The organism is Limnomicrobium aquaticum (genome assembly GCF_040545545.1).
Classification (GTDB): Bacteria; Pseudomonadota; Alphaproteobacteria; order Rhizobiales; family Rhizobiaceae; genus Ensifer_A; species Ensifer_A aquaticum.
The window spans coordinates 281,675-393,786 of the sequence record NZ_JBEPMB010000001.1 but is presented as its reverse complement, the minus strand read 5'-3'; the positions used below and the strand labels follow the sequence as shown (position 1 = coordinate 393,786).

The 112,112-nt window shown below is 60.6% G+C and carries 116 protein-coding genes, 1 tRNA gene and 2 pseudogenes (1 of these 119 cut by a window edge); 69 read left to right on the top strand and 50 right to left on the bottom strand.

All coding sequences use genetic code 11. The features are described from left to right. Positions 1–499 carry the 5' end (the start) of an ArsR/SmtB family transcription factor gene (locus tag ABID16_RS01970; protein ID WP_354554675.1) on the bottom strand. 503 nt of this gene lie to the left of the window's left edge, so the window shows 499 of its 1,002 coding nt (coding positions 1–499); it begins with the start codon at positions 497–499; its stop codon lies off the left edge, out of view. Between the two features lie 254 nt (positions 500–753). On the opposite strand from ABID16_RS01970, the gene ABID16_RS01965 reads away from it, so the two are divergent. Next, complete coding sequence (locus tag ABID16_RS01965) at positions 754–1,050, top strand: hypothetical protein (protein ID WP_354554674.1); 297 nt, start codon at positions 754–756, stop codon at positions 1,048–1,050. Continuing rightward, complete coding sequence (locus ABID16_RS01960) at positions 1,047–1,814, top strand: DpnI domain-containing protein (RefSeq protein WP_354554673.1); 768 nt, start codon at positions 1,047–1,049, stop codon at positions 1,812–1,814. The genes ABID16_RS01965 and ABID16_RS01960 overlap by 4 nt, the downstream gene beginning before the upstream one ends. A gap of 7 nt (positions 1,815–1,821) precedes the next feature. Here the strand turns inward: ABID16_RS01960 and ettA are convergent, their stop codons facing one another. Next, entirely contained in the window at positions 1,822–3,471 is a 1,650-nt protein-coding gene (gene ettA / locus ABID16_RS01955; RefSeq protein ID WP_354554672.1) for an energy-dependent translational throttle protein EttA, read from the bottom strand. A 170-nt stretch (positions 3,472–3,641) separates the two neighbouring features. On the opposite strand from ettA, the gene ABID16_RS01950 reads away from it, so the two are divergent. Together ABID16_RS01950 and ABID16_RS01945 are read left to right on the top strand one after the other, a co-directional pair. After that, complete coding sequence (locus ABID16_RS01950; protein ID WP_354554671.1) at positions 3,642–4,574, top strand: alpha/beta fold hydrolase; 933 nt, start codon at positions 3,642–3,644, stop codon at positions 4,572–4,574. Positions 4,575–4,668: 94 nt separating this feature from the next. Continuing rightward, complete coding sequence (locus ABID16_RS01945) at positions 4,669–6,315, top strand: thiamine pyrophosphate-binding protein (RefSeq protein ID WP_354554670.1); 1,647 nt, start codon at positions 4,669–4,671, stop codon at positions 6,313–6,315. Here the strand turns inward: ABID16_RS01945 and ABID16_RS01940 are convergent. The 5 genes from ABID16_RS01940 to ABID16_RS01920 form a co-directional block, all read right to left on the bottom strand. Beyond that, the gene (locus ABID16_RS01940; protein WP_354554669.1) at positions 6,302–6,652 is read right to left on the bottom strand and encodes a nucleoside triphosphate pyrophosphohydrolase family protein; all 351 of its coding nucleotides are present in this window, start codon (positions 6,650–6,652) and stop codon (positions 6,302–6,304) included. The two genes, ABID16_RS01945 and ABID16_RS01940, sit on opposite strands and share 14 nt — an antisense overlap. Positions 6,653–6,774: 122 nt before the next feature. Next, a complete protein-coding gene (locus ABID16_RS01935) occupies positions 6,775–7,329 on the bottom strand; it encodes a hypothetical protein (protein WP_354554668.1) in 555 nt (184 codons plus the stop codon). 138 nt (positions 7,330–7,467) lie between these two features. Then, positions 7,468–7,806 carry a protein tyrosine phosphatase family protein gene (locus ABID16_RS01930; protein WP_354554667.1) on the bottom strand — a complete coding sequence of 113 codons (339 nt, stop codon included), beginning with the start codon at positions 7,804–7,806 and terminating at the stop codon, positions 7,468–7,470. Between the two features lie 205 nt (positions 7,807–8,011). Continuing rightward, entirely contained in the window at positions 8,012–8,353 is a 342-nt protein-coding gene (locus ABID16_RS01925) for a RidA family protein (protein WP_354554666.1), read from the bottom strand. A 75-nt stretch (positions 8,354–8,428) separates the two neighbouring features. Continuing rightward, on the bottom strand, positions 8,429–9,262 hold the full coding sequence (locus ABID16_RS01920) for a DUF4432 family protein (protein ID WP_354554665.1): 834 nt from the start codon (positions 9,260–9,262) through the stop codon (positions 8,429–8,431). A 162-nt stretch (positions 9,263–9,424) separates the two neighbouring features. On the opposite strand from ABID16_RS01920, the gene ABID16_RS01915 reads away from it, so the two are divergent. Next, complete coding sequence (locus ABID16_RS01915; RefSeq protein ID WP_435532345.1) at positions 9,425–10,870, top strand: L,D-transpeptidase; 1,446 nt, start codon at positions 9,425–9,427, stop codon at positions 10,868–10,870. Positions 10,871–10,945: 75 nt separating this feature from the next. Here ABID16_RS01915 and ABID16_RS01910 read toward each other — a convergent pair whose 3' ends face one another. The 8 genes from ABID16_RS01910 to ABID16_RS01875 all read right to left on the bottom strand — a co-directional run bounded on the left by ABID16_RS01910 (position 10,946) and on the right by ABID16_RS01875 (position 19,394). Next, positions 10,946–11,662, bottom strand: a complete 717-nt coding sequence (locus ABID16_RS01910; protein WP_354554664.1) for an AAA family ATPase — start codon at positions 11,660–11,662, stop codon at positions 10,946–10,948. Positions 11,663–11,973: 311 nt separating this feature from the next. Then, a complete protein-coding gene (locus tag ABID16_RS01905) occupies positions 11,974–13,119 on the bottom strand; it encodes an iron-containing alcohol dehydrogenase (protein WP_354554663.1) in 1,146 nt (381 codons plus the stop codon). Between the two features lies 1 nt (position 13,120). Beyond that, positions 13,121–14,503 (bottom strand): aldehyde dehydrogenase family protein, encoded by a 1,383-nt coding sequence (locus ABID16_RS01900; RefSeq protein ID WP_354554662.1) that lies wholly within the window; start codon positions 14,501–14,503, stop codon positions 13,121–13,123. 16 nt (positions 14,504–14,519) lie between these two features. Then, positions 14,520–14,930 (bottom strand): type II toxin-antitoxin system VapC family toxin, encoded by a 411-nt coding sequence (locus tag ABID16_RS01895; RefSeq protein WP_354554661.1) that lies wholly within the window; start codon positions 14,928–14,930, stop codon positions 14,520–14,522. Then, a complete protein-coding gene (locus tag ABID16_RS01890; RefSeq protein WP_354554660.1) occupies positions 14,908–15,351 on the bottom strand; it encodes a helix-turn-helix domain-containing protein in 444 nt (147 codons plus the stop codon). The genes ABID16_RS01895 and ABID16_RS01890 overlap by 23 nt, the downstream gene beginning before the upstream one ends. Positions 15,352–15,479: 128 nt before the next feature. Next, on the bottom strand, positions 15,480–16,847 hold the full coding sequence (locus ABID16_RS01885) for a glutamine synthetase family protein (protein WP_354554659.1): 1,368 nt from the start codon (positions 16,845–16,847) through the stop codon (positions 15,480–15,482). Between the two features lie 111 nt (positions 16,848–16,958). After that, a complete protein-coding gene (locus ABID16_RS01880) occupies positions 16,959–18,527 on the bottom strand; it encodes an amino acid permease (RefSeq protein WP_354554658.1) in 1,569 nt (522 codons plus the stop codon). A 48-nt stretch (positions 18,528–18,575) separates the two neighbouring features. Beyond that, positions 18,576–19,394 carry an N-formylglutamate amidohydrolase gene (locus tag ABID16_RS01875; protein ID WP_354554657.1) on the bottom strand — a complete coding sequence of 273 codons (819 nt, stop codon included), beginning with the start codon at positions 19,392–19,394 and terminating at the stop codon, positions 18,576–18,578. Positions 19,395–19,656: 262 nt separating this feature from the next. Between ABID16_RS01875 and ABID16_RS01870 the strand changes: the two genes are divergently transcribed. From ABID16_RS01870 to ABID16_RS23615, 6 genes and pseudogenes are all read left to right on the top strand, one after another. Next, the gene (locus ABID16_RS01870; RefSeq protein ID WP_354554656.1) at positions 19,657–20,559 is read left to right on the top strand and encodes a MurR/RpiR family transcriptional regulator; all 903 of its coding nucleotides are present in this window, start codon (positions 19,657–19,659) and stop codon (positions 20,557–20,559) included. Between the two features lie 101 nt (positions 20,560–20,660). Continuing rightward, positions 20,661–21,764, top strand: coding sequence for an ABC transporter substrate-binding protein (locus tag ABID16_RS01865; protein WP_354554655.1), 1,104 nt, complete (start codon positions 20,661–20,663; stop codon positions 21,762–21,764). Between the two features lie 92 nt (positions 21,765–21,856). After that, complete coding sequence (locus ABID16_RS01860; RefSeq protein WP_354554654.1) at positions 21,857–22,729, top strand: ABC transporter permease; 873 nt, start codon at positions 21,857–21,859, stop codon at positions 22,727–22,729. Continuing rightward, positions 22,726–23,514 (top strand): ABC transporter permease, encoded by a 789-nt coding sequence (locus ABID16_RS01855; protein WP_354554653.1) that lies wholly within the window; start codon positions 22,726–22,728, stop codon positions 23,512–23,514. The genes ABID16_RS01860 and ABID16_RS01855 overlap by 4 nt, the downstream gene beginning before the upstream one ends. A 7-nt stretch (positions 23,515–23,521) precedes the next feature. After that, positions 23,522–24,260: pseudogene (locus tag ABID16_RS01850) on the top strand (ABC transporter ATP-binding protein); the annotation flags it as partial. Positions 24,261–24,343: 83 nt separating this feature from the next. Continuing rightward, a pseudogene (locus ABID16_RS23615) lies at positions 24,344–24,586 on the top strand (TOBE domain-containing protein); the annotation flags it as partial. 65 nt (positions 24,587–24,651) lie between these two features. On the opposite strand, the gene ABID16_RS01845 reads toward ABID16_RS23615, so the two are convergent. The 3 genes from ABID16_RS01845 to ABID16_RS01835 form a co-directional block, all read right to left on the bottom strand. Next, positions 24,652–25,512, bottom strand: a complete 861-nt coding sequence (locus ABID16_RS01845; RefSeq protein WP_354554651.1) for a mechanosensitive ion channel family protein — start codon at positions 25,510–25,512, stop codon at positions 24,652–24,654. Positions 25,513–25,595: 83 nt separating this feature from the next. Then, positions 25,596–26,318, bottom strand: a complete 723-nt coding sequence (locus tag ABID16_RS01840; RefSeq protein ID WP_354554650.1) for an outer membrane protein — start codon at positions 26,316–26,318, stop codon at positions 25,596–25,598. Between the two features lie 111 nt (positions 26,319–26,429). Then, positions 26,430–28,202 carry a chloride channel protein gene (locus ABID16_RS01835; RefSeq protein WP_354554649.1) on the bottom strand — a complete coding sequence of 591 codons (1,773 nt, stop codon included), beginning with the start codon at positions 28,200–28,202 and terminating at the stop codon, positions 26,430–26,432. Between the two features lie 250 nt (positions 28,203–28,452). Here ABID16_RS01835 and ABID16_RS01830 point away from each other — a divergent pair, with 250 nt between their 5' ends. The 4 genes from ABID16_RS01830 to ABID16_RS01815 are packed head-to-tail and all read left to right on the top strand — an operon-like array spanning position 28,453 to position 32,243. Continuing rightward, positions 28,453–29,472 carry a sulfate ABC transporter substrate-binding protein gene (locus ABID16_RS01830; RefSeq protein ID WP_354554648.1) on the top strand — a complete coding sequence of 340 codons (1,020 nt, stop codon included), beginning with the start codon at positions 28,453–28,455 and terminating at the stop codon, positions 29,470–29,472. 9 nt (positions 29,473–29,481) lie between these two features. Then, positions 29,482–30,339, top strand: coding sequence for a sulfate ABC transporter permease subunit CysT (gene cysT / locus ABID16_RS01825; protein ID WP_354554647.1), 858 nt, complete (start codon positions 29,482–29,484; stop codon positions 30,337–30,339). Next, positions 30,332–31,201: a sulfate ABC transporter permease subunit CysW gene (cysW, locus tag ABID16_RS01820; protein WP_354554646.1), complete on the top strand. Its 870-nt coding sequence runs from the start codon at positions 30,332–30,334 to the stop codon at positions 31,199–31,201. The genes cysT and cysW overlap by 8 nt, the downstream gene beginning before the upstream one ends. A 10-nt stretch (positions 31,202–31,211) precedes the next feature. Then, positions 31,212–32,243: a sulfate/molybdate ABC transporter ATP-binding protein gene (locus tag ABID16_RS01815; protein ID WP_354554645.1), complete on the top strand. Its 1,032-nt coding sequence runs from the start codon at positions 31,212–31,214 to the stop codon at positions 32,241–32,243. Positions 32,244–32,310: 67 nt separating this feature from the next. On the opposite strand, the gene ABID16_RS01810 is transcribed toward ABID16_RS01815, so the two are convergent. Further along, positions 32,311–32,769, bottom strand: a complete 459-nt coding sequence (locus ABID16_RS01810) for an RrF2 family transcriptional regulator (protein ID WP_354554644.1) — start codon at positions 32,767–32,769, stop codon at positions 32,311–32,313. A 492-nt stretch (positions 32,770–33,261) separates the two neighbouring features. Here ABID16_RS01810 and ABID16_RS01805 point away from each other — a divergent pair, with 492 nt between their 5' ends. After that, complete coding sequence (locus tag ABID16_RS01805; RefSeq protein WP_354554643.1) at positions 33,262–34,404, top strand: AI-2E family transporter; 1,143 nt, start codon at positions 33,262–33,264, stop codon at positions 34,402–34,404. 6 nt (positions 34,405–34,410) lie between these two features. Here ABID16_RS01805 and ABID16_RS01800 read toward each other — a convergent pair. Next, positions 34,411–34,486: transfer RNA gene (locus ABID16_RS01800), tRNA-Ile, on the bottom strand. Between the two features lie 216 nt (positions 34,487–34,702). Here ABID16_RS01800 and ABID16_RS01795 point away from each other — a divergent pair. Next, on the top strand, positions 34,703–35,428 hold the full coding sequence (locus tag ABID16_RS01795) for an SIMPL domain-containing protein (protein ID WP_354554642.1): 726 nt from the start codon (positions 34,703–34,705) through the stop codon (positions 35,426–35,428). 119 nt (positions 35,429–35,547) lie between these two features. Here ABID16_RS01795 and ABID16_RS01790 read toward each other — a convergent pair whose 3' ends face one another. Then, positions 35,548–35,913 (bottom strand): hypothetical protein, encoded by a 366-nt coding sequence (locus ABID16_RS01790; RefSeq protein WP_354554641.1) that lies wholly within the window; start codon positions 35,911–35,913, stop codon positions 35,548–35,550. Between the two features lie 241 nt (positions 35,914–36,154). On the opposite strand from ABID16_RS01790, the gene ABID16_RS01785 reads away from it, so the two are divergent. Further along, complete coding sequence (locus tag ABID16_RS01785) at positions 36,155–36,622, top strand: heme-degrading domain-containing protein (protein WP_354554640.1); 468 nt, start codon at positions 36,155–36,157, stop codon at positions 36,620–36,622. Between the two features lie 5 nt (positions 36,623–36,627). Further along, the gene (locus tag ABID16_RS01780; protein WP_354554639.1) at positions 36,628–37,272 is read left to right on the top strand and encodes an MliC family protein; all 645 of its coding nucleotides are present in this window, start codon (positions 36,628–36,630) and stop codon (positions 37,270–37,272) included. 16 nt (positions 37,273–37,288) lie between these two features. On the opposite strand, the gene ABID16_RS01775 is transcribed toward ABID16_RS01780, so the two are convergent. Both ABID16_RS01775 and ABID16_RS01770 read right to left on the bottom strand, forming a co-directional pair. Beyond that, positions 37,289–37,621 (bottom strand): DUF6665 family protein, encoded by a 333-nt coding sequence (locus ABID16_RS01775; RefSeq protein WP_354554638.1) that lies wholly within the window; start codon positions 37,619–37,621, stop codon positions 37,289–37,291. Positions 37,622–37,646: 25 nt separating this feature from the next. After that, positions 37,647–38,573 carry a DUF930 domain-containing protein gene (locus tag ABID16_RS01770; protein WP_354554637.1) on the bottom strand — a complete coding sequence of 309 codons (927 nt, stop codon included), beginning with the start codon at positions 38,571–38,573 and terminating at the stop codon, positions 37,647–37,649. 153 nt (positions 38,574–38,726) lie between these two features. On the opposite strand from ABID16_RS01770, the gene ABID16_RS01765 reads away from it, so the two are divergent. Together ABID16_RS01765 and ABID16_RS01760 are read left to right on the top strand one after the other, a co-directional pair. Next, complete coding sequence (locus ABID16_RS01765) at positions 38,727–38,957, top strand: type II toxin-antitoxin system Phd/YefM family antitoxin (RefSeq protein WP_354554636.1); 231 nt, start codon at positions 38,727–38,729, stop codon at positions 38,955–38,957. A 3-nt stretch (positions 38,958–38,960) separates the two neighbouring features. Continuing rightward, positions 38,961–39,383, top strand: a complete 423-nt coding sequence (locus ABID16_RS01760) for a type II toxin-antitoxin system VapC family toxin (protein ID WP_354554635.1) — start codon at positions 38,961–38,963, stop codon at positions 39,381–39,383. 56 nt (positions 39,384–39,439) lie between these two features. Here the strand turns inward: ABID16_RS01760 and rpoD are convergent, their stop codons facing one another. Together rpoD and dnaG are read right to left on the bottom strand one after the other, a co-directional pair. Next, a complete protein-coding gene (rpoD, locus tag ABID16_RS01755; RefSeq protein ID WP_354554634.1) occupies positions 39,440–41,488 on the bottom strand; it encodes an RNA polymerase sigma factor RpoD in 2,049 nt (682 codons plus the stop codon). A 379-nt stretch (positions 41,489–41,867) separates the two neighbouring features. Next, positions 41,868–43,859, bottom strand: coding sequence for a DNA primase (gene dnaG, locus ABID16_RS01750; protein WP_354554633.1), 1,992 nt, complete (start codon positions 43,857–43,859; stop codon positions 41,868–41,870). Positions 43,860–44,059: 200 nt separating this feature from the next. On the opposite strand from dnaG, the gene ABID16_RS01745 reads away from it, so the two are divergent. From ABID16_RS01745 to ABID16_RS01730, 4 genes are all read left to right on the top strand, one after another. Further along, complete coding sequence (locus ABID16_RS01745; protein WP_354554632.1) at positions 44,060–44,350, top strand: BrnT family toxin; 291 nt, start codon at positions 44,060–44,062, stop codon at positions 44,348–44,350. Then, positions 44,313–44,642 (top strand): BrnA antitoxin family protein, encoded by a 330-nt coding sequence (locus ABID16_RS01740; protein ID WP_354554631.1) that lies wholly within the window; start codon positions 44,313–44,315, stop codon positions 44,640–44,642. The genes ABID16_RS01745 and ABID16_RS01740 overlap by 38 nt, the downstream gene beginning before the upstream one ends. 126 nt (positions 44,643–44,768) lie before the next feature. Further along, the gene (locus ABID16_RS01735; RefSeq protein WP_354554630.1) at positions 44,769–45,737 is read left to right on the top strand and encodes a VOC family protein; all 969 of its coding nucleotides are present in this window, start codon (positions 44,769–44,771) and stop codon (positions 45,735–45,737) included. Between the two features lie 106 nt (positions 45,738–45,843). Continuing rightward, positions 45,844–46,272, top strand: coding sequence for an Ivy family c-type lysozyme inhibitor (locus ABID16_RS01730; RefSeq protein ID WP_354554629.1), 429 nt, complete (start codon positions 45,844–45,846; stop codon positions 46,270–46,272). A gap of 70 nt (positions 46,273–46,342) precedes the next feature. Here ABID16_RS01730 and ABID16_RS01725 read toward each other — a convergent pair whose 3' ends face one another. Further along, complete coding sequence (locus ABID16_RS01725) at positions 46,343–46,792, bottom strand: GatB/YqeY domain-containing protein (protein WP_354554628.1); 450 nt, start codon at positions 46,790–46,792, stop codon at positions 46,343–46,345. A gap of 326 nt (positions 46,793–47,118) precedes the next feature. Here ABID16_RS01725 and carA point away from each other — a divergent pair, with 326 nt between their 5' ends. After that, positions 47,119–48,330: a glutamine-hydrolyzing carbamoyl-phosphate synthase small subunit gene (carA, locus tag ABID16_RS01720; RefSeq protein WP_354554627.1), complete on the top strand. Its 1,212-nt coding sequence runs from the start codon at positions 47,119–47,121 to the stop codon at positions 48,328–48,330. Positions 48,331–48,431: 101 nt separating this feature from the next. On the opposite strand, the gene ABID16_RS01715 is transcribed toward carA, so the two are convergent. The 4 genes from ABID16_RS01715 to ABID16_RS01700 all read right to left on the bottom strand — a co-directional run bounded on the left by ABID16_RS01715 (position 48,432) and on the right by ABID16_RS01700 (position 52,287). Next, complete coding sequence (locus tag ABID16_RS01715; protein ID WP_354554626.1) at positions 48,432–49,805, bottom strand: MATE family efflux transporter; 1,374 nt, start codon at positions 49,803–49,805, stop codon at positions 48,432–48,434. Positions 49,806–50,001: 196 nt separating this feature from the next. After that, positions 50,002–50,916, bottom strand: coding sequence for a KPN_02809 family neutral zinc metallopeptidase (gene ypfJ, locus ABID16_RS01710; RefSeq protein WP_354554625.1), 915 nt, complete (start codon positions 50,914–50,916; stop codon positions 50,002–50,004). Positions 50,917–51,088: 172 nt separating this feature from the next. After that, complete coding sequence (locus tag ABID16_RS01705; protein ID WP_354554624.1) at positions 51,089–51,736, bottom strand: glutathione S-transferase; 648 nt, start codon at positions 51,734–51,736, stop codon at positions 51,089–51,091. 11 nt (positions 51,737–51,747) lie between these two features. After that, positions 51,748–52,287, bottom strand: coding sequence for a DUF2306 domain-containing protein (locus tag ABID16_RS01700; protein ID WP_354554623.1), 540 nt, complete (start codon positions 52,285–52,287; stop codon positions 51,748–51,750). A 92-nt stretch (positions 52,288–52,379) separates the two neighbouring features. On the opposite strand from ABID16_RS01700, the gene ABID16_RS01695 reads away from it, so the two are divergent. After that, the gene (locus ABID16_RS01695; RefSeq protein WP_354554622.1) at positions 52,380–53,249 is read left to right on the top strand and encodes a LytTR family DNA-binding domain-containing protein; all 870 of its coding nucleotides are present in this window, start codon (positions 52,380–52,382) and stop codon (positions 53,247–53,249) included. 9 nt (positions 53,250–53,258) lie between these two features. Here ABID16_RS01695 and ABID16_RS01690 read toward each other — a convergent pair whose 3' ends face one another. Together ABID16_RS01690 and ABID16_RS01685 are read right to left on the bottom strand one after the other, a co-directional pair. Continuing rightward, on the bottom strand, positions 53,259–54,185 hold the full coding sequence (locus ABID16_RS01690) for a DMT family transporter (RefSeq protein WP_354554621.1): 927 nt from the start codon (positions 54,183–54,185) through the stop codon (positions 53,259–53,261). Between the two features lie 97 nt (positions 54,186–54,282). After that, entirely contained in the window at positions 54,283–54,750 is a 468-nt protein-coding gene (locus ABID16_RS01685) for a MarR family winged helix-turn-helix transcriptional regulator (protein ID WP_354554620.1), read from the bottom strand. Positions 54,751–54,935: 185 nt separating this feature from the next. Between ABID16_RS01685 and ABID16_RS01680 the strand changes: the two genes are divergently transcribed. From ABID16_RS01680 to ABID16_RS01635, 10 genes are all read left to right on the top strand, one after another. Beyond that, positions 54,936–56,471, top strand: a complete 1,536-nt coding sequence (locus ABID16_RS01680) for an MDR family MFS transporter (protein ID WP_354554619.1) — start codon at positions 54,936–54,938, stop codon at positions 56,469–56,471. 172 nt (positions 56,472–56,643) lie between these two features. Next, on the top strand, positions 56,644–57,573 hold the full coding sequence (locus ABID16_RS01675) for a phosphatase PAP2 family protein (protein WP_354554618.1): 930 nt from the start codon (positions 56,644–56,646) through the stop codon (positions 57,571–57,573). Positions 57,574–57,948: 375 nt separating this feature from the next. After that, the gene (locus ABID16_RS01670) at positions 57,949–58,425 is read left to right on the top strand and encodes a DUF995 domain-containing protein (RefSeq protein ID WP_354554617.1); all 477 of its coding nucleotides are present in this window, start codon (positions 57,949–57,951) and stop codon (positions 58,423–58,425) included. Positions 58,426–58,578: 153 nt separating this feature from the next. Then, positions 58,579–59,718, top strand: coding sequence for a helix-turn-helix transcriptional regulator (locus tag ABID16_RS01665; protein WP_354554616.1), 1,140 nt, complete (start codon positions 58,579–58,581; stop codon positions 59,716–59,718). Positions 59,719–60,006: 288 nt separating this feature from the next. Next, entirely contained in the window at positions 60,007–63,489 is a 3,483-nt protein-coding gene (gene carB, locus ABID16_RS01660) for a carbamoyl-phosphate synthase large subunit (protein ID WP_354554615.1), read from the top strand. Between the two features lie 175 nt (positions 63,490–63,664). Beyond that, a complete protein-coding gene (locus tag ABID16_RS01655; protein WP_354554614.1) occupies positions 63,665–64,003 on the top strand; it encodes a hypothetical protein in 339 nt (112 codons plus the stop codon). Positions 64,004–64,243: 240 nt separating this feature from the next. Beyond that, complete coding sequence (gene ppk2 / locus ABID16_RS01650) at positions 64,244–65,146, top strand: polyphosphate kinase 2 (RefSeq protein WP_354554613.1); 903 nt, start codon at positions 64,244–64,246, stop codon at positions 65,144–65,146. 145 nt (positions 65,147–65,291) lie between these two features. Next, the gene (locus ABID16_RS01645; RefSeq protein ID WP_354555872.1) at positions 65,292–66,005 is read left to right on the top strand and encodes a DUF930 domain-containing protein; all 714 of its coding nucleotides are present in this window, start codon (positions 65,292–65,294) and stop codon (positions 66,003–66,005) included. Positions 66,006–66,244: 239 nt separating this feature from the next. Next, entirely contained in the window at positions 66,245–66,721 is a 477-nt protein-coding gene (gene greA / locus ABID16_RS01640) for a transcription elongation factor GreA (RefSeq protein ID WP_354554612.1), read from the top strand. 21 nt (positions 66,722–66,742) lie between these two features. Then, complete coding sequence (locus tag ABID16_RS01635; protein ID WP_354554611.1) at positions 66,743–67,801, top strand: glycosyltransferase family 4 protein; 1,059 nt, start codon at positions 66,743–66,745, stop codon at positions 67,799–67,801. Between the two features lie 150 nt (positions 67,802–67,951). Here ABID16_RS01635 and ABID16_RS01630 read toward each other — a convergent pair whose 3' ends face one another. After that, positions 67,952–68,419 (bottom strand): Lrp/AsnC family transcriptional regulator, encoded by a 468-nt coding sequence (locus ABID16_RS01630; RefSeq protein ID WP_354554610.1) that lies wholly within the window; start codon positions 68,417–68,419, stop codon positions 67,952–67,954. 211 nt (positions 68,420–68,630) lie between these two features. Between ABID16_RS01630 and trxB the strand changes: the two genes are divergently transcribed. Both trxB and ABID16_RS01620 read left to right on the top strand, forming a co-directional pair. Next, positions 68,631–69,596, top strand: a complete 966-nt coding sequence (trxB, locus tag ABID16_RS01625) for a thioredoxin-disulfide reductase (RefSeq protein ID WP_354554609.1) — start codon at positions 68,631–68,633, stop codon at positions 69,594–69,596. A gap of 82 nt (positions 69,597–69,678) precedes the next feature. Beyond that, on the top strand, positions 69,679–70,581 hold the full coding sequence (locus tag ABID16_RS01620) for a LysR family transcriptional regulator VtlR (protein WP_354554608.1): 903 nt from the start codon (positions 69,679–69,681) through the stop codon (positions 70,579–70,581). 472 nt (positions 70,582–71,053) lie between these two features. Here the strand turns inward: ABID16_RS01620 and ABID16_RS01615 are convergent, their stop codons facing one another. Continuing rightward, positions 71,054–71,794 (bottom strand): EF-hand domain-containing protein, encoded by a 741-nt coding sequence (locus ABID16_RS01615; protein WP_354554607.1) that lies wholly within the window; start codon positions 71,792–71,794, stop codon positions 71,054–71,056. A 182-nt stretch (positions 71,795–71,976) separates the two neighbouring features. Then, on the bottom strand, positions 71,977–73,179 hold the full coding sequence (locus ABID16_RS01610; RefSeq protein WP_354554606.1) for a pyridoxal phosphate-dependent aminotransferase: 1,203 nt from the start codon (positions 73,177–73,179) through the stop codon (positions 71,977–71,979). 246 nt (positions 73,180–73,425) lie between these two features. Between ABID16_RS01610 and ABID16_RS01605 the strand changes: the two genes are divergently transcribed. Then, positions 73,426–74,322, top strand: coding sequence for an EAL domain-containing protein (locus ABID16_RS01605; RefSeq protein ID WP_354554605.1), 897 nt, complete (start codon positions 73,426–73,428; stop codon positions 74,320–74,322). A gap of 22 nt (positions 74,323–74,344) precedes the next feature. Here ABID16_RS01605 and ABID16_RS01600 read toward each other — a convergent pair whose 3' ends face one another. After that, a complete protein-coding gene (locus tag ABID16_RS01600) occupies positions 74,345–74,851 on the bottom strand; it encodes a DUF4405 domain-containing protein (protein WP_354554604.1) in 507 nt (168 codons plus the stop codon). 373 nt (positions 74,852–75,224) lie between these two features. Here ABID16_RS01600 and ABID16_RS01595 point away from each other — a divergent pair, with 373 nt between their 5' ends. The 5 genes from ABID16_RS01595 to ABID16_RS01575 all read left to right on the top strand — a co-directional run bounded on the left by ABID16_RS01595 (position 75,225) and on the right by ABID16_RS01575 (position 78,231). Next, positions 75,225–75,731: a hypothetical protein gene (locus ABID16_RS01595; protein WP_354554603.1), complete on the top strand. Its 507-nt coding sequence runs from the start codon at positions 75,225–75,227 to the stop codon at positions 75,729–75,731. Continuing rightward, on the top strand, positions 75,721–75,948 hold the full coding sequence (locus ABID16_RS01590) for a hypothetical protein (RefSeq protein WP_354554602.1): 228 nt from the start codon (positions 75,721–75,723) through the stop codon (positions 75,946–75,948). The genes ABID16_RS01595 and ABID16_RS01590 overlap by 11 nt, the downstream gene beginning before the upstream one ends. A 138-nt stretch (positions 75,949–76,086) precedes the next feature. Next, complete coding sequence (locus tag ABID16_RS01585) at positions 76,087–76,980, top strand: DMT family transporter (protein ID WP_354554601.1); 894 nt, start codon at positions 76,087–76,089, stop codon at positions 76,978–76,980. A 408-nt stretch (positions 76,981–77,388) separates the two neighbouring features. After that, the gene (locus ABID16_RS01580; protein WP_109857120.1) at positions 77,389–77,604 is read left to right on the top strand and encodes a cold-shock protein; all 216 of its coding nucleotides are present in this window, start codon (positions 77,389–77,391) and stop codon (positions 77,602–77,604) included. Positions 77,605–77,811: 207 nt separating this feature from the next. Continuing rightward, positions 77,812–78,231 (top strand): BA14K family protein, encoded by a 420-nt coding sequence (locus tag ABID16_RS01575; protein WP_354554600.1) that lies wholly within the window; start codon positions 77,812–77,814, stop codon positions 78,229–78,231. Positions 78,232–78,347: 116 nt separating this feature from the next. Here ABID16_RS01575 and ABID16_RS01570 read toward each other — a convergent pair whose 3' ends face one another. Beyond that, positions 78,348–78,995 (bottom strand): MBL fold metallo-hydrolase, encoded by a 648-nt coding sequence (locus ABID16_RS01570; RefSeq protein WP_354554599.1) that lies wholly within the window; start codon positions 78,993–78,995, stop codon positions 78,348–78,350. A 168-nt stretch (positions 78,996–79,163) separates the two neighbouring features. Here ABID16_RS01570 and ABID16_RS01565 point away from each other — a divergent pair, with 168 nt between their 5' ends. From ABID16_RS01565 to ABID16_RS01545, 5 genes are all read left to right on the top strand, one after another. After that, the gene (locus ABID16_RS01565) at positions 79,164–79,373 is read left to right on the top strand and encodes a hypothetical protein (RefSeq protein WP_354554598.1); all 210 of its coding nucleotides are present in this window, start codon (positions 79,164–79,166) and stop codon (positions 79,371–79,373) included. A 91-nt stretch (positions 79,374–79,464) separates the two neighbouring features. Then, on the top strand, positions 79,465–79,740 hold the full coding sequence (locus ABID16_RS01560) for a hypothetical protein (RefSeq protein ID WP_354554597.1): 276 nt from the start codon (positions 79,465–79,467) through the stop codon (positions 79,738–79,740). 211 nt (positions 79,741–79,951) lie between these two features. After that, the gene (locus tag ABID16_RS01555; RefSeq protein ID WP_435532344.1) at positions 79,952–80,404 is read left to right on the top strand and encodes a MarR family winged helix-turn-helix transcriptional regulator; all 453 of its coding nucleotides are present in this window, start codon (positions 79,952–79,954) and stop codon (positions 80,402–80,404) included. Then, positions 80,401–81,111 carry a response regulator gene (locus ABID16_RS01550; protein WP_354554596.1) on the top strand — a complete coding sequence of 237 codons (711 nt, stop codon included), beginning with the start codon at positions 80,401–80,403 and terminating at the stop codon, positions 81,109–81,111. The genes ABID16_RS01555 and ABID16_RS01550 overlap by 4 nt, the downstream gene beginning before the upstream one ends. 6 nt (positions 81,112–81,117) lie before the next feature. Next, entirely contained in the window at positions 81,118–82,521 is a 1,404-nt protein-coding gene (locus ABID16_RS01545; RefSeq protein ID WP_354554595.1) for an ATP-binding protein, read from the top strand. A gap of 74 nt (positions 82,522–82,595) precedes the next feature. On the opposite strand, the gene ABID16_RS01540 is transcribed toward ABID16_RS01545, so the two are convergent. The 5 genes from ABID16_RS01540 to ABID16_RS01520 form a co-directional block, all read right to left on the bottom strand. After that, positions 82,596–83,153, bottom strand: coding sequence for a protein tyrosine phosphatase (locus ABID16_RS01540; protein WP_354554594.1), 558 nt, complete (start codon positions 83,151–83,153; stop codon positions 82,596–82,598). 86 nt (positions 83,154–83,239) lie between these two features. After that, positions 83,240–83,581, bottom strand: coding sequence for a tRNA-binding protein (locus ABID16_RS01535; protein ID WP_354554593.1), 342 nt, complete (start codon positions 83,579–83,581; stop codon positions 83,240–83,242). A gap of 9 nt (positions 83,582–83,590) precedes the next feature. Further along, entirely contained in the window at positions 83,591–84,403 is an 813-nt protein-coding gene (gene proC / locus ABID16_RS01530) for a pyrroline-5-carboxylate reductase (RefSeq protein ID WP_354554592.1), read from the bottom strand. A 3-nt stretch (positions 84,404–84,406) separates the two neighbouring features. Then, positions 84,407–84,907, bottom strand: a complete 501-nt coding sequence (locus tag ABID16_RS01525) for a type III secretion system chaperone family protein (RefSeq protein ID WP_354554589.1) — start codon at positions 84,905–84,907, stop codon at positions 84,407–84,409. Between the two features lie 474 nt (positions 84,908–85,381). Next, a complete protein-coding gene (locus ABID16_RS01520; protein ID WP_230835400.1) occupies positions 85,382–85,642 on the bottom strand; it encodes an accessory factor UbiK family protein in 261 nt (86 codons plus the stop codon). A 222-nt stretch (positions 85,643–85,864) separates the two neighbouring features. Here ABID16_RS01520 and lgt point away from each other — a divergent pair, with 222 nt between their 5' ends. The 6 genes from lgt (at position 85,865) to ABID16_RS01490 (ending at position 91,944) form a co-directional block, all read left to right on the top strand. Continuing rightward, on the top strand, positions 85,865–86,710 hold the full coding sequence (lgt, locus tag ABID16_RS01515) for a prolipoprotein diacylglyceryl transferase (protein ID WP_354555870.1): 846 nt from the start codon (positions 85,865–85,867) through the stop codon (positions 86,708–86,710). Further along, positions 86,707–87,834 (top strand): class I SAM-dependent methyltransferase, encoded by a 1,128-nt coding sequence (locus ABID16_RS01510; RefSeq protein WP_354554583.1) that lies wholly within the window; start codon positions 86,707–86,709, stop codon positions 87,832–87,834. Before lgt ends, ABID16_RS01510 begins: the two co-directional genes overlap by 4 nt. Positions 87,835–87,928: 94 nt before the next feature. After that, positions 87,929–88,726: a peptidoglycan editing factor PgeF gene (pgeF, locus tag ABID16_RS01505; protein WP_354554578.1), complete on the top strand. Its 798-nt coding sequence runs from the start codon at positions 87,929–87,931 to the stop codon at positions 88,724–88,726. A gap of 31 nt (positions 88,727–88,757) precedes the next feature. Next, entirely contained in the window at positions 88,758–89,909 is a 1,152-nt protein-coding gene (locus tag ABID16_RS01500) for a M24 family metallopeptidase (RefSeq protein ID WP_354554576.1), read from the top strand. 203 nt (positions 89,910–90,112) lie between these two features. After that, entirely contained in the window at positions 90,113–90,886 is a 774-nt protein-coding gene (locus ABID16_RS01495) for a hypothetical protein (RefSeq protein ID WP_354554573.1), read from the top strand. 125 nt (positions 90,887–91,011) lie between these two features. Beyond that, positions 91,012–91,944 carry a ribose-phosphate pyrophosphokinase gene (locus ABID16_RS01490; protein ID WP_354554570.1) on the top strand — a complete coding sequence of 311 codons (933 nt, stop codon included), beginning with the start codon at positions 91,012–91,014 and terminating at the stop codon, positions 91,942–91,944. Between the two features lie 82 nt (positions 91,945–92,026). Here ABID16_RS01490 and ABID16_RS01485 read toward each other — a convergent pair whose 3' ends face one another. Further along, complete coding sequence (locus ABID16_RS01485; RefSeq protein WP_354554567.1) at positions 92,027–92,968, bottom strand: helix-turn-helix domain-containing protein; 942 nt, start codon at positions 92,966–92,968, stop codon at positions 92,027–92,029. A 407-nt stretch (positions 92,969–93,375) separates the two neighbouring features. Here ABID16_RS01485 and ABID16_RS01480 point away from each other — a divergent pair, with 407 nt between their 5' ends. The 5 genes from ABID16_RS01480 (at position 93,376) to pth (ending at position 98,996) form a co-directional block, all read left to right on the top strand. Next, a complete protein-coding gene (locus tag ABID16_RS01480) occupies positions 93,376–93,975 on the top strand; it encodes a 50S ribosomal protein L25/general stress protein Ctc (protein ID WP_354554565.1) in 600 nt (199 codons plus the stop codon). Between the two features lie 181 nt (positions 93,976–94,156). Next, positions 94,157–96,529, top strand: coding sequence for a putative bifunctional diguanylate cyclase/phosphodiesterase (locus ABID16_RS01475; protein ID WP_354554563.1), 2,373 nt, complete (start codon positions 94,157–94,159; stop codon positions 96,527–96,529). 5 nt (positions 96,530–96,534) lie between these two features. After that, complete coding sequence (locus ABID16_RS01470; protein WP_354554561.1) at positions 96,535–97,293, top strand: substrate-binding periplasmic protein; 759 nt, start codon at positions 96,535–96,537, stop codon at positions 97,291–97,293. 34 nt (positions 97,294–97,327) lie between these two features. Then, on the top strand, positions 97,328–98,116 hold the full coding sequence (locus ABID16_RS01465; protein WP_354554558.1) for a substrate-binding periplasmic protein: 789 nt from the start codon (positions 97,328–97,330) through the stop codon (positions 98,114–98,116). Positions 98,117–98,276: 160 nt separating this feature from the next. Then, positions 98,277–98,996, top strand: a complete 720-nt coding sequence (pth, locus tag ABID16_RS01460; RefSeq protein WP_354554556.1) for an aminoacyl-tRNA hydrolase — start codon at positions 98,277–98,279, stop codon at positions 98,994–98,996. 7 nt (positions 98,997–99,003) lie between these two features. Here pth and ABID16_RS01455 read toward each other — a convergent pair whose 3' ends face one another. Beyond that, positions 99,004–99,315, bottom strand: coding sequence for an ATP-dependent Clp protease adaptor ClpS (locus ABID16_RS01455; RefSeq protein ID WP_354554553.1), 312 nt, complete (start codon positions 99,313–99,315; stop codon positions 99,004–99,006). A gap of 198 nt (positions 99,316–99,513) precedes the next feature. Between ABID16_RS01455 and ychF the strand changes: the two genes are divergently transcribed. The 7 genes from ychF to ABID16_RS01420 all read left to right on the top strand — a co-directional run bounded on the left by ychF (position 99,514) and on the right by ABID16_RS01420 (position 104,924). Next, complete coding sequence (gene ychF / locus ABID16_RS01450; protein WP_354554551.1) at positions 99,514–100,617, top strand: redox-regulated ATPase YchF; 1,104 nt, start codon at positions 99,514–99,516, stop codon at positions 100,615–100,617. 62 nt (positions 100,618–100,679) lie between these two features. Then, complete coding sequence (locus tag ABID16_RS01445) at positions 100,680–101,894, top strand: glycosyltransferase family 2 protein (protein WP_354554548.1); 1,215 nt, start codon at positions 100,680–100,682, stop codon at positions 101,892–101,894. 86 nt (positions 101,895–101,980) lie between these two features. Next, positions 101,981–102,457 carry a MaoC family dehydratase gene (locus tag ABID16_RS01440; RefSeq protein WP_354554546.1) on the top strand — a complete coding sequence of 159 codons (477 nt, stop codon included), beginning with the start codon at positions 101,981–101,983 and terminating at the stop codon, positions 102,455–102,457. Next, a complete protein-coding gene (locus tag ABID16_RS01435) occupies positions 102,454–102,921 on the top strand; it encodes a MaoC/PaaZ C-terminal domain-containing protein (RefSeq protein ID WP_354554544.1) in 468 nt (155 codons plus the stop codon). The genes ABID16_RS01440 and ABID16_RS01435 overlap by 4 nt, the downstream gene beginning before the upstream one ends. Positions 102,922–102,948: 27 nt before the next feature. Further along, a complete protein-coding gene (locus ABID16_RS01430) occupies positions 102,949–103,428 on the top strand; it encodes a glutathione peroxidase (RefSeq protein ID WP_354554542.1) in 480 nt (159 codons plus the stop codon). A 4-nt stretch (positions 103,429–103,432) separates the two neighbouring features. Next, positions 103,433–104,263 carry an AraC family transcriptional regulator gene (locus ABID16_RS01425; protein WP_354554540.1) on the top strand — a complete coding sequence of 277 codons (831 nt, stop codon included), beginning with the start codon at positions 103,433–103,435 and terminating at the stop codon, positions 104,261–104,263. Between the two features lie 46 nt (positions 104,264–104,309). Further along, complete coding sequence (locus ABID16_RS01420) at positions 104,310–104,924, top strand: LysE family translocator (RefSeq protein ID WP_354554538.1); 615 nt, start codon at positions 104,310–104,312, stop codon at positions 104,922–104,924. Here the strand turns inward: ABID16_RS01420 and ABID16_RS01415 are convergent, their stop codons facing one another. Together ABID16_RS01415 and ABID16_RS01410 are read right to left on the bottom strand one after the other, a co-directional pair. Then, positions 104,925–105,977, bottom strand: coding sequence for a hypothetical protein (locus tag ABID16_RS01415; protein WP_354554535.1), 1,053 nt, complete (start codon positions 105,975–105,977; stop codon positions 104,925–104,927). A 36-nt stretch (positions 105,978–106,013) separates the two neighbouring features. Next, on the bottom strand, positions 106,014–106,553 hold the full coding sequence (locus tag ABID16_RS01410; RefSeq protein WP_112626438.1) for an adenine phosphoribosyltransferase: 540 nt from the start codon (positions 106,551–106,553) through the stop codon (positions 106,014–106,016). Between the two features lie 105 nt (positions 106,554–106,658). Between ABID16_RS01410 and ABID16_RS01405 the strand changes: the two genes are divergently transcribed. Then, positions 106,659–106,862, top strand: coding sequence for a hypothetical protein (locus ABID16_RS01405; protein WP_354554532.1), 204 nt, complete (start codon positions 106,659–106,661; stop codon positions 106,860–106,862). Positions 106,863–106,960: 98 nt separating this feature from the next. On the opposite strand, the gene ABID16_RS01400 is transcribed toward ABID16_RS01405, so the two are convergent. The 4 genes from ABID16_RS01400 to ABID16_RS01385 form a co-directional block, all read right to left on the bottom strand. Next, on the bottom strand, positions 106,961–107,836 hold the full coding sequence (locus ABID16_RS01400) for a cytochrome c1 (protein ID WP_354554529.1): 876 nt from the start codon (positions 107,834–107,836) through the stop codon (positions 106,961–106,963). A 26-nt stretch (positions 107,837–107,862) separates the two neighbouring features. Then, entirely contained in the window at positions 107,863–109,119 is a 1,257-nt protein-coding gene (locus ABID16_RS01395) for a cytochrome b (RefSeq protein WP_354554527.1), read from the bottom strand. A gap of 17 nt (positions 109,120–109,136) precedes the next feature. Then, positions 109,137–109,700 (bottom strand): ubiquinol-cytochrome c reductase iron-sulfur subunit, encoded by a 564-nt coding sequence (gene petA / locus ABID16_RS01390; RefSeq protein WP_435532376.1) that lies wholly within the window; start codon positions 109,698–109,700, stop codon positions 109,137–109,139. A gap of 216 nt (positions 109,701–109,916) precedes the next feature. Then, on the bottom strand, positions 109,917–111,809 hold the full coding sequence (locus ABID16_RS01385; RefSeq protein ID WP_354554523.1) for an ABC transporter ATP-binding protein: 1,893 nt from the start codon (positions 111,807–111,809) through the stop codon (positions 109,917–109,919). Between the last annotated feature and the right edge of the window lie 303 nt (positions 111,810–112,112).

Below are 112,112 nucleotides of genomic sequence, written 5' to 3'. Positions count from 1 at the left end.
GAATGCGGCCTGTCCCGGTGCCGAGATCGAGAAGCGAGTCGATCGGCTTTTCGCCCACGAGACCGACGAGTGCCGCCTCAACCTTCTCTTCGCTCACATGCAAGCGACGAATTTCGTCCCACTCGGCGGCGTTGCGGCTGAAATATTCGCTCGCCTGCGCCGCGCGCTCGCGCTTGACGGCTGTGAGCCGCTCCCCATCGCGCGCAACGATCGCATCACCGAAGGACAGCGCAGCAAGAAGTTCACCGGCAACGCCGGCCTCCTCGCCCTCGCGCCTCAGCCGAAAATAGGCCCAGGCCCCTTCCTGATAACGTTCGATCAGACCCGCCTCGAGCAGCAGTTTCAGATGGCGGGAAATGCGGGGCTGTGACTGGCCGAGAATATCGGTAAGATCCGTCACCGTCAGGTCGCCGGCCGAAAGCAACGCGATGAGCCGCATCCGGGTCGTCTCCCCTGCAGCCTTCAACGTTTCAACCAGTTGGTCCAGACCCAGCGACATCAGCTCTCCATCAAGATATAAAGATATCTTTATATCGCCCAAGAAGACCGCGCAAGGGGGAATCTCACTCCGTAAAGGGAGAACGGCAGCACGATACCCGCTGGCGACAGATTATATGCCTGTCGCCACAGCCTCAGCGGATAAAGCCCCATGCGCCGCGGCTGGCGTTAATGAACATAAGGACACAGAAGATTTTTCAATTGCTAATCCCTTGTTTCAGATCCATAATTCTAAAACAGCACATCGAGGAAACAATGGCTTGGTACCGAAATAGCTACGAATGTACTGAGTGCGGCGAGGAGTGGGAAGACGAATGGTCTTGCTGCTGTGACGATGAGTGCCCGAATTGCGGGTCATCAGACTGGTCTCCTGTCGATTCCGAAAACCTATCTGTCATCGTCGAAACTGACGACGAAATGACGTTTTCGATCTATTATTCACCCGCCGATGCAGGGCATTGCCCAGACTACGTGTTGCTTGCAGAAACCAAAATTAAAAATCTCGCTCTATTTTTGCAGAAACTGGCGTTCCAACTTTCGGCACCAGAATGAAACTTGAGCTTTCTGAGCCTGACTTTCGATATGTAAGCGGGTCACAAACAGCTCGGGACATCACCGAGGCGTGGATCGCGCAATCAATCTATTGCCCAAATTGCGGAAACCCAAGACTTAGGCAGTTTCCAAAGAACCTACCTGTCGCCGACTTCTATTGCTCGCAATGCAACGATCAATATGAACTCAAAAGCCAGAAAAAGGAGTTCGGCAGGAAAATCGCCAACGGCGCCTATCAGACCAAGATTGAGCGATTGCAATCTGACACCTCACCCAATCTGATACTGATGAGGTACGATCCCGATGCTTCATTGGTTCGTCAGCTATATGTGGTTCCCAAACGTTTTTTTGTTCCATCAATCGTCGAGCGACGAAAACCTTTGAGTTCGGTGGCCCGCCGTGCCGGCTGGATCGGCTCGAACATAGTCATCGAAAAAATCCCCGTCATCGGACGAATATGCATCGTAAACGACGGCGTCATCGCACCGATGCAGGACGTACTGGCAAAATGGCAGCGCACGGCATTTCTTGACCGCCAAGATGCCGCGAACAGAGGCTGGTTGGTCGATGTCATGAGTTGCATTGACGATCTGAGGAAGCCAGAGTTCACGCTTGACGAGGTGTACAGATATGAATCCTACCTGAGCCGCCTATATCCCGGCAACAACAACGTAAGACCAAAGATAAGGCAGCAACTCCAATTCCTCCGAGATAATGGGTATCTCGAATTCAGGGGAAGAGGAAACTACCGCCTTATCCAATAGTCGCTGACTATCGCGTCAGGCGCTTATACGTCGCCCGCTTGGGGTTGGCCGCTTCGGCGCCCATGCGGCGGATCTTGTCTTCCTCGTAGTCTTCGAAGTTGCCTTCGAACCATTCCACGTGGCTGTCGCCTTCAAAGGCGAGGATGTGGGTGGCCAGACGGTCGAGGAACATGCGGTCGTGCGAGATGATGACGGCGCAGCCGGCGAAATCTTCCAGAGCATCCTCAAGCGCGCCGAGCGTTTCGGTGTCGAGGTCGTTGGTCGGTTCGTCGAGCAGCAGAACGTTGCCGCCTGACTTCAGCATCTTGGCAAGGTGAACGCGGTTGCGCTGGCCGCCGGACAAGTTGCCGACCTTGTTCTGCTGGTCGGTGCCCTTGAAGTTGAACGCGCCGCAATAGGCGCGCGAGTTCATCTCGAACTTGCCGAGCTTGACGATGTCGGTGCCGCCGGAAATTTCTTCCCAGACATTCTTCGAACCGTCGAGCGAGTCGCGGCTCTGGTCGACATAGCTGAGCTGCACGGTGTCGCCGATGCGGATCGAGCCCGTGTCGGGCTTTTCCTGCCCGGTGATGAGGCGGAAGAGCGTCGACTTACCGGCGCCGTTCGGACCGATGACGCCGACAATGCCGCCCGGGGGCAGCTTGAAGGAGAGGTTTTCGAAGAGAACACGGCCGTCATAGGACTTCGAGATATTCTCGGCCTCGATGACCACCTGACCCAGACGCTCGGCGATCGGGATGATGATCTGCGCTTCGCCGGGGCGGCGGTTTTCGGCCGCTGCCACCAGTTCGTCATAGGCGCGGATACGGGCCTTGGACTTGGCCTGACGGGCCTTGGGGCTGGAGGCAATCCAGGCCTGTTCACGCGACAGGGCCTTGCGGCGGCTGCCTTCTTCACGCTCTTCCTGCGCCATGCGCTTGGCCTTGGCTTCCAGATAGGCCGAGTAGTTGCCTTCGTACGGGATACCGCGACCACGGTCGAGCTCGAGAATCCAGCCCGTGACGTTGTCGAGGAAGTAGCGGTCGTGGGTGACCATCAGGATGGCGCCCGGATATTCGCGCAGATGCTGTTCCAGCCACGCAATCGTCTCGGCGTCCAGATGGTTGGTCGGTTCGTCGAGAAGCAGCAGGTCGGGCTTGCGCAGCAGCAGCTGGCAGAGCGCCACGCGGCGGCGCTCACCGCCCGACAGGCCGTCAACGGCGGCATCGCCAGGAGGGCATGCCAGCGCGCTCATGGCCATTTCGACCTGCTGTTCCAGATCCCAGAGGTTCTGGCTGTCGATGATGTCCTGGAGCTTCGCGCCTTCATCCGCCGTCTCGTCGGAATAATTCATCATCAGTTCGTTGTAGCGATCGAGGATCGCCGTCTTGTCGGCGACGCCTTCCATCACGTTTTCGAACACAGTCTTCGTCGGATCGAGCTTCGGCTCCTGTTCCAGGTAACCGAGCGTCGCGCCTTCGGCGAGCCAGGCTTCGCCCGTCCATTCCTTGTCGAGCCCGGCCATGATCTTCAGGATCGTCGACTTACCGGCCCCGTTCGGGCCGAGGATGCCGATCTTGGCGTCGGGATAGAAGGAGAGATGAACGTTTTCGAGAATCTTCTTGTTGCCATAGGCCTTGTTGAGGCCGGACATGTGATAGATGAACTGTCGCGCCATGGTCGTGCTCGCTTGCAAAATGCGGGAAATTTCGAATTGGCGCCTATGTAGGCGAATTCGCGCTCAGGGGCAATGCGCGCGGGCGGGGTTTCCAAGCAAGCGTTTCCAACACCGGCGCGCCTTTCCAAGGCCAATGGTATTTGCTAGCGCTAGTTTCCGGGAGCCCTGCCATGTTCGAAACGACACAATTCCTCAAGAGCCCTAGCGGCGCGACGCTCGCCTACCATGTCGCCGAGGCCACGACCGCGCCCCGCGGCATCGTGCTGATTGCGCATGGCATGTCGGAGCATTCGAAGCGCTATGCCCGCTTCGCCGCCGATCTCGCCGCACGGGGCTACCACGCCTACGCTTGGGATCATCGCGGTCATGGCGAAACGACGACTCCCGATGCCGTGCAGGGCCAGTTCGCCCGCCGTGACGGGCTCGATACAGTAATCGCCGACACGATGGCCGTGCGCGACATGGCCGCATCCAACCATCCTGGCCTGCCCGTCCTCCTCTTCGGCCATTCCATGGGCGCGATGATCTGCCTGAACACGGCGCTGAAGCACGCCGACAGTTTCGCGGGCTTTGCTGTATGGAACTTCGACTTCGGCACAGCCTCCTCCATGCCGCTCATGCGCATCATCCTCGGCGTCGAACGCTGGCTGAAAGGCTCCGACGTCCCAAGCTCCATCCTGCCGCGCATGACCTTCGATGCCTGGGGCAAAGCGATCCCCGGCCACCGCACCCTTCTCGACTGGCTCTCCAACATCCCGGCGGAAGTGGATGCCTATATCGCCGATCCGTGCTGCGGCTTCCCATGCACCGTGTCGCTCTGGTTCGACGTCGCCGAGGGCGTCGTGCGGGGTGCCGACAAGGCAAACCTCTCCCGAATCTCAAGGGACAAGCCGATCATGCTGGTCGGCGGCGGCAAGGACCCCGCGACGCGCGGAGCAAAGGGAATACACTGGCTGGAAGAACGCTTGAAGGGCCTCGGCTTTTCAAATATCTCAAAGCAGGTCTATCCCGAAGCCCGCCACGAAAGCCTCAATGATATTGTTGCAGACGTTGCAACAGAAGACTTTATGCGCTGGGCAGCCAGCATCTGCCCCACGCGATGAGCCATCAAATTTCCTGATAGCCGCCGCTCCACGCTTCACGCACAGCGTGAGGATTGCTATTGGTCTCACGAACGAAATGATGCGGAGACCGGGAATGAAGACGGGCGGCCAACTGATTGTCGAAGCGCTGGAAGCCAATGGCGTCGAGCGCGTGAGCCTCGTGCCGGGCGAAAGCTTCCTCGCGGTGCTCGACGCACTCGCCGACAGCAAGATCGAACAGATCATCTGCCGCCAGGAAGGCGGCGCCGCGATGATGGCCGACACCTGGGGCCGCCTGACCGGCAAGCCCGGCATCTGCTTCGTCACCCGTGGACCGGGTGCCACCAATGCATCCGCCGGCCTGCATGTGGCACGGCAGGATTCAATTCCCATGATCCTCTTCATTGGACAGGTGAGCCGCGACGCCCGCGAACGCGAGGCCTTCCAGGAAATCGAATATCGCCGCGCCTTCACCGAGGTCGCCAAATGGGTCGCCGAAATCGACGACGCCCGCCGCATCCCGGAATTCGTTACTCGCGCCTTTGCGGTCGCCGCCTCCGGCCGCCCCGGCCCGGTCGTGCTGGCACTGCCAGAGGATATGCTGACGGACACGGTCGACGCCGTCGCCGCCCGCCCCGCAACGCCGGTGCCCGCCTTCCCCGGTGCAAGCCAGGTCGAAGACTTCCGCAACCGCCTCGCCAAGGCCGAACGCCCCTTCTTCATCCTTGGCGGCACGCGCTGGGACGAAGCCTCGGTCGAGGCATTTGCTCACTTCGCCGAGCGCTGGGCCGTGCCGGTCGGCTGCTCCTTCCGTCGCCAGATGCTGTTTGATCACACGCATCCCTGCTATGCCGGCGATATCGGCCTCGGCATCAACCCCGCACTCTCGAAGGCCGTGAAGGACGCCGACCTGATCGTCCTTCTCGGGGGCCGTTTCTCGGAGTCCCCCTCCTCCGGCTACACGCTGATGGATATCCCCTATCCGGCACAGTCGCTGATCCATGTCTTCCCGGACCCGTCGGAACTTGGCCGCGTCTATCGCCCCGATCTGGCGATCGCAGCCGCACCCGCCGATTTCGTCGCGGCGATCCGCGATATCGAGCCCGTTGCAGCCCCGGCATGGTCGTCGCGCACCGAAGCGATGCATGGCGCGTACCTCGCCTGGTCGACGCCCCCGGCCACCGGCCCGGACGGTGTCCATATGGGCGCGATCATGTCCTATCTGGAAGAAAACACCGCCGCCGACACGATCTTTACCAACGGTGCCGGCAATTACGCGACATGGGTTCACCGCTTCCACCGCTTCCGCAAATACGGCACGCAATCCGCCCCCGCCTCGGGCACGATGGGCTATGGCCTGCCGGCCGCCGTCGCCGCCAAGGCACTGCATCCGAACCGTGAAGTCATCTGCTTTGCCGGCGACGGCTGCTTCATGATGCATGGACAGGAATTCGCGACTGCCGTGCGCTACAATCTGCCGATCATCACCGTGCTGGTGAACAACTCCATGTACGGCACGATCCGCATGCATCAGGAGCGCGAATATCCCGGCCGCGTCAGCGGCACCGGCCTGACGAACCCCGATTTCGCGGAGCTTGCCCGCGCCTATGGCGGCCATGGCGAGACGGTGACGAAGACGGAAGACTTCGCCGCCGCCTTCGAGCGTGCCCGCAAGAGCGGCAAGCCGGCGATCATCGAGATCATCCAGAACCCGGAAGCGATCACGCCGACGCGGACGCTGAGCGAAATCAGGGGGCAGTAACAGGCGGTCTGCTGCCATCAGCGCTTTTGTCCAGATGGCGCAACCATTTGCGCTCAATGGCCGTCTCGATATCGATTTCGTTGGCGCGCAGATAGAGCACGAACTGGCCGAACAGATCGGCCGCTTCGTTTTCCAGCGCCTCGCGCGTGCCGCCGGAGCCATCCTTGTTCGGCCGCGCCTGCCCGTTCAGCAGCAGATGTTCGGCGGTCAGCTCACCGAGCTCTTCGGTCAGCTTGAGCAGATACCAGTCCGGCGTCCGTGTGATATTGTGCACGCGGGCGTAAATATCGCCCACCGCGCCAATTCGCTCGCTCAGTTCTGCAAAAGTTGTGCTCATGTCCAATGCTCCAGCTCACCCGCATGCGTGGAATCACATGCCGAGGCGTGAGCCTCGCATCGGTTCATGACGGAATGTGTCTTGATGTGGTCGCGCGTCGCCACAACGTGTGATTTTAGACGTCAATAAGACGAGGCAGCAAACTGATAGGCGCCGATCTCATCGAACTGGACACCGAAAACGCCGTCGCCACTCTGCTGCTGGGCATATTGCGTGTTCGCGCCCTGGCTCTGCCTGGATGATGTCGTGAAGCCGGCATCATCCTCGTCGCCGTCGTTCTCAGCCTCGGACGAACTGTCTTCGCCGGAAAGCAGCGAGAGGATGGAAGCGGCACTTCCGGAAGCGCCCCCGCCATTCTGCCCTTCACCCTGCATGCTGCCCGCAGGCGGACTGGGAGGCGGGCCACCGACCGGCATCCCGGCGGGCGGCATGCCATCCGCACCGGTTGGCCCCGACACGCTCGAGCCGCTGTCGGTGGATTGAGACGCCTTGTTGACGAGGAAATCACCGACACGCGCCGAGAAGCCCTGCGACTGGGCAGCAGAGACCTCGACGGAGGGCGTGACGACCTTCTTCTGCTTATCTTCCTGATCCCGCTGTTGCCCCACGGACGTGTTCACGCCCTGCGCACGCTGCACAGAGACGGAACCCAAAATGGAAGAAATGGCCGAAATCACCCGATGTCCCCTCGCCGGACAAGGCCGACGCCATTATCGACCGGCCAAAAGGGTGCGGTCGTAACGGCCAACATCATGCGCCGGCTTGATTAAAACTTTATCAATCAGGCCGATCGCAGGGATTTCGGAGAAGAAGGATCAGCCGCGCAGATGCAGCGTCTGCTGGTAGACCGCTGTCGAACGCGCACCGGAGCGGCAATAGCCGAGCATGGGGCGAGGAAACTCGTCCAGCGCATCAACCATCATGCGCACGGCATCCGCCGTCACGCCGGCAGGGCCAACCGGGATATGCGCAATCGAAAGGCCAAGCTCGTCAGCGCGTGCGGCGATATCGGCGAATTCCGGCTGGTCGGGTTGCTCGTGGTCGGGGCGATGGCACACGATCGACTTGAAGCCCTGCGCCTTGATGGCATCAAGGTCCTCGACCGAAATCTGGCCGGTGACCGAATATTCGTCGTTGATCTGCCTGATATCCATAGCGCGTTCTCCCTGCCTTCGACTGTACCGCCGGGCTTGACGAAGTTCAATTCAGTTAGAGCAAATCCAGCGAAAGTGGAAACCGGTTTCGCGTCCGGATTTGCGTCAAAAAAATGTGCAGAGTGTTTCAGCGTTTCCAACAAATGCTGAAACACTCTAACCGGGGCCGCAGCGGTTTGGCTGCGGCCGGCAGAAGCATCAATGCTCAGAGAGCGGCCGTGACGATGAACTCCACCTTGTAGTCCGGCGTTGCAAGCGCTGCTTCGCTGGTGGCGCGGGCCGGCGGGTTGGCCGGGTCGATCCAGGCTTCCCAGACGGCGTTCATTTCGCCGAAGGTCGACATGTCGGAGAGGTAGATGATCGTCTGCAGGATCTTCGACTTGTCCGAACCGGCAGCGGCCAGCAGACGGTCGACTTCAGCCAGCGCCGACTTCGACTGTTCCGTCACGCTCTTGCCTTCGCCAACCTGGCCGGCAAGGTAAACCGTGTTGCCGTGAACGACGGCGCCGCTCATACGCTTGCCGGGCTCGATACGCTTGATGGACATTTCGTCTCTCCTGAATGCGAAAAAGAATGCGAAAAGCGGCCTAGCCTTCCTTCCGCCCGTCGTCAACCTCGGACCTCACGCGAAGGCGAAGCGCAGCCCGTAATCACGAGATTCCCCGGGCTGCAGCAATGTCAGCGCTTCAGCCGTCGCAAGTTCTGCGCGCGGCTTCCAGTCATGCGAGGCCGGCTCGATACCAACCACGTAAGCCGGGCGGCTCTCGTTGCGCCACATCTGCAGATAAGGCAGCGTCGCCGTGTCGAAATCGACGCGCAGCGTCAGCCCGCCTGCGCCTGCAATCGGCCCGAGCCGCACGGTCGCATGTCCCTCCGCACCGCCGGCCGGCACACAGAACACATAATTCTCGCCCTCGCCGAACTGCCAGGAGACCGGAACCTTGCCGACCATGTCGCCGGAAACTTGGGTCTTGGCGTCGAAATTCTTCGCCCCGATATTCATGTGATACATCAGCATCGGCGCGAACGGTGTCGCACCGGCATTCGTCACCTTGTCGTTGAGCGATACCGCTCCCGTCACGCCGTCGATATGCCAGCGGCGCTCCAGCCGGGCGAGACCACCGCCGGCCAGTCGCACCATGACCGTTGCACGTGCCGTGGAGGAAAGGCGGCCGTTGCGAAATTCCGTGACTTCCGCCGGGCATGCCGAGAAGGAACCATGCAGCGGATATTTCTTGCCCTCGACACCTTCGACCGGCTCCGGATGCCGGATATGGTCCGGCCCGCAGGTGAAGAGGAAGCCTTCCAGCGAATGATCGATGCGGGGATCGCCATCATCGGGAATCGCACGGCCGGGCGACAGATCAGCACCGCCGATAATCAGGCTGCCAATGTCGAAAACGGAGTTTTCGTCGAGAAAAAGGCGCGGTCCCCGCGCGGCGTAGAGTTCCAGCATGAAAACGCTCCCTCGAATTGCGACCCCTTGATAAGCCAAAGTGGCTGCGGTGCAAACGGTCTTAACGAAAAATTGATGGTCAATAATTCGTTAAGATGTTGAAAATACCATATAAAGGCCGAAATGTTCGTCTAGTAGGCCTCAATATAGTCACGATTCACGGTGTTCTCTGTGCGCTTCTTCCGTCTCGCTCTCGCAGTTTCAGCCATTTCCTTCGTTGGCCTCGCCGCCATTCCGGCTGAGGCACAGCAGGCCTATGGGCGTGGAAATACGGTTCTCGTGACGCCGGATGGCGACATTCTTGACTACATTCCCGAGCAGGGCGCAGTCACCTTCCGCCGCGATGCCTATGGCCGCCGCGTGCTGGTCGATCGCGATGGCTACATCATCGCGACCGAAATGCCGGCAGCGCGCGCGGACCGGCGCGCCTCGACCTATCGCGACCGCGGCTTCGGCATGGATGCCGCCCCGTGGGATCCCGGCTATGACGACAACCGCCGCGCCGATCAGGGCGGCCTCAACGACGACAATTTCGCCACCGGCACGATCCCGCGCGGCCGCTTCGGCAATGATGGCGACATCACGCGCCAGCCCCTGCCGGACCAGCCCGAAGATCAGGCGACTGGCCGTCCGCGGCAGAACAATGATGGCCTGACCAATCCCGACGACACCCAGACCGCCTCGATCGGCCCGAACGACATGCCGGCCAACGACCTGCCGGAATCGCTGGAAAGCCCCGCGCCCAAGATCAATTTCACCGGAAAATCGCGCGCCGAAATCGCAGCCCTTCAGGTCTATCTCGATCGCATGGGCATGTCGCCGGGCGTCATCGACGGCAAGAAGGGCTCGAATGTCGAAAAGGCGCTGCATGCCTATGAAGTGACGACGGGCGACAAGATCGATCCGCGCAATTCGGAAGACATCATGAACCGCCTCGCCACCGGCGGCGGCCTGCCCTTCATGGACTACACGATCACCCCTTCGGATGCCGCCGGCCCCTATGTCGCCTCGATCCCGGAAGACTATTCGCAGAAGGCGACCATGCCTTCGATGGGTTACACGCGCGTGACGGAAATGCTCGCCGAGCGCTTCCATATGGACGAAAGCTATCTGATCGAACTGAACCCCGGCGTCGATTTCAACACGCCTGGCACTGTGGTGAAGGTCGCCAATCCCGGTCCACCGAAGACGGGACAGGTCACGCGCATCGTCGCCAACAAGGCGATCAAGGAAGTGCAGGCCTTCGACGCACAGGGCAATCTCGTCGCGGTCTATCCGGCCTCCATCGGCTCCGCCGACACGCCCTCACCGTCGGGTACGCATACCGTCGCCCGCGTGGCCTTCAATCCCAACTACACCTACAATCCGAAGATCAACTTCAAGCAGGGCAACAACACCAAGGTGCTGACCATTCCGCCGGGTCCGAACGGCCCGGTCGGCAATGTCTGGATCGCGCTGGACAAGCCGACCTACGGCATCCACGGCACGCCCGATCCATCCAAGATCGGCAAGACCCAGAGCCACGGCTGCGTGCGCCTGACCAACTGGGATGCGCAGGAACTGGCCAAGATGGTCAAGCCCGGTACGATCGTTCAGTTCATCGATTGATCCAACAAAAGGAGCGCCGGAACCGTAATCTCGGTTCCGGCGCTCGAATTTGGTGAGGTGCTTGATCGGGAACGATCAGGCGGCGCGCTGCCGCAGCCGTGCGGCCAGACCCAGCGGCTGTTCACGGCGCTTGGCCGGCAGCAGACGCTTCAGTTCCAGCGCCAGCACGCGGGCATTCTCGCGGGCCTTGTCGAGATTGGTGATACGGGCCGGATCGGCCTTGTGCAGCATCGTGCCGAGATCGAAAATGTCGCGGAAGGCCGAGCGCTCAAAGATCGGTGTTTCGAGAACATTGACGCCGCGCGACACCAGCAGGTCCTTGATCGCCGAAAGCGCCCGCGTCGTCGCAATCGAACTCACGCGCGTCAGAACCACCGAATGCGGGATCGTGATTTTCGCCTGGTTCTTCATATGCGCCAGAAGCTCGATGACCTGCGCCGCCCCCTTGGCATCCATCGCACAGCCCTGAACAGGGATCAGAACGTGGTCGGAAAGACCAAGTGCCGTTGCCAAAAGCGGGTCGCGCTGGCCGGGAAGATCGATGATGAAGAAGTCGATCTGGTCGCGCATCTCGCGGATATGCGTCTGCATCGAGGCGACAGTGACTTCGGAAATCACGGTCAGGCTCGGATCTTTCCCACCGGTCTCGTACCAGTTGGTGATCCACTTCTGCGGATCGGCGTCAAGCACGGCGACGCGATAGCCCTGGCGGACATATTCGGACGCCAGCAGCAGAGCCGCCGTCGTCTTGCCTGCGCCGCCCTTTGTATTTGCAAGTGAAATGACCGGCATTCCAAACCCCCTGATTGGCCCGCCGGAACCCCATCCGGCTTGAAGGACCATGCGATGTTCGCTGCTTCGCGATGGGTATAGATTGCGTAAATCATGGTTAACGGAGCCTTAAAGCCGACTGCAGCAATTAACGATCCGCCAACCAGCGCCGACGCAACACACGAATCTCGAACAACTTGGGAAAAGCCTCTGCAGATTGGCTTACGCAAGGCTGGAGCGACATGGGAGAAGCGCGGTCCAAGGCCCTCCATCCACAACGAAAAACGCCCGCGCGTGAGCACGGGCGTTCGAGAGAGATCGGGATACCGCAATCAGATCGATTCGAGGAAGAGCTTCTTGGCGGCCTCGACCGTCAGTTCGACCGGATTGCCACCCGTCGACGGATCGGCAACGGCCATGACGGACATTTCGTCGATACGATCCGTCTTGACGCCGAGCGCTGCCAGCTTGTCGGGAATGCCGAGTTCCTCGCGCAGACCGAGAACGAAGTCGTAGAAGCCATTGAAGCCACCGGCAATGCCGAGATAGGCGGCAGCCGCCGCAATACGATCCTCAATCGCCGGACGGTTGAAGCGGAGCACCGGCGGCATGACGACGGCATTCGTGGTGCCGTGATGCGTGTGATAGATCGCGCCAACCGGGTGGCTAAGCGAGTGGATCGCGCCGAGGCCCTTCTGGAAGGCGACAGCCCCCATGGCGGCAGCCGACATCATATGCGTGCGGGCTTCGATATCCGTCCCGTCCTTGTAGGCGCGCGGCAGATATTCCTTCACCAGCCGCATGCCTTCGAGCGCAATGCCCTGGCTCATTGGATGGTAGAAGGGCGAGGAATAGGCTTCCAGGCAATGCGCGAAAGCGTCCATGCCCGTGCCGGCCGTGATGTGCTTCGGCATGCCGACCGTCAGTTCCGGATCGCAGATCGTCACACCCGGCAAGAACTTCGGATGGAAGATGATCTTCTTCGTTTCGGTCACCGAATTGGTGATGACCGAGGCGCGGCCGACTTCCGAGCCGGTTCCGGCCGTCGTCGGCACGGCAACGATGGGCGCAATGCCTTCGACCGAGGCGCGAGTCCACCAGTCGCCGACATCCTCGAAATCCCAGACGGGGCGCGTCTGCCCGGCCATGAAGGCCACGCATTTGCCCAGATCAAGGCCCGAGCCGCCGCCGAAGGCGACAACGCCGTCATGACCGCCATCCTTGAAGGCCTTCACGCCGGCCTCAAGGTTCTTCTCGTTCGGGTTGGGATCGACATCAGCGAAGATCGCCCGGCCAAGGCCACCGGCCTCCAGAATGTCGAGCGCTTGGCTTGTGATCGGCATGGTCGACAGACCACGATCGGTGACGAGAAGCGGCTTCTTCATGCCGAGCGACTTGCAGTGATCGGCCAGTTCCTTGATGCGCCCTGCCCCCATCTTGACGAGGGTCGGGTAGCTCCAGTTTGCAGTAATCGACATCTTAGAGTGCCTTCTTGAGGTGATAGGATTTCGGACGGGTCAGATTGTGGAAGCCGATGATGGAGAGCGAACCGCCACGGCCCGTATCCTTGCAGCCTGTCCAGCACAAAGCCGGATCGACATAATCGGCGCGGTTCATGAAGACCGTGCCGGTTTCCAGATCGCGGCCAAGACGCGCAGCGCGGTCGGCATCCTTCGTCCAGAGCGAAACTGTCAGACCGTATTTGCAATCGTTCATCAGTTCGAGCGCTTCCGCATCGTTCTTGACCTTCATGATGCCGACAGCCGGACCAAAGGTCTCCTCGCGCATGATCTCCATCGAATGATCGACATCGACGAGGATCTGCGGAGCAATGTAAGCGCCGCCATCGTCCGCCGGGAAGAGCTTGGGATCGACCAGCGCCTTGGCGCCCTTCGACACGGCCTGCGCGATCTGCTCGCGCACGGTCGCGGCAAAGCGCTTGTGCGCCATCGGGCCGAGCGTCGTTTCCCTGTCGAGCGGATTGCCGAGCTTGTAGTTCGACACCCAGGCCACCGACTTCTCGACGAATGCGTCATAGAGGTTTTCGTTCACATAGATGCGCTCGATGCCGCAGCAGCACTGGCCCGAATTGTAGGTCGCGCCATCCATGAGCGTGTCGACGGCCGCATCCAGATCGGCGTCTTCCATGACATAGCCCGGATCCTTGCCGCCAAGCTCGAGACCCGTGCCGGTGAAGGTGCCGGCAGCCGCACGCTCGATATTGCGCCCGCCCTCGACCGAACCGGTGAAGTTGATGAAGTTGAAGGAGCTTGCAGCGATCAGCTTCGACGTCGTGTCATGATCGAGGAAGACGTTCATGAACACGTCTTCGGGAACGCCCCCCTCGTTGAAAGCCTGCACGAAGCGCTCGCCGACGAGCAGTGTCTGCGAGGCATGCTTCAGCACGACGGTATTGCCCGCCATCAGCGCCGGCGCAATCGTGTTCAGCGCGGTCATGTAAGGGTAGTTCCACGGCGCGATGACGAAGACGACGCCATGCGCCTCGCGCTCGATATAGCGCTCGAACTTGTCCGAGCTTTCGACCTTCAGCGGCGCGAGCGCTTCCGCCGCAATGGTCGCGACATAGTTGGAGCGCTCGTTGAAGCCCTTGAACTCGCCGCCATAGCGAACCGGACGGCCCATCTGCCAGGCGAGTTCCTCAACCACGACATCGGCCATTTCATTCAGCCGCGCCACGCCCTTCAGCACGAGCTGCACGCGCTCTTCCAGCGGCCGCTTCGCCCAGGCCTTCTGCGCCTTGCGCGCGCGCGCCACGGCAGCCGCCGCATCGTCAAAACTCATCGCCGGACGTTCGGCATAGACCGAACCGTCAACCGGCGAAATGCATCGGATCATCGTCATCTTTCACTGCTCCAGTTTAACAGGCCAGTACTTTCACATGGCCTGCCGCGCCATAGGCTAGAACTGCCCGGTCGCGGGTAATAATGGTCAAATCATGTTCGCGCGCGGTGGCGACGAGAATGCGGTCGGCGGGGTCGTTATGCATCGGCGGCGGCAAAAAGGAAGCTGCCACGAGGATTGAGGGAGTGACTTCCAGAACGCTCGCCTCCCGATCTTTCAAAAAGGTGTGGAACCAGTCGATTGGAGAGCGGGTAAGATTGAGCCTTCCCTTCGCCACGAGCATCCCAACTTCCCAAGCGCTGATCGCAGAGACGTGAAAGACCGCATCTTTAAGCTCCAGAGCGCCCTGAGCCGCCGGCGAGATCATTGCGTCAGGCTGCGACATAAAGAGCATGAAACATGTGTCAAAGATGAATCGGGTATTCATAGTCATCATCGTAGACACGGCCCCATTCCGGATCTGCTGGCTCGGTCACATCAACCCCTGGAGGAATGGTGACCGTACCCTTCATCCGAGCACGCACACGCTCGTAATAGGACATCTGCTCTTCGCGGCCAGGCTGGTTCGAATCAATACCCATCTGAGAGCTTGCGCGATCGTCCATCACAAACGCCTCCTGCCCCTTCTCCGCAAAGCCTACAGCCTCACCGCGCCGACGCGCCGCCACCTCGTTGATCGAAACCCCGAGATAGCCGGCGATGCCGTCCTGCTCATCCGCACTCATCTTTCGTTCGCCCTTGAGCATCCGCGACACCGCGCTCGGATCGAGGCCGAGCGCGCGGGCCATGGCCCGCAGCGACCGCCCATCCTTCTCCAACTGACGATAAAACCATTCGCTATCGATCATGCGACACTCCATTTTCAGGCATTTCCGGACGCAAAACCGTTTCACACTTTTGCTGGAAATGCTTTCAGGTCATCAGATCATATTGCGAAAATAACATCGCGTAGAGATTTCAGCAACGCCTGTTGCGATTATGCCCGCTCGAAGCCGCGCGCCACCTCCCAGTCCGTGATCTTGCGATCATACTCTTCCTGTTCCCATTCCGCCGCGCGGACATAGTGATCGACTACGCCATCGCCGAAGGCTGAGCGCAGCAGCTGAGACTTGTTGAGCGCATCCGTTGCTGCGCGCAGCGTCTTCGGCACCTCGCGGATTTCGCCTGCCTTGTAGGCATCGCCCGTGAAGGGATCTTCAAGCGGCATCTGCTTTTCGATACCGTCAATACCGGCGGCGAGAAGCGCTGCGAGCGCCAGATAGGGGTTGAGGTCGGAGCCACCGACGCGGCATTCGATGCGGATAGACTTGCTCCCCTCGCCGCACAGACGATAGCCCGCGGTGCGATTGTCCTTCGACCAGATGGCCTTGGTCGGGGCGAAGGTGCCGGCGACGAAGCGCTTGTAGGAGTTGATATAGGGCGCGAGGAAATAGGTCACTTCCTCGGCATGGGCGAGCAGGCCCGCCACATAATGCTCCATCATCTTCGACATGCCATAGCGGCCATTCGGATCGTAGAACATCGGCTTGCCGTCGAGCGACCAGAGCGACTGGTGGATATGCGAGGAGCTGCCGGCCGCCGCATTGCTCCACTTGGCGAGGAACGTGATGGCCTTGCCGCGCGCCCAGGCGATTTCCTTGGCGCCGTTCTTGATGATCGCATGCTGGTCGGCGGTCACCAGCGCCTCGTCATACTTGACGTTGATTTCTTCCTGGCCGGCAGACGCCTCGCCCTTGGAATTCTCGACCGTGATGCCGGCGCCATAAAGCCCGTTGCGGATCGCCCGCATCACGTCTTCTTCCTTGGAGGTCTGGAAGATGTGGTAATCCTCGTTATACCCCGAGCAGAGACGCAGATCGCGATAGCCGCTCTCGCGCGCGTCATCATAGGTCTGATCAAAGAGGAAGAATTCAAGTTCGGTCGCCATATAGGCCTTGAGGCCCATCGCCTCCAGCCGCTTGACCTGCTTCTTAAGGATCGCGCGCGGCGAATGCGGAACCTCTTCATGCGTATGATGGTCGAGCACGTCGCAGATGACCATGGCGGTGCCTTCGAGCCATGGAATGCGCCGCAAGGTCGAGAGGTCCGGCTTCATGGTGTAGTCACCATAGCCCGCCTCCCAGCTCGTCGCCTTGTAGCCTGGAACCGTTTCCATCTCGATATCGGTCGCGAGCAGGTAGTTGCAGCTATGCGTTTCATGCCAGCCGCTATCGAGGAAATACTGCGCGTGGAAGCGCTTGCCCATGAGCCGGCCCTGCATGTCGACCTGCACGGCCAGAACCGTATCGATCCGGCCCTCGGCCACGTCCGTCTTCAAGGTCTCGAAATCGTATTTGGCGCTCATCAGAAGCTGTCCCTGTTCCCTTTCGGCCGCTCGGGGGCCGTTTTGTCTTTATTGATTTGTCGAAGGCGCTCCGGCCAGCGATAGCCGGAGCGCAGGTGTCTGCAGGCCCGGTCAGGATTCGCCGACAGCGTGTTCAGCGGCGGCAATTTCCGCCTGGCGCTTGGCCACTTCCTCGCCGATCGGCGGGCCCTTGAAGCGTTTGTTTTCAAACGCCAGCCAGACGATGCCCGTCAGGATCAGGAAGCCGACCGTGATATAGGCGGCATACTGGTTCGGCGGCTGCACGCCGATGACGAAGATCACGACCATCGCGATCACCGCGAGCACCGCGACCAGCTTGTACAAACCGGCCCCCATGTTCCACGGTCCCATCGCCGGCCACTTCTTCGTGCCGATGGCAAAGATGCCGAGCGCGATCGGGATGGCGAAGGAGAGGAACAGGAAGATGACCGTGCACGACACGACGATCGTGTAGGCCGTCGAACCGGCAATCTCGACCAGCGAAGCGCCCCATACGAAGAGAACGGACAGTGCGCTGCCGACCCAGATTGCGGTCGATGGCGTACGGAACTTTCGGCTGACACTTGCAAGTGCCTTCGACATCGGCAGGCCGCCATCACGCGAGAACGCATAGATCATGCGCGACACGGATGTCACGGTCGCAAGACCGCACAGGAACTGCGAAATGAAGATCGCGACATAGAGAATGTTCTTCACGACCGGGTTTGCAACGCTGTCCATGGTCCAGAAGAAGACGTTCCAGCCCTGCTTGGCCGCATCATCCATGTTCGGGATGGCGAGCAGGAAGGCGATGAGCATGATGTAGCCGAAGAAGGCGGACCACCAGACCGATGAAACCATGCCGCGCGGCACGGATTCGGCCGCCTTGACGGTTTCCTCCGAGGTATGAGCAGAGGCGTCATAGCCGGTGATCGTGTAGATCGGCAGCAGCAGGCCGAGCGCGAAGATGTACCAGATGCTGTCGCTCTTCGGCCAGACGGCAGAAGCGTCCGGCTGGCCTGAATAGTTGGTGAAGGTCCACAACCGGCTGAAATCCCAATGCGCCGCGCCGAAGAAGCAGACCAGCGTCAGTGCGATTGCGGTGATGAAAATCAAATAGCCCGACATGTCTGTGAGCTTCGCCGTCAGCTTGATGCCGAAATGGTTGATCAGCGCCTGAACCGCTGTGATCAGCGCCACGAAGATGATCTGGTTGGCAAAGCCGGCCGAGGTCGTCGCATCGACATTGATGCCGAGCCACGGTCCGATGGAGCCTGAGAAGAAGCCCCAGGTGCCGGCGTTGATGGCGCCCAGAACCGTGACGAGACCGAGCAGGTTGAACCAAGCCGTCACCCAGCCGGTGAAGCGGTTACCGAGGATGGAACCCCAGTGATAGAGGCCGCCGGCCGTCGGATAGGCCGAAGAAATCTGCGCCATGGCGAGCGCGAAGACTGCAGAAATCGCGCAGCCAAGCGGCCAGCCGAGACCGATCGCCGCCCCGCCCGCTCCGGCTGTTGCCTGCGCGAGCGAGTTGATGCCGCCCGACAGGATGCAGATGATCGAGAAGGAAATGGCGAAGTTCGAAAACGAACTCATCCGCCGTTCCAGTTCCTGGGCATAGCCCATCGAATGCAGGATCGCGAGATCCTGTTTCTTGTCTGAGTCTGAATAGTTACTCATCGCTTCAGTTCCCCTGTTTGCGCCGTACCGACGCCAATGTCGTCCAGTTCAGTTTTTGTGGCTTCTGACATTCACGAAGGTCTTGTTATTGTTGTCCTGTTGGCCGATCGCCTGCGCGATCAGCTCCGCCAGGTATCCGGCCATGACCCCTTGGCCGGCTTCATCCGCGATGAGGTCATTCCTGACCTCGATCATGACATTGGGAATTCCGCGGGAAATTCCGTGAAGGATGAGACTGTGCGTCACGCCATCGGCCGGACCGTAAGGCTCGTTTCGACGCACGTCATGGCGACGATCTCCAGCCGTCGCAGCGAGTATTCCGTCGGCAAACCGGGTATCGGCATCGTGCAGGATGCCGACTTCCACGGTACGCGGCTTGCCGAAATAGACAGGCGTGAAACTGTGAACAGTGATCACCGAAGTTGCAAGCCCGCCGCAGGTCCGCTGATCGATCAGCGCCGAGACGGCCGAATGAAACGGCCGGTAGAGTGCCTGCGTCCGGGCAAGCCGCTCGGCCCCATCGACAGCCTCATTTGCGGGAACCGAGTAAATCTCGCTCTTCATCGGCATAGAAGCCGGAGACTCGGGCGGGCGATTGCAGTCGTAGACAAGGCGGGAAAACTTCTGGAAGACGAGCGGGCTGTCGAAACGGGCGGAAAGCAGCCGCGCAACCGCAAGCGCACCCGGATCCCAGGCGATATGCGAATTCCGCGCTTCATCGCTGAGACCCATGTCGCCCATGGCGCGCGGAAGGGTGGAAGACGCGTGTTCGCACACGATCACGAAGGGCCCCAGACCCCTCTCTCGCTCGATACCGACCGGATCGCCCTCATCCGGAGAAAGAACGCATTCCCACTTGCGCATCATCAAATCCCAGAACCCCAATTCTGAAAAATGTTCTTCAAAAAAAGATCGATGTCAATTCGCTTCTGAAATTATCTTTTCAAAAAAATGCGCGTTGACTCGGGCTGGGTTACTGCGGATAGAATTGTGACAATGTCGGCGACAGACCGACCGAAGGCGTTCATCAAGGTCCAGACCGAGGTTGCGCCAACGAAGATGAAAAGAAAACGGTGGGGACCGGCACGCATTCGATTGCGGCACGCTTCGCCAGAGGGTGAACTGATCTGTGACCGGAAACTTGAAAACAGTTTCGGACATCATCGGCGCGAGCTATGACACGCTCACGCGGGCCGAGAGGCAATTGGCGGAAACGCTTCTCGACAACTATCCCGTCTCCGGCCTCGTTTCGATCACGGCGCTGGCGGAGAACGCGCGGGTGTCGACACCCACCGTCGTGCGCATGGTCCAGAAGCTCGGCTTCTCCGGCTTTCCAGATTTCCAGTCGCGCCTGCACCAGGAACTGGAAGAAACCATTTCCAACCCGATTTCCAAACATGATCGCTGGGCGGCCGACGCACCGGGCACGCATATTCTGAACCGCTTCGCCGATGCGGTCGTCGCCAACATGCGCGACAGCCTCGCCCACATGTCAATCCCGGATTTCGACCGGGCGGCGTCCGAACTGTCGAACCGGAAGAAGCCCGTTTATCTCGCCGGCGGCCGCATCACGCATGCGCTCGCGGACTATTTCTTCACGCATCTGCAGGTCATTCGCTCCGGCGTAACGCTCATTTCGACCAATCGCAGCACATGGCCGCAATACGTGCTCAACATGCGGCCGGGCAACATCCTCGTGCTCTTCGACATCCGCCGCTACGAGCAGGAAATGGAAACGATGGCGAAGATCGCTGCCGAGCGCGGCATCTTCATCATCCTCTTCACCGACACCTGGGGCTCGCCCATCGTCAAGCATGCCAAGGTCGTTTTCCGCCTCAACATCGAAGTGCCCTCCGCCTGGGACTCCTCCGTCATGACCCTGGTGCTCGTGGAGGCCCTGATCGAGGCGGTGCAGAGCGCCAACTGGGATTCGACGCGCGAACGCATGAGCGATCTGGAAGAGCTTTTCGACACCACCAGCCTGTTCAGGAGACCTATCAGACGAGAAAAGCGGGGGAAGCAGCAGACCTGATCGAAGCGCAGGCTTTCAGCCTGTCACACAAACGTTATGCATAACCAATATTCGACCGACAACCGTGCGGGCAGACCGCCGGCATCCAAGAGGAGAAGAACATGATCGAGACGTCTCTCAAAGTCCTGTCGCTGACGACGGCGATTGCCATTGCAGCGTCTGGCGTCGCCCAGGCCGGCGCCATGGAAGATCTCGTTGCCGCAGCCAAGAAGGAAGGCACGCTGACCACGATCGCGCTTCCGCATGACTGGTGCAATTACGGCGGCGCCATCGAAGGCTTCAAGAAGAAGTACGGCATTGCCGTCAACGAACTGAACCCGGATGCCGGTTCAGGCGACGAAATCGAAGCCATCAAGGCCAACAAGGGCAATACCGGCCCGCAGGCTCCGGACGTCATCGACGTCGGTCTCTCCTTCGGCCCGCAGGCCAAGAAGGACGGCCTGATCCAGCCGTACAAGGTCTCCACCTGGGGTGAAATCCCGGACAACGCCAAGGATGCCGAAGGCTACTGGTACGGCGATTATTACGGCGTCATGTCGCTGCTGGTGAACAAGGACCTCGTGAAGAACATTCCGAAGGACTGGGCCGACCTGCAGAAGCCGGAATATGCCAACATGGTTGCCCTTGCCGGTGACCCGCGTCAGGCAAACCAGGCCATTTCCGGCGTCTTCGCCGCTGGCCTTTCCGCTTCGAACGGCGACGTTGCCAAGGCTGGCGACGCCGGTCTCGAGTTCTTCAAGGGCCTGAACGCCGCCGGCAACTTCGTTCCGGTTATCGGCAAGGCCGCTCCGTTCGCTCAAGGGACCACGCCGATCATCGCCGCATGGGACTATAACGCCATGAGCTGGGGCGAAAGCCTCAAGGGCAACCCGCCCTACCAGGTCGTCGTTCCGGCTTCGGGCGTCGTCGCCGGTGTTTACGTCCAGGCGATCTCCGCTTTCGCCCCGCACCCGAACGCTGCCAAGCTCTGGATGGAATATCTCTATTCGGACGAAGGCCAGATCGAATGGCTGAAGGGCTTCTGCCACCCGATCCGCTTCAACGCCATGGCAAAGGCCGGCAAGATCCCGGCCGAACTTCTGGCCAAGCTGCCGCCGGCTGAAGCCTATGCCAAGGCCGTCTTCCCGACGCTCGAAGAACAGGCTGCCTACAAGAAGACGATCACCGAAGGCTGGGACAAGGTCGTCGGCGCCAACGTCAAGTAAGGCCCGAACCTGAAAAATACGGCTTCCCCGGGCAACCGGGGGAGCCGATCAAAAAGGCCCGATAAGGGGCCAAGATAAAAGCCGGGGACCGCATGGCAGCAACGCAACCTCTCCTCAACAGGCGATTGATCACCGATTGGCTGGGCATCGCGCCCTTTGCCATCTTTGCGATCATGTTCCTGATCGCGCCCACCGTTTATCTGGTGAGCGGCGCGTTCCTCGATCCGAACGGCAATCTGACGCTGCGGAACCTCATCGACCTGTTCCAGCCGAACATCCTTGCTGCCTACGTCATTTCCATCAAGATTTCTGCGGCCTCCGCCTTGGGCGGCGCGATCATCGGCTTTGCGATCGCCGCCGCGATCTCGCTGGGTAGTCTGCCCTCCTGGGTTCGCTCCGCCATGCTCACCTTCTGCGGCGTGGCCTCCAACTTCGCCGGCGTTCCCCTCGCCTTTGCGTTTCTCGCCACGCTCGGCCGTCTCGGCCTCGTCACCATCATCCTGCGCGACGTCTTCGGCTTCAATCTCTACGCCACCGGCTTCAACCTCCTCAGCTTCCTCGGGCTGACGCTGACCTATATGTATTTCCAGATCCCGCTCATGGTGCTGATCATCACGCCGGCGCTCGACGGTCTGAAGCGCGAATGGTCGGAAGCGGCCAGCATTCTGGGCGCGAGCCCCTGGCAATACTGGCGAATGGTGGTCATCCCGATCCTGTGGCCGAGCGTTTTCGGCACGCTGCTGCTGCTCTTTGCGAACGCCTTCGGCGCGGTTGCAACGGCCGTGGCGCTCACCGGCTCCTCGCTGAACATCGTCCCCATCGTGCTCTTCGCACAGATCCGCGGTGACGTGCTGCACAATCCCAACCTCGGCTATGCGGTCGCCTTCGGCATGGTGGTCATCACCGGCATTTCCAACTTCATCTATATCTGGCTGCGCATGCGCGCCGAAAGGTGGCAGAAATGACGGCCAAAAAATTCTGGTCCTGGCTCGCCGTCTTCGTCGCCGTGGTCTATTTCATCCTGCCGTTGGCCGCGACGTTCGAGTTTTCGTTGCGCATGCGGCGCGGCACCTATTCCTTCGACGCCTACCGCTCGGTCTTTTCCGACGAGCGCTTCGCCTCGACCTTCAGCTACTCGGTGGTCATGGCGCTGATCACCATCGCCATCGGCGCGTTGTTGATCGTGCCGACGGCCTATTGGGTGCGGCTGCGCATGCCCTATCTCAGGCCCGTTGTGGAATTCGTCACGCTGCTGCCGCTTGTCGTGCCGGCCATCGTCATCATCTTCGGCTACCTGCGCCTCTACAATTCGTCGTCCTGGCTGCCGCTGACCAATACGGATACGGGCGCCAACGCGCTTCTGATCTTCGGCTTCATGACAATGTCGCTGCCCTACATGTACCGCGCGGTCGATACCGCGATGCGGACGATCGACGTCGCGGTCCTGACCGAAGCGGCGGAAAGTCTTGGGGCGAGCTGGCCGACCATCCTTTTCAAGTGCATCTTTCCCAATGTGCTGACAGGCGTGCTGTCCGGCGCGTTCATCACCTTCGCGATTGCCGTCGGCGAGTATACGATGCCGTCGCTTCTCAACCGGCCCGCCTTCGGCCCCTACCTCGCGCTGATCGGTGCGAACCGGGCCTATGAGCCGCCGGCGCTCGCCATGATCGCCTTTGCCATGACCTGGATTTCGATCATTCTCATCAATATCACCACCCGCCTGCAAAAAGGCGCCGCTGGCGCGCGTTGAGGTCCAAATGTCCTATCTCGAACTCTCCCACGTCCAGAAGTCCTTCGGCATCGTCAAGGTGGTCCACGATTTCAACATGTCGATCGAGGAAGGCGAATTCGTCTCCTTCCTCGGACCGTCGGGCTGCGGCAAGACGACCGTTCTGCGCATGATCGCCGGCTTTGAAAGCGTGACCGGCGGCACGATCACCATTGGCGGCATCAACCAGAACGGCCTCAAGCCCAACAAGCGCAATATCGGCATGGTGTTCCAGGCCTACGCCCTCTTCCCCAACATGACGGTGGCTGAAAACGTCGCTTTCGGCCTCAAGGTCGCCGGTGCCTCCAAGGCGGAGATCGAAGATCGTGTGAAGGAAATGCTCGCCCTGATCAGTCTGGGTCATCTCGCCGACCGCTACCCCTATCAGATGTCGGGCGGCCAGCAGCAGCGCGTGGCGCTGGCCCGCGCTCTGGCCAACAAGCCCAAGGTTCTCCTCCTTGACGAGCCGCTCTCCGCGCTTGACGCCAAGATCCGCGTGTCGCTGCGCGAGGAAATCCGCGCGATCCAGCGCAAGCTCGGCATCACCACCATCTTCGTGACGCACGACCAGGAAGAGGCGCTCTCCATTTCAGACCGCATTGTCGTCATGAATGCCGGGATCGCCGACCAGATCGGCACGCCCTCGGACATCTACAACCGGCCCTCGACCCGCTTCGTCGCGGGCTTCGTCGGCACGCTGAACATTCTGGAAGCCAAGGTCGAAAACCGCGCCGCCGGCACCGTCCGCCTCGGCAGCCGCAGTGTGAACATCCCGCCGTCGCATCTGAACGGCTCGGGCGACGGCGCAGCCATCACCGTGGCGCTGCGCCCGGAGGCACTGTCGCTCTCCAGGTCGCCCTCTAGCGACGTGGCGCTCGATGGTCGCGTGACCAGCGTCAACTTTCTCGGCTCGGTCATCCGCACCCGCATGGATGTGGAAGGCCAGCAGATCTCGTTCGACATGTTCAACAATCCGGGCCTGCAGCCGCCACAGATCGGCGAGATGGCAACGGCGCATTTCAAGGCGTCCGACGTCCTCGTCATTCCGAACTGACAGATTTTGAAATCAGTCTGAGATGACGCCCGCCGCGAGGCGGGCGTTCGCCGTTCAGGCTTTTGCTATGCGCCGGTCGCACCGGCATGTTGCACCGCTTCTGCCGCGAGCGGTGCCACGGGGATGGTAATGCCCGCCGCCTGAAAAGCCGTTTTCACCTGTTTCACAACATCGCGGCTGGTCGCCCAATAGTCGCCCGCCGTCGTCCAGTAGCGCAGCGTCACGACGACGGCACCATCCGTCAAATCCGCGACAAAGGTTTCCGGCGCCGGCGCCTTCAGGACGCGGGCGTCTTCGGCGACAAGCGACAGAAGCGCGGCACTGACGCTGTCGATATCCTCCTCATAGCCGACCTTCATGTTAAGTTCGAAGCGCCGCGTCGGCAATCGGCTGAAATTGGTGATCGGCACATTCCAGAGCAGCGAATTCGGCGTCATGCGATAGAGACCATCCGCCGTTTCCAGTTCCGTCGTGAAAATCCCGATGAAGCGCACCGTCCCGGAAATCGAACTGGTCTCGATGGCATCGCCAACCCGAAACGGCCGGAGCACCAGCAGCATGATGCCGGCAGCAATATTCTGCAGCGTGCCCTGCAGCGCAAGACCGATCGCCAGCCCGACAGCACCCAGCGCCGCCACGATGGACGTCGTCTGTACCCCGAACTGCCCGAGCACCATGACAATGACGATGGCGAGCAGCGCATAGCGCAGGAAGTTGGAGACGAAGCCTGCAACCGTCGCATCCAGCCCCCGCACCTGCCCCAGCGCCACCTGACTCCAGCGAGCAAGGAAACGCGTCAGCAACCAGCCGACAATGAGAATGAGGAGTGCGCCAACTACCGAGAAGGCATATTGCACCGCAAGGGCTTCGAGCTGGGCATAGCCCAGCTTGCTGTAGTCGAACGCGTCCTGGAGCCTGCTATCCATATTTGCGGGGTCTCATCTGATAATCTCAATCGATGATAATACGCAAATTTTGGCGAAAGGTTCCAGCGGCCGCGGACGCAATATTAGAACTTGTAGCTCAGACGCGCAGTGACCGAGTGAAACTGCACGTTATTGGAGCCGTTGAAGGCAGACACGGGCACGCCAGCCCGCATCTGCTGCTGGGAGCCCACATCGAATTTTGCGAAATTGTATTCCCCGCCGACAACCCAGTTGTCCGTCAGTGCAAAATCCAGCCCCGCCCCGACGAGGAACCCGCCGACACGGCTGGAAGATTGACCGACGACAACCCCGTCAGCAATCCGCGTGTTGGTGTAGTTGAGTTCTGAATTGGCGTAGCCCAGCTTGACGTAGGGGAGCGCCCGGTCGACGGCATAACCCAAACGACCGGCTATATACCACATGCCATTGAGCCTGGTTTCGCGGATTCGGGGTATGCCGTTCAGGTTGGTCTGGCGGGAATCGCGCGCGTTGAAGAAATCGTATCCTCCCTCTGCGCCAATAACGAATGCATCGATCTGCTGCTGCGCACCGATATGCAGCCCGCCGAGGAAACTCGAGCCGTTTGTTGAAAACCGCTCATTGTTGGTAGCGGGTCCACCGACACCTGCGGTCTCTGTGTGGACATAGGAGGTCGGATTCCACGCGCCGCCCAACGAACCTCCGACAAAAATGCCTGACCAGTTCGCAGAGGACGACGGTGTGGCATCGCCAGCGATCGCAGGTTGGCATGCCAATAGAGCTACAAAACCCGCAACGGACATTTTCGGCAAAGCATTAAACTTCATGGTCGTGACCCCATCCTCAGCAACAATGACTCTGAGTTGTACACAACCGAAACATCGCGTCAAGCAATTCGAACTGACGGCGCGTCGATATTCCGCGCTATCGAATTCGCCTCACCCCTCACCCGTCAGATCGCGGCGCGCCTTATCCAGCTCTTCTGCGTAACGGCGCAGCAGATGCTGCTCGGTCAGCAGACCCATGACCTTCTTGCTCGACAGGCTGTCGACCACCGCGAGCTCTTCGGCATAGGCGATCTGGAACGTCTGAGCAGCCTCTCGCGCGTTCATGAACGGCATGAGCATCGTGTCGCGGTTGCGTGCAAGATCGGCGACGGTCGTCTTGCCTGACTGGTCGATCTCCGGCGCATAGGCATCCGCCACGATCACCATGCCGGCATAGCCACCATTCGCATCGACAGCGATCACGCGCTGGCTGGCACCGAGCGGAAACTGCTTGCGGAAATCGGATAGCGACAGGGTTTGCGGCGCGGTCTTCACATCCGGACGCATCATTCGCCCGACCGTCAGGTTGCGCATCCAGCCGACGTCGTGGGCGCTGCGGATGGTCTCGCCGCGCAGATGCAGACGCCAGGTCGAGAACGAATAGCCGAACGTCTCGCGCACCACGACCGCCGAGACGATGGAGGCAACCAGCACCGCCCCCGTAATCCCGAGATCGCGCGTCGTCTCCAGAACCAGAAAGGACATGGTGAGCGGCCCGCCGACGACTCCCACAGCCAGCGATGCCATGCCGACCAGCGAGGCATAGAGCGGGGAGAAACCATGGATCAAGCCGAGCTCGCCCAGCGCCAGCGCCACCGATTTGCCGAGGATCGCGCCGAGATAGAGGGAGGCGAAGAACAGGCCGCCGCGGAAACCGGAGCCGAGCGAAACGGCTGAAGCGAGAAGTTTGAGCGCAAACAGGACGGCCAGGAACTGCCACGTCGCAGCCCCGACAAGATCGAGATGCAGCGCTCCATGCCCGGACGAGAGCACATGCGGCGAAATCAGGCCCAAAAGCCCGACAATGCCGCCGCCCACGACTGGACGAAGCCAGACCGGGCAGCGCGAAATGCGAAACAGGTTCTCGGTCGCCGTCACCAGCTGCATGACGGTGACGGCCGCCAGCGCCCCGAGAATACCGAGAAACAGATAAGGCGCGAGTGCCGCCGCACTCATCGCCTGCGTCAATCCGATTTCGATGGGGTTCTGTTCCGCCCCCAGCCAGCTCGCCGTCAGGCTGGCAGCCAGCGATGCCGTCATGACCGGCGCGACGGCGGCCACCGTATAGGTTCCGATGATCAGTTCGAACCCGTAGAACGCCCCTGTCAGCGGCGCGCCGAAGGCCGCCGAGATGGCACCGGCGGAAGCACAACCCACCAGCGTGCGGATTTCCGCCCGGCGCAAGCCCAGCCGTCCGGCGACATGCGAGACCAGACCTGAACTCGCCTGCGTATAGCCGGCCTCCAGCCCGACAGAAGCGCCATAGCTGCTCGACACCATGGTCTGCAGCGAAACCATAAGACTTTCACGCACCGACATGCGCCCGCCATGCAGCGCATTGGCCTCGATCGGGTCAACCGGCGGACGGGTGAAAAGCCGCTTCGACAACGCCGCCAGAACCGCCATGATGACCCCGCCCGCGACCGGAACGAGAGCAAACCACGGTGAGGCCAGCGCATCCTGTCCGCTCAGCCGCTCATTCAGGGGAATCTGGAAAAGAATGCTGTGCGCATGGTTCGTGATCCAGCTCATGGCGGTCACCACCGCGCCCGCAAAGACACCGGCGAGCGCCGCGAGGCCCAGAAGCCAGATTTCGCGAAACCGGACGAGCTTCTCCCGGAGGTTCAAAACATGGCCGGATGCTGTCTGAGAGGGCACTGACACCGGAGGCTCCTCGGCATGCGTCTTCCTGCGCGCCCCCTATAAACGCCCCTTCCCGGTGAGGCAACGCCTGAAACAATATTTCCCTCCACAGGGACAGTCACACAGGCTTCGTTCCAACAATCATGCGCTTGCCGGAACAACCGCTTCGCCGGCAGATGCGTAAGAGAATGAGTTTTGCGTTCGGACAATTCCAAATTGACTATGTCTATTTCTTTTATAGACTTTAACCATCAACCCGATGGAGGTAGGAATGGTTCTCAAATCTTTCAAAGCTGGACTTGTTGTCCTTTCGCTTGCTCTTGCCGCAGGCCCCGTGCTGCCGGCTTTTGCAGGACAGGAAATCCTGAACGTTTCCTACGACCCGACGCGCGAGTTCTACAAGCAGTATAACGCGCTCTTCGCCAAGCACTGGAAGGCGACCGGCGGCGAGGACATCAAGATCAACCAGTCGCATGGCGGCTCGGGCAAGCAGGCCCGTTCGGTCATCGATGGTCTCGAGGCCGATGTCGTGACGCTGGCGATCGAAGCCGATATCGACGCGATCGCCGAAAAGACGAAGAAAATCCCCGCCGACTGGAAGACGCTTCTGCCGGCCAACAGCTCGCCCTACACATCCACCATCGTCTTCCTCGTCCGCAAGGGCAATCCGAAGGGCATCAAGGACTGGAACGACCTGATCAAGGACGGCGTTCAGGTCATCACGCCGAACCCGAAGACGTCCGGCGGTGCACGCTGGAACTTCCTGGCTGCCTGGGCCTGGGCCAAGAAGACCTATGGCGGCGATGACGCCAAGATCCGCGACTACATCACCAAGCTCTTCCAGCATGTTCCGGTTCTCGACACCGGCGCGCGCGGCGCGACCCAGACCTTCGCAGAACGCGGCCTCGGCGACGTCCTGATCGCCTGGGAAAATGAAGCCTATCTCGCCGGCGACGAGCTCGGCGCCGACAAGTTCGAGATCATCTCGCCTTCCATCTCGGTCAAGGCTGAACCGCCGGTCGCACTCGTCAAGGGCAATGCAGACGCCCACGGCACGACCAAGGTTGCCCAGGCCTACCTCGAGTATCTATACTCGCCCGAAGCCCAGAAGCTGATCGCCAAGAACTACTATCGTCCGAACGACCCGTCCAAGGCAGACCCGGCTGATGTCGCCCGCTTTGCCAAGATCGACCTCGCGACGATTGAAGATTTCGGCGGCTGGAAGAAGGCACAACCCGAGTTCTTCGGCGACGGCGGCGTCTTCGATCAGCTCTACAAGCCGGCGAAGTGATCCTGATACATGGCATCGACGCAATCCTCCCAAGGATGGCAGTGGAAGCACCCGAGCGTCATTCCAGGATTTGGAATGGCGCTCGGCCTTTCGTTGACCATGCTGACCCTGATTGTCCTCATCCCGCTCGCAGCGCTCGCGCTTCGGGCGGCAGCGCTTGGTCCGTCCGGGCTTTACGAACTGGTTCTGGATCCGCGTGTCTTCGCGGCCCTCAAGATCAGTTTCCTCACAGCTCTCGCAGCAGCCATCGCCAACGCGGTGTTCGGAACGCTGACGGCCTGGGTGCTGGTGCGCTATGACTTCTACGGCCGCCGGATCTTCGATGCACTGATCGACCTGCCGTTCGCCATGCCGACGGCTGTTGCCGGCATTGCGCTGACGGCAGTCTATTCGCCCAAGGGCCTCATCGGCCAATGGCTTGCCCCGCTCGGCATCCAGGTGGCCTACACACCGCTCGGCATCATCGTCGCGCTGATCGCCGTGGGCTTTCCATTTGTCGTGCGCACGGTGCAGCCGGTGCTCGAAGAGATCAGCCGCGAAACGGAGGAAGTTTCCGCGACGCTGGGGGCAAACCGTTTTCAGACGATCTTTTTCGTCGTGCTGCCGCCGCTCATCCCGGCGATCCTCACCGGCTTTGCGCTGGCGCTGGCCCGCGGTGTGGGCGAATACGGCTCGGTCATCTTCATTGCCGGCAACCTGCCGTTCAAGTCGGAGATCGCGCCGCTCCTCATCGTCATCAAGCTGGAAGAGTTCAATTATGCCGGCGCAACGGCCATTGCCGCCGTGATGCTGGCCATCTCCTTCCTGATGCTTTTCCTGATCAACGGCATCCAGAGCTGGAGCCAGAAGAGGTTCGGTCATGGCTGAGAAAAAAACCGTACCGCATCGCGGCCGCAACGCCATCAGCGAGCCGGCCATCGTCCGGTGGCTGCTGATCGGCATCTGCGCGCTCTTTCTCGCCCTGTTTATCCTGCTGCCGCTCGGCACAGTCATCGGACGCGTCTTCGCGGCCGGCTGGGGCAGTTTTGCGGAGACGCTCTCCGACAGCGACACCCAATCGGCGATCCGGCTCACCCTTTCGGTCGCGGCGCTCGCCGTCCCCTTCAATCTTGTCTTCGGCATTGCGACCGCCTGGGCCATTGCCAAGTTCGAGTTCAAGGGCAAGACCTTCCTGACCACCCTGATCGACCTGCCTTTCTCGGTGTCACCGGTCATCTCGGGTCTCGTCTACGTGCTACTCTTCGGTGCGGACACGATCCTCGGCCCGCAGCTTAAGGCGATGGGCTTCCCCGTGATCTTCGCCTTCCCCGGCATTTTCCTCGCCACCGTCTTCGTGACCTTCCCCTTCATCGCGCGCGAGCTCATCCCGCTGATGCAGGCGCAAGGTACGGCAGACGAAGAAGCGGCGATCTCGCTCGGCGCGTCCGGCTGGCAGACTTTCATCCGGGTGACACTGCCCAACATCAAGTGGGCGCTGCTTTATGGCGTCTTGCTCTGCAACGCCCGCGCCATGGGTGAATTCGGCGCCGTCTCGGTCGTGTCAGGCCATGTGCGGGGCAAGACCTTGACCATGCCGCTCCAGATCGAGGCCTTGTATAACGACTATGCAACCGATGGCGCCTTTGCCGTCGCCTCGCTGCTGGCGGCCCTTGCCCTCGTCACCCTTATCCTGCGCACGCTGCTCGAATTGAAGTTCGGCGCAGAGGTCGGCAACGGCCAGCATAAATAGGAATACATTGATGGATATCCGCATCGACAAAATCCGCAAGGAATTCGGCGACTTCCCGGCCCTGCACGATGTTTCGCTGAACATCCGCTCCGGCGAGCTGATCGCGCTGCTCGGCCCCTCGGGCTCCGGCAAGACGACGCTGCTGCGCCTCGTCGCGGGCCTCGAATTCCCAAGCCAGGGCCGCATCCTTTTCGGCGAGGAGGATGCCTCGTGGAAGAGCGTGCAGGAGCGCAATGTCGGCTTTGTCTTCCAGCATTATGCGCTCTTCAAGCACATGACCGTGTTCGACAACGTCGCATTCGGCCTGCGCGTGCGCGGCTCGGAGAACCGTCCGCCCAAGGCCGAAATCCGCCGCCGTGTCGAAGAGCTGATCGACATGGTTCAGCTTTCCGGCATGGAGAGCCGTTATCCCGGCCAGCTCTCCGGCGGTCAGCGCCAGCGCGTGGCGCTCGCCCGCGCCATGGCCATTGAACCCCGCGTGCTGTTGCTCGACGAACCCTTCGGCGCACTGGATGCCAAGGTCCGCAAGGACCTGCGCAAATGGCTGCGCGAATTCCACGACCGCACCGGCCACACGACCCTCTTCGTCACCCACGACCAGGAAGAAGCGCTGGAACTGGCTGACCGCGTTGTCGTGATGAGCCAGGGCAAGATCGAACAGGTCGGCTCGGCGGACGATATCTACGACCGTCCGCAATCCGCCTTCGTCTTCTCCTTCGTCGGCGACAGCGCGAAGCTGCCGGTGACGGTTGCCAATGGCGATGTCAGTTTCAAGGGTGCGCCGACGGGGCTTCGGACATCGACCCCCAATGGCGAGAAGCACATCTTCTTCCGCCCGCGCGATATCGTCCTGCAGGACGACGGCCCGGCCTTCGAAGGCCGCATCCTGTCCATGCGCCGCCTTGCCGGCGCGCGTATTGCCGAAATCGATGCGGGTCTAGGTGAAGGAGCAGAACGGGTCGAGATCGAGCTGCCGCTTGGCGTGCCGGCGGAACAGGGAAGCCTGATCCGCTTCCTGCCGCATCGCTACGCGATCTTTTGAGACTATGGTTTGGGATATATAGCCGGGGCAACCCCGGCTTCAGCGCCCGCGAGGAGGCCAGCCCTCGTCAGGACGCGTCCAGCAGATGCTCGAAACCCGATCCTTCGCGCTCGACCATCTCGCGCATGTCCGAGAGTGACTTGCTGTCGAGCACCGAGGCGATCGCCTCGCGCACTTCCAGCATCGTCAAGCGGACGGGACAAACCGTCTCGTCCACGCAATCCTGGCAGCGGTGATAGGCCGTGCGGCTGGCACAGGCAATCGGCGCAAGCGGCCCGTCGAGAACGCGGAGCGCCTGGCCCACCATGATCTCGTCGGCCGGGCGGGACAGGCAGTAGCCGCCCGAACGCCCCTTCTTGGCATAGACGAAACCGCCGTTGCGCAGGTCCGCCAGAATGGCGTCGAGAAACTTCTTCGACATGCCATGCGCGGTCGCAATCTCGCTCGACTGAATGACCTCGCCCGCCGGCAGACCCGCCAAATGGAACAGGGCTTTCAGCCCATACTTACCCTTCATCGACAACATTGCCGGATTTTTCCTGTCATGCGCATGTCAACGGCGGCCCGGATGCAGGTCTCGGCACCAGTCTGTCTCGCCATCGATTTGAGGGATTTCAGCGACTTAATGCGGAATTGTCTACGGGCCTGAGTATTTTCATCTCTACGCCACCGATCCTAAATGTCAACACCACCGGAAATATGACCGTCGCGACGCTTAATGAATAAAGTTAGCAGGCGCCGGGTCCGCCGACCGCCCCTGCTCCGCACCAGCCGGTGCGCCGGCAAGCGTTCCGATGGGCCGGAAGCTGGCTGTTGCTGTCGCGGTGGGTCTATCCTGCCCACGGCCAGAGAACCGGGCGAAAGACTTACATTTGCGCCCATCGGTTGCACATTAACTTCACTGCAAACTCGCCGCCCTCCTCCATGGACTTTACATCACTGTATCCCTATGTTCTGCCGGGCCGATCGTCGTTATAAGGCTGGCCATAGAAAACAAGAAAACAGGAAACATTCTCGGATGGAACTGGAAAAGGCGCCGCGATCCGAACCGGTGGAAGTGCAGCACTGGCTGGGTTCGCCGAAGCCTCCGGGCACGGCGATCGTGGCCCCGGTGTCGATTGCGCGCTGGCTTCTCGTCCTGGTCATCGGGCTTGGGGTCTATTTCTTTTACGGTTTCATCGTTCCGGTCCTCGGCGCACTGGTCATAAGCTTCGCAAGCTGGCCCCTGTTCCAGATGCTGAAGGCCCGCGTGAAAGGTAACCGCACGGTAGCCGCGAGCCTCTCTGTCCTGCTGATCCTCATATTCGTGATCGTCCCGGTCTTCTTGGCCTCAAGTTATGCGCTCAGGGAGATAGGACGGTGGCTGCGCTGGACCGTGGAAGCAAACAGGACCGGCGCCAGGACGCCAGGCTGGGTCGCCAACCTGCCGTTCGTCGGAGATTGGGCCAATGAAGAATGGACCCGCCTTTTTGCTCATCCCGGCGGCATTGGCGAACTGATCCAGATCGTCACCGGCAGCAATATCGGCGCCATTTATCATCTGGTCTTTTCGGCAGGCGCCGGTGTTTTCAACTTCCTGCTGACACTGCTTTTCATGATGATCGTTCTGTTCTGCGTCTATCGCGACGGATCAAGTCTTGCTGCGCAGATTGACAAGCTCGGTGAGAGGATATTGCCGCGACGCTGGGAGCGGTTCTCCCGCATCGTTCCCGAAACCGTCAGCGCGACAGTCACCGGCATGACCCTCATTGCCGTCGGCGAAGGGATCGTGCTCGGGCTGGCCTATTGGGTGGCGGGCGCCCCCTCGCCCATCACGCTGGGCGTTCTGACCGGCATCATGGCCTTGGTTCCCGGCGGCGCGCCGCTGTCCTTCACCCTGGTCTCTCTCTACCTCCTGGGGACAGGATCTCCCATCGCCGCCTTGTCGCTGTTCGTCTGGGGAACGACCGAGCTTTTCATCGTCGACAAGACACTGCGCCCGAGAGTTGTAGGCGGCCCGATCAAGCTGCCCTTCCTCCCCACATTTTTCGGACTGATCGGAGGCGTGAAGACCATGGGCCTGCTCGGCCTCTTCATCGGCCCGGTTCTGATGGCTCTTCTGGTCGCCATTTGGCGCGAATGGCTACGCGAAGTGGACACGCAGGAAGCAAACAATCGATAGGAAAACTGGTGGGCCCGGAGGGACTCGAACCCCCAACCAAGCGGTTATGAGCCGCCGGCTCTAACCATTGAGCTACAGGCCCTCGCCGGCACGTTGACGGCGATGCGGCAGACAATGGCGATCTGCAGCGCCGTCCCGATTAAACGAATTCGCATCGCGCGGCAAGCGCCCGCCGTATTTGTCACACATTCACTGGACACATCTTCTGCCCGGAGCATTTTGCGCCCATAGGGTGCCATCTACGATGCCCCGCGCGCACTAGCGCCCTCTTCAGGGGCGCATTAACTGGAGAACCGGAATGTCTTACACACGCACGCTCACGACCTCGTTCGCCCTGCTCGCTCTTCTCTCCACGGCAGCCATCAGCCAGGCTGCAGACGAGACCGGACGCATCACGGTGACCGGTGAAGGCTCCGTCTCCGCAGCCCCGGATATGGCTATCGTCAATTTCGGCGTCCTGAAAACGGCACCCACAGCGCGTCAGGCCCTTGATGACGCCAACAAGGCCCTTGCTGACACGATCGCGAACCTCAAGTCGAAGGGCATCGAGGCGCGCGATCTGCAGACGTCAGGCTTCTCGGTCTCCCCGCAGTTCGATTATTCAGGCAAGAACGGCACGCCGCCAAAGCTCACGGGTTACCAGGTTTCCAACATGCTCACGATCCGCGTGCGCGATATCAGCGCGCTCGGAAAGGTTCTGGATGATGCCGTCACGAACGGCATCAATTCAGGCGGGTCGCTAAGCTTTGCCAACAGCAAGCAGAAGGAGCTGGTCGCGGAAGCCCGCAAGGCGGCTGTCGCCGATGCCATCACCAAGGCCAGTGCGCTGACCGAGGCGGCCGGCGTCTCGACGGGCAATATCCTTTCAATCTCGGAGGATTCGCCGGTCGCGCGTCCGCCGGTGCCGATGGTGCGTATGGCCATGGCGAAAGAGGCAACAGACAGCGTGCCGGTCGAGGCGGGAGAGAGCGAATATCACGCCAACGTGACGGTCACGTTCGCGATCAACCAGAACAAGCCCTGAGCATGACGGCCGGTGGTCTCCAGGAGGCTACCGCCCCAGAAAAAAGACCGCCGCGTCCTTGAGCGGAAGCGGCGGCCAGAACCCGCGGAGCGGGAAGGGATTACTTTACAACGCGTCCCTTACAAGGGCGGGCAGCCCGGCACGTTTGCGAATTGGACTTGCCGTGTGCGGCGCCCCACCTCACCCTCGACAATCACACGACGGGGTGTAACGCGAACGACTTCCGGATCCTCCAGACCCATGCGCCAGGCGCGACGCGTGGCTTCGCGCTCGCTGCAGCCATAGCCCGGTGGCGGCGGTGGCGGGCGACGGTAGACATCGGGCTGGTCATAGAACCGTCCCGGAGGCGGCGGCGGACGGCGATATTCGGGCCCCGTGTCGAAACCGAAATAAATGCCGTCAGCCAGCGCTACGACAGGCGCAATCGAGACGCCACCCAAACCGACCATGCCCGCAAGCAATGCCCGTGTCAGAACCTGTTTCATCTTTCTTCTCCGTAAGAAGTCTCTGCCGGCCGTCGCCTGCGCATGTCTTCGAATATCTGGATAAATACCCCCACCCGGATGAATGTTCCCCGAATCGACAATTCAGGCTTCATTCATCTTCGTGAAACTTTAGCAGATACGAGGGGCTTTAGGATATTTTTGAGGCGGCAATCGGGGTGAGAAAGACATTGCACTGCAAAAAAGCGACGCTATGATTCATGGGCAAACCTTGGGATGGGACATGTCGACTGCAGAACTGATTGATCAGATCATGGCTGAAGAAGCCAAGTTTGTTTTCCGGGCCTTCAGCGAGGCCGAAGCGCTGGAAATCGGCATGGCGCTTGTCGCAACGGCCAGAGTGGAAGGCGCTCCGGTTGTCATCGACATCCGAACGTCCGACAGAACGCTGTTCCACGCAGCCCTGCCCGGCTCGGCGCCCGACAACGACGAATGGGCCCGGCGCAAGTCAAACACCACACTGCGTTATCACAAGTCGTCGCTCGCCATCGGCGAGGCGATGCGTCAGAAAGGCCGCGTCCCCGGCCCTGAAATCGGCATCGACCAGATGAACTTTTCCCATCATGGAGGGAGCTTTCCCGTCCGTGTCGCCGGCACGGGCGTGGTGGCCGCCATTACCGTATCGGGCCTTGCCCAGACGGAAGATCACGGAATGATCGTGAAGGTTCTGAAGGATTATCTGAAAGGCTGAACGTCGTGCGTGTCCTGATCCGAATAGGTCTTCTCTCACTCTTCGCCCTCTCCCACATCCAGACAGCCTCCGCCGCATCGGAGCCAACGCCACCGCCGGAAAACCAGGTCAAGCCTTCGTTCGACTGTGAGACGGCAACGCGCGCCGTGGAAACCATGGTCTGCGAAGATCGTGAACTGGCAGAGCTCGACGTGAAGCTGGCCGGCGTATTCGAAAACGCCCTTAAGAAGATTGCGGCGATGCCCAACACAGCGCCGCAGATACGACACATGAAGGCCTATCAGTTGCGCTGGTCGCGCGAACGCAATGAGTGCGCCAAGAGCAAGGATGCACGCGATTGTACGCTGGAAAGCTACCGCTATCGCATCGCCGATCTGCAGGCGCGCTTCTTTCTGGCCAGCAGCAAGTCTCCCGCCGTCTACCTGTGCCGCAACAATCCGAAGAGCGAGCTGATCGTCACCTTCGTGGAAAGCGACCCGGCAACCGTCCGGCTGGACCGCGGGGGCAAGACGGCCATTACCTTTCGGGACGATGGCGGCGATGGCAAGCGTTTCAACAATCCTCAAGGCGTGAGCTTCGAGACCGAAGGTGACATGGCGCTCGTCACCTGGCCGCAGGGGAGCGAATATGAGTGCGTGCTGCGCAAATAGCCAGTGGCACTGGCGCTCAGCGAGCCGCCTTCGGCGCTGCACCTAGCCGGGTCAACACCTCCGGCGGGATGCCCATCTCGCGGATGATCAAACGATGGTCTCTCAGACCGCAAAGCTCGCGCTGCACGAAATACGCCCAGACCGCCTCGCCGGCCTCGGCAAGCGCAGCCTCGCGAGCCTCCGGCAATGCGATTGCCAGCGCCGCCAACGCCTTTTCCACCTTTCGCCCCTGATATCCGAGAGACGAGGCACTCTCCGACAAGGCCTCGGCTTCGAAATTGGACAGCGCGCCATCGAATTGCCCGGCTCGGGAAAGACGCGCCAGATCGCGCGGCATGCGAAGCGACATCAGTCTTCTCCTATTCAGGTTCCCCTCAGTTTTCCGGGAATTTCCGCGCCTTCCATTCCGATTGAGGCACGCGATCGCCGACCTTGAATGCGAAGGAAACAACCTTCAGCCCGCCGTCGTCAACCTCACAACGGAAACTGACATTGTACCAGTCCCCCGGCGTTCGAAACGCGGCCTCTGGAACATCCAGCACATTGCCGAAGCGAAGCCGGTAGGCCGGCAGCATCATCGGATTGTAGCGCGGCGTCGCATGGCGCAACTGTTCGCGCAGTTCCGTCGCGCAGAGCTGGCCGACGCGTGCCTCGCGCGGTATGTCGCCCATTGCAGCAACGGCGGCCTGCCCGCCAACGGCAGCCTCCGAGTAGAGCTTGCGCGCTTTTTTCAGCTCCGGCGCGTCGGCGGGCTTGGGCGTCGCCGCCTTTTCCTCAACCGGCTTGCCAGTAGCGGCTGCCGAGGCAGCTTCCTGCTGTTCGAGCGTCTTCAGGATATCCGGAACGCCGGGTAGATCGTCCTTCGGCGGTTCCTTGGAGGCCTCCTCCGTCACCGCCTTCGGCTCCTCGGCCTGCGGCGCATCAGGCTTTTTGTCAGCCAGATCGTCGGGAGCGTCTTTTTCACCATCGGCCGCACTGCCGTCCTGCTGGGCCGGCCCCTGATCCTTTTGGCCGAACTCGAAAACCGGCCGGAGTGTCGGGATCGGCACATTGGCCGGTTGCTCCGTCTTCGCCTGTTCCTGCGGGGGCGGCGGAGGCTGTGGCGGAGCAGGCTGCTGCTCGGCCTGCTTCTCCTCCGGCGGCTTCGGTGCATCCTTCTCCTGGACTATATCCACCTTCACCGCCTCATCCTTTGGCGGTTCGGGCTTCGGTTCCGGCCATTTCAGGAGAAGCGCGGCGGCAATCGCGGCATGCAGAACGACAGACGTGATATACGCCCACCCATTTCCCCGCTTCGGCACGTTCTGCACATCTTCCATTGTGCCTATGTAGGGTGGATTCGCGGCGGGATCGAGAGGGGAAAGATGGGATGCCCCAAATAGCGAAACTGGACTGGTGGAAACCAGGAATGGGTAGTATCATATATAACCAGAATTCTGGTCACGGAGGCTAGCATGACGAAAGTAAGCCTTGCTGAGGCGAAGGCCCACCTCAGCGAGCTCGTTAATAAGGCAGAAGCCGGCGAAATCGTTGAAATTATGCGGCATGGAAAGCCGGCCGCTCGATTGGTCCCGGTAGATGCGCTTGAGCCTGTCGACATCGAATGGCTGCGCACAGTCATCGAGAAGCTTCCCGAAACGAAGTCGGACACAATGGATATTCTCCGCGCGGACGAGCGTTATTAGCAGATGACCTATGTTGACACATCAGTCTTCATCAGAGCCCTCACACAGGAGGCAGGCTGGGAAGCGATTTTGCAGTGGCTACATGTTCAGCCGGGCGGATCTTTGGTCATAAGTCCTTGGACACTCACGGAGTTCTCCTCGGGGCTCGCCCTGAAAATAAGAACGGCCCAACTTCAAGCCTCACAAGCAGCTGAAGTGCAAGCAACGTTCAACCGGTTGACAACAAGATCGCTTCGTTTGTTGCCCATTGGTGCAACCCACTTTTCGACGGCCGCGCGGTTTGTTGAGCATTACACGCTGGGCCTGCGATCCGGCGACGCACTGCATCTCGCCATCGCATTTCACGCGGGAGAGCCGTTGGCGACATTGGATACAAGATTGGCGAAAGCCTGTCAGGCACTCGGCGTTGTCGTCGAGATCCCATAAAAAAACCGGCGAAGTCGCCCTCGCCGGTTCGGTATTTCCATCAAACCCAAGTCTGATCAGCTATCCAGGAACGAGCGCAGCTTGCGCGAGCGGCTCGGGTGCTTCAGCTTGCGCAGCGCCTTGGCCTCGATCTGGCGGATACGTTCGCGGGTGACCGAGAACTGCTGGCCGACTTCTTCCAGCGTATGGTCGGTGTTCATGCCGATGCCGAAGCGCATGCGCAGCACGCGCTCTTCACGCGGCGTCAGCGAGGCGAGAACACGGGTCGTCGTCTCGCGCAGGTTCGCCTGGATGGCGGCGTCGATCGGCAGAAGCGCGTTCTTGTCTTCGATGAAGTCGCCGAGATGGCTGTCTTCTTCATCGCCGACCGGCGTTTCGAGCGAGATCGGTTCCTTGGCGATCTTCAGGACCTTGCGCACCTTTTCGAGCGGCATGGCCAGCTTTTCGGCCAGTTCTTCCGGCGTCGGCTCGCGGCCGATTTCGTGCAGCATCTGGCGCGAGGTGCGAACGATCTTGTTGATCGTTTCGATCATGTGCACCGGAATGCGGATCGTGCGAGCCTGGTCGGCGATCGAACGGGTGATCGCCTGACGGATCCACCATGTCGCATAGGTGGAGAACTTGTAGCCGCGGCGATACTCGAACTTGTCAACCGCCTTCATCAGGCCGATATTGCCTTCCTGAATAAGATCAAGGAACTGCAGGCCGCGGTTCGTGTACTTCTTGGCAATCGAGATCACGAGACGAAGGTTGGCTTCCACCATTTCCTTCTTCGCGATGCGCGCTTCGCGCTCACCCTTCTGCACCATATGAACGATGCGGCGGAATTCCGTCACCGAAATGCCGGTTTCCGTCGCGAGGTTCTGGATCTCTGAACGCAAGTCCCGGATCGCGTTGTTTTCCTCGCGGGCGAATTCCTTCCAGCCCTTGGAGGCAAGGTTGGCGATCGACTTCATCCAGTTCGGATCAAGTTCTGCGCCGTGATAATGCTCCAGGAAGCTGTCGCGCTTCACGCCGTAGGATTCCGCCAGACGCAGCAGCTTGCCTTCGTTCTGAACGAGACGCTTGTTGATGTCATAGAGCTGCTCGACGAGAGCATCGATACGGTTCTGGTTAAGCGACAGCGACTTAACGGCCGCGATCAGCTCGTCCTTCAGTTCCTTGTAGCGGCGCTCCTGAGCGGTGGACAGAGAAGCGGTCGCAGAAAGGCGAGCCTCCACCTGCTGGTCCTGCAGCTTGCGCAGCTTCTTGTAGGTCTCGGCAATGACGTCCAGCGTCTGCATGACCTGCGGACGAAGCTCTGCTTCCATGGCAGCGAGAGACAGGTTGGACTCGTCTTCGTCCTCTTCCTCTTCTTCAGGTGCCAGACCTTCGCCGCCGACATTGGTGATGTCGTCGTCGTTTGCAGCAGAACGCGCGCGCTTGGCCTTGTCCTTCTCTTCGGCAGCCTTGCGGTCGGCCTCGATCTTCTCGGGGCTCTGGAACTGGGGTGCCGCCTTGGCTTCCGGACCGGAATAGGTCGTTTCAAGGTCGATGATTTCGCGCAGCAGCGTTGCGCCATCGTTCAGTTCGTCGCGCCAGATGATGATGGCCTGGAAGGTCAGCGGGCTCTCGCAAAGCCCCTGGATCATCGTTTCGCGGCCGGCCTCGATGCGCTTGGCAATCGCGATTTCGCCTTCGCGCGACAGAAGTTCGACCGAGCCCATCTCGCGCAGATACATGCGCACCGGGTCATCCGTGCGGTCTGTCGGCTCTTTCTTCTTGGCGGTGGCGAGCGCTGTGCTGGCGGACGAAGCCACCAAGCCGCCTTCGCTTTCGTCGTCATCATCAGCCGCAGCGGCGCCGGCATTCTCGTCAACTTCTTCGTCTTCGACGACGTTGATGCCCATGTCGGAGAGCATAGCGAGAATGTCTTCGATCTGCTCCGAAGAGACTTCCTCGGACGGCAGAACGGAATTCAGCTCGTCCATCGTGACATAGCCGCGCTTCTTGGCGACCTTGATCATCTTCTTGACGGCGTCATCCGAAAGATCGAGAAGCGGACCATCTGTTGCGCCTTCGCGTTCAGATTCGGCTTCTTCGTTCTCTTTGGCTTTCGTTACCATGTATCCGTCGCTTTCCTGTCACGTCTCAATTCGCCAAGCCGGACGAGAGGCGGACGCAACAGCTCTTGAAAGCGTCGCGTCTCCCCCGTATGTGTCTTGAGCTAGCGGAAGACCATTAAATCCTGATTAACCAAGAAAGCCCTCTTCTCGCAGCAGCCGGTTCGGCGCGTGCGCAAGATGCGGGCATTCAAGCTGATTGACCAATACCACCATTTCCGATCCCGAAGGTGATTCCCACAATTCTCCGGGCAGTCAAGCATTTTGCCGCAAAAATCTGAAAAAACACCAAAAGCGGTAAAATCCAGACCTTTCGGGGCAGTCTCCCCTATTTGGGAAGTGTGTGGAAAATTTCAAGTCGCGGGAAATTCCGCGAATCATTTCAACCGGCGACTGCCGGTCCCTTGATGCGGCCCGAGAGCACGCCGAAGCCATCGATGATGGCCTCCTGGTTCTCCAGCCTGGCCGCTTCCGTCTGAACTTCGCGCAACGCCTGCATGAGCGCTTCGATGTTGCGATCGTCGTCCCTTTCGATGGCATCGGCGATCTCGCGCTCCAGTTCTCCGATCTGCTGGCGCAGGACCCGAGTGCGCTGATGCAGCGCCAGAACCTGCAGGAAGGCCTCGCGCGCATCTTCGGACGCAGCCTGTTCTGTCGCAGTCCATAGCCGCGCATTGCGCACCTGCTGGTCGAGAAGCTTGAGCAGTGTCGAAAAGCCTTGCGCCTCCAGGCTTACAATCAGGGTCTCGCGGCTGAACTTCTGCGACCCCGCCATGGCGGCCTCGGACAAAACGGCCGAACGCAGCTTCTGGATATCGCGATTCTCGAATTCCAGATCGGCGATATGGTCATATTCATCGATCAGGATCTGCGGGTGGTTGATGATGGTCAGCGCCAGCACGGCCTCGCGCAGCGTCGGCACGTCCTGATGCCCACGCACCATGCCTGAACGCGCCAGGCTATCTGAAATCCCGCCGGTGCGGCTATTGGCCTGTGAGCCGCGCTGCCCGCCGCCCCGCTGGAAGTTGCCGCCGCCGTTTCGTCCGCCGCCTGAGCGCCAGTTGCCGCCATCGCGCTGCTGCGGCTGGAAGAAGGCGTTCAGCTTCTCGCGCATCGCCTGCTGGTAATGCCGGCGCACGGTCTCGTCCGCGATCACGTTAGTGATCTGCTTCAAGCGGGCTTCGAGTTCCGCCCGCTTTTCCGGCGTCGCGAAACTGCCGGACTGGGATTCCCGCGTCCAGATCATTTCGGCGAGTGGTTTCGCCTGTGCCATGACGCGATCGAAGGGTGCGCGCCCGTCATGCTTGACGAGATCGTCCGGGTCCTTGCCGTCGGGCAAAAGCGCGAAGGAGACCGACTTGCCCGGCCCAATCATCGGCAACGCCAGATCGGCGGCCCGATAGGCCGCGCGCAGACCCGCGCCATCGCCGTCGAAGCACAGGACAGGCTCGGAGGTCATCTTCCAAAGCAGCCCAAGCTGGTTTTCGGTCAGCGCGGTGCCCAGCGGCGCAACCGCATTCTCGATACCGGCCTGATGGAGCGCGATCACGTCCATGTAGCCCTCGACCGCAATCACGGTCGAAGCACCATTGGCGCCTTGCATCGCCTTGCGAGCACGCGAGAAGTTGTAAAGCACATCGCCCTTGTGAAAGAGTTCCGTGTCATTCGAGTTCAGATATTTCGCCATCGCATCCGGCGACATGGCGCGGCCGCCAAAGGCGATCACCCGCTCCCTGGAACTCAGGATCGGGAACATGATGCGGTCGCGGAAGCGATCATACGAGACCGGAATATCCGGTCCATGCACAACCAGCCCGCAGGCCTCGATCTGCTCCTTCGGAATACCCTTCCCCGCCAGATGCTCTTTCAGCGCATTGCGGCTCTCCGGCGCGTAACCCAGCCGAAACGTCTCGATGGTCCGCCCCGTCAGCCCGCGATCACGAAGATAAGCCCGCGCCTTGGCACCATTGGCGCTCTGCAGCTGATCCTGGAAGAAGGCGGTCGCCAGTTCCATGACATCCATGAGCGTCGTCCGCTGCTCGTCGCGCCGCGCCGCTTCCGCATCCGGCTGCGGCATCGGCACGCCGGCAAGCCCCGCGATCTGCTCGACCGCCTCCGGGAAACTGATGCCTTCCAAGTCCGTCAGAAAGCGGAAATGATCGCCCGTCACCCCGCAGCCGAAACAATGATAGCGGCCCTTGCGATCCTCGCAGTGGAAGCTCGGCGTCTTCTCGCCATGGAACGGGCAGCAGCCCCAATAGTCGCCCCGCGCCGCATTCGTCTTCTTGCGATCCCACGCAACGCGACGCCCGATCACCGCCGAAATCGGCACGCGATCGCGTATCTCGTCGAGAAAGCCCTGGGAAAAGCGCATGGAAACCTCTGGGTACAGTCTGTTGGGTATAGAGAGGATCGCAGGTGAACACCAGCACCGGACGGGAGGTTGCTAGGGTCATGCCCATGATCCACAGGCTTGACTGTAAAGGCATTTGTATATACAAATTTGCCACGGCCCAGGTTTTCTATCTTTCATCGCTCTTATGACTTCCTGAATTGGGCCACCACTGAACCTCGATGGCCTTGTCGGGTCTGACGAAGACGAGAGCGGTAAAAGATGAAGTTCGTTTCAATTCAGTTCGCTCGCTTCGAGTAGGACGAAAACAAGCGACAGCAGCTTTGGAACAACCGCATCTTGAGAAGTCGTCCGACAAGAATGGAGAAGCCCGAACATTGGCTATTTGTCCGGAGACACACCGCTTGATTGCAGTCGTTTACACGATGCGGGGCGAGGTTTGCCGGATCATCTCAGCCAGAGCGGCACGTAAAAATGAGCAAGAGCAGTATCGTCAGCTACACCGCGGATGAAATCCGCGCCAAGATCGCCAGCGGTGGAGATCGAACCGATTGGGCCCGCGTCGACGCCATGACCGATGAGGATATCGAGCGCGCGATGCGCGACGATCCCGATTGGGCGGAATTCATCGATATCGACTGGTCGGACGCAGAGTGGGTCATCCCCGTCACGAAGAAATCGATCTCGATCCGGCTCGATGAAGACGTCATCGATTTTTTCAAGGCGAGCGGCAAGGGCTATCAGACGCGCATCAACGCCGTGCTCCGCCATTATATGAAGGAACAGGGGAGCAAGCGGGGGTGAGACCGATCGTGAACAATGCCTACGTCATTGTTCATCATTCAAGAACGATTCATCCATTCGACACGATCTATGCGAAGACCTGGGTGTGGCGCATATAGTCTCCATCGAAACCGCAGGATCACCCCCATGACCTCCTCCCTTGATATCACCCGCCGTGCCGCCCTCCACGTACTTGGCGCCACGCCGATCCTTCTTGGCGCAGCCGCTCCCTCCCTTGCCGCACCGTTGAAGCCCTCCTTTGCGGTCACCACGCCGATCCATATCAACTCGGTGACGTTGCGCGTTCGCGACATGATGGTGATGACGGCCTTCTATGGCCAGGTTCTCGGCCTTGCGGTTCTCTCTGCGGATACAGAGCGCACGGTGCTGGGCGCCGATGGCGTGCCGCTTGTGACGCTGCTCAACAAGCCAAATGACTCGCCGGACGATCCATCCACGGCCGGCCTCTACCACACCGCCTTTCTGATGCCGGACCGCAAGGAACTTGGCCGCTGGCTGATCACGGCCTATGTCAATGGCGTCCCCTTCACCGGCTTTGCCGACCACTCGGTTTCCGAGGCGCTCTATCTGGACGACCCGGAAGGAAACGGCGTCGAAGTCTATGCAGACCGTCCGCACGAAGGCTGGACATGGAAGGCCGATGGCCAGGTCAAGATGGGAACGGACGAACTCAACGTCGACGATCTCGTTTCCGGCCTGCCGCGCGACGGTAAGCTGCCCTACACCGCGCCGGCCGGGTTCCGCATCGGTCATGTCCACATGCGGGTCGGCGACACAGCGCAGGCACGCGACTTCTACGTCAAGGCAACCGGTCTCGACATGACGGCACTGATTGCGAACGAAAGCGCTGCCTTCTTCTCGAACGGTCGCTATCATCACCATGTCGGCTCCAATGTCTGGCAGTCGCGCGGTGCCGGCAAGCGGCCCGAGAACATGTCAGGCCTCGAAACCGCGGCCTTTACCGTCGCGCCCGACCTGATGGAAGGCTTGCGGACACGGCTGAAGACCCACGGAACCGACATGAAAGAGGACGGCAGCGCATTGGTTGCGCTCGATCCTTGGAATACACCGATACGGTTCATACCGGGCACGTGAGAACACTTGACTCGAAACTGGTTTCGCTCAGCGAAAACCGCTTGCGGCGGAACGGGAGCGGTGGGATAAAGTCCCGTTGAATCAAAGTCCAAACGGAGAACTCCGCTTGATACGCCTTGCCCTGATTGCCGCCGCTGCACTGTTGACAGGTTTTCACGCTCAGGCCGAGGACGTGAAGTTCGCGCCGACTGACGCAAAGAAGCCCTATCTCATGGACGCCCTCAAGGATAAAACGATCCGCGCGCCCATCGTCGCGCTGATCACACGCGAAGAGCTGCCCCATTGGGCCAAGGGCATCATCAAGAACCGTAACTATACCGCGCAGCCGGTGATGACCACCATCTCACCGCTGCCGGGCGCCGACGTATACAATGCGTGCGAAGCCCACAATTGCGGCGACAATCGCATCTCGATCCTTGTGACGCCACATCGCAACCATGCCTACGCTCTGCTCAAGGAGGGCAAGGCGCTGCGCTTCATCGGCAACCCGAAGCCGCAGCAGCAGGCGATCCTCAGCGCCGCGATGGCAAAGTAAGCCCGCGGCGCAGCCGCTTTCCGTCGGGGAATGGCCAAGGCCGCCTCCCCGACGAGATAACGCACAAAACTTACTTCAAAAGCTCCTTCAGGATAGCAGAGGCCTTGCCGAAATCCATCTGGCCGGGATAGCGCTCCTTCAGAAGTGCCACGCACTTGCCCATGTCGCGCAGGCCCGCAGCACCCGTCTCTGCAATCACACCGGCGCAGATTTCGCGCACCTTCTCGTCCGACAACTGTTCGGGCATGAAACTGCGGATAATCTCCATTTCCTCGCGCTCCTGATCGGCAAGATCGGCGCGGCCGTTTTCCGCATAGATCTTCGTCGATTCCTCGCGCTGCTTGATCATCTTTGCGAGCACCTGCAGGATATCCTCGTCGCTGATCTGCTCGTGACCCGGCGCGCGCATGGCAATGTCGCGATCCTTGATCGCGGCCATGATGAGGCGAACAGTGGCAAGCCGCCGCGTGTCCTTGGCCTTCATGGCATCCTTCATGGCTTGTGAGAGCGTATCACGCATCGAATTCTTCCTCGTAATTCGCCGTTAAATGAGAGATTTTCGCCCAGGCACAGGGCCAGGCGGTGGCTCTTTCAATCCCGGCATTTTGCGGATTTCAGTGCGCCGTACTTAAGCGCTCACATGCCGCCAATCAAACAAAATGAATAATCGATTGAAAAGATTGCTCTTTTAAAACGGGGAATCATCCCGCCAAAGGTTGACCCCAAGGGATGCCCACACTATTTTCCCGGCCTTAGCACGAAACAGGACGGAAGATGCATCCGCGGCGCAGGCAACTGCGAGCCGCGCCTTTGCCGCGAACCCCGTCAAGCCGCTGGAGACAAGCCATGGCCACCGCCCCTTGGACGATTGAAAAGCCCACCGCCCTTCTGGTTCTTGCCGATGGAACGGTCATCGAAGGCAAGGGCATCGGCGCCACCGGCCATGTTCAGGCCGAGGTCGTCTTCAACACGGCGCTCACGGGTTATGAGGAAATCCTCACAGACCCCTCCTATCTCGGCCAGATCGTCACCTTCACCTTTCCCCATATCGGTAATGTCGGAACGAACGAGGAAGACATCGAAGACCTGACGCCCGCAGCCCGCAAGGGCGCCGTCGGCGTCATCTTCAAGGCTGACATCACCGACCCGTCGAGCTACCGCGCCGTCAAGCATCTCGACCAGTGGCTGAAGGCCCGCGGCGTCATCGGCCTCTGCGGCGTCGACACGCGCGCGCTGACCGCCTGGATCCGCGAGAACGGCGCGCCGAATGCCGTCATCGCGCATGACCCGTCGGGTACGTTCGACGTCGAAGCGCTGAAGAAGGATGCCAAGGCCTGGAGCGGTCTGCTCGACCTCGATCTCGCCATCGAAGCCACCTCCGGCCAGTCCTCGCGCTGGAACGAACGTCCGTGGGTCTGGAACGAAGGTACGAGCGCGCTAGGCGAGAATGACGCGCGCTACCACATCGTCGCCGTCGACTATGGCGTGAAGCGCAACATCCTGCGCCTCTTCGCCGGCCTCGACTGCCGCGTCACCATCGTTCCTGCCAAGACGTCTGCAGAAGACATCCTCGCCCTGAACCCGGATGGCATCTTCCTGTCAAACGGCCCGGGCGACCCGGCCGCAACGGGCGAATACTCTGTACCCGTCATCCGCAAGCTGATCGACAGCGGCCTGCCGCTCTTCGGCATCTGCCTCGGCCACCAGATGCTCGCCCTGGCGCTCGGCGCTCAGACCGAGAAGATGCATCAGGGCCATCACGGCGCGAACCACCCGGTCAAGGACTACACGACCGGCAAGGTGGAAATCGTCTCGATGAACCACGGCTTCGCAGTTGCCTCGAAGTCGCTGCCGGAAGGCGTTGAGGAGACTCACGTTTCCCTGTTCGACGGGACCAATTGCGGCATCCGCGTTGTCGGCAAACCGGTCTTCTCGGTGCAGCACCACCCGGAAGCATCGCCCGGCCCGCAGGACAGCCACTATCTCTTCCGCCGTTTCATCAACCTTGTGCGCGAACGCAAGGGCGAGCCCGCGCTGGACGAACGCAGCGCCGCCTGACTTTTTGCCAAAGACATAAATTGTAGGGCCGTGCATCCATCGCGATGCACGGCCCTTTTCATTGAGACAGATAAAACGACGTTCCGTTCTCAGGGCCGTTCTCAGGCCAGCCGGTTGCGGCTCGCCAGATAATAGAAGCGGCCGATAAGAGCGACGGTTGCCGCACCCAATCCCAGCATGAAGCCGTACCAGATGCCGATCCCGCCATAGCCGAAGGGGAAAGCAAGCGCGTAGGCACTCGTAAACCCGATGCCCCAGTAGCTGATGATGGCGAGCACCATCGGCACGGTGGAATCCTTCAAGCCGCGCGCCAGCCCGGCACCGACTGCCTGCAATCCGTCGAAGAGCTGGAAGGCCCCTGCAACGATCAGGAACGGTCCGGCGGTTGCAATCAGATCCGCCGCATTCGCTGAAGCCGGATCGACGAAAAGCCGCGCAAGTGATTCTCTTTCCACGATAAAGAAGATGCAGCTCGCCAGCGCAAAGACGCCGGAGAGGAACAGCGCGGCTCCCCCTGCCCGCACGACATCGACCCGCTTGCCGGCACCCGCGGCGAGGCCGACGCGGACGGTTGCCGCCTGCGCGAGACCCAGCGGCACCATGAAAGCCATGGAGGTGAACTGCATGGCGATGCCGTGTGCGGCAAGCTCCACCGTTCCGATCCAGCCCATCATCAGCGAGGCGACGGTAAACAGGCTCACTTCGGCGAGCACCATGAGCCCGATGGGAATTCCCATCCGCACGACCTCGATGAGAGCCTGCCAGTCGGGCCGCCAGAACCGCGTGAACAACCCGTATGCTGCCAGCATCGGCACACGCTGGATGTAGAGGACCGCGGCGAGGAAACCGAACAGGTTGACGCCAGCCGCGACATAGGCCGCCGCCTGCATGCCAAGCGCCGGCGCACCGAAATGCCCCAGCACGAAGGCATAGGCGAAGACCGCGTTGAGTACCAGAACCGCCATGGTCACATAAAGGATGATCGACGCGCGCTTGAGCGCGCTCAGGAAGGAACGCAGCACCATGAACTGCAGTGCCGGAATGATGCCGAAACCCGCAATGTGCAGGTAAGACGAGGCGAACTCGGCCACATCCGGTTTCTGGCCGAGCGCCAGCAGGATCGATTTCGAGTAGACGAAGAGCGGCAGGCACAGCAGCGAGAAGGCAAGCGACGCCCACATTCCCATGCGGATCGCACGCCGGACACCACGCTCGTCGCGAACCGCCAGCGCATGCGTCGCGAGCGGGATGGCGGCAGTCGAAAAGCCGCTTCCCAGGATGAAGATCGTGAAGAAATACTGTGAGGCGATGACGATCGCCGCCAGCTCAGCCGTTCCAAGATGACTGATGATGAGCACATCCGTGGTGTTGATTGCCAGCTGCGCGATCTGAGCGCCGATCAGCGGAGCCCCGAGCAACGCCGTATCCGCCAGATGCCGGCTCCAGGAGCCGCCTGTTTTCAATGCCTGTTCCATATCGATTCTCTGGCGCTTTATCTCAGCCGCCGGTCAGGAAAGCGCCAAAAGCATCCCGGCAGTCTCAATTTGCGCGGGAACCTAGCCTAAAAAAGCGGCAAATGGCACCCCGGAAAAGCACCGTGTCGATGAAATTTCTTGATGGAGCGCGAAGGCGGTCGAATGGGACAGGCCCACTCGACCCGTTCTGCCATGCTCAGATCGCCCCGCTGAAAGTGTCGCAGGCAGAAATCTTGCCGGTGTCAAAGCCACGCTGGAACCATTTCATGCGCTGCGCCGATGTTCCATGCGTAAAGCTGTCGGGAACGACATAACCCCGGCCCTGCTTCTGCAATGCATCGTCGCCGATCTGATGCGCGGCATTGAGCGCCTCTTCCAGATCGCCCGATTGCAGGATGCCCTTCTGCTGGGTGAATTTGCCCCAGATGCCGGCAAAGCAGTCCGCCTGCAGCTCGACACGCACCGACATTGCATTGGCCTGCGTTTCGCTCATCTTGGCACGCGCCTGGTTGAACTTCGGCAGGATGCCGAGAAGGTTCTGGACGTGGTGGCCAACCTCGTGCGCGACGACATAGGCATCGGCGAAATCGCCGCCGGCCTTGAATTTCTGCTGCATCTCGCGGAAGAAATCCGTGTCGAGATAGACCTTGTGATCGGATGGGCAATAGAACGGGCCGACCGCAGAATTGGCCTCGCCGCAGGCCGAACTCCACTGCCCGCGATACATGACCAGTTTCGGCCGCTCATAGGTCTTGCCCATGGATTCGAAAATGCCGGTCCAGGTGTCTTCCGTATCGGCCAGCACCTGCGAGACGAATTTCTTCATCGCCTGGTCCTCGGCGCTATTGGCGCCGTTCGACTGTGACTGGCTGTAGCTAGAACCGACCTGTCCGCTCGGCGTGCCAGAGAGAATCTGCAGGAGATCGACCCCGAAGAAGAGCTTGGCAACGAAGTAGATCACCGCGAAGATGATGATCGTGCGGAAGGAAAAGCCGCCGAGCGGTATACCGCCGGGGATATTGAACCCTCCGCCGCGCCCGACAGGCCCAGCATCGGACTGGCCACGCACGTCCTCGATATTGTCGGATTCCCGGCGTCCGTTCAGATCCATTCTATGCCCCTCTCAACCGCTGTATCGTTCTCTAAAGCGTGCCGCGATCTTTGAGTTCCGCGCGAAATGCATCAGATCTTTATTTATCGCATGCCGCCTTTGCAAACCCTCCCACATCAGGAGACTGAGTTTTATTCGAATCCAGCAGCACAGCAAAGCGAATGCTGAGCAATCAACTGACCTTTTCCGATGCTCGCTGATAGGCAGGCCGCGTCTTGATCGCGTGCAGCCATGAATTGATCGAGCGATACTGCGACCCGAGCCCGGCCCGAGTGATGGCCGCCTCGACCGGAAAGCTCATGATGATATCGGCGGCGGAGAACTGCGAGCCCGCGAACCAGCCGTTTTCGGAAAGTTCGGCCTCCCAAAGATCGGCATTGTCCTTCAGTTGCGGATCGAGCATGCGTTGCATGACCCTACCGCTGATCGCTTTTGCAAATGGCTTCATGAAGAAGGGAACCTGCTTGGGGATCATCCCGAAGATCAGCTTCATGACCAGAAGCGGCATCGCGGAACCTTCGGCATAGTGCAGCCAGTAGGTATAGGCCAGGCGCTCCGGCGTCCCTCTGGCCGGCACGAGGCCCTTCGGATCATATTTTTCCAGGAGATATTCGAAGATCGCCCCGCTCTCGGCAATCACAAGGCCGTCGTCCTCCAGCACCGGCGACTTGCCGAGCGGATGCACCTTCTTCAATTCCGCCGGTGCGCGATAGTCGGGGCCGCGCTTGTAGAACCTGATCTCGTAATCGAGCCCAAGTTCCTCAAGCAGCCAGATGAGACGGTGGGCACGGGAATTGTTGAGGTAATGGACGATCAGCACATGTTTCTCCGTCAGGCATTTTCAATCGAGCGGGCATTTCGGCGCGGCACGGATCGGAACCGCGTCGCATACATCGTAAAGGCATATCCGAGCCCGACAACCACCGCCGCAGCGACGATCGCGTGCCGGACCTGTTCCGGCGTGGCACCGCCAGAACCGCCGAGGAAGATCGCGTTCATCATCCGGCCGGGCCAGAAGGTGAAGACGCCAGCCCCGAATATGCCGCCGATATAGGCACTGATCAGGGCGGATTTATGCGCCCGGACATTGCCGCGCCGAATCTGCCAGATCGCAACACCACAGGAGACGATTACGACAACTGAAAGGATATGGATCGGACTGAAATCGCCCCACACCCGGATCTGATGAATGAAGAAGGTCGAAATCGCCGTCAGCACCATCAGGATCATCCAGATCCGGCCGAGCAGCTTGTGCCGCGCTGTACCCTTTCGGGTCAAAAGCACCGTGGCACCGAGGAAAGCCGCCGGCACGACGGTCAGAACGTGAAACTGTACGGCAAAAGAAGCGTCAAGAAAGGGCTGCAGGTTCATTTGGCGGGCTCCGGGGGATTGCAACTGCCCCCTGCTTCGTCCAATTGTTTCCGCCGATCAAATCCGTCTACGCACGTTGAAGGGGCCCATACGTGAACGGTGGCAAATTGCAATCCGCGCTTCGCGAACTGCAGGAGTTTGCAGCCTCCAGAAATTTCTGGATCGTGCTTGCCGCCATCGTCGTGCTTTTCACGGTGATCGGGCCGTTCGGCACGGGCGAGCATATGGGCGTCCTCCCCCGCTTCGGTTTCTGGCTGGTCAATCTCTTCGTGAGCACATGGATCGCCATTTTGATCGTCGTGTTCGCGGAGCTTTATCTCGACCGTCTCATTGCGGCCCCCTTCCCGCGCATGTTCGCGGGCTCGCTTCTGGCCTGCCCGGTCATCGGCCTTACCACGATGTTCATCGTATACTCATGGCGCGGCCCCGAGCCGTCCTGGCCTACCTATCTTGAGAATACCGCCCAGGCATTCCCGATCTCGATCGTCTTCACCCTCATTTTCTGGGCGTCGATGCGGCACGAGAGGCAGATCAGGCTTGCAACGGAATCGAGCGCCCTGGACGCATCGCCAACAGTCACCGCGAAGGTGAAGGCCGCCGGGTCCGCCCCCGCGCAGGACCAGGCACCGGCAACCGAGCCGCCGCCGATGCTCGCGCGCCTGAAGCCGGAGAACCGCGCGCCGATCCTGCGTCTGTCGGCAGAGGACCACTATACGCTGACTGTGACCAGCCGTGGCAGGGAACTCATCCTGATCCGTTTCTCCGATGCCCTGTCGGAGATCGGCGACACCGTCGGCACCCAGATCCACCGCTCGCACTGGATCGCGCGCGCCGCCTTCGAGGCCCTTGTGACACGGGACGGCAAGCTGATGGCGCGGCTGAAGGACGGCACGGAGCTACCCGTCAGCCGCAGCTTTGCCGGCGAGGTCAAGGCCAAGGTCGCCAACTGGTCTGTCGATTGACCAGCGGCATCAGCCCGACTTTGGTCGGGCGATCCAGATACCCGCCAGGATGATCATACCGCCGGCAGCTTGCAGCAGCGAGACCGGTTCGTTGAGCAATATCCAGGCGATGATGGCGGCAGCAATCGCTTCCAGGAAAATCACCAGCGACGAGAACACCGTCGGCAGCCGCCCGAGCGCAATGGAAAGCAGCCCCTGCCCGCCGGCATGGCTCACAAAGGCAAGCGTCAGGAGGATGCCCCAGCCGTGACCGCTCTTGGGCAGGATATGCGGCTCCATGACATAGGCGACGACAAACAGAAGTGCCGCCGTGATCAGGCTCATCTCGAAGGTGACACGCGCCGCCCCGCTCTTCAGCCGCGCAGCACCGACACAGAGGAAATAGAGGCCGAAGAAGACACCTGTGACAATGCCCATCGCATCGCCCAGCGCGTGCGCCGGATTGAACGCAAGGCTTTCGGCCACCAGCGCCGCGCCGCCGACGAGGCAAAGTCCCAGTCCGACAAGCGTCATGCGGCTGACCCGCTGGCGCAGCAGCAGCCAGCCGAAGATTACCACCCAGAGCGGCGCCATGGTCGCAAAGAACGTACCATTGGCAATGCTCGTATGCATCACCGTCAGATGCCAGAAGAACAGATCGCCGGTAAAGGCCAGACCGGCAAGGATTGTCGCCAGCGGAAACCGCGCGCGCGGCGCATCAGACCGCTGGCGTTCCTCCTGCACCATCCAGAACCACAGGACCGGCAGGGCGAGAAACACACGCCAGAAGGCGCTGGCATAGGGCCCGACATCGGCAAGCCGGACCAGCGACGGCGAAATACTCATGGCAAGCGCCGCGGCAATCATCGCGACAAGGCCGAGCGCAAAACCTGCCGGTCGCGCCGACACGGTTGCAACGACGGGGGTTTCGGGCTTCGGAGAAGCGTCTGTGGTCATGAAGGCGAACTTTCGGGGGAATTGACTTCAGCCTTCTGACAGAATCGCGGCGTCAGGGAAACGTCTTTTTCAGCCGCGCAACAGGCCAAAGGCGACATCAGACCTCGGAAGACTTGGCCCGCTGTTCGAATTCATCGACGAACTTGAGATAAAGCCGCCCGAAATGCGCGATATCCTCTGCGCTCCAGTCGGCGACAATGGATTCGATGAGATCGCGCTTCACGCTTTGTGCCTCGCGGAAATAGGCCCGCGCCTTGTCGGTCAGTTCCACGACCGCGCGGCGGGCATCTGCCTGCGAAACCGAGCGAACGAGAAATTCGCCCTGTACGAGTTCGGAAATCAGCCGGCTGCTGCGGGATGGATCCACATGCATCATGTCGGCGACCGCTCCGACCGTGACTTCCCCGCCTTCGGAGATACGCCGAACAGCTTCGATGACGTCCAGGTGCGACAGCTCGAGCGTCGGCGCGGCCCGCTTCATCGCCATGCGCCCGATGATGCGACGGCCGATCATCAGGCGCATGCGAGACATGGCCTGGCCGATCAATGCGATATCGGCGTTCATTTCTGGCTTCGCCCGGTCAGGCGCTTGTTCCGCATGCGCGCTCATGGAAATTGCTGGTCCCCTGGATCTCGACAAGGCATAACAAATTTATGTGCACTTGTCACGCATATGAATTTGACATTTGTTTGCCATAAGCACATAAACGCCCAACTCATCTTCAGCTACTCTATCGAGATTGCTTTGTCATGCACAACCGTATCAAGCCGACAGAGGCAGAAGCCGCGGTCCATCACGACGCCCCCATGGAAATGGACCGCCGCAGGCGGCTGATCGCCTTCGCCTTTCTGCTGACCGGCGTGTTCATGGCAACGCTCGACAACCAGATCGTGGCGACCGCGCTACCGACCATAGTCGGTGAATTCGGCCAGCTGGAGCGCTTCGGCTGGGTTGGCTCCGCCTATCTGCTGGCCTCGAGCGCCGTCATGCCGCTTTATGGCAAGCTCGGCGATCTCTTCGGCCGCAAATATGTGATGATGGCTGCCGTCTTCATCTTCACGCTCGGCTCTGCCACCTGCGGCCTCGCCGTATCCATGGACACGCTGATCGCCGCGCGCGTGCTGCAGGCACTCGGCGGCGGCGGGATCATGGTCTCGATCTTCTCGATCAATGCCGACCTCTTCGAGCCGCGCGAACGCGCGAAGTACCAGAGCTATTCAAGCCTCATGCTGATGCTTTCAGGCGCGGTCGGACCGGCGCTCGGCGGCGTGATGAGCGATCTGTTCGGCTGGCGCTCGATCTTCCTCATCAACCTGCCGATCGGCATCATCGTGCTTCTCGGCATCGGCACGATGCTCCCTTACAAGCGCCCGCACCGCAAGCCGAAGATCGACTATCTCGGCGCAATCCTCATCGCGTCCGCCATAGCAAGCTTCGTCCTCTGGGCCGACAGTTCGGAACTCTTCGGCGGCCTGCTCGCCCCGCAGAGCCTCGCCATCCTAGGCATCGGCGCGCTCTGCATCGTCATCTGGATTCAGGTGGAAAAGCGCGTCGCCGAACCGGTCGTCCCGCTCAGCCTGTTCTCCAAATCGACCGTCAACCTTCTGCTGATCTACTCCATGGCGAGCGGCGCGATCGGCATCGGTCTCTCCACCTATTATGCGCTCTACCTGCAATCCGCCGTGGGACTGACACCCACCAATGCCGGGCTGTTCTTCATCCCCTTGACCGGCGGCATCGCCATAGGCTCGGTGACCTCGGGCCGGATCATGTCGCGCACCGGCCGCTACAAGATCTTCGCTGTGATTTCGGGTGTTTCCGCAGTGTTGGCGCTGACGGCCGTCGCCTTCCTGCCCCAATCCGCGCCGCTCTGGGCGATCGCACCGCTGCTGCTCATCAACGGCCTTGGCATCGGCGTCGCCCAGCAGGTCCCGGTTCTCGGCGTGCAGAACGCGGCCGACAAGCGCGACACGGGTGCTGCAACAGGCGTCGTCACGCTGACCCGCATGGGCGGCGCCTCCATCGGCATTTCGGTCTACGGCGCGATCCTTGCTGCCAGCGTTGCCCATCTCACCGTGCCGATCCCCGGCATCGACGATTTCGAGAAGTTGACGCCCAAGGATGTCTCCGGCCTACCGGAAGCGACACGGTTGGCAATTGCCGGAGTCTACAACAACGCCTTTCACCCGCTTTTCCTGACAGGCGCATGTATTGGCCTGGTTGCATTGATCTGCGCCATCAGCCTGAAGAACATACAGCTGCCGGTCAAAGGCGAAAATCACTGATATATAGCTAAATTATTGATTTATGAATATAAATTTCCAGTAGATTTTGAGAGGTCGCCAGGCTGACTTTTGCGGGAATGTCCAAAAACTAGCAGATTTTGGAAAGTTTGCGTTAATGCCGACCACCTAGGCTTGCATCAATCCGTGATGCAAACAACGTTGGGCGGGTCCCATGCCGCAGCTCCTCCTGGGGTTCACGACAATCTTTTGGATCTCGATCCTGTCGCTCCTGCCTTTCACGATCCTGAGCGTTGACACAAACGCCTGGACCGCCGCTCTTGCACCCGGAGCTATCTCCAGCGGCGTTCTTGCGGTCTATGCCAGGGCAAGGGGATTTGAGCGGCTGCGCGCGCCGGCCGAAATTCTCCTCTTTCACCTTCTGCTCTTGCTGCCCGTTGCCGCCTCCGCCTACATCGCGATGCAACTTCCCTTCGACCTGGCTGACGATCAGCTTGCGGCGATGGATGCAGCACTCGGGTTCGACTGGCCGAAGACAATCGCCTTCATTGACGGGAGACCCTGGCTTGCGGGCCTCCTCAACTACGCCTACACGGCCTTCACACCGCAGCTCATTCTTTCCCCCCTCCTTCTGGCACTCGGCAGAAACACGGCGAAGGCCTACAAGATGCTAATCTCCTATGGTGCGATCGTCCTGCTTGCGAGTGTGGTGGCGACCACCGTTCCAGCTGTCGGCACCTTCGCCACGACAGGATTGCAGCCGAAGAACATCAACATTCAATATGCCCTCGACTTTGTCGCCCCCCTGCACGCGCTGAAAAACGGCGGCATCTTTGCCTTTCGTCCCTTCGAGCTTGCCGGAATCATTTCGTTCCCGTCTGTCCACGCCGCCGTTGCGGTCCTTTGCGCATGGGCATGGTGGCACAACAGGCTGCTGCGCTATCCCGTCCTCGCTCTCAATGTCCTGATGGCGATCTCGGCAGTCCCGAATGGCGGTCATTATCTCGTTGACGTCATTGCCGGCATCGCCGTCGCCGTTTGGGTCATCCTTGCGGTGGACCGCGTCGAAGCGCGGCTTGCGGCGCATCCCAACCTGCGACTGGCAAAGGCCAATCTGGCTGAAGCGACAAGCGGCAATCCCTGACGGTACAAAACCCCAGAGACTTACATTTTCGGGGTTGGATTCCATAGAGACTTCGCCGCAATGCTCGCCTGGAGTAAGTGCGCCAGTTCTCAGCAGAGTTCTTCCTGGCGGCCGCACGCGGCGATTTTGCTTGCCTCTTCCGCGAATGTTCCGACGACGGCGGCGGCAACATCGAGCATGGTTGCCCTGTCCCGTAAAGACGTCTTTCGACATGAAGCGCAATTTCAGCAGGTCGAAATCGTGCCATGCTTTCTAGGGTCAAAACACAATCATCTGGCGGAATATCGACACGACACCTCCCATACGGGAGTTGATGAAAGAATCTTCCAAAGCCACCTTCGCAGGATCAACGTTGTGTCCTCAAGGAGCTTCCGAATGTCTATTGTGAAAACCCTGACTGCAATCTCGCTTTGCGCCTTGCTGCCGCTCGATGCCGCCTACGCTAGCAAACTACCCAAGACCGCGACAAAGTTGTCTTCTGCCGAGGTTACGAAAATCTACGCAGGAATGTCCGCCAATTATGACCGGGGTAAAGCATACTATGCGCCTGATGGAACCTATTTCATGGTGGGCATGGACAACTCCTGGTACGGCGAAGGCAAGTGGACTGTGAAAGGCAACAAGGCCTGCACTTCGCTCACCTGGCACTCTGTAAAGGATGGCAAGTCCGGGAATGCGCCGGGCTTTTGCAACGCCTGGTATAAAAACGGCAATGACTATTGGAGTCTCTGGGACGGCAACAAGGGCAAGAAAGGTTACCCGACAGATTTCTGGTACAATGGCGAATTGAAGAAAATGCAGAATGGGGATGCCGTCACGGCGACATACAACAGTCTGAAAAACAAGAAATAGCTTGCGCCTCGGACCGCAACTCGGTCCAATTCCGGGTTCGCGGTCCGACTGCAAGGTCTTTGTTCGGCCAAGAAGACCTCCCAAATAGGAGGTGCACGGTCACAACCATCTGTTACAATCGCCATATTTTTATGAATGGGCGGTTGATGGATCATGCGAAACATCGATATCGAATGTATTGAAAGAACTTCCGCCGAGCTTACACTGCTTGCCGAGCAGGCCGGGATGGGGCTTGTTGCCTGGGAGGAATTTACGCAGGCGTTAGCAACGGTCGTTTCTGGCAGCATGTCGATATTAATCCAGAACGACAACCTCAGCCCAGCGCGAGGTATCGCTGCCCATGCGGGATTTTCGCCCGACCATGTGCGCAAATACGTCGAGCATTACGTGCATGTTAATCCGTGGAATGCATTCTGGAGTAGTGTGAAGGTTGGCCAGGTCGTTCGATCGTCCAATGTCATGCCAGCCGCCAGTTTTCGCGGAACCGAGTTTTACAACGATTGGCTCAGGCCCCTCGGGGGGCTTTACGACGGTATAGGCGTAAAGCTTCAAGCATCTGCGGACACCCCGATCGTTCTCAGTATGCAACTGCCGGATAAGAACCTTGACGCTGCCGAGTCAATCATTGAACCAATCATAGAACGGTTGCAAGGCGTATTGGTTCGGTCGATTGCAACCAGCTATCGGAACATCGAGGGATACCGAAAGGTGGCTGCTGCGGCTGCCTTGGTGAACCGCGAGCCTGATATCGCGTTTGCTGTCGACGACAAAATGCGCATTGTGGAAGCAAACACGCTCGGAGAACATGCCCTATCAGCCGGAACGGTCGTAAATTCACGAAACCGGACGCTGCGCATCAACTGTGAACCCGCTCATCGATGGCTGGAACAGGCAGTAATGGCGATGGCAAATCTGAAGCCGCTGCCCGATCATCGCCACGCCTTTTCGCATCATGGCAGAAACTATCGCGTGTCAGTCTTAAGGGTACCCGAGGCGGACTCTCGTTGGTCGTCAAATTTTATTTTACCCCGCTATTTGGGACTGGTCCAAATCCGCAACCTCAGCTCGAACCATGCCACTTTCGACACTAAGGCATTTTGTCGTCTGTTTCACATCACGCCCGCCGAACTGCGGCTTTGCGAATTGCTGCTTGAAAACCTTACGCTTTCCGAATGCGCGGATCGCCTATTCATTACACGGGAGACCGCGCGTCACCGGTTGAAGCAAGTCTTCAACAAGACCGGCATCAGCCGTCAGGCAGAATTGATCGGCTTGTTGTTGAGATTTTCCTGATCTTCCCAATGGGAACCGCCGCCCACGAAACACAATGCTTGCAGGACCCGCTGAAAGACAGGAACGACATAGGCCCTCCCCCCAAGAAACTTTCCCCCGGAAACCGCCATTTTCGGGGTTGGTTTCCACAAAGACATTCCCTATAAGGCCCACCTAGCCTTTAAGTCAGAAAGCCCGCACCCGGCCCGGTCCCGAACCGTCGCCGGTTTTTCATGCAGGCCCCATGCACGCTCCCGAAAGCGCCTTTCGGACAAGAGCTTGCGGAAACAAGAAAGTTGGAATGACGCCATGTCGAAGCGCCAAGATATCAAATCGATCCTCATCATCGGCGCGGGGCCGATTGTCATCGGTCAGGCTTGCGAATTCGACTATTCAGGCACACAGGCCTGCAAGGCCCTCAAGGAAGAGGGTTATCGCGTCATTCTGGTGAACTCCAACCCGGCGACGATCATGACCGATCCGGGCCTGGCGGATGCGACCTATATCGAGCCGATCACCCCGGAAGTCGTCGCCAAGATCATCGCCAAGGAGCGCCCCGACGCGCTGCTCCCGACCATGGGCGGCCAGACGGCGCTGAACACTGCCCTTTCGCTCAAGCGCATGGGCGTGCTCGACCGCTACAATGTCGAAATGATCGGCGCGAAGCCCGAAGCGATCGACAAGGCCGAAGACCGCGCCCTCTTCCGCGAGGCCATGGAAAAGATCGGCCTCGAAACTCCGAAGTCGATGCTCGCGAACGCCACCGACATCAAGAATGCCGACCGCAAGACGCATGAGGCTGCCCGCGCCAAGCTGCGCGCCGAACTCTCCGGCCCCGCCCTCGACAAGGCGCTGGACGATCTCGAAAATCATTGGAATCTCGGCGAGAGCGACCGCAAGCAGCGCTATATCAGCCACGCCATGGCCATTGCCGCGCAGGCGCTCGACGTGGTCGGTCTGCCCGCCATCATCCGCCCCTCCTTCACCATGGGCGGCACCGGCGGCGGCATCGCCTATAACCGCTCGGAATTCTACGACATCGTGTCGGGCGGCCTAGACGCCTCGCCGACCACGGAAGTGTTGATCGAGGAGTCGGTGCTCGGCTGGAAGGAATATGAGATGGAAGTGGTCCGCGACAAGGCGGACAATTGCATCATCATCTGCTCGATCGAGAACATCGACCCGATGGGCGTCCACACGGGCGATAGTATCACGGTGGCCCCTGCCCTCACGCTCACCGACAAAGAATACCAGATCATGCGCAACGCCTCGATTGCGGTGCTGCGCGAGATCGGCGTCGAGACCGGCGGCTCCAACGTGCAGTTCGCCGTCAATCCGGAAAACGGCCGCCTCGTCGTCATCGAAATGAACCCGCGCGTGTCGCGCTCCTCGGCTCTCGCCTCCAAGGCGACCGGCTTCCCGATCGCCAAGATCGCGGCGAAGCTCGCCGTCGGCTACACGCTGGACGAACTGGAAAACGACATCACCGGCGGCGCAACGCCCGCCTCCTTCGAACCGTCGATCGACTATGTCGTCACCAAGATCCCGCGCTTCGCCTTCGAGAAATTCCCGGGCGCGTCGCCGGTCCTGACGACGGCGATGAAGTCGGTCGGGGAAGTCATGGCGATCGGCCGCACGTTTGCGGAATCGCTGCAGAAGGCCCTTCGCGGTCTTGAAACCGGTCTGACGGGCCTCGACGAAATCGAAATCCCCGGCCTTGGCGATGGCGACGACAAGAATGCCATCCGCGCAGCCATCGGCACCCCGACGCCGAACCGCCTGCGCCACGTTGCCCAGGCACTCCGCCTTGGCATGTCGGAGGAGGAAGTGCATCAGGGCTGCAAGATCGACCCGTGGTTCATCGCCCAGCTCAAGAAGATCGTCGACATGGAAGCCCGCGTGCGCGAGCACGGCGTGCCGGAAGACGAGCAGAACCTGCGCATGCTGAAAGCCATGGGCTTCTCCGATGCCCGCCTCGCCTCGCTGACCGGCAAGACCGCCAAGGAAGTCGCGCATCTGCGCAACCGCCTAAACGTCCGCCCCGTCTACAAGCGCATCGACACCTGTGCGGCCGAATTCGCTTCGCCGACAGCCTACATGTACTCGACCTACGAGACGCCTTTTGCAGGCGCCACGCGCTCCGAAGCCGAAGTCTCGACCCGCAAGAAGGTCGTCATCCTCGGCGGCGGCCCGAACCGCATCGGCCAGGGCATTGAGTTCGACTATTGCTGCTGCCATGCCGCCTTCGCCCTGAAGGATGCCGGCTTTGAAGCCATCATGGTCAACTGCAACCCGGAAACCGTCTCGACCGACTACGACACCTCCGACCGCCTCTATTTCGAGCCTCTGACGGCCGAAGACGTGATCGAGATCCTGCGCGCCGAACAGGAAAGCGGCGAACTGGTCGGCGTCATCGTGCAGTTCGGCGGCCAGACCCCGCTGAAGCTCGCCGAAGCGCTGGAAAAGAACGGCATCCCGATCCTCGGCACCGCGCCCGACATGATCGACCTCGCCGAAGACCGCGACCGCTTCCAGAAGCTTCTGCAGAAGCTCGACCTGACGCAGCCGAACAACGGCATCGCCTATTCAGTCGAACAGGCCCGCCTCGTCGCCGGCGAGATCGGGTTCCCGCTGGTCGTGCGCCCGTCCTATGTTCTGGGTGGCCGCGCCATGCAGATCATCCATTCGGAAGGCCAGCTCCAGGCCTACCTGCTCGACACCGTGCCGGAACTCGTGCCGGAAGACATCAAGGCCCGCTATCCGAACGACAAGACCGGCCAGATCAACACGCTGCTCGGCAAGAACCCGCTTCTCTTCGACAGCTACCTGACCAACGCCATCGAAGTCGATGTCGACTGCCTCTGCGACGGCAAGGATGTTTTCGTCTCGGGCATCATGGAGCATATCGAAGAAGCCGGCATTCACTCCGGCGATAGCGCCTGCTCGCTTCCCGTTCACACGCTCTCCAATGAAATGGTCGATGAACTGGAGCGCCAGACCAAGATCCTCGCCAAGGCACTGAACGTCGGCGGCCTGATGAACGTTCAGTTCGCGGTCAAGGACGGCACCATCTACATCCTCGAAGTCAATCCGCGTGCCTCGCGCACCGTGCCCTTCGTCGCCAAGACCATCGGCGCGCCGATCGCCAAGATCGCCGCCCGCATCATGGCCGGCGAAAAGCTCGATGAGGCCGTCGCCGCCTATGGCAAGAAGCCCGATCCGCGTGCGCTGAAGCACATCGCGGTCAAGGAAGCCGTCTTCCCGTTTGCCCGCTTCCCCGGCGTCGACACGCTGCTGGGTCCGGAAATGCGCTCCACCGGCGAAGTCATGGGTCTCGACACCGATTACGCGCTGGCGTTTGCCAAGTCGCAGCTCGGCGCCGGCGTCGATCTGCCGCGTGAAGGCACCGTCTTCGTCTCCGTTCGCGACGGCGACAAGGACCGCATCCTGCCCGCCATCCGCATCTTGGCCGACATCGGCTTCAAGGTCCTGGCGACCGGCGGCACCCAGCGCTTCCTCGCCGAAAACGGCATTGCCGCAGTCAAGATCAACAAGGTTCTGGAAGGCCGCCCCCATATCGAGGACGCCATCCGCAACCGCCAGGTTCAGCTGGTCTTCAACTCGACGGACGGCAACAAGGCGATCTCCGACTCCAAGTCGCTCCGCCGCGCCGCGCTGATGCAGAAGGTGCCTTACTACACGACCATGTCGGGCGCGCTGGCTGCAGCGGAAGCAATCCGCGCGCTGAAGCAGGGGCAGTTGGAAGTGCGGCCGCTGCAGAGCTATTTCTGAAACAGGCATCGGTCCGCAGCCCAATGCCGGTTGCGGACCAGCCGACGACGCTGCCAAATTACAGGAACTTTTGTGGGTCCGTTACATCCCGCAAAGGCACACTTGACCACATCCCTCTTCCAAGATAGCCCTTTCATCGAGGGGACGTTTACATCTTTGGATTGTGAGGATTTTTATGAAGAAGATTACGGTTCTCCTCCTGTGCGGCTTGGCCGTTTCGGGCTGCACGACCACGCGCGAGAATTACGAAACAGGCGCTGCGGCGCTTGCAGGCAGCAAGAGCCTGCGCAACGAGGTCACCCAGAAATGCATCGCGCATGCGCGATATTCGAATCCCCATGCGAGGCACAACGCAGCTTTGCTGATGGACGTCAGGGATACCGAAGTGGACCGCCTCGCATGTTCGCGGATGGTGAGTGCCGTTGCGAGCGGCCGCCTCTCGTATGAAGAGGCCGCGGCCCTGCATTACGGACGATTGACCCCCAAAATTGTCAAGATACTCCAAGGGCGCTGAAAAGCTGCGCTTCAGTTTGAAGCCGCTGGCAAGACGTTCCATGCTCGCGGCTTCGCACTCTCTCGATCTGGACTTCCATAAACGTTTGGCACCGCACATGTTGTCCTCTGCCCGATAACCGGGATGCAGGCCTTGAGTTTGACCCTGGATCGGCATCTAACAAAAACACGTCACTCATCTGTCACAAGTCCTTCACACAACCCTGCTTCTCTCCGGCAAAACGTGGCAAGGATTTGACGAATGCAATATGACCTCGAGCGCATCAAGACAGAGATCGCGGACAGCTTCGACGAGGAGCTGGAAATGCAGATGGACGAGGATCAGCTTGATGAACTCGTCGTTGATGGCATGACGCACGAGTCCGAGCCGACGCTCGACCGCAAGATCTATTTCCGCGAGCTCTTCCGCCTGCAGCACGAGCTAGTGAAGCTGCAGGACTGGATCCAGCACAAGAAGCTCAAGGTCGTGGTCATCTTCGAAGGCCGCGATTCCGCCGGCAAGGGCGGCGCGATCAAGCGCGTGACGCAGCGCCTCAATCCGCGCGTATGCCGCGTCGTCGCACTCCCCGCTCCCACGGAGCGCGAGCGTCACCAGTGGTATTTCCAGCGCTACACGCCCCACCTGCCGAGCGCTGGCGAAATGGTCCTCTTCGACCGTTCCTGGTATAACCGCGCGGGCGTCGAGCGCGTCATGGGCTTCTGCACCAAGGACGAACTGGAAGAATTCTTCCGCTCCGTGCCGGAATTCGAGCGCATGCTGGTCCGCTCCGGCATCATTCTCATCAAATACTGGTTCTCCATCACCGACGAGGAACAGGAATTCCGCTTCAAGATGCGCATCCACGATCCGCTGAAACAGTGGAAGCTCTCGCCCATGGACCTCGAAAGCCGCGTTCACTGGGAAGACTACACCAAGGCCAAGGAAGAGATGCTCGACCGAACCCATACGCCGGAAACGCCGTGGTGGGTGGTCGAGGCGGTGGACAAGAAGCGCGCCCGCCTGAACTGTATCGCGCATCTCCTCAAGCAGATCCCCTATGAGGACGTGCCGCGCCCGACGATCGACCTGCCCGAGCGCGTCCATCATGACGACTATTACCGCAAGCCGGTGCCCGACGACATGTATGTGCCGAAGCTCTACTGAGGCATCGGTCTGAAGACGAAAACCGCGGGAGGGACCCTGTCTCCTCCCGCGTCGAAAAATCCGCGGCCCTGTCCAAACCGTCCGGCATTTGATATTCCAGCCGCCAAGAGACGAACGGCGACGGAGGCTGAAATTCGTGCGGCGGATGAAGGGGGTTCCGATCGGAGTTGCGGCCTCGGCGGTCCTTCATCTGGTCGTGATCATCCTCATTCTACGCCTCGCGCCTGCCAGGATCGAAGATGCGGGTGAGCAGACCATCGCAGTGACGATGGTCCCCGTGCAGGAATTCAACTCAGGCCCCGCCGCACCGAAGCTTGCTCCGCCCGAAGAACCTGGCGAGCCGGCCTCCAACCCTCCCTCTCCGTCATCCGCCGAAAGCCCCCTGGCCCGATCTTCGCCCGCCGCGTCTTCACCCGCGCCACCGTCCGCCGCACCTGCAGCGCACCCGCCACCCGAGCCGCAGGCGCAAAACGGGTCCGGTATGATTGAAGCCCTCAACTTCTTTGCATCTGCCATCCTTGCGAGACCCGAAAACCGTTCGGCCCGCGACGCGCTGAAGACACTGGCGCCAGCGGAGCGCAACGAGCAGATCTGCGATACCGAGGCGATGGAACAGATTCGGCGTGCCGATGCCAAGTTCCGCCCCGATCGGCTGATCGCCTATGCACTGGAAAACACGCAGGTTGATGGAGAAACGCTCCATGCCGCAGGCGCGGCATTCAGAAGCGCCCATCGCTGGTTTCGTCTCACCTTCGACTGCAAGCTGGATGCAAAGCGAAACACCGTGACCGCCTTCCGCTTCCTGATCGGCGATCCGATCCCGAGCAGCCGATGGAGCGACCTGCAGCTGGAGCGCTGAGGCGGCTCAAGCGCTTGTTCTCAAAGCGCCTTTGACCTTCAAGAAAACCGTACAACAGATTTTCCTCGCTTTTTCAAAAAGGTTTCTGTTATATTGATTTCCGTTTTGAACGGTTCCGTTGCGTGAAGCTCCGGGGACCGTTTTATTTTTGTGCCGCGCTCATCAAAAGACGTGGAAACGACAAGACATGCGGCCGCATGGGGTGAGACCTATGCGTCAGCGACGGGAAGGAAATGGAAATGGTCGAAAAAGTTCCGATGACCCAGTCCGGCTTTGCCAAGCTCAACGAAGAGCTGCGTTGGCGCCAGCAGGAAGAACGCCCCCGCATCATCGAGGCGATCGCCGAAGCGCGTGCCCATGGCGATCTGTCGGAAAATGCTGAATATCACGCCGCCAAGGAAGCGCAGAGCCACAACGAAGGCCGCATCGGCGAGCTTGAGGATCTGATCGGCCGCGCCGAAGTCATAGACCTTTCCAAGATGTCCGGCAGCACGATCAAGTTCGGCGCCACCGTGAAGCTGATCGATGAGGACACGGACGAAGAAAAGACCTACCAGATCGTCGGCGATCAGGAAGCCGACGTGAAGTCCGGCCGCATCTCGATCTCCTCTCCGATCGCCCGTGCGCTCATTGGCAAGGAAAAGGGTGACTCGATCGAGGTCAACGCGCCCGGCGGCTCCAAGGCCTACGGAATCCTGAACATCTCCTGGGGCTGATCCGCCCGGAAGTCTGACATCGTGCCACAGTCCGCGACCGCCGCAGAAACCCGCGTCATTGCGCCGAATTTCAAGCGGCGGCTCTCGGGCGTGACATCCACGATCGTCCAGCTCGTGCCGGAACAGAACCGCCAGGGCCAGCACGTCGCCGTGATCGGCCCCGGCCTGCCCGCGCATCTGCCACATCTCCGCTGGCTTGACCTTCTCAAGCTCTGGCAGAAGCCGGCTGGCGGTGGCAAGCGCATCTGGCATGCGCGCCGCAACAATGAGATGCTCTTCGGCCTCCTGTTGCGCGACGTTCTGCGCATGCCGATCAGGCTCCTCTTCACCTCCGCCGCCCAGCGCCATCACAGCCGCTACACGCGCTGGCTGATTGCGAAGATGGACGCCGTCGTCGCCACCAGTGAGCGTTCCGGTTCCTATCTCAAGGTGCCGCATGAGGTCGTGTCGCATGGCGTTGATCTCGCCCTCTTCCATCCGCCGGAAGGGCTGAGCGACACGATGGCCGGGACCGGCCTGCCCGGCAAATATCTCATCGGCTGCAGCGGCCGCATCCGGCATCAGAAAGGCACTGATCTTTTCGTCCGCGCGATGATCGAACTTCTGCCCCGCTATCCGGATTGGACCGCCATCGTCACCGGCCGTGTCACAGCCGATCACAAGCCCTTCGCCGCATCGCTCGAAGCCGACATCAAGGCCGCAGGCCTCGAAGACCGCATCCGCATCCTCGGCGAAGTCGACGACATCAAGCCTTGGTATCGACGGCTCACCCTCTACGTCGCACCCTCCCGCAACGAGGGCTTCGGCCTGACCCCGCTCGAAGCCATGGCGTCGAATACCGCCGTGGTCGCCAGCGATGCGGGCGCCTATGCCGGCATGATCGTTCCCGGCCAAACCGGTGAGATTGCCCCCGCCGGGGACTACGAAACGCTGCGCGATGCGATCGCGAGATATCTGGCTGACCCGGCACTTGCAGAAGCGCATGGAGAAGCCGCACTCGCAGACGTTCGCGCACGGTTTGACCTGAAGGGCGAAGCCGCCGCACTCGGCGCGATTTACGAGACGCTGGAGAGGAACTGAGGAGCCCGCCCCATCCGTCTCCCCCCTTGTGGGGGAGATGGCGGCAGCCAGAGGGGGACTTTGCCACGACCGCCGGAGCAAGCGGATAGACAGCCCCCTCCCCAACCCTCCCCACAAGGGGGAGGGAGAGCGCCCGCCTCACCCCACCCCTCAAATCTCGATCAGCCCGACCTTCTTCACCTGCCGGATCGTCAGCATGGTGCGCACGGTGTCGACATTCTCATCCGCCGCCAGTTGCTCGATGACGAAATCCTGAAACACGGTGAGATTTTCCGCTACGCAATGCAGGAGAAAATCGCTTTCGCCCGACACCATCCAGGCCTGTCGCACCAGAGGCCATTTGGCGGTAGCCGCCGAAAAGCTCTTGAGGTTTGCCTCTGACTGATGCTTGAGACCGACCATGCAGAACCCGGTCAGGTCCATACCGAGTTTCGGGCCATTGAGAACGGCCCGATAGCCCTCAATGATGCCCGTATCTTCCAGCCGGCGGACGCGGCGAAGACAGGGCGGCGCTGAAATGCCGGCGCGGCTGGCGAGCTCGACATTGGTGATGCGCCCGTCCGCCTGCAACTCCCGAAGGATTCTGATGTCGATCGCGTCGAGTTCGGCACGGAACATGAAGGGTCCAAACGCTGGGGAATCGGCTGAAATGTGTGCTTTAGCTATGACAGCACGCGAGTTTACGCACAAGCGGGCGCGGCTTTCTGTTGGTAAGCACCGCTCTCCCTTGAAACTACCCCCTGCCGCCTCATAAATAGCGGTCAAGTTTCAACGTCGCGGCGCGCCTATTGTCATGCGCTCATCCCTGCCCGCGCGAAAGGATCAAACAATGTCCAACCGTCACGTCAAGGTTCTCATCATCGGCTCCGGCCCGGCCGGCTACACCGCCGCCATCTATGCCGCGCGCGCCATGCTGAGCCCCGTGCTGATCGCCGGCCTCGACCAGGGCGGCCAGCTGATGATCACCACGGATGTCGAGAACTATCCGGGCTATGCCGATCCGATCCAGGGTCCGTTCCTGATGGAGCAGATGCTGAACCAGGCGACCCATGTCGGCGCGGAAATAGTCAACGACATCGTGACCAAGGTTGACCTCTCCCGCCGCCCCTTCAACGTTGTCACCGACAGCGGCGCGACATGGACCGCCGACACGCTGATCATCTGCACCGGCGCCAAGGCGAAGTGGCTCGGCATCGATTCCGAGAAGACCTTCCAGGGCTTCGGCGTCTCGGCCTGCGCCACCTGCGACGGCTTCTTCTATCGCAACAAGGACGTGATCGTGGTCGGCGGCGGCAACTCCGCCGTCGAGGAAGCGCTCTACCTCTCCAACATCGCGAAGTCCGTTACGGTCGTGCATCGCCGTGAGCAGTTCCGCTCGGAAAAGATCCTGCAGGAGCGCCTCTTCGCCAAGGAAAACGTCAAGATCGTCTGGAATGCCGAGATCGCCGAAATCATCGGCGACGCCTCCCCCGTGTCCGTGACGGGCGTGAAGCTGCGCAACACCAAGACCGGCGAAATCAGCGAACATGCCACCAACGGGGTCTTCGTCGCCATCGGCCATGCACCGGCGGTCGAACTGTTCGAAGGCCAGCTGCGCCAGAAGCCCAACGGTTACCTGTGGACAGCACCCGATTCGACTGCCACAAATGTCGAGGGGGTTTTCGCGGCAGGCGACGTGACGGACGACACCTTCCGGCAGGCCATCACGGCGGCCGGCATGGGCTGCATGGCAGCGCTCGAAGCCGAGCGCTATCTGGCCGGTCATCTCGCAGCGCCTGCTGTCGCCGCTGAATAAGCTGCCAACAAGCATTCCCATGAAAAGTGTCGGGCGGTTTTCCGTCCGGGAATGCGTAAAGACAGAGAGCTGAGGAAACGGCATGGGCGGACCGCTGGACTGGGACAAGCTGAGAATATTTCATGCCGCTGCGGAGGCAGGCTCGTTCACGCATGCCGCCGAGAGCCTGCACCTGTCGCAATCCGCGATCAGCCGCCAGGTCAGCGCGCTGGAAAGCGATGTCGGCTGCAAGCTGTTCCACCGCCACGCCCGTGGCCTGATCCTCACCGAACAGGGAGAGCTGCTCTATCGCACGGCGCATGATGTGCTGATGAAGCTGGAAACGGTGAAAATCCAGCTCACCGAAACCACCGAGAAGCCGAGCGGCAAGCTGAAGGTCACGACCACGGTCGGCCTCGGCCAGGGCTGGCTGACCGACAAGATCCAGGAATTCCTGAACCTCTACCCCGACATGCAGGTCCAGCTCATCCTCGACAACGAGGAACTGGACGTGAACATGCGCCATGCCGACTGCGCTATCCGTCTGCGCCAGCCGCAGCAGTCCGACCTCATCCAGCGCAAACTCTTCACCGTGCATATGCATGTCTATGCCGCCCCCGCCTATTTGAGCCGCCATGGCGAGCCGCAGTCGATCGAAGATCTCGACAAGCACCGTATCATTTCGTTCGGCGAGCCTGCGCCGGGCTATCTGCTCGATGTGAACTGGCTGGAAATCGCCGGCCGCTCGGCCGACAATCCGCGCACGCCGCACCTGCAGATCAATTCGCTCAGCGCCATCAAGCAGGCCGCGCTGAAGGGCATCGGCATCGCCATGCTCCCCGACTATATCGTCGGCCGCGATCCCGGCCTCGTGCAGCTCGTCACCAATGCCGACGTGCCGTCCTTCGACACCTATTTCTGCTATCCGGATGAAATGAAGAATGCAGCAAAGCTGAAGGTCTTCCGCGATTTCATCGTCGCCAAGGCACGTAACTGGAACTTCTGACGCCCTCGTGCGGCGGCCCGATTGCAAAGCACAGATTCGGGGCAAGCATGATTAATGGCTATATTTTAAGCAGAAACCAATCATTTTCAGTGAAGACTGCCGGAACCTTCAAAATATCGATTGATGGAGCCTGACGATATTGACCGCAAGGTCAAATATTTAAACCATAAAAAACAAAGACTTAGATGGAAAATCGTCAGAGCTATGCGCAGGCGGCATGCCTGACATGCAACGCCAATCCTTGAAACCTGCACAATTTGGCACCATATCACGCTCAGTTGTTGAGCTTAGCGGTTTTCCTCCCAGTGCCGCTACAACAACTGTTCCCCTCTGGAGGTTTTTACCTTCACAACTATACGGGCCCGAGAGAAATCTTGCGGCCCATTTTTTTTGCTTGAAATAATGCTTTGATTTTCGAACGGCAGATGCGAGCGCGGCGTCGCCACCGCGCTCCGTCAAGACTTCAGAACCGTCAGCCGATGGCCGTCGTATCCGCCGGCGCATTGCTCTCGCCGCCATCGACATAGCCGTTGTTGAAGGTCTGGATGACCACTTTCAGCTGCGTCACGAGATCCTGCGCCAGCGCCTTCATGTCGGGCTGGGAATCCACCCCATCCGCGCCCTTGGCGTGGTGCGCGGCGCCCGCTTTTTCATGCCCGGCCTTCAGGTTCGCGGCAAACTGATCCTCGGTGATCGAGCCGGTCCCTGCGGTGTCGATGGACTTGAAGATCTTGGTCGCATCCTCCTCGGACATGTCCTTCGGACGGCCGGCGACAAATTCCGCAAGCGAAACGGAACCGCTCTTGTCGGTATCGATCTTCGAGAAGGCCTTCGCGGCCTCTTGCGCCCCGCCTCCCCCGTGATGCCGGTGATGGCCATGCACGGCACCGCTCTGCTGCTGATCAAGGGGCTGCGTGCCGTCCGTCGTGGACGTCGAGTCTGTCGTTGAGGATGCGGTGGATGCGGTCCCGGCCTTCAAGGCCTGTATCTGCATCATCAGCGAATTGATGGTGGACGTGGCCTGGGCGCCGACGCCCGTCGTGTCGTCCGTGCTCAGAACGCTTGCCAGCGACGGAACCGTCTGGCTTGCGGGAACAGAGTTGGCGGCACCGGAGGTATCATCATTGTCCGCAGACTGGTTCGCTGCGAGCAATTGGGACAATTGGCTGGAATAGACGGCGCTGCCGCCCGGTGATGACATTATTGAAGTCATGCGCATCTCCTTCATGAGATTGCAGTTGAAGTCACCACTCGTCGCCGTCCCCAAGCGTTGAGAAGCGGCACAACTAGGCTCCCGAAACCTTGAGCCAGCATTGCGTTTCATAAGGGCCGCATACGAAAAAACCGCCGGACTTGCGCCCGGCGGTCTGAAACATCCTGAAAGGCTGTATCTGCTTACTTGCAGGCGCCGCAGAAGCGCTGGATGCGGCGGCAAGCCTCTTCGAGCATGGCTTCCGAGGTCGCATAGGAGATGCGGAAGTTCGGGCCCATGCCGAATGCCGTGCCATGAACCACGGCAACGCCTTCCGATTCGAGCAGTTCCATCACGAAGTCCTGGTCCGTGTTGATCACACGGCCGGACGGTGCGGTCTTGCCGATCAGGCCGGCGCAGGACGGATAGACGTAGAACGCGCCTTCCGGAACCGGGCAGGAAATACCCTTGGCCTGGTTGAGCATGGAGACGACCAGATCGCGTCGCGACTGGAAGATCGCCTTGTTCTTCTCGATGAAGTCCTGCGGACCGTTCAGCGCCTCGACAGCCGCCCACTGGGCAATCGTGTTGGTGCCCGAGGTCTGCTGGCCCTGGATCATGTCCATGGCCTTGATCAGTTCGACCGGGCCAGCCGCATAGCCGATACGCCAGCCGGTCATCGCATAGGCCTTGGAGACGCCGTTCATGGTGAGCGTGCGGCTATAGAGGCCGGGCTCGACCTGAGCCGGCGTTGCAAACTTGAAACCGTCGAAGGTCAGGTGCTCATACATGTCGTCGGTCAGAACCCAGACATGCGGATGGCGCAGCAGAACGTCCGTCAGCTTCTTCAGCTCGTCATGCGTATAGGCAGCTCCCGACGGGTTGGACGGGGAGTTGAAGATGAACCACTTGGTCTTCGGCGTGATCGCCTTTTCCAGATCTTCCGGCTGCAGCTTGAAGCCGTTCTCGATCGTGGCGTTGACGAACACGGACGTACCGCCGCAGATCGCGACCATTTCCGGGTAGGACACCCAATACGGCGCCGGAATGATGACTTCGTCGCCGGGGTTCAGCGTCGCCATCAGGGCGTTGAACAGGATCTGCTTGCCGCCCGTGCCGACGATGACCTGGGCTGCCGTGTAGTCCAGACCGTTCTCGCGCTTGTACTTCCTGGCAATCGCCTCGCGCAGTTCCTGGATGCCGGCAACAGCCGTGTACTTCGTCTCACCACGGTTGATCGCGTCGATGGCGGCCTTCTTGATATTGTCCGGCGTGTCGAAATCGGGCTCGCCCGCGCTGAGGCTGATGACGTCCACACCCTTGGCCTTGAGCTCGCGGGCCTTCTGGGCCATTGCGATAGTGGCGGAGGGCTTCACTCGGGAAAGCGCGTCGGCGATAAAAGCCATGATCTTCGAACCTTTGAGAACTGACGATGGAGGCCGACCGGAAGCCCCGCAAAAGCCTGTAAAAGCCCCGGTCTCGAGCCGCGATGGGTTATGTCGAAACAAACCCTGCATTTCAAGTCAATTCGGGCAATGAATGCTTCAATTTTGGCGATGCGGGAGCGGTGCGCGGCAAGGGGTTAATCCGGAAGTAAGGAATTGATGCTATCTGGAAGGTTGAATGTACCAATCTGCCACCGGATTCACCCGATGACGTCGACCAGTATCTTGTCACGCTTGCAGCGCCTGGAAGATGGCACTTACGTCGCCACCTATGGCGCCTTCGTGCTTCAGACCGCGCTTCAGCCGATTTTCGGCGAGGACGCCAACGGCGATCTTCTCCTCGCTGCCTTCGAAGGCCTCGTTCGCGCCAAGCGCGGCAATGAGCCCGTTGCGCCGTCGCAATTCTTCCCGCAGGTCAATCCGGCCGATCTGCCGGAGGTCGACAGCCTTCTGCGCACGCTGCATATCCTCAATACCGGCATCATGCAGCGCCGCTCGGTCAAGCTCTTTGTCAACTTCCATCCGGGCATGTTCCTGACGCTGCAGGCGATCCGCCACGAGGTGGACCGCATTGCGCTCGCGACGCACGAAGCAGGGATGAAGCCGGAGCAGATCGTTTGCGAAATCACCCGCAAGAAGAACGAGGACCTGAAGGCGATCACGCATTTCGCCAACAGCCTGCGTGAACTCGGCTTCAAGACCGCCGTCGACGAATATGGCGCGCAGGACAGCGACGCCGAGCGCGTGGCGATCCTGAAGCCTGAATTCGTGAAATTCGAAACCACCTGGGTTCTCGAATTCATGCAGGACCCGACAGGCTTCGCGCTGCTGAAGGTCATGGTCGAGCAGTTCATGGAACGCGGCATCCAGCCGATCTTCGAAGGTCTGGAAGAGCTTTCGCAAGTGGAACTCTGCCAGGAACTCGGTGTGCCGCTCATGCAGGGCTATGTCCTTGCCCGGCCGGAAATCGCACCGACCAGCTTCAACCGGACCTATCCGGAACCCTTCGAGCATGTGCGTGCGCAGGCCGCACCCGCTCGCCCCTCGATGCCGTCCTTCGGTACAGGCCGCAAGGCATCGTCTTTCGGCAAACGAGGGGCATAAGAGCCCCTCTCTCGCGCCGGCATCATTTCCTGACTTGAGTCAGCACCCTGTAGACATCGGTTGCCGTCTTGCCTGCGGCCTCGGCCATCGACTTCATCGGCGTGGCCGCATCCGCGCTGACAAAGCCAGCAGCCTTTAGCTTGTCGACAAGCGCATCCGGGCTGACGCCAAGCACCGGCGCCACGGCGGCCGGCGTAGCAGCAACCATCGTCGCTGCGAGCGCGAATTGCGGCGGCCCGCTCCTCTCGCCTTCCGCACCCGCAGGCATGATCCCGAAAGCAGCGACAGCAGCCACACCCGCAGCAAGGCTGAAGGGCATGGCGGCACGTTTAAAATAGTTAATAAACGCTCGCCAGTTTCGCCACATGTGGAGGACGAAGGGTACGATCAGAACCATGCTGAGCCATTCATGCACACCATGCAACCAGGCGGGTCCGATGTGAAAGAAAATGATCACGCCAGATATCAGTGAGATCACGAAAAGTGATGTCATGGCGGGTGTGGCATAGCGGAATAAGGCGTCTTTCATAATCGGTCTCCTTGCAGCCCTTCGATCTGTTCGGTGCATGAACTATACCCGCACCAAACCATTGTAAAACAACATTAAAATAATTTTCCTCACCGCAACACGGCTTCACGTTTGCGCCACAAAACTTAACAATCCCGCCCCGCCCGGCGCTCATCGCTCGCTCCTGTCACACAAGTTTCGCGCGTGCCTTGAATTGGTCACGATATTTCTCGCCTCACGTCACAATTTGACCCGTCTGAGGCCACGATGACCCGTTTTAAAATAAGACATCGATCGACGGCCACCTGTACCCGAGGAAACAGCACGCCGAGAAGCGGATCGATAGAGACATTGTTGGCCAGTACAACGGCCGGCAGAACGATTGGGGAAGATCATGTTTCTGGAAGACGAGCTGGAATACGTAAGGCTGAAGCGAAACGACAACATCATGGGCTGGCTCGCGATCGTGTTCGTGGCCGCGCTCGTGTTCATGTTCGCGGGCATCATGAATTCCGCTTCGGCGACCGGCTCCCATTCTGGTCCTGCTCATCGCGCTGAAATGTCCGTAGCCGCGCCGCTGCAGGCAGGCGCTGCGGCTGCGGCGAACACGATTGACAAGACGATGATCGTCATCGCGCTCAAGGATGCGCCGGTCGCCGCGCCGGCAGCAATGCAGGCGGCCTCGACGACCACTGCGGACGACCAGACGCCTCTCGTCTCGATCCCCGAAGACAATGCCGGCGTGGCCCATGCCTCCATCGCGACGCTCGCCGATCACGACATCAAGACCGGCGCCCTTCTTCTCTCCCTCGCCCTCATCGGCGGCAGCTTCGTCATGCTCACCTTTGGCGGGCCCCGCGGCGGGAAGCGCGAGGACGAGGACATGATCGATGCCATCTGAAAAGGCGCCCGAGCGGCGGCAGCCGCTCGCCATTCGCCTCGCCATCGCCCTCATGGCATTGGTGGCACTGTCCGGCATCGTCATGATCGGCAACGGTCTCTACATCATGGCGAAGGCCGAATTCTCCGGAGCACCACTGGAGCACGCTGCACATCACCATCTCGCAGAGTTTCGCGTGATCGATGCGGACGGGCTGAACCGCGCGACCGAGATTTGACGCAAGCCGGCGCACGTCAGCATGCGTGTCGAATCACGGTGCTTTTCGGTCCCCTCCCCTTGAGCCATTGGTAAGCGGCTGCTAGAAGCCGGCGCAACGCGCGCAAGCCGCGCGCCTCCCCCGCACAAGGCCGAACCGATGACCCGCCTGCAAGCCAATCTTTGTCTTCTTCTTGCCGGCGCGATCTGGGGCGGAGGTTTTGTGGTGCAGTCGAGCGCGATGAAATCACTGGGCCCCTTCTGGTTCATCGGCCTGAGATTCCTCGTGGCCACGGCGGCTGTCGCTCCATTTGCCTGGCGCGAGTTGAAGCGCGCTACCGCGCCTGTCACGCCCCGCACCTACGCAGCCTTCACCGCCATCGGGCTGGCGCTCTTTGCCGGAGCAGTCACTCAGCAGATCGGCCTGCTCACGACCACAGTGACCAATTCCGGCTTCCTGACCGGCCTTTACGTCATCATGGTGCCGATCCTGACCGTTGTCGTCCTGCGCCGCGCGCCGCACTGGATCGTCTGGCCGGGCGCCCTTCTTGCACTCTTGGGCATCTTCCTCCTGAGCGGCGGTTCGCTCAGCCACCTCTCCTACGGCGACGGCATGACCATCGTCTGCGCCTTCTTCTGGTCGGTCCAGGTCTTCCTAATCGGTATTTTTGCCAGCCAGAGCGGCCGTCCCCTGACGCTTTCTGCCTGGCAGTTCGCCGTCACCGGCATTTGCGCCACGGTTGCAGCCATGATTCTGGAGCCGATTTCCTGGGAAGCGATCAGGAATGCCGGCTTCGAAATCGCCTATGCCGGTGTCTTTTCCTCCGGCCTTGCCTTCAGCCTGCAGGTCATAGGCCAGCGCTACACGACAGCACCGCAGGCGGCGATATTCTTGTCCTCCGAAGCATTGTTTGCAGCAACCTTCGGCGCCCTCATCCTGGGCGAGACAATCACCCCTATCGGCTATGTCGGCTGCGCCGTGATCTTTCTGGCCATGCTACTCGTTGAAATCGTTCCGGAAATCCTATCCCGCCGGGCGCGATCACTCGCCTGAGCCAGTTCTTTCGTACCAATTCGTTCCTGCTTGATTTTCAAGCACTTGCAAATCCTGCCTAGTTGCAAGGCAATTAAACTTTTGAAATTCTCTAAAGTAGCGACTGGAAGTTTTCAAAAACGCGCAAAAGTTTCGCTTGCCAATTTTTCAGAACTACATCACTCTGCGCCTCGTCCACAGAAATTTGTGGACATACGGGAAGACCTCATAATTTCTGCGCTCCGGAGACGCGACAAGTTCCGGGCGGTCAGTTTGGGGATTGGGCAAGGCAGGTCCGGTCTCCATGTGCACCGCGGTAACAAAACAGGACCTTTCCTCCGCATGACCTCGACTGCCTGCCGAAGCCTCCCTTGAGGGGCGCAGCATGAGCCCGTAGCGGCACGGGCGTGAGAAAAGGACCTGAGACACATGGCCGAGACTGGCACTGTAAAATTCTTCAATACCGACAAGGGCTTCGGCTTCATCAAGCCCGACAAGGGCGGCGCAGACATCTTCGTTCACATCTCTGCTGTTCAGGCTTCCGGCCTTAACGGCCTGACTGAAAACCAGAAGGTTTCCTTCGACACCGAGCCGGATCGTCGCGGCAAGGGCCCGAAGGCAGTCAACCTCACGGTTACCGGCTGAGCCTGAACAACCTTCCCGGTTGAACAGATTTCGAACCGCGATTTGCGGGTGCGTTTTCGTGCCCCAGGTCGCGGTTTTCTGTTTCCCCGTGGAACCTTTTCGTCTTCGCAGAATTTTAACCTTTGTTCAGACTGCGTTCAGCTTAGGCGACCTAATTTTCGTCACAACGTCGCGATCTGATCGCGCGCATGGACGAAAGGAAAGGCCATGAACAAGGTTTCGAAATTTATAGCGATTTCTTGCGCCGCAACGGTCGCGGCCTTCGCTGTTGCCGGCAGCGCCTCCGCACAGGAATGGCATCGTCACCGTCATAACGGCGGAGACGCCGTGGCAGCCGGCATTGCGGGTCTTGCCGTCGGTGTCATTGCGGGTGCTGCGCTAGCTAGCCCACCGCCGCCGCGTCGTTATGTCTATGATGACGACGGCTATTATGCGCCGCCCCCGCCGCCGCGCCGCGTCTATTACCGTCAGACCTATGTCTATGAACAGCCCGCCCCGGTGTACCGCCCGGCCCTCGCCCCGTGGTCGCGTAGCTGGTACCGTTATTGCTCCAGCCGCTATCGCTCGTTCGATCCGCAAAGCGGCACATTCGTCGGCTATGATGGTCGCGAACATTTCTGCCGCTGACGGAAACAAAGTTTGAAAAAGAAATGCCGGGTTTATCGCCCGGCATTTTTTGTCTGAAGCGTTCAGAGCAAATCCTCGAAGGCGGGAACCTGGTTTCCACTTTCGCTGGAATTGCTCTAAAGCCCCACCAGGAACGGGTTGTTCCGCCGCTCGTCGCCGATCCGGCTGCCCGGACCGTGGCCGCAGATAAAGCCGACATGATCACCCAGCGGAAACACCTTCGTCTTGATGGAGTTCAGCAACGTCGCATGATCGCCACCCGGCAGGTCCGTCCGGCCGATCGAACCGTTGAAAAGCACGTCGCCGAGGTGGGCAATCCCCTCCTCGCGATGGAAGTAGATCACGTGCCCCGGCGCATGACCGGGCGTGTGATAGACCTCGAAGACATGCTCGCCAAACCCGACCGTGTCGCCGTCGTCAAGATAGCGGTCAGGCGTGCAATTGCGCATCGGCGTATCGAGGCCATACATCTTTGCCTGCGCCTCAAGTCCCTTCAGGAACGTCTCATCGTTCCTGTGCGGGCCGATGATATCGACACCCAGCGCTTCTTTCAGTTCCATCGCGCCGCCCGCGTGGTCGAGATGGCCATGCGTCAGCCAGATTGCCTTGATGTCGATCCCGTTGGACTTGAGCACATCCAGTATGGTCTCGACATCGCCGCCGGGATCGACGACCACGCCTTCCTTGCTTTCGCTGTCGAAGAGAATGGTACAGTTCTGCTGGAATGCCGTTACCGGGATAATTCCCGCCTGAAGCTTTGCCATGTCGCTACTCCAATTTCACTGAACGATGGAGATAGAGGAACTTGGCAGCGATGGAAACTCCGGGATCTGTGAATTCAGTGTCCGGAAATGGCGACGTCCCGCGGCTCAAGGGGCGAGACGGCAAAGGAGGCTGTCGTCGCCAGAAGGCCGGCCACGAGAAAAACGGCCGTGAAAAAGAAGATCGCCACCGGTCGCATCGTGCGCGGCGACTCATCGCTCGAAACCTGCGTCAAAGACATGAAAACACCCCCCGTTCGTTTGCGTGCTGTTATCGGATCCGTGTTTACAACGCGAGGCTGGAACGAACTGTTCCTTGCGAAACAGGCTGGTTTTGCCTTTTGTCAAAAGCCCGGCACATTTGACGGCCCCTCACCTTGATCTGGATCAATCTGCGTCATTAAGTCATTGACAGAGAGGGGAATTCGCATGAAGCTTCTTTCCATGATCATGAACTGACGGGAGGCATTTCATGGACTATGCAAGCATCGCAATTGAAATTGTCGCAGGCATTATCGCGGGCAACGCCATCTGCGCGGCCATGAAACAGCCGGCTCTCAGCACATGGAGCAGGACGGCGGTTGGCGCGGTCGGCGGCCTGCTGGGTGGGCTGGTCTTTCACCTGACAGCTGGCGACAGCACCGTGTCCGGGGCCCTCGTCGATGTCTACACCGGTGGCTTCGGTGGTGCGATCCTCACCCCGATCGTGGGTGCCCTGACCGGCGGCATGCTGCGCCACCGTCACTGACAGTCTTGGGCCACGCGCCACCACATCGTCTCTCCGGCCAATGGGGCGGGGGCAACCGGAACTCACGTCTTGCTGTTCATCGGATGGACATTTACGGTCTATGCGAAACACGGGTCGCATGCAGCGGCGCCGCTACAGGAAGACATGAGGACTACGCATGCCCCAGGCTCAACGCACGCGGAGCGGCAGGACAAGCCGACCCGAACCCATTATGGAGCCGATGACGGCTGCCGATGGCGTTGACTTCGAAATCATCGAGTTGTTCTTTTTTGCCTATCGTGCCTTCACATCCGACCCGGATGCCATCCTGGAAAAAGGCGATATGGGCCGCGCCCATCACCGGGTTATGCACTTCGTCAACCGCGAACCGGGCATGACCGTCGCCGCCCTTCTGGACACGCTGAAAATCACCAAGCAGTCGCTGGCCCGCGTACTCAAACAGCTGATCGACAAGGGCTATATCTGCCAGATTGCCGGGCCCGAGGATCGCCGCCAGCGCTGCCTCTATCCGACGCGCGCAGGCCGCGAACTCGCTCTGGAACTGGCCGCCCCGCAGCACCGCCGGATCGCACGCGCCCTTGCGACGGCAACGGCCCAGGAACGGGCGGAAGTCGTGCGCTTCCTCACCCGCATGTCCGACGAGGGCGAAGGAGAGCTACCATGATCACCAGCGCCAGGGTCGAAGCCGTTGCAGACGACGCCCCCCACATCCTGATCGTCGATGACGACAAGCGTATCCGCGACCTGTTGCAACGCTTCCTGCAGGAGAAAGGTTTCCGCGTTTCCGCCGCCGCCGACAGCCAGGAAGCGCGCCGCAAGCTCGAAGGTCTGGACTTCGACCTCCTGATCGCCGACGTAATGATGCCCGGAGAGAACGGCATTGCGCTGACGAAATCGCTGCGCCAGGACCGCAAGTTCCCGATCATCGTGCTCACGGCTCTGAGCGAGGCGGAATCCCGCATCGAGGGGCTGGAGGCAGGCGCGGACGACTATCTCGGAAAGCCCTTCGATCCGCGTGAACTGGTGCTGCGTATCAACAATGTGCTGCGTCGCAGCGCCGCCGAACGACCGCCGGCGATCGAGCAGATCATGTTCGGACCCTTCACATTCTCGATCACACGGGCGGAACTGCGCCGCTCTGGAGAATTCGTGCATCTGACTGATCGGGAGCAGGAGATCATGCGCATTTTCGCCACGCGGCCGGGCGATACGGTGCCACGACACGAATTGGCGGGCAGCGATGCAGACACAGGCGAGCGAACGATCGACGTTCAGATCAACCGGCTCCGTCGCAAGATCGAGGACGATCCGTCCAACCCGGTCTGGCTGCAGACCGTTCGCGGCATCGGCTATCGCCTGAACACGGATTAAGGTTCCATGGCAGACACGGAGGCAAAGCCGAGCAGCTTCGACTCGATCCGTCCGGAACGCGATCGCGCGCCCTCGTCCGGCTGGAAGCGCTCGATCCGCTGGCTACGCCGGCAATTGCCGACCGGGCTCTTCGCCCGTTCGCTGCTGATCATCATCCTGCCGATGTTCATCCTGCAGGGTGTCGTCACCTATTTGTTCATGGAACGCCACTGGCACATGGTGACGGAGCGGCTCTCCAGCGCCGTCACCCGCGATATCTCCGCCATCATCGACATGATGGAGACCTATCCGCAAAATGACGATTTCAGCCAGCTGAAGCGGATTGCCAGCCAGCGCCTCGAACTGGAAATCGCGGTCGAGAAGAACGGCACGCTGCCGCCGCCGCGCCCGAAGCCCTTTTTCTCGCTGCTCGACGACTTCCTGAGCCAGGAAATCGCCCGCCGCGTCGCGCGCCCCTTCTGGATCGACACGGTCGGCAATTCGCGCATCATCGAAATCCGTATCCTGGTCGGCAAGGACGTGCTGCGCATCTTCGCGCCCCGTGCCTCCGCCTATGCCTCCAACACCCACATTTTCATCATCTGGATGGTGGTGACGTCACTGATTCTCATCGGCATTTCGGTTCTCTTCATTCGCGGCCAGATCAGGCCTATTACGGCATTGGCGAAAGCGGCCGAAAGCTTCGGCAAGGGCCAGAAAATGCCGGAGAATTTTGCGCCGCGCGGTGCGGATGAAATCCGCAAGGCCAGCCTCGCCTTCATCCTCATGCGCGAACGCATCGAGCGCCATGTCGAACAGCGCACCGCCATGCTATCGGGCGTGAGCCACGACCTGCGCACGATCCTGACGCGCTTCAAGCTGCAGCTCGCGCTTCTCGGCGACGACAAGGAACTGGAGCCGTTGCATCAGGACGTCAACGACATGCAGTCCATGCTCGAAGGCTATCTGGCCTTCGTCCGCTCGGAGGCCGAGGAGGATGTCGGAACGGTCTATCTCAGCGAAGTCATGCGCCGTCTCGAAATGCATGCCGAACTGGAAAACAAGGGCTTCACAGCCAAGATCGAGGGCCGCGATGAAATTCGCGTGCGGCCCAATGCTTTCAACCGGCTGATTTCGAACCTCATCTCCAACGCCTGGCGCCATGCCGAGAACGTCCGCGTCAGGGCAGATCACGGCCCGAAATGGTTGACCGTGATCGTGGATGACGATGGCCCGGGCATTCCGCTCGCCATGCGCGACGAGGTCTTCAAGCCCTTCTTCCGGCTGGACGAGGCGCGCAACCTCAATGCGTCGGGAACGGGCCTCGGTCTCGCGATCGCGCGTGACGTGGCGCGCGCCCATGGCGGCAATGTCACGCTTGACGACAGCCCCATGGGGGGCCTGAGAGCCATCATCCGCATCCCTGCGTGATCGGATCAGAGCAATTCCAGCGAAAGTGGAAACCGGTTTCGCGTCTGGAATTGCGTGAAAACAAATAGAGCGCTTCAGCGCCCGTAGCCGCCCATCAATTCCGGATACGGCCGGCGCAGATTGTAGCGGTGCCATGCATCGATCCGCTTCGGATGGCGCGCGCGAAGCGCATCGAGCGGGGCAAGAAGTGCGCCACCACGCCCAAGATGCGAATCGATAATTTCGACAATACGGCGGTTCGGCCAGGGCTTGTTGACGATCTTGAGAAATGCATCGAAGGCCTGCACCTCCTGCCCCGCGCCCGCCCGATGCGCCATCAGGCAAAAGGCAAAGGCGGTCGAACGGCTGACGCCAGCATGGCAATGAACGAGAATGCGGCTGTCGGGCAACTCCACGGCGGGCCGCACCGTCTCGAACAGGCTGGTGACGACATCGGGGAAATGCGCCGTGACAGCCGCCGTTTCCTGGTCGCGCAGACGCGCTACGATATGCTCGCCGCGCCCGATCACGGGTACGAGGTGATCGGGCAGTTCGGGATCGATCAGTGACACGACATGCGTGGCACGCCACTCATCCGCCACCTCGCGGGCGCGCGGCAGGCAGCTCACGCGGAAATTCTGGTCCAGTACCATGGCTGTTCCCCTCAAAATATGGAATCAGGCCTACGCCCCGATTGGGGCAAAAAACGGCTGGGCGGAGACCGGCCGGAGAAATGTGATCAGCAGAGCCTCGCGCCGTCCGGCACGGGAAGCTCGACGCCGGCCAGCACGATCGCGCCCTCCGCATCGGCAAAGCCGAGGGTGAGCACTTCCGACATGAACGGACCGATCTGGCGAGGCGGGAAGTTGACGACCGCCATGACGCGACGTCCGAGGAGCGTTTCGGGCGAATAATGCACGGTGATCTGCGCAGACGACTTCTTGCGGCCTATTTCCGGCCCGAAATCGATCACCAGCTTGATCGCCGGCTTGCGCGCCTGCGGAAACGGCTCCGCCTCGACAATCGTGCCAAGGCGGATATCGACCTTCTCGAAATCGGCATAGGTGATCGGATCAGTCATGGCGTCGGCTCAGTTCGCCAGTTCCTGCGCACGCTTGCGCGCTGCGGCAATGGCGGCATCGAAGAGCGGCTGCATGCCGTCTTCCGCCATCAGGACAGAAAGGGCCGCAGCCGTCGTGCCGCCCGGAGACGTCACATTGGTGCGCAGCCGCGAAGCATCCTCGGGGGACTGGTGTAGGAGTTCACCAGCCCCCGAGACTGTTTCCCGCGCGAGACGCATGGCGAGGTCCGCCGGCAGACCGAGTTTTCGGCCTGCCTCAGCCATGCACTCGACGAGATAGAAAACATAGGCCGGGCCGCTGCCCGACAGCGCCGTGACGGAATCGATATCCGCCTCGGACGAAACCCATTCGACCGGACCGCTGACCTTGAGAAGATCATGCACCGCCGCCTTTTGCACTGACGAAACGGCAGGATTGGCAAAGGCACCGGTCACGCCGCGCCCGACCATGGCCGGCGTATTCGGCATGGCGCGCACATATGCGCCCTCACCCAGATGACCTTCGATAAAGGAAAGCGTCTTGCCCGCAGCAATGGAGACGATGACCGTGTCCGGCCCGACAAGGCTTCTAACGGGCGGCAACGCCACGTCCATGATCTGCGGCTTCACGGCGAGAAAGATGATCTCGGCCGTCATGCCCGCCGGCGGCGCAGCGGCAATCTCGACGCCATGCGCAGCAGCCTCAGCAGCCATCGCATCGGAGACTTTCGGATCGAGGATCAGGACGGACGAACCCGCAATACCGCTTTTCAGCCAGCCGGCGAGCATCGCTCCGCCCATATTGCCAGCACCGAGAAGAACGATCTTTTTCGTGGAGGCCATGTCTCAGGCTTCCCCGGCCGTTTCGAACAGGACGGCATCAACCGCCTCCTGCGCGTCCATGCCGGACCAGACGACAAACTGGAAGGCCTGGAAATAGGCCTCGCAGCTATCAAGCGCATTCGACAGCAGAACCTCGACCTGACGATCGGTCGGCTCGGCACCACCGGCGAGCAGCAGCGACTGGCGGAAGATGATCGCATCCTCAAGACGCCAGATATCGAAATGCCCCATCAGCACCTGTCCGTTGACGATGGACAGCAGGCGGATCACCTCGTTGACGCGGCTTTGCGGCACCTTAAGGTCGAAGGCGCAGGCCAGATGCAGCGCCTCGAAATCCTCCATCCAGGAGAAGGACACGTTGTAGTCGGCCCAGCGGCCGCCCACGGACATCGAAATTTCGTCCTCGCCGGACCGTTCGAAGGTCCAGTCGTTATTGGCGGCGACAAACTCGATCATATCGACCGGGTTCGACTGGCGCGCGATCTGCATTTCAATAAGGCTCATTCGGCATGTTCTCCATCGGACCCGCAACGGCTCGGCGACAAGCACACACTCGCCAAACCCAATAAACGCGCCAGATACAAAGATGAAACGATCCCTAGCGGTAAAAAGGCTAGGCGCGTCGTCCTGCCCGAAACTTGCGCCGCTTCGAATCGTCGTTGAAAATCAGTCTATAGCGACGACCCGCTCTCGCCACCCCCGCCGCAACGGCTTTTGGCGGCCGAAATCCTCAAGTCACTTTAGGAGCCGCTTGATGGCAAAGGCATAACTGACTCTGCGATAATGATTTTTCGGTCGAATCCACAGGTTGAGAAAATTTCCGAAAAAATTCGGTTGAATGAAAGTCCGAGGAGTGCACCTGCGAAAAGGCGGTGATTCATGCACAGGTGCGGACTCGCCGGAGGCGAAAAACAAAAGGGGCCTCGCCAAACGAGACCCCCGAATCCTTGGAATCAAGATCAGAATGGAAGAGGCCGATCAGCCCTTCTTCGCCGCCAGTTTCGCCTCAAGCTCGGCTATCTTTGCGGCCAGCGCGTCATTTTCCTCACGCGCCTTCACGGCCATCTCGCGCACGGCTTCGAACTCCTCGCGCTTGACGAGGTCCATCGAGTTCATGAACCGCTCGGCCTGGGCGCGGAAAGCGGTCTCCGCTTCCTGGCGAAGCCCCTGGGCAGCGCCGGCGGCGTCCGTCATCAGCTTGGCGAAATCGTCAAAAATGCGGTTCGGTCCCGTGGACATGATTGTCTCCCTTGCCTTTCGGACATGAACATTCTGAAACTGAGGTAGGTCGTCGCGCGGTCTTATGCAAGCACAATTGCGATGGACCTCGGCACACGTATGACGAAGCGCTGCCGGGTTTACCAAAGCGCAGAAAAATCGCCTTGACCCTGCCCCTTTCACCCTTCATTTTCCGGCGCGAAACAGTGGGGCTGCATCCAATTGCATAGCGAACTCATCACCATGGCGGCCATCGCCTTTCCCGGCTTCGACCCGGTTGCCTTCGAAATCGGGCCGCTGAAGGTGCATTGGTATGGCATCGGCTATGTCGTTTCGATCATGCTCGGCTGGCTCTATGCCCGCCGCCTGATCGCCAACGGCAATCTCTGGCGCGGCGGTCAGCCGCCGGTCAACGCCCAACAGCTCGACGACTTCGTCCTCTATGCTGCCATCGGTATCGTGGTCGGCGGCCGCGTGGGCTATGCGCTATTCTACGATCTACCCAACATTCTCGCTGATCCGCTGCGCTTCTTCCGCGTCTATGATGGCGGCATGTCCTTCCATGGCGGCTTCCTCGGCACGACGATCGCCATGATCCTCTTTGCCCGCGCGCACAAGATCCCGGTCTGGAGCCTGTTCGACATCGTCTCCATCGTCGCGCCCATCGGGCTCGGCATCGTGCGCGTCGCCAATTTCATCAACGGCGAACTCTGGGGCCGCATCACCGACGTGCCTTGGGCCGTCATCTTCCCGACCGGCGGGCCCTTTGCCCGCCACCCGAGCCAGCTTTATGAAGCTGGCCTCGAAGGCATCGTGCTTGTCTCCGTGCTGAGCCTGCTCGCCTATGGTCCGAAGCTGTTGAAAATCCCCGGCTTCATCACCGGCGTCTTTGTCTGCGGCTATGGTCTCAGCCGCATCACGGCGGAATTCTTCCGCGAGCCCGATGCGCAACTCGGCTATCTCCTCGGCGGCTGGCTGACCATGGGCATGCTGCTGTCGCTGCCGATGGTAGCAGCCGGCCTTTGGGCCATCTGGCGCGCCCGTCGCGCTGCCGCGCGCCTGCCCAACCCGGAAACTGCCGCGCCATGACCACGCCGCTTGCGGAAAAGATCAAAACCTTCATCCGGGTGAACGGGCCAATCAGCGTGACGGACTATTTCGCGCTCTGCCTCGCCGATCCGGAGCACGGCTATTACAAGACGCGCGAGCCCTTCGGTGCGGCCGGTGATTTCACCACCGCGCCCGAAATCAGCCAGCTCTTCGGCGAAATGATCGGCATCTTCCTCGTGCAGGCCTGGAAGGCGCATGGCGCTCCATCGGAATTTCATCTCGCCGAAATCGGCCCCGGCCGCGGCACGATGATGGCGGACATCGTGCGCGTCGTGAAGAAGCTCGCCCCCGAGATGTACGAAGCCGCGCAGATCCATCTGGTCGAGACCAGCGAGCGCCTGCGCAAGGTGCAGGCGCAGACGCTGGTGGCCGACAAGTGGAAGATCACCTGGCATGATGGCTTCGACGGCATCCCGCCCGGTCCTCTGCTGCTGGCCGCCAACGAACTCTTCGATGCGATCCCGATCCGCCAGTTCGTGAAGACGCCGACCGGCTTTCGCGAACGGATGGTGGGGCTGGATGCGGATGACAATCTCACTTTCGCGGCCGGCATGGCCGGCGTCGATCCGGCCCTTCTACCGGGGCCACCGGGCCTGCAGCCGATGGGTGCGATTGCAGAATTCGCCCCTGCCCGCCTTGCCGTCATGCAGGCGCTCTGCCAGCGCCTCCTCGAGGACGGCGGCTCGGCACTGATCATCGATTACGGCCATGTCGCTTCGGGCTATGGCGACACGCTGCAGGCCATCCGCGCCCACCAGTTCGATCCCCCACTGGCCCATCCGGGCGAGGCGGACCTGACGAGCCATGTGGATTTCGAGGCGCTGGCCAAGACCGCCCATCTCTCCGGCCTGCATGTCAATGGCGTCATGCATCAGGGCGACTTCCTCGCAGGGCTGGGCATTTACGAGCGGGCGGAAGCGCTCGCACGTGGCAAGGAAGCTCTTGCGGCGGAAGACATTGCCACGGCCGTAGACCGCCTCGCCGGAGCCGGAGCCGGCAAAATGGGGGAACTCTTCAAGGTTCTCGCCGTTTCCTCCAGCCATGTGGAGCTCGAACCCTTCATCGTCCATCGTCCCCATTCCGGCGACTTGGCGGCGGATTGACAGACCCATCCGCAGTTTGCAACATCCGCCTCGTTCGGCGCCGCACTCAGACGCGTGCACCGGGAACAAGGGTGCGACAACGGGAGACAAGATCATGGACATCCCCGCAGGCCTGAGCCCGATCGTCAGCGATGTGCTGCAAAAAGTTAGCCACGACGTGATCCGCCACGGCTATTTCACCCGTCAGGGCGGCGTATCCGAAGGCATCTATACCGGTCTCAATGTCGGTCTCGGCTCGCGCGACACGCCGCAGCGGGTAATTGAGAATCGCGCCCGCGTCGCCGCATGGTTCGGCGCCCCCATCGAGAAGCTGGCGACCGTCCACCAGATCCACTCGCCCGACGTCTTCACGGTGACGGAGCCCTATGATGGCGAGCGTCCGCAGGCCGATGCGCTCGTTACGGCCACTCCCGGCATCGTGCTCGGCGTTCTCGCCGCCGATTGCGGCCCCATCCTCTTCGCCGATGCGGAAAACCGCGTGATTGGCGCAGCGCATGCCGGCTGGAAGGGCGCGCTCTACGGCGTATTGGAGAGCACGATCGAGGCCATGATCGCGCTGGGCGCGAAGCGTGACAGCATCACCGCCGTTCTCGGCCCGTCGATCAGCGCCGCCAATTACGAAGTGGGCCCCGAATTCGTGGAACGCTTTCTTGCTGTCGACACGGATTACGCCCGCTTCTTCACCCCGTCGGTGAATGACGGCCACTCCATGTTCGATCTGCAGGGCCTGACGGTCGCGCGCCTCAAGGCCGCTGGCGTCAATGCCGGCATGACCGGCCACTGCACCTATCCCGACGAGGAGCGCTTCTACTCCTATCGGCGCACCACGCACCGCAAGGAGCCGGACTACGGCCGGCAGATTTCCGCGATCATGCTCAATCGAGCGGCCTGAAACGCCGCTGCCTGACGGGAGGACAAGGGACATGGCGATGCATTTCTCGGAACGGGAATACACGCAGCGGATGGACCGGCTGACAGCGCAGATGCGCGAGGAAAAGCTTGATGCCATCCTGCTGTTCGCGCAGGAAAGCATGTACTGGCTGACCGGCTATGACACCTTCGGCTACTGCTTCTTCCAGACGCTCGTCGTGAAGTCGGATGGTTCCAAGGTTCTGTTGACCCGCTCGGCTGACCTGCGTCAGGCCCGCCACACCTCCAACATTTCCGACATTCGCATATGGGTCGACCGCGCCAATGCCGACCCCTCTGTTGATCTGAAGGACCTGCTGAACGAACTCGACCTTTTGGGTGCGCGCATCGGCGTCGAATATGACACCCACGGCATGACGGGCCGAACCGCTCATCTCGTCGACAGACAGTTGATGAACTTCTGCGAAATGATCGATGCCTCCGCATTGGTGGGCAAGCTGCGGCTTCTCAAGAGCGAGGCGGAAATCGCCTGCACGACGGAAGCCGCGCATCTCGCCGACCTCGCGCTTGACGAAGCAATCCGGCTGACGAAAGCCGGCGCAAACGAGGCGGATATTCTCGCGGCCATGCAAGGCGCGATCTTTGCCGGCGGCGGCGATTATCCCGCCAATGAATTCATCATCGGCTCCGGCGCCGACGCCCTTCTGTGCCGCTACAAGGCCGGCCGCCGCACACTCTCCGAACACGACCAGCTGACGCTGGAATGGGCAGGCGTTTCGGCCCACTATCACGCCGCCATGATGCGCACGATCGTCATCGGCGCGCCGGAACCGCGCCAGGTCGAGCTGTTCGAGGCCTGCCGCGAGGCCATCCAGGCGATCGAACTCGTGCTGCGGCCCGGCAATACGTTCGGGACGGTCTTCGACGTTCACGCCCGCATCATGGACGAGCGCGGCCTCGCCCGCCATCGGCTGAATGCCTGCGGCTATTCGCTCGGCGCCCGCTTCTCCCCGTCCTGGATGGAGCAGCAGATGTTCCATGCCGGCAACCCGCAGGAGATTGAACCCGGCATGACGCTCTTCGTTCACATGATCATCATGGATTCCGAGTCCGGTTTTGCCATGACGCTCGGTCAGACTTACCTGACGACGGAGGAGGCGCCGAAGGCCCTGTCGCGTCACCCGCTGACATTGCTCACGGCGTGAACGGTGCAGAACCCGGTATCCAGAATGTCGGAGCATTGACACGGTCTTGCCTGCAGCCGTTAATGCGGACGAAATCAAAGCATGTCGCGCAAAGGTGTGCAGCGGTTTTGCGATAACGACATGCAAAAAGACATAAAGCATGATTGCGAATCTGAAAGATCGCAACATGCGTTAGCCCTGAGACGACAGGAGGACGGAACAGGATGCGGCAGCTTTTCATGTCAGCGCTGACAGCTGCGGCCGTTTTCTGCCTATCAGCCTGCACGACCTCCGGTCTCATGACCCCGCCGGAGCCGGTCGGAGATCCCGGACCGAAGACGGCAACGGCAAAGCAGGGCGCGCCGCCGGCCCTCGACTCGCCCGACCAGACGAGCCTTGCCGCAGAGGAAAGCCGCAATATCGGCACGCAGCGGACCCAGTTTCCGCAGGACGCGACCACGGCGGGCAGCGATCCACAGGCCATGCCCCCCCAGCCAACCGGGCCCAGAAGCCCGATGCTCGGAAGCCCCGGCGGCGTTTCGGCAACGCAGAAATCGATCTATCAGGCCTCCGGCCAGCCGCAGGCTCCAGGCGTTCTCGGCACGCTGCCCGCTGACGGCTCGGCTGCGGGCGGTGGTTCCATCCGCTTCCTGCCCATCATCGGCGCGCCGATTGCTGCAGTGACACCGCTCTCGCGCGAACTCGCCACCAATGCGTCTGCACGCGGCATTTCCATCAAGCCGTCGTCCGACAACTCGGCCGAACACATGCTGAAGGGCTATTTCTCCGCCTTCGATGACGGCGGCGGAACGACGATCACCTATGTCTGGGACGTTCTCGACGCCTCCGGCGCGCGCCTCACCCGCCTTCAGGGTCAGGAAAAGCTCGCCGGCAAATCCGCCGACCCATGGGCCAATGTCCCGCCCAATGTCATGTCCAAGATCGCCTCGGACACGATCAACATGTACCTCTCCTGGAAATCATCCCGGCGCGGCTGATGTGGCCAAATCGCCCGCAATTCCGCCGATGTACGGGAAAACGTGACGAATCCGTGTTTCACCGCTTGCATTCATGACCCAGCGCGCTAAAACGCCGGCATTCAGCATCATCAGGGCGGACCAAAATGAAGGTTTTCGCAGGGAACTCGAACCGGCTTCTGGCCGAAGCGATCTGCAACTATCTTAAAGTTCCTATGGGAAAGGCCACGGTTCGCCGCTTTGCGGACCAGGAAATTTTCGTCGAACTTCAGGAAAACGTCCGCGGCGAAGACATCTTCGTTGTCCAGTCCACTTCCTTTCCGGCCAATGACCACCTGATGGAACTGTTGATCATGATCGACGCGTTCCGCCGTTCCTCCGCCCGCCGCATCACGGCCGTCCTTCCCTATTTCGGTTATGCCCGCCAGGACCGCCGCGCCTCGGGCCGCACGCCGATCTCGGCCAAGCTCGTCGCCAATCTGATCACCGAAGCCGGTGCAGACCGCGTGCTGACGCTCGACCTGCATGCCGGCCAGATCCAGGGTTTCTTCGACATCCCGACCGACAACCTGTTTGCCGCCCCCATCCTCGCCCGCGACATCAAGGACCACTATGACCTTGAAAACGTCATGGTCGTCTCGCCCGACGTCGGCGGCGTGGTGCGCGCCCGCGCGCTCGCCAAGCGTCTCGACTGTCTGCTGGCCATCGTCGACAAGCGCCGCGACCGTCCGGGCGAGTCGGAAGTCATGAACATCATCGGTGATGTCACCGGCAAGGATTGCATCCTGATCGATGACATCGTCGATTCCGGCGGCACGCTCTGCAACGCCGCAGAAGCGCTCCTGAAGAACGGTGCAACCAGCGTCACCGCCTATATCACGCACGGCGTTCTCTCCGGCGGTGCGGTGGCTCGCGTCAGTTCCTCCAAGCTCAAGGAACTCGTGATCACCGACACGATCCAGCCGACCACGGCGGTGCAGTCTGCGCACAATATCCGCGTGATTTCCTCGGCCCCCCTTCTCGGCGAAGCCATCAGCCGCACCAGCATGGAAGCCTCGGTCTCGAGCCTGTTTGACTGAACCGAACCTCATCCAAATACAAAAACGCCGTGCGCTCTGACAGAACGTACGGCGTTTTTATTTGAACCCTGCTGACAGCCCTTCAGCTGATGCTCAGCCGCTTGACCTTGCGATGCAGCGTGGCGCGGCTGATGCCCAGCGCTTCGGCCGTGCGCGACATATTGCCATTGTTGCGGCTGATCGCCCGGCGCAAGGCGGCACGCTCGGCCTCAAGCAGATCGGCCGAACGCGTCGGCTCGCCTTCGTTAAGCAGATCGGCCGCAGGAATGCCGGCCGCCAGCCGGCTTTCATCGAGGCCCAGAGCCTGCCGCGCGCCGCGGGTCGCACCCAGCACGATATCGTCGCGGTCGACGGCCAGAAGCGCGCCGTAGCCGCTGCCCACCATCACGATGCGTGCCATCGGGAAAGCACGGCGGAACAGATTGCCTTCGATCCTCAGTGCCGCATCGCGCACCGCATGCGACAGCATCGTCATCGTCAATTCGTTCGCATCATCGCGGCAGGTGGAGAAATCGAGCACGCCGGAAATGCGCGCCGTGTGGTCACGGATGGGTGCAGCCGTACAGCTCAGACCTGTGTTGGACGACAGGAAATGCTGATCGCGACTGACGGTGGCGGCACGCTGGTCGGCCAGCGCCGTGCCGATGCCGTTGGTTCCGACGCTCGCCTCGCTCCAGACGGTGCCGGACCAGAGGCCGACGCCGCGAAAATCCTTCTCGTCGCCCGCCGTGCCGCGCCGGTCGAGCACGACGCCGTTGCCATCCGTCAGCAGGAGCGCGTGACCGGAGCGACCGGCCATCATGAACAGGCGGTCGAGTTCGTCCCGTGCCTCCTCGACCATGACCTGCGACCGTTCGCTCGCGTCGCGAAATTCCTGGTCGGTGAGGCGCGCGGGCGAAAGCTTCTGGTCGGGGCTGAGCTTGTGTACGTTCATGCACCGAAGCCACGAGGCGGCAACCGGGGAGCTTGCAGCCTGTGAAGACTTGCGCGCCAGCGAATAAACCTTGTCTGCATGTTGGGTCATGATCAGCTCAGCTCCTCCCAAAGCTCCCTTTCGAATCCCACGCAGGTCACATGGCTCAAGCACATGTCACAGGATCCTGAAAGGTTCGTGCCGATGTCACGAATGAGGGTCAGGATGGCATGCCTGCCGGACAAATGCATCAGCACTTTCGTATATGACTTACGAAGTGTTTCAAGAATGCGCCACTTCGGCGCGCCACACATTGATCTTCATCAACTGGCCATAAAGAACGGCTCCCTGCCCGGCCTTGCAATCGATACCCCTTTGGAGTATGGAGCGCCGTCCGCCTAGACACCCTTGGAGGCAAGGCGGATGAGGCTTTTAGCGAATTCAGCAACAAGCTTCAGCTTCGCAGCGGTCAGAGATGGCCGGATGCGCGGCTCTCCGCAACGTTGAAAGGAAATACCATGAGCCACGCTTCGTACGAGCTCAAGGCCGAAAAGCGCGATCGGGCTGGTAAGGGGTCCTCCCGTGAACTGCGCCGCAACGGTCTTATCCCAGCAGTCATCTATGGCGACAAGCAGGCCCCGATTTCGATCGCTCTGTCGACCAATGAAGTCACGAAGAAGATCCACGCTGGCGGTTTCATGACCACCATTGCAACGATCGACGTCGACGGCGAAAAGATCTCGGTTCTCCCGAAGGATTACCAGCTCGACCCGGTCCGCGACTTCACGATGCATGTCGACTTCCTCCGCGTCTCGGGCAACACCCAGGTCACGGTTGCCGTTCCGGTTCACTTCATCAACCATGAGAAGTCCCCGGGCCTCAAGATCGGCGGCACGCTGAACGTCGTCCGTCACGAAGTTGAATTCCATTGCCCGGCCAACGCCATTCCGGAAGCCATCACGGCTGACCTGACCGGCTTCAAGATCGGCGAAGGCGTTCACATCTCGCACATCAAGCTTCCGGCAGGCGTGACCCCTGTCATCACCGACCGCGACTTCACGATCGCCACGATCGCGACCCCGGCCGGCGGTGTCCAGGAAGAAGCAGCCGAAGCCTGATCGAACAGCGATCCGATTTCGACAATTCAGTTACGTGCAAGGCCCGCTCTACAGAGATGTGAGCGGGCCTTGTTTTTTTCGCGCTTCGCAAAAACTCTCAAGCGATATTCAAAATCGGTTAAGGCTCGCGTGTAACATTGTCCGCCTTGTTGTCCCGGTTCCGCCTTCAGCCCAGGTGCCCATGCACACCCACTCCGTGGAAAAGCGATTTCTTCTGATCATCTGCGCGGCGGTGCTCATCTTCGTGATGCCGCTGTTCGGGCTTTTCTTCTATCTCTCCGCGGAACGAACCTTGAACGAGCGCATGGAGCGGTTCGATCTCACGATCTCGACCAATGCGCAGGCGCTGGGCAAGCCGCTCTGGGATTTCGACATCGACAGCGCCAGAAAGGTCGCGGCCGCCATTGCAGCCGGGAGCGAGATCGAGGCCGTTCACGTACGCGACAGCTCCGGCGCCATCACGATCAACATTCCGCAGACCGGCACCAAGCATCAGGTGGCGACGCGGCGCTTCTCGACGCCGATCAGCTACGCCTCCGTGGACGGCGACAAGCATGTCGGAACTCTGGAGATCGATGTCGATAACGGCGGCCTCATCTCGACGATCGGCCCCCGCGACGTGAGCTTCATGTTCATCTTCATCTTTGCGGTGACGATCGTCTTTCTGTCCGCGCTGATCGCCAACCGCGTCATCGTGATCCGCCCGCTCCTGCGCCTGATCGATGCGGTCATCCGTACGCGGCGCAGCGGCTACAGGCAGCGCGTGGACTGGCATTCTCGCGACGAGATGGGCCTGCTCGCTGAAAACTTCAATGAAATGCAAAGTGAGCTGGCGCATGAAGAAAGCGCCCTGAAGGCAGCCCATGCCATGGTGCAGGCGGTCTACAACAAGACCCCGGCCATGCTCTACATGGTCGATGCAGGCGGCCGCATCGCGGCCGTTTCCGACTATTGGATGCTCGCCACGGGCTATGGCAGGGAAGAAGTGACCGGGCGTCAATTTACCGATTTCCTCGCCCGCGGCCAGCGCGGAGGCGTCGGACAAGGAAAAACCGCCCCAGGACCCGGCGAGACTGTGGCTGGCACGGTGAAATTCCAGTGCGCCGATGGCCGGATCATAGACGTCCTCATCCGCGAAACTCCGATGGGCGAGGAGGATGGTCGCACAAGCGCGCTCTGCGTCATGACAGACGTGACCGAACTGAAGGAAGCCGAAACACGCAACCATCTGCAGGCCATCACGGACCATCTCACCGGCCTTCTCAACCGTCAGGGCTTCGAAGCTGCGCTCGACGGCAAAATCATCGAAGCCGACCGGCGCGGACACCAGCTGGCCTGCCTCTTCGTTGATCTCGACCGCTTCAAGTGGATCAATGACAATCTGGGCCACGCGGCCGGCGACGAGGTCTTGAGGGAAGTCGTCGCTCGTGCCACACCGCAGTTGCGCCCAACGGATGTCATCGCCCGCCTCGGAGGCGACGAATTCGCGATCCTCGTCTCCGCTCCCGAAGCGGAAACGGTCGCGCGCGCGATTGCCGATCGGATCAAGTCGATCTTCGTGTTACCCTTCACGCCTGAAGGCGCCAGCGTCACGCTCAGCGCCAGCATCGGCATCTCGCTCTATCCGCAGCACGCCAGTTGCGCCGCCGAACTCCTGCAGAAATCCGACCTCGCCATGTACGCGCGCAAACGCAATGGCAAGAACGGCACCGAAGTGTTTGCCGATTCCATGGCCGACAATGCGCGGGAACGGGCAGAGCTGGAGCGCTACATCAACGAGGCGCTCGAAAACGACTGGTTCGATGCCTGGCTGCAGCCGATCTGCGATCTCGCGACCGGACGCCCTACGAATTTCGAAGCCCTGATGCGCCTGCGCCATCCCGCGCACGGGATATTGCCCCCTGCCAAGATCATTGCCGTTGCCGAGGAGAACGGCAAGATCGAAGCCATCGGCAATGTCATCCTGAGAAAGGCCGTGGAATATCTCGCCCGCATCAGCACGATTCCGGGCTTCGAAGACGTCCGTATGTCGATCAACTTTTCGCCGCTGCAGCTGAATGCCGATCTCCTGGCGCGCATGTCGGACATCCTCATGAAATCGGGCATACAGCCTTCCCGCATCGTGCTGGAAATCACCGAAGCCGTCCTGATGCGCAACAACCCCGAGATCAACATGGTTCTGCGGGGCTTACGCGATTGCGGCATGTCGATTGCGCTTGACGACTTCGGGACGGGCTATTCGTCGCTCAGCTATCTGCACCGCTTTCCCGTCAACATCGTCAAGGTCGACCGCTCCTTCGTGGCCGCCCTTCATCCGGATAGCGCGATAGAACGGGACAAGGCCTACCTGCTGGTCCAGGGTATCAACACGATCGCGCAACACTTGAACTGCAAGGTGGTTGCCGAAGGGATAGAAACGACGAGCCAGAGGGAAATTCTGAAGGACATGGGAATCCAGTTCGGCCAGGGCTACCTCTTCTCCCGCCCGCTCAGCATCGACGACATCGAGCAGCTCTATAATCCGACCGGCGAACGCCTGACCGGACGCGCCTGACAGACATGGCGTTGATTCTCCCCTGCCTGACGCGCGCTGCCATGCGCCTCATGTTTGCGATGATCTTCGGAACCGGGATAGCCTCGGCGAGCGACATTCGCTTCGTGACCGAAACCTATCCTCCCTTCAACTACCTCGAAAATGGTGTGATCAAGGGTTCCTCGATGGAACAGGTCAGGCTGATCGCAGAAGGCACCGATATCAGCTACTCCGTCGAAATCATGCCCTGGGCGCGGGCCCTTGCAACGGCCGAACACGAACCCGACGTCTGCGTCTTCACAGCGGTGCACAATGCCGAACGTGACCAGAAATTCAAATGGATCGAACCGCTGCTAAAAAGCAGGACAATCCTGGTCCGGAAGGCCGGCTCGCAGGTTGCGCCCAGGACGCTTGAAGAGGCCAAGGCCTTCGTCATCGGAACGCAACGCGGCGATTTTACCCATGATCTCCTGCGCAACAACAATTTCCCCAAGATCGACCTGGCGACCGATCTCGTGCTCAGTCTCAAGAAGCTGATGAGCGGCCGGATCGACCTCGTTCCGATCTCGGAAAAATACTACGACAAGCTGAAACGCGATGGTGAACAGATCGAATCTGTGCTGACATTGGCCGAGGATACCTATTCCATCGCCTGCAATCGCGGGGTTCCAGATATCACGATTGCACACATGCAGGCGGTACTCGATAATCTGATTGCAGACGGCACGCAGCGGCGAATATTCGCTGCCTATGGCGTGATGGCGGAAGAAGGCAAGACGAACTGAAACATCCAACGATCAAGGCTGCATGAGGTCACGCATGACGAAACCTCGCCTGATAGGAAACGAAAGCCGTGTCTCACGCTTTCTCGCCTTTTTCTGCACGGCGGCATTGTGGTCCACAGCCCAGCTGCCGGCAAGGGCGGAACCCCTGCAATTGCTGACCGAGGCTTACCCGCCCTACAACTATCAGGAAGACGGTCTTATCAAGGGCATCGCCGTCGATCTCGTCAAGGCGGTGACGGCCGATGCCGGCATCGAATACGAAATGAAGATCCAGCCCTGGGCGCGTGCCTATGGACTGGCCCTAAACACGGCCGGCCACTGCGTCTTCTCCACCGTTCATACGCCGGAGCGGGACGCCCTGTTCGAATGGGTGGAACCGCTGTTCAGCACCGAACAATATCTCGTGCGCAAGACCGGCTCGAACGTCAATCCGGCCAACATCGAAGACGCCAAGCGCTATCTCGTGGGCACGCAACTCGGCGACTATACGGAAGGGATTCTGAAACAGGGGGGATTCTCCCGCGTGGACCTGACATCCGAAATCGACCTGACGATCAAGAAGCTCCTGGCCGGACGCATCGACCTTATGCCGATGGCAGCTTCCATGGTGACGGACCTTCAGAAGAAGGCTGTCCCCGTCGAGCCGGCCGTGATCTTCACGAGGAGTGTGGACTCGCTTGCCTGCAACAAGAAGACCGCACCGGAGACGCTCGCAAAAATGCGCGCCAGCCTGAAGAAGCTCATCGCGGATGGCACACAGGCGGGTATCTTCCAGCGCTATAAGTTCACTGAAGGCGGACTCCTTCCCACCTCGAAGCGCTAAAGGCTTGACTCGCGCCCGCCTTTCGCATTTCACAGCCCCATCTTTCTACGCGAAACCGGTTTCCACTTGTCCTGGAATTACTCTCTTTATTTTACGCAATTCCGGACGCGAAACCGGTTTCCACTTTGGCTGGAATTGCTCTAATACGCGGATCAAAGCCATGAAGATCATCGTCGGCCTCGGCAATCCCGGCCCGCAATATGCGGCAAACCGCCACAATATCGGTTTCATGGCCGTCGATGCGCTGCATCGCAAGCACCCATTCGGTCCTTGGTCGAGGAAGTTCAAGGCACAGATTGCCGAAGGCGAGATTGCCGGCGAAAAGGTCCTGCTGATGAAGCCGCAGACCTTCATGAACCTCTCGGGCGAAGCAGTCGGCGAGGCCATGCGCTTCTACAAGCTGGGGCCCGGCGACATCATCGCCATCCACGACGAACTCGACCTGCCGGCCGGCAAGGTGAAGCTCAAGGTCGGCGGTGGCCATGGCGGTCATAACGGCCTCAAGTCACTCGACGCCCATTGCGGCCGCGACTACAAACGCCTGCGCCTCGGCATCGGCCATCCGGGCTCCAAGGAACTCGTCCACAATCACGTGCTGGGCGATTTCGCCAAGGTCGACCAGGGCTGGCTCGACGAGCTGATGGACGACATCGCCGTCAATGCCGAACTCCTCTTCGACGGCGACGGCTCCAAGTTCATGAACAAGCTCGCCCCGCCTGCCCCGCCGAAGGGTGAGAAGAAAGACGAAGCAAGCGCGCCCAAGGCGCAACAGCCAAAGGGACAGTCACACGTCCATCGGGCCCGCAACCACAAGCCCGACCTGCCGGCGACGGGACCGATGGCCGACATGCTGAAGCGGATGTTCGGGAAGAAGGATTAGACCCGGCCTATTCCTCCGGCTCCGCCGTAAACATCAGCGGGAAACCGGCCTCCTTGGCGAGGTCCATCGCCTCCTTGACCTTCGTCTCGGCGATATCCTTCGTGTAGACTGCAACCACCGACGATCCCTTCATATGCGCGGTCAGCATGATCTTCTCCGCGGATGAGCCATCTGCGCGGAACACATATTTCAACACCATCACCACGAATTCGCGCGGCGTGTAATCGTCATTGAACAGCAGCACCTTGTAAAGCTTCGGCTTCTCGACCTTCGGCGTGGTCTTCACGCGCGGAGCAAGCACGACATCGTTCTCGGCCATGAGAAGGACTCCCTCAAGGAAGCGACGGGGATTTTCGGATGGTTGGCTCCGCGCAACATTGCCGGAACACGCTTATTGTGGCGATGAACATGCGAAAATGCAAGAAGGACAGCCGCTTCCCCGGCTACCTCTTGACCTTGAGGCATCGGATGCCCCATACGCTCGCTCAAACATTTAGACAGATAACGGGCTTCCATCATGGGCTTCAAATGCGGCATCGTCGGGCTTCCCAATGTGGGCAAGTCCACTCTCTTCAATGCACTGACCCGCACGGCGGCGGCGCAGGCGGCAAACTATCCGTTCTGCACGATCGAGCCGAACACCGGTGAAGTCGCCGTTCCCGATCCGCGCATGAAGCTTCTGGCGCAGGCCGGCAAGTCCAAGGAAATCATTCCGACGCGCATCTCCTTCGTCGACATCGCCGGCCTCGTGCGCGGCGCTTCGAAGGGCGAAGGCCTCGGCAACAAGTTCCTCGCCAATATCCGCGAAGTCGATGCCGTCGTCCACGTTCTGCGCTGCTTTGAAGATTCCGACATCACCCATGTCGAAGGCCGCATCGACCCGGTCGGTGACGCCGACACGATCGAAACGGAACTCATGCTCGCCGACCTCGAGAGCATCGAGCGCCGGCTGGAGCAGACCCGCAAGCGCGCCGCCAGCAAGGACAAGGAATCGCTCACTGTCCTGCCCGTCATGGAAGAGGTCGTGAAGCTGCTGCAGGACGGCAAGCCCGCCCGTCTGCTTCTGAAGACGCTGCCGCCTGAAGAGATCGCGATCCTCAAGGGTCTCAACCTGCTGACGTCACACCCGGTTCTCTACGTCTGCAACGTCGCCGAAGGCGATGCTGCGACCGGCAACAGCTTCACCGCGCAGGTGGAGAAGATGGCGAAGGATCAGGGCGCCGAATGCGTCATCATCTCCGCCGCCATCGAGGCGGAAGTGGCCCAGCTTCCCGATGAGGAGTCGCAGGAATTCCTCGCCGCACTCGGTCTTGAGGAAGCCGGTCTCGACCGCCTCATCCGCGCCGGCTATCACCTGCTCGACCTGATCACCTATTTCACCGTAGGCCCGAAGGAAACCCGCGCCTGGACGATCAAGCGCGGCACCAAGGCCCCGGCCGCCGCAGGCGTCATCCACTCGGACTTCGAGCGGGGCTTCATTCGCGCCCAGACGATCGCCTATGAGGACTATATCGCGCTCGGTGGCGAAGTCGGCGCCAAGGAAGCCGGCAAGGCCCGCGACGAAGGCAAGGAATATGTCGTGCAGGACGGCGACGTGCTGATGTTCAAGTTCAACACCTGAACGAGCCTGCCGAAAGTCTCGCATAAGCGATCCGGACTAGCGTGCCGCCAAAGGAGAATTCCATGGCGGCCGAACCCGTTCTTTCAATCTGCGTGCCTTCGCGCAACCGCCAGCTCTATTTCTGCCAGACGATTGACGCCCTGCTCCAAAGCGAGCGAACCGACATCGAGTTCGTCTTCGCGGACAATTCGGATGATCCATCGATCATGAACGCCTTCATGGCGGCAAGGTCGGCAGACCCGCGCATTGTGTATCTTGCATCTGGCGAGCGCATCTATTCCATGATGGACAACTGGGAACGCACCGTCGCCGCAGCGCGCGGACGTTATGTCACCGTGATCGGCGACGACGATTATGCCGATCCCGATCTCGCCGCCTTTCTCCTCAATCTGGAAGCACATGTCGGAGAAATCGACGCGCTGACCTGGAGCGGCTTCAATTACAACTGGCCTGTCGATGACGAACCGCCACGCCCGCTGCAACTGGACCTGAATGTCAAACTGACCCGCTTCGAAAAGCGCGACCTCATCGCCCGCGCCTTTCAATGGGAAGGTGCGTTGCATGTGCCGCTCTGCGGCAATTCCGTCTATCACGGCGCGATTTCCCGCAGGCTGCTCCTGCAGATCCGTGACAAATTCGGTGGCCGTTTTTTTGAATTTCCGGTCATCGACTATGAAAACGCCTTCAAGGTCGTTCTGAGCGGCCAGACCTTCTATCACGTCTCGCGCCCCTTCTCCGTTCCGGGCGTATGCCCCTTGAGCAATTCGGCCGCCACGAAAAGTGTTGCCGGCGAGGACGCCGCCATCATTCGCTTCAATCAGGATCTCGGCCGCGATATCAGTGACGATCCGCTTCTGGCGGATATGCCATTTCGCGCGGGCCATGGGGTCACAGCCACCATTTTCACGATCCAGCATTGGCTCTCCAGGAAATATAATTTCCCGCATACCGGCTATGAGAAGAACCTCCTGCGCGCCCTGGAGAGGAATTGCGAGAACTATCGCGACCTTGAGAGCTTCCATGCACTGGCGGAACGTTATCGGACGGCGCTCGCAAAATGGCATGACGGCCGATACCTGTCGCTTTTCAATCCGAAATTCACGGCACAGCCCCAGAACCGCGAGACCGCCGCTGCGGCCATCAACACAGGGATCGACAGCGAAGGTCACCTGCATTTTGCCGAAGATGCTGCCGGCGCAAGGTCGCCGAGTGAACTCTTCGCTGTTCTGAAAGGCCTCCTCGTTCCGGGAGCCGAGATTGAAATTGCACTCCCCTGAGCGCATAAATGCAACACTGGCCTTGAACTCGCACGGCTCTGTCGCCATTGTTCAACCTTGATCGGAATCGTCAAGGAATGAGCTGCATGGCGGATGAGACCCTCTATTACGAAGACTTCGAGGAAGGCCGCGCATTCGAGAGTGCCGAACGGACCGTTTCTGCCGAGGAAATCATTGCTTTCGCCGCGGAATTCGACCCGCAGCCCATGCATCTGGATGAAGCCGCCGGCAAGGCGAGCATTCTGGGTGGCCTCTCCGGCTCCGGCTGGCATATGAGCTCGATCGCCATGCGCCTGTTCTACGACAGCGTCGTTTCACGCACGGCGGGCGAAGGCGGCCCCGGCATCGATGTCATGGAATGGCGCAGGCCCCTCATTGCCGGCGACACGGTGCGTCTGACGATCAGGGTAAAGACCCGCAGGCCGCTTGCCTCCCGCCCCGGCATCGGCCTCGTCACGATGGAACACACGATGATGAACCAGAAGGGCGAGCGGATCATGCGCATGGAAGCCCCCGTTCTCATTCGCATGCGCAACCAGCATTCCGCGGAGGCAGACCAATGAGATTTGAAGACCTGTGGCCGCGCAACACGGCCTCCGAGATCGGCAGCTATCATTTCACACCTGAGAAGATCATCGAATTCGCCTCGAAATTCGACCCGCAATATTTCCATCTCGACGCCGAGCGCGCCAGGGAGTCCGTACTTGGCGGCCTCTGCGCCTCCGGCTGGCACATCTGCTCGGCCTGGATGGGGCTCAACGTCGCCTACATGTTCGGCGAGTTCAAGCGCATGGCGAAAGACGGCCATCAGCCGCCAAAGCTCGGCCCCGCGCTCGGCTTCCGCGACCTGCGCTGGCGCCTGCCCGTCTTTGCCGGCGACACCGTCACCTATTCGAACACGCTCACCCGCACGGTGAGAGCGCCGAACCATGCCGACCGGTTGCTGCACGATGTCACTTGCGAAGGCAGGAACCAGGATGGCAAGATCGTGGTGAGCTTCACGCCGACCGTCATCGAATTCATCTGAACCGATCCAGAATTGAGAGACAGCACCATGAGCGTCTACGGTTTCACCGCAAATGACATCAACGGCAAGGAACGCAAGCTTGAGGAATTCAGGGGCAAGGTCCTTCTGATCGTCAACACAGCCAGCGCCTGCGGTCTCACCCCGCAATATGCCGGCCTGCAATCGCTCTATGAGAGGTACAATGGCGAACTCGTCGTCCTAGGCTTTCCCTGCAACCAGTTCGGCGAACAGGAGAAGGGCGACAGTGAGGAGATCAAGAATTTCTGCGACCTGCGGTTCAACATCAAGTTCCCGCTGTTCGAGAAGATCGATGTGAACGGCGACGGCGCGCATCCGCTCTACAAGTACCTTGTCCACGAGAAGCCGGGTTTGCTCGGCACCGAGGCGATCAAGTGGAACTTCACCAAGTTCCTCATTGGCCGCGATGGCGAACCCGTTAAGCGCTATGCACCGACCACCACGCCCGAAGACATCGACGGCGACATCGCGGCCTTGGTCAAGGGCTAACGAGATGGCCGATTTCGCCGCACATGCCACCGGCGTCGAAGGCCTCCAGGCCGTCTCGGGACGAAGCGCACATTGCTTCCCCCGCCACACGCACGATGATTTCGGCGTCGGCCTCGTTGTCTCCGGCGGCCAGGTCTCCGCCTCTGGGCGAGGTCAGGTCGAGGCGGGGCCCGGCAATGTCATCACCGTCAATCCCGGCGAAGTTCATGATGGCGCCCCTGTTCGGGGTGAGCCGCGGCAGTGGCACATGTTCTATCTCACACCCAACCTGATCGATGAAATCGGCGAAGGGCTCAATGTCGGGAAAGCGACAGGGCTGGAGTTCCACCATCCTGTCATGGCGGATGACGAGGCGGCTCGCCGCTTTGCATCCGCATGGCGCATCATCGTGGCAAACGGCGGCACCGCCTCGCCCCGGATGGCGGTGGAGGAAACAATCCTGACCTGCCTTCATGGGCTTCTCGGGCCAGGACGCGATGGCCGGGATGCCGGCCTCTCGTCGGCCCGGATTGCGAGGCTCCGCGCCATGATCGATGACGATGTCTCACGCGAACATTCCCTGCAAAGCCTCGCCGCAGAAGCCGGGCTCAGCCGCTTTCAGACCGTGCGTGCCTTTTCCCGCGCGACCGGACTGACTCCGCACGCCTATCTTGTCGAGCGCCGCATCCAGACGGCCCGCCGCCTGATCCTAGCCGGCAACCCGCTGGCCGATGCCGCGGCGGCCGCCGGCTTCTGTGACCAGAGCCACATGACCCGTGTTTTCAGCAAGCGCTATGGCCTGACGCCTGCAGCAGCGCAAGGCGCGGCGCGCACTGCAATTTCGTCCAAGACCTGAAGCACGGGAAGACGTGACAAGAAGGCTCCAGAAACCGGAGCCGCTCATGTCACTCGAATTTTATCTGACCGCCCTCATCGTCGTCGCAACACCCGGCACCGGCGCGCTCTATACGATTGCCACCGGGCTCTCTGCCGGGCCGCGCCGCAGTATCATCGCCGCATTCGGCTGCACGCTTGGGATCGTTCCGCATATGGCAGCAGCTCTCACCGGTCTCGCTGCCGTCCTGCATGGCAGCCCGATGGCGTTCAATATCCTGAAGCTCCTCGGCGTCGCCTACCTCGCTTATATGGCCTATGGCCTGATCGTCTCGAAGCCCACAACATCCCCGATATCCGAGGCAGGCGGCGGCCACACAGGCACGAGCATCGTCACCAGGGCGATCCTGATCAACCTGCTCAATCCGAAGCTGTCGCTGTTCTTTCTGGCCTTCCTGCCGCAATTCATCGGCGCGACCGCTCCCGATGCTCTGGCCAGGATGATCGAGGCGAGCCTCACCTTCATGGCCATGACCTTCATCCTCTTCGGAATTTACGGACTATGCGCAGCAGGCATCAGGCAGCATGTGATCAACCATCCGCAAATCGCCACCTGGATCAACAGAACCTTCGGCCTCGCCTTCCTGGCAATGGCGACGAAGCTCGCAATGGCGCAACGATGATTATCTGAGTATCGGCAAACTCGCCCGCAGCGTTGCCGGCAATCCACTGAGCAGAATCTGGCGGAAGAAGCGCCAGCCGAAGCCAACAGTGAGCACGATGAGACCAATGGCGACGAGGATCCACATGATCAGGTTGCTTGTGGCAAGGCCGCCCAGCACGCCGGTATCCGTGCCGATCAATGCCGCGAAGGCATAACCAAGATAAATGAGGCCGGCTGTGACGAAGGCGCGGCGATCGAGCAACAGCCCGAGGATCATCATGAGAGCAACGACCACAACGACCAGCGCAGCACCCTGTGTCGTCTGCGGCTGCACACTGCCGAAGATGCCCTTGAGGATCGACGGCACTGCCACCAGATAGAGCCAGAAGGCAACGTCAGAGCGGGTGTAGAGCCGCTTCGGGTCGGTCAGGTCGAAGCGCATCGCAATCCCGACGAGTAGCACCCCGGCGATCAAGAAGAGCATCGTCGCATACTGTTCGAAATCGCCGTGATAGAGCGCGGACAGAACCAATACTGTTACGGTAACAACGCCGGCGATCAGCAACGCAGCCAGCGCCACGGGCACGCGGTAGCGCCAGTAGAAGACCGCCAGCGCCACGCATTCCGCCGCCGCAAGGGCCGCCACATGCAACGCACTGGCCGACACGGCACTGATCTCACCCGATATATAGCTGCGATCGAGACCAATGATCGTCCAGCCCGCAAAGAGCGCAAAGGCGATGGTCAGGGCGAAGGACGGCAGCGCCAGCCGCTGCCGGTAGACGAAGATTTCGGCGAGAACGATGACCGCGGCAACGGCCAGATAGATCGGCGCGAGACCGGCTATCCCGGTCAGCACCACGGCGATGCCGATCGTGATGAGTATGTCGTGATAGCCGCGGATGAAACGCGGGATTTCGCTATCTTCCTCGCGGTTCGGCTCATCCGCTGTGCCGCCGGGCGGCAGCGCCGCCCGTGCCTCCACGAACCGGGAAAGAGGCTCCACCTGGCCGGAGGAAATGATCCCGGCCTGAGCCGCCGCCGTCAGGCTTTCGCGCAATGTTTCAGCCATGCAGTCCCAAGCCTCCGGCAGCCTCATTCTCTGACATCAATGCCCGTCGAATTCGACCAGCGTGCGCACGTCAACGCCGAGCGCCTCAAGCTTCTTGCGACCGCCCAGAGCCGGCAGATCGATGATGAAGCAGGCAGCAACGATCTCGGCACCCATCTGCTTCAGAAGCTTCACGGCCCCTTCGGCGGTGCCTCCGGTCGCGATCAGGTCATCGACGAGGATCACCTTCTCACCCGGCTGCACGGCGTCGCGATGCATCTCCATCTCGTCCACGCCATACTCCAGGCTATAGGCGATGCGTACCGTGTCATGCGGCAGCTTGCCCTTCTTGCGGATCGGCACGAAGCCGGCCGAAAGCTGATGCGCGACCGCGCCGCCGATGATGAAGCCGCGCGCTTCCATGCCCGCAACCTTCTCGATCTTCGTGCCGGCAAAGGGATGCACCAGCTCGTCCACCGAGCGGCGGAAGGCGCGTGGATTGCCCAGCAGCGTCGTGATATCGCGGAACATGATCCCCGGCTTCGGATAGTCCGGAATGTTGCGGATGGCGGCGATGAGTTCTTCAGTCAGCGTCATGGATGGGATTCCTTTCGGCCTGTTTTGACAGCGCGTGATGAAGGTTGCAACGCGTATTTTCCAAGGTCGATGTTCAAACTATAATGACTTTCAAGCAGAACTCCCATGCCCACGGAACCTCGGGCCATTCCCGCAGACATAGATCCGACGCACAGCGATGCGGGCAAAGAGAATGCATTGCCTGTAGTGCCATGCGAAGCGCCCATGCCGGCACTCGAATTTGGTGAAACCGACTATCTGATCAGCATCTCGGCAACCTTCGACGAATGGGAAAGCTTGGAAGACGAAGACGCATTCAGCGAACTTTGACCATCCACGCCAAGCAACAAGAGAATTCGCCGCCTTCCTGAAATACGAAAGGCGGCCCTCTCGGACCGCCTCTCTCAATTCGACTGAGCTTTTAAGCCTCAGTGTTCCTTGTTCGCATAGACCGACTTCTTCGTGAGGTACACGAGACCGGCGAAGATGACGAGGAAGACCATGACCATGAAGCCGGTGCGCTTGCGTTCTTCGAGATGCGGCTCGGCGGCCCACATCATGAATTCGGCAACGTCGCGGGCATACTGGTCGAGCGTGGCAGGCGCGCCGTCGTCATAGGTGACCTGACCGTCGGAGAGCGGCGGAGGCATCTTCAGAGCCGTAGCGGCGGCAAAGTAGGGGTTGAAGTGCGTGCCTTCAGCCACCTGAATGCCTTCCGGCGCCTTCGTATATCCGGTCAGCAGCGAGTAGATGTAATCCGGCCCGCCTTCCTGATACTGCGTGAAGATGTCGAAGATGAAGGTCGGGAAGCCACGCTCGACGCCGCGCGCCTTGGCGAGCAGCGAGAAGTCGGGCGGAGCCGCCCCGCCATTGGCGGCAGCGGCTGCTTCCTCGTTCGCAAAGGGCGACGGGAAGTGATCCGACGGAACGCCCTTGCGGGTATACATTTCGCCGTCCCCGTTCGGTCCGTCCTGCACGTCATACTGTGCGGCGAAGGCCTTCACCTGCGCTTCGTTGTAGCCGAGTTCTTCCAGGCTGCGGAAGGACACAAGCTTCATCGAGTGACAGGCCGAGCAGACTTCCTTGTAAACCTTCAGGCCGCGCTGTAGCTGGGCCTTGTCATACTTGCCGAACGGGCCGGCGAAGGACCAGTCCTGGTTCTTCGGCTTGAGGACCGGGAAATGCCCGCCCTCGATGGCATGTTCGGTTGCGGCCTTCAGATCGTGCTCTTCGGCAGCAGACGCGACACTCACGAAACCGACGAGCGAGGCGGCGATGGCGATGCTTGCAACAAGCTTTTTCATGTATTTGTTCCTCTCCACCGCTCGCATCAGGCCTTGGCGCTCTTTTCGAGCACGGCTTCCGTGATCGAATTGGGCAACCGCCTCGGCGTCTCGATCAGGCCGAGAACCGGCATGATGACGAGGAAGAAGCCGAAATAGTAGAGCGTGCCGAACTGCGCCATCAGCGTGTAGGTATCGGTCGGCTGACGCGATCCCAGCCAGCCGAGCAGGATGCAGTCTGCCACGAAGAGCCAGAAGAACAGCTTGTACCAGGGACGATAGACGGCGGAGCGAACCTTCGACGTATCGAGCCAGGGCAGGAAGAACAGGATGATGATCGAACCGAACATCACCAGCACGCCGCCCAGCTTGGAGTCGATCGGACCGACGTTGAACGTGATCGCGCGCAGCATCGCGTAGAATGGCAGGTAATACCATTCCGGAACGATATGGGCCGGCGTCTTCAGCGCATTCGCCATCGTGTAATTGTCCGGATGACCCAGATAGTTCGGCATGTAGAAGACGAACCAGCTGTAGACCAGCAGGAAGATCACGACGCCGAGTGCGTCCTTCAGCGTCGCATAGGGCGTGAAGGGAACGGTGTCGGTCTTCGACTTGACTTCCACACCCGTCGGGTTCGTCTGGCCCGTCACATGCAGCGCCCAGACGTGCAGGATGACGACGCCAGCAATGACGAAGGGCAGAAGGTAGTGCAGCGAGAAGAAGCGGTTCAGCGTCGGCTGGCCGACGGCAAAGCCGCCGAGCAGGAACTGCTGGATCCACTCGCCGACCAGCGGGAAGGCCGAGAAGAAGCCGGTGATAACCGTCGCGCCCCAGAAGGACATCTGACCCCAGGGCAGAACATAGCCCATGAAGCCCGTGGCCATCATCAGGAGGTAGATGAGCACGCCGAGGATCCAGAGGATTTCGCGCGGCGCCTTGTAGGAGCCGTAGTAAAGACCACGGGCGATGTGCAGGTAAACGGCAATGAAGAAGAAGGAGGCGCCGTTGGCATGCAGGTAGCGCAGGAGCCAGCCATGGTTCACGTCGCGCATGATGCCTTCGACCGAGCCGAAGGCCAGATCGATATTGGCCACGTAATGCATCGCAAGCACGACGCCAGTCAGGATCTGAACCACCAGCATGACGGCGAGCATGGCGCCGAACGTGTAGGCATAGTTCAGGTTGCGCGGCACGGGATAGGCAATGAAGCTATCATAGACCATGCGCGGCAGCGGGAGACGGGAATCGACCCATTTCCCAAGACCGGTTGTCGGCTCGTAAGAAGAATGTCCACCACTCATTATCAGGTCCCCTCCCGTCAACCGATCTTGATGACGGTATCTTTTGTAAACGAGAAAATCGGCATCGCCAGGTTTTCCGGTGCAGGACCCTTACGAATACGGCCAGCCGTATCGTAGACCGAGCCATGGCAGGGACAGAACCAGCCGCCATATTCACCCGCCTGACCGAGCGGCACGCAGCCCAGATGCGTGCACGAGCCGATCATCACGATCCAATTTTCCTTGCCCTTGCCGGCAGAGCGGTCGGCACCGGTGGCCGGGGCGTCCGGCGGCAGGTTCTGGTTGCGCGCCTTCGGGTCTTTCAGCTCCTCCAGCTTGACCGCAGCGGCTTCCTGCACTTCCTTGTCCGTCCGGTTGCGGATGAAGACCGGCTTGCCGCGCCACTTGACCGTCAGCGACATGCCCGGCGTCAGTGCCTTCACGTCGACTTCGATGGAGGCCAGCGCCAGCGTGGAGGCGTCGGGCCGCATCTGGTCGATGAAGGGCCAGGCGACAGACACAGCGCCAACAGCGCCGGCCATGCCAGTGGCCAGATACAGAAAGTCGCGGCGAGTAGGCTCGCCCATGGTTTGGCTGTTCATGTCGTGGTCGCTCACGGCTTCATCATCCCCTACGCAAAAGATTGCGATACTCGTCCCATGATTCGATGCCTGCGGCAAACAAATGCCACAGATTCCCCTCGATCCGACCGAGGTTCTAAGCTTGATCAGACCTCATGTCCAGACGTGACGCTTGAGGGATGGCACAATGTCGCGGGAAAAGTGGCAGCTTTGAGCTTTGTCAAGTCGGGTCCGAATTCATTCGGCAGCGCGAGGACTTGGGCTTTCGGTTTTGTCAGTTTCGTCACCACCCAGGAAGCCTCCCGACTGGCGCGCCCACAACTGTGCATAGAGACCGCCGCGCTCGATCAGCGCGTGATGCGTTCCCTCTTCCACGACTGCCCCCTTGTCCATGACGACGAGCCTGTCGAGCGCCGCGATGGTCGACAGCCGATGCGCGATCGCCAGAACGGTCTTGCCCTTCATGAGCCGCGTCAGATTGTCCTGGATCGCAGCCTCGACTTCCGAATCGAGCGCAGAGGTCGCCTCGTCCAGAACGAGGATCGGCGCGTTCTTCAGCATGACGCGGGCAATGGCGATGCGCTGGCGCTGACCGCCCGAGAGCTTCACGCCACGCTCGCCGACATGCGCGTCGAAGCCCAAGCGGCCGCGCTGGTCCTTCAGCCCCTTGATGAAATCATGCGCCTCGGCCTCGTCCGCCGCAGCCACCAAATCGGCTTCCGAGGCGTTCCAGCGGCCGATCATGATATTGTCGCGGATGGAGCGATGCAGGAGCGCCGTATCCTGCGTCACCATGCCGATCCTGGATCGCAGCGACTCCTGCGTCACCGCGGCAATGTCCTGCCCACCGATGACAATGCGCCCGCCTTCCAGATCATAGAAGCGCAGCAGCAGATTGACGAGCGTCGTCTTGCCGGCGCCGGAGCGCCCGACAATGCCCACCTTCTCGCCCGGCCGGATGGTGAGCGACAGGTTGTCGATCACGCCGCCGCCCTTGCCGTAATGGAAGCGGATGTTTTCGAAGCGGATTTCAGGCTCCTTCGCAGCCAGCTCGACGGCATCCGGCCTGTCGAGAAGTTCGATGGGCTTGGAAATGAGTTCCGCCGAGTTCTGGATGGAGCCTAGGCTGCGCATGATGCCGTTGAGCTGCGTCATCAGACGGCCCAGCAGGAAATTGAGCCGAAGCACGAGACCCAGCGAGAAGGCGACGCCACCCGCCGAAATATGACCGGCGAGATAGAGGTCGACACAGAGCGCGCCGAAGGTCGAGATCATGATGCCGGAGAGCAGCGCCAGCGACGAGCGCACGCCGGTGATGAAACGGGCAAATCGGGTAACCGTCTTCTGGAACGTGTGGAAGCCCGACAGGATGAAGGCATCGTGGTCCTCCGAGCGGCCGAAGAGCTTCAGCGTCTGGATATTCGAATAGGCATCCACCACCCTACCATTGAGCATCGAACCGGCCTCCGCCGTATCGCGTGAATGGACACGAATGCGAGGCACGAAATAGCGCGCCAGCCCCGCAAATGCGACGATCCAGACTGCGACCAGCGCCGCCAGCCGCCAGTCGAGACGGGCCACCAGCGCCATGGTCGAGATGGTGTAGATGACGACGAACCAGGCGACCTGCAGGATCGAAGTGACGAAATCGCCCGTCGCCTGCCCCGCCGCCCAGACCTTGGTAACGATGCGGCCGGCGAAGTCGTTCTGGAAGAAGGCGAGCGGCTGGCGCGATACATGCAGATAGGACTGCCAGCGCACCATGTTGAAGAAGCCGACGACGATGGCCTGCTCCTCCACGAGGGCTCCGATCGCCGTAACAAGGAAGCGCACGACGAGTACGATGACGACCATCGCCGCCAGTTCATAACCATGCGCCGCAATCAGCCCGCTCCAGCCGGCATCCTTCGGAATGCTGGCGAAAATATCGATGAGCCGCCCGACGAACCAGAACAGCGCCGCCTCCAGCGCCCCGACCATCGCGCCCATGATCATCATCAGCAGGAACGGCCACTTCGCCTGCCCCACATAGAACCAGATGAACCCCCAGACATTCTCCGGCGGGGTGAGATCGTTCCGACGGTCAAACGGCGGGATCCAGCTCTCGAAAAGTTCGAATAGGCGCTTCAAGGATCGCTGCTTTCTTGTCTTAGGGTCCACGGGCGAGACCCTATGCGGTATCCGCGTCGATGTTTGTCAGGATGAGACTAGCATCATGCGGGAGGGATGGGGCGTTACAATTTGGTGAGGTGGCGGCCCGTCCTCTCCCCTAGTGGGAGAGGATAGTAAGCCCGTGCGAGCCGCAGGCGAGTGCTGGGCGCACTTGGTGAGGGGTTCGCATCATTGCATTCACCCCTCACCAAGCCTGCCTAGCCAATCGCCTTCGGCTCTTGGGGCAGGCTATCCTCTCCCACAAGGGGAGAGGACGGGCGG

Bases quoted from the DNA above. Each gene is read 5' to 3' on its own strand.
- ABID16_RS01760 (WP_354554635.1), top strand. From the start codon at position 38,961: ATGACCTATGTTGACACATCAGTCTTCATCAGAGCCCTCACACAGGAG.
- ABID16_RS01785 (WP_354554640.1), top strand. From the start codon at position 36,155: ATGTCGACTGCAGAACTGATTGATCAGATCATGGCTGAAGAAGCCAAG.
- lgt (WP_354555870.1), top strand. From the start codon at position 85,865: ATGGCGGCCATCGCCTTTCCCGGCTTCGACCCGGTTGCCTTCGAAATC.
- ABID16_RS01645 (WP_354555872.1), top strand. From the start codon at position 65,292: ATGAAGGGGGTTCCGATCGGAGTTGCGGCCTCGGCGGTCCTTCATCTG.
- ABID16_RS01675 (WP_354554618.1), top strand. From the start codon at position 56,644: ATGCCGCAGCTCCTCCTGGGGTTCACGACAATCTTTTGGATCTCGATC.
- ABID16_RS01570 (WP_354554599.1), bottom strand. From the start codon at position 78,995: ATGGCAAAGCTTCAGGCGGGAATTATCCCGGTAACGGCATTCCAGCAG.
- ABID16_RS01430 (WP_354554542.1), top strand. From the start codon at position 102,949: ATGAGCGTCTACGGTTTCACCGCAAATGACATCAACGGCAAGGAACGC.
- ABID16_RS01425 (WP_354554540.1), top strand. From the start codon at position 103,433: ATGGCCGATTTCGCCGCACATGCCACCGGCGTCGAAGGCCTCCAGGCC.
- ABID16_RS01900 (WP_354554662.1), bottom strand. From the start codon at position 14,503: ATGACGATGATCCGATGCATTTCGCCGGTTGACGGTTCGGTCTATGCC.
- ABID16_RS01630 (WP_354554610.1), bottom strand. From the start codon at position 68,419: ATGTTCCGTGCCGAACTCGACGCGATCGACATCAGAATCCTTCGGGAG.
- ABID16_RS01480 (WP_354554565.1), top strand. From the start codon at position 93,376: ATGAGCCACGCTTCGTACGAGCTCAAGGCCGAAAAGCGCGATCGGGCT.
- ABID16_RS01940 (WP_354554669.1), bottom strand. From the start codon at position 6,652: ATGAGCACAACTTTTGCAGAACTGAGCGAGCGAATTGGCGCGGTGGGC.
- ABID16_RS01540 (WP_354554594.1), bottom strand. From the start codon at position 83,153: ATGGTACTGGACCAGAATTTCCGCGTGAGCTGCCTGCCGCGCGCCCGC.
- pth (WP_354554556.1), top strand. From the start codon at position 98,277: ATGAAGATCATCGTCGGCCTCGGCAATCCCGGCCCGCAATATGCGGCA.
- ABID16_RS01410 (WP_112626438.1), bottom strand. From the start codon at position 106,553: ATGACGCTGACTGAAGAACTCATCGCCGCCATCCGCAACATTCCGGAC.
- ABID16_RS01465 (WP_354554558.1), top strand. From the start codon at position 97,328: ATGACGAAACCTCGCCTGATAGGAAACGAAAGCCGTGTCTCACGCTTT.
- ABID16_RS01415 (WP_354554535.1), bottom strand. From the start codon at position 105,977: ATGGCTGAAACATTGCGCGAAAGCCTGACGGCGGCGGCTCAGGCCGGG.
- ABID16_RS01920 (WP_354554665.1), bottom strand. From the start codon at position 9,262: ATGCTGGAACTCTACGCCGCGCGGGGACCGCGCCTTTTTCTCGACGAA.
- ABID16_RS01620 (WP_354554608.1), top strand. From the start codon at position 69,679: ATGGGCGGACCGCTGGACTGGGACAAGCTGAGAATATTTCATGCCGCT.
- ABID16_RS01655 (WP_354554614.1), top strand. From the start codon at position 63,665: ATGAAGAAGATTACGGTTCTCCTCCTGTGCGGCTTGGCCGTTTCGGGC.
- ABID16_RS01495 (WP_354554573.1), top strand. From the start codon at position 90,113: ATGCGGCAGCTTTTCATGTCAGCGCTGACAGCTGCGGCCGTTTTCTGC.
- ABID16_RS01435 (WP_354554544.1), top strand. From the start codon at position 102,454: ATGAGATTTGAAGACCTGTGGCCGCGCAACACGGCCTCCGAGATCGGC.
- ABID16_RS01395 (WP_354554527.1), bottom strand. From the start codon at position 109,119: ATGAGTGGTGGACATTCTTCTTACGAGCCGACAACCGGTCTTGGGAAA.
- ABID16_RS01500 (WP_354554576.1), top strand. From the start codon at position 88,758: ATGGCGATGCATTTCTCGGAACGGGAATACACGCAGCGGATGGACCGG.
- petA (WP_435532376.1), bottom strand. From the start codon at position 109,700: ATGAACAGCCAAACCATGGGCGAGCCTACTCGCCGCGACTTTCTGTAT.
- ABID16_RS01740 (WP_354554631.1), top strand. From the start codon at position 44,313: ATGAGCAAGAGCAGTATCGTCAGCTACACCGCGGATGAAATCCGCGCC.
- ABID16_RS01680 (WP_354554619.1), top strand. From the start codon at position 54,936: ATGCACAACCGTATCAAGCCGACAGAGGCAGAAGCCGCGGTCCATCAC.
- ABID16_RS01880 (WP_354554658.1), bottom strand. From the start codon at position 18,527: ATGAGTAACTATTCAGACTCAGACAAGAAACAGGATCTCGCGATCCTG.
- ABID16_RS01550 (WP_354554596.1), top strand. From the start codon at position 80,401: ATGATCACCAGCGCCAGGGTCGAAGCCGTTGCAGACGACGCCCCCCAC.
- ABID16_RS01890 (WP_354554660.1), bottom strand. From the start codon at position 15,351: ATGATCGATAGCGAATGGTTTTATCGTCAGTTGGAGAAGGATGGGCGG.
- proC (WP_354554592.1), bottom strand. From the start codon at position 84,403: ATGGCCTCCACGAAAAAGATCGTTCTTCTCGGTGCTGGCAATATGGGC.
- cysT (WP_354554647.1), top strand. From the start codon at position 29,482: ATGGCATCGACGCAATCCTCCCAAGGATGGCAGTGGAAGCACCCGAGC.
- ABID16_RS01930 (WP_354554667.1), bottom strand. From the start codon at position 7,806: ATGGATATCAGGCAGATCAACGACGAATATTCGGTCACCGGCCAGATT.
- ABID16_RS01860 (WP_354554654.1), top strand. From the start codon at position 21,857: ATGGCAGCAACGCAACCTCTCCTCAACAGGCGATTGATCACCGATTGG.
- ABID16_RS01950 (WP_354554671.1), top strand. From the start codon at position 3,642: ATGTTCGAAACGACACAATTCCTCAAGAGCCCTAGCGGCGCGACGCTC.
- ABID16_RS01595 (WP_354554603.1), top strand. From the start codon at position 75,225: ATGTTTCTGGAAGACGAGCTGGAATACGTAAGGCTGAAGCGAAACGAC.
- ABID16_RS01905 (WP_354554663.1), bottom strand. From the start codon at position 13,119: ATGTCGATTACTGCAAACTGGAGCTACCCGACCCTCGTCAAGATGGGG.
- ABID16_RS01420 (WP_354554538.1), top strand. From the start codon at position 104,310: ATGTCACTCGAATTTTATCTGACCGCCCTCATCGTCGTCGCAACACCC.
- ABID16_RS01585 (WP_354554601.1), top strand. From the start codon at position 76,087: ATGACCCGCCTGCAAGCCAATCTTTGTCTTCTTCTTGCCGGCGCGATC.
- carA (WP_354554627.1), top strand. From the start codon at position 47,119: ATGGCCACCGCCCCTTGGACGATTGAAAAGCCCACCGCCCTTCTGGTT.
- ABID16_RS01815 (WP_354554645.1), top strand. From the start codon at position 31,212: ATGGATATCCGCATCGACAAAATCCGCAAGGAATTCGGCGACTTCCCG.
- ABID16_RS01685 (WP_354554620.1), bottom strand. From the start codon at position 54,750: ATGAACGCCGATATCGCATTGATCGGCCAGGCCATGTCTCGCATGCGC.
- ABID16_RS01535 (WP_354554593.1), bottom strand. From the start codon at position 83,581: ATGACTGATCCGATCACCTATGCCGATTTCGAGAAGGTCGATATCCGC.
- ABID16_RS01775 (WP_354554638.1), bottom strand. From the start codon at position 37,621: ATGTCGCTTCGCATGCCGCGCGATCTGGCGCGTCTTTCCCGAGCCGGG.
- ABID16_RS01590 (WP_354554602.1), top strand. From the start codon at position 75,721: ATGCCATCTGAAAAGGCGCCCGAGCGGCGGCAGCCGCTCGCCATTCGC.
- ABID16_RS01560 (WP_354554597.1), top strand. From the start codon at position 79,465: ATGGACTATGCAAGCATCGCAATTGAAATTGTCGCAGGCATTATCGCG.
- ABID16_RS01470 (WP_354554561.1), top strand. From the start codon at position 96,535: ATGGCGTTGATTCTCCCCTGCCTGACGCGCGCTGCCATGCGCCTCATG.
- ABID16_RS01485 (WP_354554567.1), bottom strand. From the start codon at position 92,968: ATGACCCAACATGCAGACAAGGTTTATTCGCTGGCGCGCAAGTCTTCA.
- ABID16_RS01670 (WP_354554617.1), top strand. From the start codon at position 57,949: ATGTCTATTGTGAAAACCCTGACTGCAATCTCGCTTTGCGCCTTGCTG.
- ABID16_RS01475 (WP_354554563.1), top strand. From the start codon at position 94,157: ATGCACACCCACTCCGTGGAAAAGCGATTTCTTCTGATCATCTGCGCG.
- rpoD (WP_354554634.1), bottom strand. From the start codon at position 41,488: ATGGTAACGAAAGCCAAAGAGAACGAAGAAGCCGAATCTGAACGCGAA.
- ettA (WP_354554672.1), bottom strand. From the start codon at position 3,471: ATGGCGCGACAGTTCATCTATCACATGTCCGGCCTCAACAAGGCCTAT.
- ABID16_RS01845 (WP_354554651.1), bottom strand. From the start codon at position 25,512: ATGGATAGCAGGCTCCAGGACGCGTTCGACTACAGCAAGCTGGGCTAT.
- ABID16_RS01895 (WP_354554661.1), bottom strand. From the start codon at position 14,930: ATGAATACCCGATTCATCTTTGACACATGTTTCATGCTCTTTATGTCG.
- ABID16_RS01805 (WP_354554643.1), top strand. From the start codon at position 33,262: ATGGAACTGGAAAAGGCGCCGCGATCCGAACCGGTGGAAGTGCAGCAC.
- greA (WP_354554612.1), top strand. From the start codon at position 66,245: ATGGTCGAAAAAGTTCCGATGACCCAGTCCGGCTTTGCCAAGCTCAAC.
- ABID16_RS01960 (WP_354554673.1), top strand. From the start codon at position 1,047: ATGAAACTTGAGCTTTCTGAGCCTGACTTTCGATATGTAAGCGGGTCA.
- cysW (WP_354554646.1), top strand. From the start codon at position 30,332: ATGGCTGAGAAAAAAACCGTACCGCATCGCGGCCGCAACGCCATCAGC.
- ABID16_RS01765 (WP_354554636.1), top strand. From the start codon at position 38,727: ATGACGAAAGTAAGCCTTGCTGAGGCGAAGGCCCACCTCAGCGAGCTC.
- ABID16_RS01520 (WP_230835400.1), bottom strand. From the start codon at position 85,642: ATGTCCACGGGACCGAACCGCATTTTTGACGATTTCGCCAAGCTGATG.
- ABID16_RS01945 (WP_354554670.1), top strand. From the start codon at position 4,669: ATGAAGACGGGCGGCCAACTGATTGTCGAAGCGCTGGAAGCCAATGGC.
- ABID16_RS01810 (WP_354554644.1), bottom strand. From the start codon at position 32,769: ATGTTGTCGATGAAGGGTAAGTATGGGCTGAAAGCCCTGTTCCATTTG.
- ABID16_RS01440 (WP_354554546.1), top strand. From the start codon at position 101,981: ATGGCGGATGAGACCCTCTATTACGAAGACTTCGAGGAAGGCCGCGCA.
- ABID16_RS01490 (WP_354554570.1), top strand. From the start codon at position 91,012: ATGAAGGTTTTCGCAGGGAACTCGAACCGGCTTCTGGCCGAAGCGATC.
- carB (WP_354554615.1), top strand. From the start codon at position 60,007: ATGTCGAAGCGCCAAGATATCAAATCGATCCTCATCATCGGCGCGGGG.
- ypfJ (WP_354554625.1), bottom strand. From the start codon at position 50,916: ATGGATCTGAACGGACGCCGGGAATCCGACAATATCGAGGACGTGCGT.
- ychF (WP_354554551.1), top strand. From the start codon at position 99,514: ATGGGCTTCAAATGCGGCATCGTCGGGCTTCCCAATGTGGGCAAGTCC.
- ABID16_RS01690 (WP_354554621.1), bottom strand. From the start codon at position 54,185: ATGACCACAGACGCTTCTCCGAAGCCCGAAACCCCCGTCGTTGCAACC.
- ABID16_RS01525 (WP_354554589.1), bottom strand. From the start codon at position 84,907: ATGAGCCTTATTGAAATGCAGATCGCGCGCCAGTCGAACCCGGTCGAT.
- ABID16_RS01405 (WP_354554532.1), top strand. From the start codon at position 106,659: ATGCCCACGGAACCTCGGGCCATTCCCGCAGACATAGATCCGACGCAC.
- ABID16_RS01965 (WP_354554674.1), top strand. From the start codon at position 754: ATGGCTTGGTACCGAAATAGCTACGAATGTACTGAGTGCGGCGAGGAG.
- ABID16_RS01735 (WP_354554630.1), top strand. From the start codon at position 44,769: ATGACCTCCTCCCTTGATATCACCCGCCGTGCCGCCCTCCACGTACTT.
- ABID16_RS01885 (WP_354554659.1), bottom strand. From the start codon at position 16,847: ATGAGCGCCAAATACGATTTCGAGACCTTGAAGACGGACGTGGCCGAG.
- ABID16_RS01580 (WP_109857120.1), top strand. From the start codon at position 77,389: ATGGCCGAGACTGGCACTGTAAAATTCTTCAATACCGACAAGGGCTTC.
- ABID16_RS01575 (WP_354554600.1), top strand. From the start codon at position 77,812: ATGAACAAGGTTTCGAAATTTATAGCGATTTCTTGCGCCGCAACGGTC.
- pgeF (WP_354554578.1), top strand. From the start codon at position 87,929: ATGGACATCCCCGCAGGCCTGAGCCCGATCGTCAGCGATGTGCTGCAA.
- ABID16_RS01555 (WP_435532344.1), top strand. From the start codon at position 79,952: ATGGAGCCGATGACGGCTGCCGATGGCGTTGACTTCGAAATCATCGAG.
- ABID16_RS01610 (WP_354554606.1), bottom strand. From the start codon at position 73,179: ATGGCTTTTATCGCCGACGCGCTTTCCCGAGTGAAGCCCTCCGCCACT.
- ABID16_RS01445 (WP_354554548.1), top strand. From the start codon at position 100,680: ATGGCGGCCGAACCCGTTCTTTCAATCTGCGTGCCTTCGCGCAACCGC.
- ABID16_RS01665 (WP_354554616.1), top strand. From the start codon at position 58,579: ATGCGAAACATCGATATCGAATGTATTGAAAGAACTTCCGCCGAGCTT.
- ABID16_RS01725 (WP_354554628.1), bottom strand. From the start codon at position 46,792: ATGCGTGATACGCTCTCACAAGCCATGAAGGATGCCATGAAGGCCAAG.
- ABID16_RS01605 (WP_354554605.1), top strand. From the start codon at position 73,426: ATGACGTCGACCAGTATCTTGTCACGCTTGCAGCGCCTGGAAGATGGC.
- ABID16_RS01830 (WP_354554648.1), top strand. From the start codon at position 28,453: ATGGTTCTCAAATCTTTCAAAGCTGGACTTGTTGTCCTTTCGCTTGCT.
- ABID16_RS01875 (WP_354554657.1), bottom strand. From the start codon at position 19,394: ATGATGCGCAAGTGGGAATGCGTTCTTTCTCCGGATGAGGGCGATCCG.
- ABID16_RS01925 (WP_354554666.1), bottom strand. From the start codon at position 8,353: ATGTCCATCAAGCGTATCGAGCCCGGCAAGCGTATGAGCGGCGCCGTC.
- ABID16_RS01790 (WP_354554641.1), bottom strand. From the start codon at position 35,913: ATGAAACAGGTTCTGACACGGGCATTGCTTGCGGGCATGGTCGGTTTG.
- ABID16_RS01865 (WP_354554655.1), top strand. From the start codon at position 20,661: ATGATCGAGACGTCTCTCAAAGTCCTGTCGCTGACGACGGCGATTGCC.
- ABID16_RS01855 (WP_354554653.1), top strand. From the start codon at position 22,726: ATGACGGCCAAAAAATTCTGGTCCTGGCTCGCCGTCTTCGTCGCCGTG.
- ABID16_RS01510 (WP_354554583.1), top strand. From the start codon at position 86,707: ATGACCACGCCGCTTGCGGAAAAGATCAAAACCTTCATCCGGGTGAAC.
- trxB (WP_354554609.1), top strand. From the start codon at position 68,631: ATGTCCAACCGTCACGTCAAGGTTCTCATCATCGGCTCCGGCCCGGCC.
- ABID16_RS01600 (WP_354554604.1), bottom strand. From the start codon at position 74,851: ATGAAAGACGCCTTATTCCGCTATGCCACACCCGCCATGACATCACTT.
- dnaG (WP_354554633.1), bottom strand. From the start codon at position 43,859: ATGCGCTTTTCCCAGGGCTTTCTCGACGAGATACGCGATCGCGTGCCG.
- ABID16_RS01715 (WP_354554626.1), bottom strand. From the start codon at position 49,805: ATGGAACAGGCATTGAAAACAGGCGGCTCCTGGAGCCGGCATCTGGCG.
- ABID16_RS01700 (WP_354554623.1), bottom strand. From the start codon at position 52,287: ATGAACCTGCAGCCCTTTCTTGACGCTTCTTTTGCCGTACAGTTTCAC.
- ABID16_RS01840 (WP_354554650.1), bottom strand. From the start codon at position 26,318: ATGAAGTTTAATGCTTTGCCGAAAATGTCCGTTGCGGGTTTTGTAGCT.
- ABID16_RS01400 (WP_354554529.1), bottom strand. From the start codon at position 107,836: ATGAAAAAGCTTGTTGCAAGCATCGCCATCGCCGCCTCGCTCGTCGGT.
- ABID16_RS01745 (WP_354554632.1), top strand. From the start codon at position 44,060: ATGGCCTTGTCGGGTCTGACGAAGACGAGAGCGGTAAAAGATGAAGTT.
- ABID16_RS01910 (WP_354554664.1), bottom strand. From the start codon at position 11,662: ATGCCGGTCATTTCACTTGCAAATACAAAGGGCGGCGCAGGCAAGACG.
- ABID16_RS01455 (WP_354554553.1), bottom strand. From the start codon at position 99,315: ATGGCCGAGAACGATGTCGTGCTTGCTCCGCGCGTGAAGACCACGCCG.
- ABID16_RS01615 (WP_354554607.1), bottom strand. From the start codon at position 71,794: ATGACTTCAATAATGTCATCACCGGGCGGCAGCGCCGTCTATTCCAGC.
- ppk2 (WP_354554613.1), top strand. From the start codon at position 64,244: ATGCAATATGACCTCGAGCGCATCAAGACAGAGATCGCGGACAGCTTC.
- ABID16_RS01795 (WP_354554642.1), top strand. From the start codon at position 34,703: ATGTCTTACACACGCACGCTCACGACCTCGTTCGCCCTGCTCGCTCTT.
- ABID16_RS01545 (WP_354554595.1), top strand. From the start codon at position 81,118: ATGGCAGACACGGAGGCAAAGCCGAGCAGCTTCGACTCGATCCGTCCG.